At 71.7% G+C, this 114906-nt stretch carries 97 protein-coding genes, 2 tRNA genes, 1 pseudogene and 1 riboswitch (1 of these 101 only partly in view); of the genes and pseudogenes, 60 read left to right on the forward strand and 40 right to left on the reverse strand.

The genetic code is table 11. From position 1 onward, the window contains the following. Nucleotides 1–94 precede the first annotated feature (94 nt). Both AB0D46_RS03925 and AB0D46_RS03930 read right to left on the reverse strand, forming a co-directional pair. Nucleotides 95–742: a 1,4-alpha-glucan branching protein gene (locus AB0D46_RS03925; RefSeq protein WP_362875676.1), complete on the reverse strand. Its 648-nt coding sequence runs from the start codon at nucleotides 740–742 to the stop codon at nucleotides 95–97. A gap of 48 nt (nucleotides 743–790) precedes the next feature. Then, the gene (locus AB0D46_RS03930) at nucleotides 791–1519 is read right to left on the reverse strand and encodes a MerR family transcriptional regulator (RefSeq protein WP_362875677.1); all 729 of its coding nucleotides are present in this window, start codon (nucleotides 1517–1519) and stop codon (nucleotides 791–793) included. 85 nt (nucleotides 1520–1604) lie between these two features. Here AB0D46_RS03930 and AB0D46_RS03935 point away from each other — a divergent pair, with 85 nt between their 5' ends. The 5 genes from AB0D46_RS03935 (at nucleotide 1605) to AB0D46_RS03955 (ending at nucleotide 9349) form a co-directional block, all read left to right on the forward strand. Next, nucleotides 1605–3425 (forward strand): AMP-dependent synthetase/ligase, encoded by a 1821-nt coding sequence (locus tag AB0D46_RS03935; protein ID WP_362875678.1) that lies wholly within the window; start codon nucleotides 1605–1607, stop codon nucleotides 3423–3425. A gap of 113 nt (nucleotides 3426–3538) precedes the next feature. Then, entirely contained in the window at nucleotides 3539–5218 is a 1680-nt protein-coding gene (aspT, locus tag AB0D46_RS03940; RefSeq protein WP_362875679.1) for an aspartate-alanine antiporter, read from the forward strand. A 28-nt stretch (nucleotides 5219–5246) separates the two neighbouring features. After that, entirely contained in the window at nucleotides 5247–6950 is a 1704-nt protein-coding gene (gene aspT, locus AB0D46_RS03945) for an aspartate-alanine antiporter (protein ID WP_362875680.1), read from the forward strand. A 51-nt stretch (nucleotides 6951–7001) separates the two neighbouring features. Continuing rightward, nucleotides 7002–8657 carry a bifunctional aspartate transaminase/aspartate 4-decarboxylase gene (locus AB0D46_RS03950; RefSeq protein ID WP_362875681.1) on the forward strand — a complete coding sequence of 552 codons (1656 nt, stop codon included), beginning with the start codon at nucleotides 7002–7004 and terminating at the stop codon, nucleotides 8655–8657. A gap of 104 nt (nucleotides 8658–8761) precedes the next feature. Beyond that, nucleotides 8762–9349, forward strand: coding sequence for a pyridoxamine 5'-phosphate oxidase family protein (locus tag AB0D46_RS03955; RefSeq protein ID WP_362875682.1), 588 nt, complete (start codon nucleotides 8762–8764; stop codon nucleotides 9347–9349). A gap of 169 nt (nucleotides 9350–9518) precedes the next feature. Here AB0D46_RS03955 and sph read toward each other — a convergent pair whose 3' ends face one another. Continuing rightward, a complete protein-coding gene (gene sph, locus AB0D46_RS03960) occupies nucleotides 9519–10517 on the reverse strand; it encodes a sphingomyelin phosphodiesterase (RefSeq protein ID WP_362875683.1) in 999 nt (332 codons plus the stop codon). Between the two features lie 140 nt (nucleotides 10518–10657). Here sph and AB0D46_RS03965 point away from each other — a divergent pair, with 140 nt between their 5' ends. Beyond that, nucleotides 10658–11554 (forward strand): oxygenase MpaB family protein, encoded by an 897-nt coding sequence (locus AB0D46_RS03965; protein WP_362875684.1) that lies wholly within the window; start codon nucleotides 10658–10660, stop codon nucleotides 11552–11554. Between the two features lie 38 nt (nucleotides 11555–11592). Here AB0D46_RS03965 and AB0D46_RS03970 read toward each other — a convergent pair whose 3' ends face one another. After that, nucleotides 11593–13140 carry a M1 family metallopeptidase gene (locus AB0D46_RS03970; RefSeq protein WP_362875685.1) on the reverse strand — a complete coding sequence of 516 codons (1548 nt, stop codon included), beginning with the start codon at nucleotides 13138–13140 and terminating at the stop codon, nucleotides 11593–11595. Nucleotides 13141–13539: 399 nt separating this feature from the next. Here AB0D46_RS03970 and AB0D46_RS03975 point away from each other — a divergent pair, with 399 nt between their 5' ends. The 6 genes from AB0D46_RS03975 (at nucleotide 13540) to AB0D46_RS04000 (ending at nucleotide 20083) form a co-directional block, all read left to right on the forward strand. After that, a complete protein-coding gene (locus AB0D46_RS03975) occupies nucleotides 13540–14403 on the forward strand; it encodes a hypothetical protein (RefSeq protein WP_362875686.1) in 864 nt (287 codons plus the stop codon). Between the two features lie 78 nt (nucleotides 14404–14481). Then, a complete protein-coding gene (locus tag AB0D46_RS03980) occupies nucleotides 14482–17004 on the forward strand; it encodes a Tex family protein (RefSeq protein WP_362875687.1) in 2523 nt (840 codons plus the stop codon). Between the two features lie 296 nt (nucleotides 17005–17300). After that, entirely contained in the window at nucleotides 17301–17753 is a 453-nt protein-coding gene (locus AB0D46_RS03985; RefSeq protein ID WP_362875688.1) for a hypothetical protein, read from the forward strand. Further along, nucleotides 17743–18957: an MAB_1171c family putative transporter gene (locus AB0D46_RS03990; protein ID WP_362875689.1), complete on the forward strand. Its 1215-nt coding sequence runs from the start codon at nucleotides 17743–17745 to the stop codon at nucleotides 18955–18957. The genes AB0D46_RS03985 and AB0D46_RS03990 overlap by 11 nt, the downstream gene beginning before the upstream one ends. Nucleotides 18958–18971: 14 nt before the next feature. Further along, the gene (locus AB0D46_RS03995; RefSeq protein ID WP_362875690.1) at nucleotides 18972–19751 is read left to right on the forward strand and encodes an SDR family NAD(P)-dependent oxidoreductase; all 780 of its coding nucleotides are present in this window, start codon (nucleotides 18972–18974) and stop codon (nucleotides 19749–19751) included. Continuing rightward, entirely contained in the window at nucleotides 19748–20083 is a 336-nt protein-coding gene (locus AB0D46_RS04000; RefSeq protein ID WP_362875691.1) for a hypothetical protein, read from the forward strand. Before AB0D46_RS03995 ends, AB0D46_RS04000 begins: the two co-directional genes overlap by 4 nt. Here AB0D46_RS04000 and AB0D46_RS04005 read toward each other — a convergent pair. Together AB0D46_RS04005 and AB0D46_RS04010 are read right to left on the reverse strand one after the other, a co-directional pair. Next, nucleotides 20070–21707, reverse strand: a complete 1638-nt coding sequence (locus AB0D46_RS04005) for an ABC-F family ATP-binding cassette domain-containing protein (protein ID WP_362875692.1) — start codon at nucleotides 21705–21707, stop codon at nucleotides 20070–20072. The genes AB0D46_RS04000 and AB0D46_RS04005 overlap by 14 nt on opposite strands. Nucleotides 21708–21740: 33 nt before the next feature. Next, nucleotides 21741–23003: an SLC13 family permease gene (locus AB0D46_RS04010; protein ID WP_362875834.1), complete on the reverse strand. Its 1263-nt coding sequence runs from the start codon at nucleotides 23001–23003 to the stop codon at nucleotides 21741–21743. A 170-nt stretch (nucleotides 23004–23173) separates the two neighbouring features. Between AB0D46_RS04010 and AB0D46_RS04015 the strand changes: the two genes are divergently transcribed. Next, the gene (locus AB0D46_RS04015) at nucleotides 23174–23809 is read left to right on the forward strand and encodes a DJ-1/PfpI family protein (protein WP_362875693.1); all 636 of its coding nucleotides are present in this window, start codon (nucleotides 23174–23176) and stop codon (nucleotides 23807–23809) included. Here AB0D46_RS04015 and AB0D46_RS04020 read toward each other — a convergent pair. After that, a complete protein-coding gene (locus AB0D46_RS04020) occupies nucleotides 23787–24545 on the reverse strand; it encodes an enoyl-CoA hydratase/isomerase family protein (protein WP_362875694.1) in 759 nt (252 codons plus the stop codon). The genes AB0D46_RS04015 and AB0D46_RS04020 overlap by 23 nt on opposite strands. Nucleotides 24546–24635: 90 nt before the next feature. On the opposite strand from AB0D46_RS04020, the gene AB0D46_RS04025 reads away from it, so the two are divergent. Further along, nucleotides 24636–24776 carry a hypothetical protein gene (locus tag AB0D46_RS04025; protein ID WP_362875695.1) on the forward strand — a complete coding sequence of 47 codons (141 nt, stop codon included), beginning with the start codon at nucleotides 24636–24638 and terminating at the stop codon, nucleotides 24774–24776. A gap of 130 nt (nucleotides 24777–24906) precedes the next feature. Continuing rightward, complete coding sequence (locus tag AB0D46_RS04030) at nucleotides 24907–25404, forward strand: ATP-binding protein (protein WP_362875696.1); 498 nt, start codon at nucleotides 24907–24909, stop codon at nucleotides 25402–25404. Nucleotides 25405–25418: 14 nt separating this feature from the next. Here AB0D46_RS04030 and idi read toward each other — a convergent pair whose 3' ends face one another. Both idi and AB0D46_RS04040 read right to left on the reverse strand, forming a co-directional pair. Further along, nucleotides 25419–26018: an isopentenyl-diphosphate Delta-isomerase gene (gene idi, locus AB0D46_RS04035; protein WP_362875697.1), complete on the reverse strand. Its 600-nt coding sequence runs from the start codon at nucleotides 26016–26018 to the stop codon at nucleotides 25419–25421. 140 nt (nucleotides 26019–26158) lie between these two features. Next, entirely contained in the window at nucleotides 26159–27445 is a 1287-nt protein-coding gene (locus tag AB0D46_RS04040) for a bifunctional class I SAM-dependent methyltransferase/N-acetyltransferase (RefSeq protein WP_362875835.1), read from the reverse strand. Nucleotides 27446–27868: 423 nt separating this feature from the next. On the opposite strand from AB0D46_RS04040, the gene AB0D46_RS04045 reads away from it, so the two are divergent. The 15 genes from AB0D46_RS04045 to AB0D46_RS04115 all read left to right on the forward strand — a co-directional run bounded on the left by AB0D46_RS04045 (nucleotide 27869) and on the right by AB0D46_RS04115 (nucleotide 45189). Next, nucleotides 27869–29650 (forward strand): DUF5941 domain-containing protein, encoded by a 1782-nt coding sequence (locus AB0D46_RS04045; protein ID WP_362875836.1) that lies wholly within the window; start codon nucleotides 27869–27871, stop codon nucleotides 29648–29650. After that, nucleotides 29647–30399: a phosphocholine cytidylyltransferase family protein gene (locus AB0D46_RS04050; RefSeq protein WP_362875698.1), complete on the forward strand. Its 753-nt coding sequence runs from the start codon at nucleotides 29647–29649 to the stop codon at nucleotides 30397–30399. Before AB0D46_RS04045 ends, AB0D46_RS04050 begins: the two co-directional genes overlap by 4 nt. Further along, on the forward strand, nucleotides 30387–31448 hold the full coding sequence (locus AB0D46_RS04055) for an iron-containing alcohol dehydrogenase family protein (protein ID WP_362875699.1): 1062 nt from the start codon (nucleotides 30387–30389) through the stop codon (nucleotides 31446–31448). The genes AB0D46_RS04050 and AB0D46_RS04055 overlap by 13 nt, the downstream gene beginning before the upstream one ends. Next, nucleotides 31426–32205, forward strand: coding sequence for a CDP-alcohol phosphatidyltransferase family protein (locus AB0D46_RS04060; protein WP_362875700.1), 780 nt, complete (start codon nucleotides 31426–31428; stop codon nucleotides 32203–32205). The genes AB0D46_RS04055 and AB0D46_RS04060 overlap by 23 nt, the downstream gene beginning before the upstream one ends. Beyond that, entirely contained in the window at nucleotides 32202–33095 is an 894-nt protein-coding gene (locus AB0D46_RS04065) for a glycosyltransferase (RefSeq protein WP_362875701.1), read from the forward strand. Before AB0D46_RS04060 ends, AB0D46_RS04065 begins: the two co-directional genes overlap by 4 nt. Before the next feature lie 95 nt (nucleotides 33096–33190). Then, complete coding sequence (locus AB0D46_RS04070) at nucleotides 33191–34120, forward strand: ABC transporter permease (protein WP_362875702.1); 930 nt, start codon at nucleotides 33191–33193, stop codon at nucleotides 34118–34120. Further along, a complete protein-coding gene (locus AB0D46_RS04075; protein WP_362875703.1) occupies nucleotides 34113–34895 on the forward strand; it encodes an ABC transporter ATP-binding protein in 783 nt (260 codons plus the stop codon). The genes AB0D46_RS04070 and AB0D46_RS04075 overlap by 8 nt, the downstream gene beginning before the upstream one ends. Before the next feature lie 384 nt (nucleotides 34896–35279). Beyond that, nucleotides 35280–36212 carry a squalene synthase HpnC gene (gene hpnC, locus AB0D46_RS04080; RefSeq protein ID WP_362875837.1) on the forward strand — a complete coding sequence of 311 codons (933 nt, stop codon included), beginning with the start codon at nucleotides 35280–35282 and terminating at the stop codon, nucleotides 36210–36212. An 8-nt stretch (nucleotides 36213–36220) separates the two neighbouring features. Further along, complete coding sequence (gene hpnD, locus AB0D46_RS04085; RefSeq protein WP_362875704.1) at nucleotides 36221–37180, forward strand: presqualene diphosphate synthase HpnD; 960 nt, start codon at nucleotides 36221–36223, stop codon at nucleotides 37178–37180. A 139-nt stretch (nucleotides 37181–37319) separates the two neighbouring features. Further along, entirely contained in the window at nucleotides 37320–38729 is a 1410-nt protein-coding gene (hpnE, locus tag AB0D46_RS04090; protein ID WP_362875705.1) for a hydroxysqualene dehydroxylase HpnE, read from the forward strand. Further along, the gene (locus AB0D46_RS04095) at nucleotides 38726–39892 is read left to right on the forward strand and encodes a polyprenyl synthetase family protein (RefSeq protein ID WP_362875706.1); all 1167 of its coding nucleotides are present in this window, start codon (nucleotides 38726–38728) and stop codon (nucleotides 39890–39892) included. The genes hpnE and AB0D46_RS04095 overlap by 4 nt, the downstream gene beginning before the upstream one ends. A 122-nt stretch (nucleotides 39893–40014) precedes the next feature. Then, nucleotides 40015–42087, forward strand: a complete 2073-nt coding sequence (gene shc / locus AB0D46_RS04100; protein ID WP_362875707.1) for a squalene--hopene cyclase — start codon at nucleotides 40015–40017, stop codon at nucleotides 42085–42087. After that, a complete protein-coding gene (locus AB0D46_RS04105; protein ID WP_362875708.1) occupies nucleotides 42087–42752 on the forward strand; it encodes a 1-hydroxy-2-methyl-2-butenyl 4-diphosphate reductase in 666 nt (221 codons plus the stop codon). The genes shc and AB0D46_RS04105 overlap by 1 nt, the downstream gene beginning before the upstream one ends. A 5-nt stretch (nucleotides 42753–42757) precedes the next feature. Then, the gene (gene hpnH / locus AB0D46_RS04110; RefSeq protein ID WP_362875709.1) at nucleotides 42758–43789 is read left to right on the forward strand and encodes an adenosyl-hopene transferase HpnH; all 1032 of its coding nucleotides are present in this window, start codon (nucleotides 42758–42760) and stop codon (nucleotides 43787–43789) included. Further along, nucleotides 43786–45189, forward strand: coding sequence for an aspartate aminotransferase family protein (locus AB0D46_RS04115; protein WP_362875710.1), 1404 nt, complete (start codon nucleotides 43786–43788; stop codon nucleotides 45187–45189). The genes hpnH and AB0D46_RS04115 overlap by 4 nt, the downstream gene beginning before the upstream one ends. A gap of 29 nt (nucleotides 45190–45218) precedes the next feature. Here the strand turns inward: AB0D46_RS04115 and AB0D46_RS04120 are convergent, their stop codons facing one another. After that, nucleotides 45219–46040 (reverse strand): tyrosine-protein phosphatase, encoded by an 822-nt coding sequence (locus tag AB0D46_RS04120; RefSeq protein WP_362875711.1) that lies wholly within the window; start codon nucleotides 46038–46040, stop codon nucleotides 45219–45221. Nucleotides 46041–46358: 318 nt separating this feature from the next. Beyond that, nucleotides 46359–46525, forward strand: a riboswitch (cyclic di-AMP (ydaO/yuaA leader). Between the two features lie 4 nt (nucleotides 46526–46529). On the opposite strand from AB0D46_RS04120, the gene AB0D46_RS04125 reads away from it, so the two are divergent. The 10 genes from AB0D46_RS04125 (at nucleotide 46530) to AB0D46_RS04170 (ending at nucleotide 55308) form a co-directional block, all read left to right on the forward strand. Further along, nucleotides 46530–47573 (forward strand): LysM peptidoglycan-binding domain-containing M23 family metallopeptidase, encoded by a 1044-nt coding sequence (locus tag AB0D46_RS04125; protein WP_362875712.1) that lies wholly within the window; start codon nucleotides 46530–46532, stop codon nucleotides 47571–47573. 161 nt (nucleotides 47574–47734) lie between these two features. Beyond that, entirely contained in the window at nucleotides 47735–48520 is a 786-nt protein-coding gene (locus AB0D46_RS04130; RefSeq protein WP_362875713.1) for an SGNH/GDSL hydrolase family protein, read from the forward strand. A 139-nt stretch (nucleotides 48521–48659) separates the two neighbouring features. Continuing rightward, nucleotides 48660–49913: an MBL fold metallo-hydrolase gene (locus tag AB0D46_RS04135; RefSeq protein ID WP_362875714.1), complete on the forward strand. Its 1254-nt coding sequence runs from the start codon at nucleotides 48660–48662 to the stop codon at nucleotides 49911–49913. Between the two features lie 332 nt (nucleotides 49914–50245). Then, the gene (locus AB0D46_RS04140; protein WP_362875715.1) at nucleotides 50246–50911 is read left to right on the forward strand and encodes an HAD family hydrolase; all 666 of its coding nucleotides are present in this window, start codon (nucleotides 50246–50248) and stop codon (nucleotides 50909–50911) included. Nucleotides 50912–51129: 218 nt separating this feature from the next. After that, a complete protein-coding gene (locus tag AB0D46_RS04145; protein WP_362875716.1) occupies nucleotides 51130–52794 on the forward strand; it encodes an ATP-binding protein in 1665 nt (554 codons plus the stop codon). Between the two features lie 47 nt (nucleotides 52795–52841). After that, on the forward strand, nucleotides 52842–53276 hold the full coding sequence (locus tag AB0D46_RS04150) for a roadblock/LC7 domain-containing protein (RefSeq protein ID WP_362875838.1): 435 nt from the start codon (nucleotides 52842–52844) through the stop codon (nucleotides 53274–53276). Next, nucleotides 53273–53683 carry a DUF742 domain-containing protein gene (locus AB0D46_RS04155; protein ID WP_362875717.1) on the forward strand — a complete coding sequence of 137 codons (411 nt, stop codon included), beginning with the start codon at nucleotides 53273–53275 and terminating at the stop codon, nucleotides 53681–53683. The genes AB0D46_RS04150 and AB0D46_RS04155 overlap by 4 nt, the downstream gene beginning before the upstream one ends. After that, complete coding sequence (locus AB0D46_RS04160; RefSeq protein WP_362875718.1) at nucleotides 53661–54290, forward strand: ATP/GTP-binding protein; 630 nt, start codon at nucleotides 53661–53663, stop codon at nucleotides 54288–54290. The genes AB0D46_RS04155 and AB0D46_RS04160 overlap by 23 nt, the downstream gene beginning before the upstream one ends. Before the next feature lie 21 nt (nucleotides 54291–54311). Then, complete coding sequence (locus AB0D46_RS04165) at nucleotides 54312–54857, forward strand: GAF domain-containing protein (protein WP_362875719.1); 546 nt, start codon at nucleotides 54312–54314, stop codon at nucleotides 54855–54857. A gap of 94 nt (nucleotides 54858–54951) precedes the next feature. After that, nucleotides 54952–55308 (forward strand): MmcQ/YjbR family DNA-binding protein, encoded by a 357-nt coding sequence (locus AB0D46_RS04170; RefSeq protein ID WP_362875720.1) that lies wholly within the window; start codon nucleotides 54952–54954, stop codon nucleotides 55306–55308. Between the two features lie 34 nt (nucleotides 55309–55342). On the opposite strand, the gene AB0D46_RS04175 is transcribed toward AB0D46_RS04170, so the two are convergent. Continuing rightward, nucleotides 55343–56239 carry a transketolase gene (locus tag AB0D46_RS04175; RefSeq protein WP_362875721.1) on the reverse strand — a complete coding sequence of 299 codons (897 nt, stop codon included), beginning with the start codon at nucleotides 56237–56239 and terminating at the stop codon, nucleotides 55343–55345. 13 nt (nucleotides 56240–56252) lie between these two features. After that, on the reverse strand, nucleotides 56253–56954 hold the full coding sequence (locus tag AB0D46_RS04180) for a transketolase (protein WP_362875722.1): 702 nt from the start codon (nucleotides 56952–56954) through the stop codon (nucleotides 56253–56255). Between the two features lie 159 nt (nucleotides 56955–57113). On the opposite strand from AB0D46_RS04180, the gene AB0D46_RS04185 reads away from it, so the two are divergent. Both AB0D46_RS04185 and AB0D46_RS04190 read left to right on the forward strand, forming a co-directional pair. Then, a tRNA-Pro gene (locus AB0D46_RS04185) sits at nucleotides 57114–57187 on the forward strand. Between the two features lie 192 nt (nucleotides 57188–57379). Further along, a complete protein-coding gene (locus AB0D46_RS04190) occupies nucleotides 57380–58675 on the forward strand; it encodes a DNA cytosine methyltransferase (RefSeq protein WP_362875723.1) in 1296 nt (431 codons plus the stop codon). Between the two features lie 124 nt (nucleotides 58676–58799). Here AB0D46_RS04190 and AB0D46_RS04195 read toward each other — a convergent pair whose 3' ends face one another. The 4 genes from AB0D46_RS04195 to AB0D46_RS04210 form a co-directional block, all read right to left on the reverse strand. Continuing rightward, the gene (locus AB0D46_RS04195) at nucleotides 58800–59468 is read right to left on the reverse strand and encodes a DUF305 domain-containing protein (RefSeq protein ID WP_362875724.1); all 669 of its coding nucleotides are present in this window, start codon (nucleotides 59466–59468) and stop codon (nucleotides 58800–58802) included. Between the two features lie 147 nt (nucleotides 59469–59615). Continuing rightward, nucleotides 59616–60044, reverse strand: a complete 429-nt coding sequence (locus AB0D46_RS04200) for a DUF6153 family protein (RefSeq protein WP_362875725.1) — start codon at nucleotides 60042–60044, stop codon at nucleotides 59616–59618. Between the two features lie 61 nt (nucleotides 60045–60105). After that, nucleotides 60106–61188: an NUDIX hydrolase gene (locus AB0D46_RS04205; RefSeq protein ID WP_362875726.1), complete on the reverse strand. Its 1083-nt coding sequence runs from the start codon at nucleotides 61186–61188 to the stop codon at nucleotides 60106–60108. Nucleotides 61189–61348: 160 nt separating this feature from the next. Then, nucleotides 61349–61975 carry a LysE/ArgO family amino acid transporter gene (locus AB0D46_RS04210; RefSeq protein WP_362875727.1) on the reverse strand — a complete coding sequence of 209 codons (627 nt, stop codon included), beginning with the start codon at nucleotides 61973–61975 and terminating at the stop codon, nucleotides 61349–61351. Nucleotides 61976–62044: 69 nt separating this feature from the next. On the opposite strand from AB0D46_RS04210, the gene AB0D46_RS04215 reads away from it, so the two are divergent. The 3 genes from AB0D46_RS04215 (at nucleotide 62045) to corA (ending at nucleotide 64771) form a co-directional block, all read left to right on the forward strand. Beyond that, the gene (locus tag AB0D46_RS04215; RefSeq protein ID WP_362875839.1) at nucleotides 62045–63013 is read left to right on the forward strand and encodes a LysR family transcriptional regulator ArgP; all 969 of its coding nucleotides are present in this window, start codon (nucleotides 62045–62047) and stop codon (nucleotides 63011–63013) included. Nucleotides 63014–63116: 103 nt separating this feature from the next. Continuing rightward, on the forward strand, nucleotides 63117–63509 hold the full coding sequence (locus AB0D46_RS04220) for a TOBE domain-containing protein (protein ID WP_362875728.1): 393 nt from the start codon (nucleotides 63117–63119) through the stop codon (nucleotides 63507–63509). 179 nt (nucleotides 63510–63688) lie between these two features. Beyond that, the gene (corA, locus tag AB0D46_RS04225) at nucleotides 63689–64771 is read left to right on the forward strand and encodes a magnesium/cobalt transporter CorA (RefSeq protein ID WP_362875729.1); all 1083 of its coding nucleotides are present in this window, start codon (nucleotides 63689–63691) and stop codon (nucleotides 64769–64771) included. A gap of 84 nt (nucleotides 64772–64855) precedes the next feature. Here the strand turns inward: corA and AB0D46_RS04230 are convergent, their stop codons facing one another. Then, nucleotides 64856–65575 carry an anti-sigma factor gene (locus AB0D46_RS04230; RefSeq protein WP_362875730.1) on the reverse strand — a complete coding sequence of 240 codons (720 nt, stop codon included), beginning with the start codon at nucleotides 65573–65575 and terminating at the stop codon, nucleotides 64856–64858. After that, entirely contained in the window at nucleotides 65572–66096 is a 525-nt protein-coding gene (gene sigK / locus AB0D46_RS04235; protein ID WP_362875840.1) for an ECF RNA polymerase sigma factor SigK, read from the reverse strand. Before sigK ends, AB0D46_RS04230 begins: the two co-directional genes overlap by 4 nt. Nucleotides 66097–66405: 309 nt before the next feature. Between sigK and AB0D46_RS04240 the strand changes: the two genes are divergently transcribed. The 4 genes from AB0D46_RS04240 (at nucleotide 66406) to AB0D46_RS04255 (ending at nucleotide 70691) form a co-directional block, all read left to right on the forward strand. Next, on the forward strand, nucleotides 66406–67227 hold the full coding sequence (locus AB0D46_RS04240; RefSeq protein ID WP_362875841.1) for a chitosanase: 822 nt from the start codon (nucleotides 66406–66408) through the stop codon (nucleotides 67225–67227). Between the two features lie 189 nt (nucleotides 67228–67416). Continuing rightward, nucleotides 67417–67668 carry a DUF805 domain-containing protein gene (locus tag AB0D46_RS04245; protein ID WP_362875731.1) on the forward strand — a complete coding sequence of 84 codons (252 nt, stop codon included), beginning with the start codon at nucleotides 67417–67419 and terminating at the stop codon, nucleotides 67666–67668. 115 nt (nucleotides 67669–67783) lie between these two features. Then, nucleotides 67784–70003 (forward strand): NADP-dependent isocitrate dehydrogenase, encoded by a 2220-nt coding sequence (locus AB0D46_RS04250; protein ID WP_362875732.1) that lies wholly within the window; start codon nucleotides 67784–67786, stop codon nucleotides 70001–70003. Between the two features lie 142 nt (nucleotides 70004–70145). Beyond that, complete coding sequence (locus AB0D46_RS04255; RefSeq protein WP_362875733.1) at nucleotides 70146–70691, forward strand: GNAT family protein; 546 nt, start codon at nucleotides 70146–70148, stop codon at nucleotides 70689–70691. A gap of 154 nt (nucleotides 70692–70845) precedes the next feature. Here AB0D46_RS04255 and AB0D46_RS04260 read toward each other — a convergent pair whose 3' ends face one another. From AB0D46_RS04260 to AB0D46_RS04275, 4 genes are all read right to left on the reverse strand, one after another. Beyond that, nucleotides 70846–71502, reverse strand: a complete 657-nt coding sequence (locus tag AB0D46_RS04260) for a DUF4937 domain-containing protein (RefSeq protein ID WP_362875734.1) — start codon at nucleotides 71500–71502, stop codon at nucleotides 70846–70848. Between the two features lie 105 nt (nucleotides 71503–71607). Then, nucleotides 71608–72528: a formylglycine-generating enzyme family protein gene (locus tag AB0D46_RS04265; RefSeq protein WP_362875735.1), complete on the reverse strand. Its 921-nt coding sequence runs from the start codon at nucleotides 72526–72528 to the stop codon at nucleotides 71608–71610. 149 nt (nucleotides 72529–72677) lie between these two features. Continuing rightward, nucleotides 72678–74096, reverse strand: a complete 1419-nt coding sequence (locus AB0D46_RS04270) for a sulfatase (protein ID WP_362875736.1) — start codon at nucleotides 74094–74096, stop codon at nucleotides 72678–72680. Nucleotides 74097–74426: 330 nt separating this feature from the next. After that, nucleotides 74427–74960: a hypothetical protein gene (locus AB0D46_RS04275; RefSeq protein WP_362875737.1), complete on the reverse strand. Its 534-nt coding sequence runs from the start codon at nucleotides 74958–74960 to the stop codon at nucleotides 74427–74429. A gap of 617 nt (nucleotides 74961–75577) precedes the next feature. Between AB0D46_RS04275 and AB0D46_RS04280 the strand changes: the two genes are divergently transcribed. Both AB0D46_RS04280 and AB0D46_RS04285 read left to right on the forward strand, forming a co-directional pair. Then, the gene (locus AB0D46_RS04280) at nucleotides 75578–77266 is read left to right on the forward strand and encodes a glycoside hydrolase family 71 protein (RefSeq protein ID WP_362875738.1); all 1689 of its coding nucleotides are present in this window, start codon (nucleotides 75578–75580) and stop codon (nucleotides 77264–77266) included. Between the two features lie 187 nt (nucleotides 77267–77453). Continuing rightward, nucleotides 77454–78602 carry an aminotransferase class V-fold PLP-dependent enzyme gene (locus AB0D46_RS04285; protein WP_362875739.1) on the forward strand — a complete coding sequence of 383 codons (1149 nt, stop codon included), beginning with the start codon at nucleotides 77454–77456 and terminating at the stop codon, nucleotides 78600–78602. Here the strand turns inward: AB0D46_RS04285 and cobF are convergent. After that, nucleotides 78589–79341 carry a precorrin-6A synthase (deacetylating) gene (gene cobF / locus AB0D46_RS04290; protein WP_362875740.1) on the reverse strand — a complete coding sequence of 251 codons (753 nt, stop codon included), beginning with the start codon at nucleotides 79339–79341 and terminating at the stop codon, nucleotides 78589–78591. The genes AB0D46_RS04285 and cobF overlap by 14 nt on opposite strands. An 18-nt stretch (nucleotides 79342–79359) precedes the next feature. Between cobF and AB0D46_RS04295 the strand changes: the two genes are divergently transcribed. From AB0D46_RS04295 to AB0D46_RS04310, 4 genes are read left to right on the forward strand one after another with little or no spacing between them, the layout of a single operon-like run. Continuing rightward, complete coding sequence (locus AB0D46_RS04295; RefSeq protein WP_362875741.1) at nucleotides 79360–80115, forward strand: (Fe-S)-binding protein; 756 nt, start codon at nucleotides 79360–79362, stop codon at nucleotides 80113–80115. A 56-nt stretch (nucleotides 80116–80171) separates the two neighbouring features. Beyond that, complete coding sequence (locus AB0D46_RS04300) at nucleotides 80172–81671, forward strand: lactate utilization protein B (RefSeq protein ID WP_362875842.1); 1500 nt, start codon at nucleotides 80172–80174, stop codon at nucleotides 81669–81671. Next, nucleotides 81668–82285, forward strand: coding sequence for an LUD domain-containing protein (locus tag AB0D46_RS04305; RefSeq protein ID WP_362875742.1), 618 nt, complete (start codon nucleotides 81668–81670; stop codon nucleotides 82283–82285). The genes AB0D46_RS04300 and AB0D46_RS04305 overlap by 4 nt, the downstream gene beginning before the upstream one ends. Before the next feature lie 5 nt (nucleotides 82286–82290). Continuing rightward, the gene (locus AB0D46_RS04310) at nucleotides 82291–82686 is read left to right on the forward strand and encodes a VOC family protein (RefSeq protein WP_362875743.1); all 396 of its coding nucleotides are present in this window, start codon (nucleotides 82291–82293) and stop codon (nucleotides 82684–82686) included. Here the strand turns inward: AB0D46_RS04310 and AB0D46_RS04315 are convergent. Next, on the reverse strand, nucleotides 82663–83142 hold the full coding sequence (locus tag AB0D46_RS04315; protein WP_362875744.1) for a DUF309 domain-containing protein: 480 nt from the start codon (nucleotides 83140–83142) through the stop codon (nucleotides 82663–82665). The two genes, AB0D46_RS04310 and AB0D46_RS04315, sit on opposite strands and share 24 nt — an antisense overlap. A 137-nt stretch (nucleotides 83143–83279) precedes the next feature. Here AB0D46_RS04315 and AB0D46_RS04320 point away from each other — a divergent pair. Continuing rightward, nucleotides 83280–83353, forward strand: a tRNA-Pro gene (locus AB0D46_RS04320). A 99-nt stretch (nucleotides 83354–83452) separates the two neighbouring features. Here the strand turns inward: AB0D46_RS04320 and AB0D46_RS04325 are convergent. From AB0D46_RS04325 to AB0D46_RS04335, 3 genes are all read right to left on the reverse strand, one after another. Beyond that, nucleotides 83453–84688 carry a site-specific integrase gene (locus tag AB0D46_RS04325; RefSeq protein ID WP_362875745.1) on the reverse strand — a complete coding sequence of 412 codons (1236 nt, stop codon included), beginning with the start codon at nucleotides 84686–84688 and terminating at the stop codon, nucleotides 83453–83455. Nucleotide 84689: 1 nt separating this feature from the next. Further along, nucleotides 84690–85004 carry a helix-turn-helix domain-containing protein gene (locus AB0D46_RS04330; RefSeq protein WP_362875746.1) on the reverse strand — a complete coding sequence of 105 codons (315 nt, stop codon included), beginning with the start codon at nucleotides 85002–85004 and terminating at the stop codon, nucleotides 84690–84692. Nucleotides 85005–85894: 890 nt separating this feature from the next. Further along, complete coding sequence (locus AB0D46_RS04335; protein WP_362875747.1) at nucleotides 85895–89017, reverse strand: CHAT domain-containing protein; 3123 nt, start codon at nucleotides 89015–89017, stop codon at nucleotides 85895–85897. Nucleotides 89018–89104: 87 nt separating this feature from the next. Here AB0D46_RS04335 and AB0D46_RS04340 point away from each other — a divergent pair, with 87 nt between their 5' ends. Then, entirely contained in the window at nucleotides 89105–89665 is a 561-nt protein-coding gene (locus AB0D46_RS04340; RefSeq protein ID WP_362875748.1) for a hypothetical protein, read from the forward strand. Nucleotides 89666–89832: 167 nt separating this feature from the next. Here AB0D46_RS04340 and AB0D46_RS04345 read toward each other — a convergent pair whose 3' ends face one another. The 5 genes from AB0D46_RS04345 to AB0D46_RS04365 all read right to left on the reverse strand — a co-directional run bounded on the left by AB0D46_RS04345 (nucleotide 89833) and on the right by AB0D46_RS04365 (nucleotide 96439). Continuing rightward, entirely contained in the window at nucleotides 89833–90510 is a 678-nt protein-coding gene (locus AB0D46_RS04345; protein ID WP_362875749.1) for a DUF6338 family protein, read from the reverse strand. A gap of 265 nt (nucleotides 90511–90775) precedes the next feature. Further along, nucleotides 90776–91663 (reverse strand): hypothetical protein, encoded by an 888-nt coding sequence (locus AB0D46_RS04350; RefSeq protein WP_362875750.1) that lies wholly within the window; start codon nucleotides 91661–91663, stop codon nucleotides 90776–90778. Between the two features lie 8 nt (nucleotides 91664–91671). Continuing rightward, entirely contained in the window at nucleotides 91672–92151 is a 480-nt protein-coding gene (locus AB0D46_RS04355) for an AAA family ATPase (RefSeq protein WP_362875751.1), read from the reverse strand. Between the two features lie 86 nt (nucleotides 92152–92237). Then, the gene (locus AB0D46_RS04360) at nucleotides 92238–93104 is read right to left on the reverse strand and encodes a hypothetical protein (RefSeq protein ID WP_362875752.1); all 867 of its coding nucleotides are present in this window, start codon (nucleotides 93102–93104) and stop codon (nucleotides 92238–92240) included. A 293-nt stretch (nucleotides 93105–93397) separates the two neighbouring features. Then, complete coding sequence (locus tag AB0D46_RS04365) at nucleotides 93398–96439, reverse strand: hypothetical protein (protein WP_362875753.1); 3042 nt, start codon at nucleotides 96437–96439, stop codon at nucleotides 93398–93400. A gap of 303 nt (nucleotides 96440–96742) precedes the next feature. On the opposite strand from AB0D46_RS04365, the pseudogene AB0D46_RS04370 reads away from it, so the two are divergent. Then, a pseudogene (locus AB0D46_RS04370) lies at nucleotides 96743–97251 on the forward strand (transposase family protein). A gap of 131 nt (nucleotides 97252–97382) precedes the next feature. Here the strand turns inward: AB0D46_RS04370 and AB0D46_RS04375 are convergent. The 3 genes from AB0D46_RS04375 to brxD all read right to left on the reverse strand — a co-directional run bounded on the left by AB0D46_RS04375 (nucleotide 97383) and on the right by brxD (nucleotide 102117). Beyond that, nucleotides 97383–98360: a competence protein CoiA family protein gene (locus AB0D46_RS04375; RefSeq protein ID WP_362875754.1), complete on the reverse strand. Its 978-nt coding sequence runs from the start codon at nucleotides 98358–98360 to the stop codon at nucleotides 97383–97385. Between the two features lie 230 nt (nucleotides 98361–98590). After that, on the reverse strand, nucleotides 98591–100747 hold the full coding sequence (locus AB0D46_RS04380; protein WP_362875755.1) for a DEAD/DEAH box helicase: 2157 nt from the start codon (nucleotides 100745–100747) through the stop codon (nucleotides 98591–98593). Nucleotides 100748–100800: 53 nt separating this feature from the next. Next, nucleotides 100801–102117 (reverse strand): BREX system ATP-binding protein BrxD, encoded by a 1317-nt coding sequence (gene brxD, locus AB0D46_RS04385; protein ID WP_362875843.1) that lies wholly within the window; start codon nucleotides 102115–102117, stop codon nucleotides 100801–100803. Nucleotides 102118–102679: 562 nt separating this feature from the next. Here brxD and AB0D46_RS04390 point away from each other — a divergent pair. Next, a complete protein-coding gene (locus tag AB0D46_RS04390) occupies nucleotides 102680–103660 on the forward strand; it encodes a restriction endonuclease (RefSeq protein ID WP_362875756.1) in 981 nt (326 codons plus the stop codon). A gap of 72 nt (nucleotides 103661–103732) precedes the next feature. On the opposite strand, the gene AB0D46_RS04395 is transcribed toward AB0D46_RS04390, so the two are convergent. Next, nucleotides 103733–104515: an aminoglycoside phosphotransferase gene (locus AB0D46_RS04395; protein WP_362875757.1), complete on the reverse strand. Its 783-nt coding sequence runs from the start codon at nucleotides 104513–104515 to the stop codon at nucleotides 103733–103735. 3 nt (nucleotides 104516–104518) lie between these two features. Next, complete coding sequence (locus AB0D46_RS04400) at nucleotides 104519–104839, reverse strand: DUF6087 family protein (RefSeq protein WP_362875758.1); 321 nt, start codon at nucleotides 104837–104839, stop codon at nucleotides 104519–104521. 151 nt (nucleotides 104840–104990) lie between these two features. On the opposite strand from AB0D46_RS04400, the gene AB0D46_RS04405 reads away from it, so the two are divergent. Beyond that, nucleotides 104991–105845, forward strand: a complete 855-nt coding sequence (locus AB0D46_RS04405) for a phosphotransferase (RefSeq protein WP_362875759.1) — start codon at nucleotides 104991–104993, stop codon at nucleotides 105843–105845. A gap of 343 nt (nucleotides 105846–106188) precedes the next feature. Here AB0D46_RS04405 and pglZ read toward each other — a convergent pair whose 3' ends face one another. The 3 genes in view from pglZ to pglX are tightly spaced (at most 25 nt apart) and all read right to left on the reverse strand, a layout consistent with a single transcriptional unit that may run on beyond the window. Further along, entirely contained in the window at nucleotides 106189–109104 is a 2916-nt protein-coding gene (gene pglZ / locus AB0D46_RS04410; protein WP_362875760.1) for a BREX-2 system phosphatase PglZ, read from the reverse strand. Further along, nucleotides 109104–113003 carry a phage resistance protein gene (locus AB0D46_RS04415; protein WP_362875761.1) on the reverse strand — a complete coding sequence of 1300 codons (3900 nt, stop codon included), beginning with the start codon at nucleotides 113001–113003 and terminating at the stop codon, nucleotides 109104–109106. The genes pglZ and AB0D46_RS04415 overlap by 1 nt, the downstream gene beginning before the upstream one ends. A gap of 25 nt (nucleotides 113004–113028) precedes the next feature. Further along, a protein-coding gene (gene pglX, locus AB0D46_RS04420) for a BREX-2 system adenine-specific DNA-methyltransferase PglX (RefSeq protein ID WP_362875762.1) crosses the window boundary here: on the reverse strand, nucleotides 113029–114906 show its 3' portion. Its footprint extends 1866 nt past the window's final position; only the last 1878 of its 3744 coding nucleotides appear in the window; the start codon falls outside the window, past its right edge; the stop codon is at nucleotides 113029–113031.

The following is a 114906-nucleotide window of genomic DNA, read 5'->3' on the forward strand; positions in this document are numbered from 1 at the left end:
GTTCCTGTTTGTTCTCGACCGCGACCCGCGCCCCCCGGGCGGGGGCGCCCGGGCCCCGCCCCGGGGCCGGGGGCGCCCGCGCGTACGTACCGGCCTACCGGGCGGAGTCGCGCAGCACCGCGAAGGCGCCGCGCGGCGCGGCACCGTCCGGGGCGGACCAGGGGGCCAGCACCTGACCCCGTACGTCCCGTCCGGCGGCCGGCCCCGGGCGCAGGACCCGGGTCAGGCTCAGGGTCACCGGCGCCCCCGGGGCCGCGAGGACGGTGGCCCCGGTGGTCTCCGTCACCTCCGTCAGCCCGGCCGGGAGGTCGGCGTCGACGGTGCGCACCTCCACCGTCGGGTCGGGCGTGTCGCTTTCGCCCTGCGCCTGCGCCGCCACCCGGCCGGCCAGGAGCGCGAGCAACTGGCCGACCAGCACCGGGTCGTGGGCTCCGTCGTAGACCCAGCGCTTGCCGAGCACTCCGTGCTCCAGGGTGCCGATCAGGCCCGCCCGCCCGCCGTCGAGCGGGGTCGCGCGGTAGGTGAGGGGCGTCAGGTAGGCGGGCGCGGCGTCGCCGGGGCCGTCGATGACGACCAGGAACTCGATGCCCACCTCGCCCTCGGGGTCGTCGAGCCGGAACCCGCCCGCCCTGGCGAGCCGCGGGGCGGACCCGGTGCCCCCGTACCAGGGTCGCGACGGGAGCCAGGCGCCGAGGAGTTCGACCTTGGTCGGGGTCAGCGTGGTGTGGTGGATGACTGCCATGATCACGAAACTACTCGGGCCGGCGGGCCGCGCGCGAGGGCTTTGCCCTCAGTCGGACTCGGAGACGAACGCCGCGCGCAGTTCCTCCTTCAAGGACCTTTGGAAGGCCGTCACCAGTGCCTGCACCACCATCGGTTGCATGTGCGCGGACAGTGCCTTCATCGACTCCACCCGCTCCGGATCGCTCTCGCCCTCGGTGAACGGCCCCCACACCTCGTCGCGGAACAGGGCCGTCAGCTGGTGCGCCGCCGTCCGCGCGTGCTCCAGCAGCAACCGCCTGGCCACCAGGATCGTCTCGTGCGCGATCGGTACGTCGAGCAGCGCCACCCCCAGCCGCAACAGCCCCGGATCGACCCGGAACCCCTCGCCCGAGGCGGCCACCACGTTCATCGCGGCCAACCGGCGCAGGTCACCGTCCGTCAGGTCCCGTCCGGCCCGCCGCTCCAGTTCGGCCCGCGACACCTCCTCGGCCGCGTCCGGAGCCCAGGTGGCCACCAGCGCCCGGTGGATCGCCAGGTCGTGCGCGCTCAGGTCGTCGGGCAGCGCGTCCAGGTAGCGCTGGATCGCCGACAGGGTCATGCCCTGGTGCTGCAACTCCTCGATGAGCGCCAGTCGGGACAGGTGCTCGGGGCCGTAGTGCCCCACCCGACGGGGTCCGATCACGGGAGGGGGCAAAAGCCCGCGCGTGCTGTAGAACCGTACGGTGCGGACGGTGACGCCGGCTTTCGACGCCAGCTCGTCGACGGTGAGCATCGGCTCGGTTGCCCGGTCGGCCATCGTCTGCGCCTCGCTCTCTGCTCCACAGCTTGGGTTCAACAGTATTGCTGTCGCACCAACGATGTGAAACGGCCAGGAGCTGCCCATGACCACGAACCTGCGACTGCCCGGACGACCCGAAGAGATCACCCTGCCCGTCCTGCTCGCCCGCAACGCCGCCGAACACGGATCCCTCGCCGCGCTCTCCTGGCGCGAGGGGGCCGCGTGGCGGACCCTCACCTGGAGCGAGGTCCGTCGCGAGGTCGCCGTCCTCGCCTCCGGGTACGCCGCCCTCGGCGTCCAGCGCGGCGAACACGTGCTGCTGATGATGGGCAACCGGCCCGAGCACTGGCTCACCGACCTCGCCCTCGTCCACCTCGGCGCCGTCCCCGTCACCGTGTACGGAACTTCCGCGCCCGAACAGATAGCCCACATAGCCCGCCACAGCCGGGCCCGGCTGGCCGTCGTCGAGGGCGCTCGCGAACTCGCCTGGTGGGAACCACTGCTGGCCGACGACACCGTTCCCCTGGAGCGCCTCGTGGTCGCCGAGGCCGCCGAGGCGGGCCCGCACCGCACCTACGGATCGCTGTACGCGAGCGGCGCCCGGCCGCACGACGCCGACGCCTTCGAGAAGGCCTGGCAGGAGATCCGCCCCGAGGACCCGCTGACCGTCGTCTACACCTCCGGCACCACCGGGGACCCCAAGGGCGTCCGCCTGACCCACCGCAACATCATGCTCCAGGCCGTCCGCCTCGACCGGAACACGGACCTGCCGGAGCACGCCGAGCACATCTGCTACCTGCCCTTCGCCCACATCGCCGAGCGGATCCTCGGCATCTACCTGCCCCTGCTGCGCGCCGCCCACGTCCGCCTCGTCGGCGACCCCACCGCCGTGGCGGCGGCCGTCCGCGAACTGCGTCCCGTGCAGTTCTTCGGGGTGCCCCGGGTGTGGGAGAAGCTGGCCGCCGGCGTACGGGCCGTCCTCACCCAGCTGCCGCGGGAGCAGCAGCGGGCCATCGAGGAGGCGGGCGACCTGGCCCGGGCGCTCGCCGGCCACCGGGAACGCGGCGAGGAGGCGCCGGCCGCGCTCGCAGCCTCGTACGCCGAGGCGCGCGAGCGGGTCCTGGAGCCGCTGCTGCGCCTGGCCGGGCTGGACCGGCTGGTGTGGACGGCCAGCGCCACCGCGCCGATGCCGATCGACGTGGTGCGGTTCTGGGCGGGTTGGGGGATCACCATCATGGACGCGTGGGGGCTGACCGAGACCTCCGGCGTGTGCACCGTCAACAGCCCCGACGGGTTCCGGCTGGGCTCGGTGGGGCGGCCCATCGAGGGGCTGGAACTGCGCGTCGCCGAGGACGGCGAGATCCTCGCGCGCGGCGCGACCGTCTTCGCCGGCTACCTGAGGCCCGACGGCTCGCTGGAGACCGCCTCCGACGCCGACGGCTGGTTCCCGACCGGAGACGTCGGCCGGATCGACGACGACGGCTTCCTGTGGCTGACGGACCGCAAGAAGGAGCTGATCATCACCTCGAACGGGAAGAACGTCTCCCCGGCCCTGGTGGAGAACACCGTCAAGGAGCATCCGTTGATCGGCCAGGCCCTGGTCCACGGCGACGGCCGCTCCTACCTCGTCGCCCTGCTGGTCCTCGACCCCGAACTGGCGCCGGCCTGGGCCGCCGCCCACGGCATCGAGGCCGCCTCCCTCGACGCGCTCGCCGCGCACCCGGCCGTCCTGGACGAGGTCGCCCGCGCCGTCGAGGCCGCCAACGCCAGGCTCAACCGCACCGAGCAGATCAAGCGGTTCCGGCTGCTCGCCGCGGAGTGGGGGCCGGAGTCCGGCGAGCTCACGCCCTCGCTGAAACTGCGCCGCCGCGTGGTCCGGGACAAGTACGGCGACCTGATCGAAAGGCTGTACGAGGCCCCGTAACCCGGACGGCCCCACCCGGTGAGCGGGTCCCCGCCCACCGGGTGAGGGTGGGGAAATGTCGACACGTTCCCCCCGGGCCTCCGGGCCCTCCCGCCGGGGCGAGGTGACGACCCGTGGGAGTGCTGCGTGACCACCCCGAACTGGCCCTCTTCCTGTGCCTGGCCGCCGGCTACCTCCTCGGCAAGCTGCGGGTCGGTCCGATCACCCTCGGCGGCATCTGCGGCACGCTGATCGTCTCCCTGCTACTGGGCGCCTGGGCCCACATCGAAATCTCCGCCGACGTCAAGACGATCTTCTTCGCGCTGTTCATCTTCGCCCTCGGCTACCTGGCGGGCCCGCAGTTCTTCGCCAACCTCAACCGCAAGAGCATGCGCTTCTTCGCGCTCTGCCTCATCGAGCTGGTCAGCGTCCTGGGCCTCGCCTACCTGCTGGCGAAAACCTTCGACCTGGACGTCGGCACCGCCTCCGGCATCCTGGCCGGCGCCGCCACCGAATCGGCCGTCGTCGGCACCGCCACCGAGGCCATCGCCAAACTGCCCGACCTGACCGCCGAGCAGATCACCACCTACCAGGGCCACGTGGCCACCGCCTACACGGTCTGCTACCTGTTCGGCCTGATCACCATCGTCATCTACACCAGCCAGATCATGCCGATGCTGCTGCGCGTCAGCCTGCGCGACGCCTCCCGCGAGCTGTGGGAGCGGATGCGCGGGGGCGGCGCTTCCCTGGAGAGCGACGAACGCGAGGCCCTGCCGGGCCTGGTCGGCCGGACCTACCTGGTCACCACCGCCGACGGCCGTACGGTCGGCGACCTGGAGACCGGCTTCGGCGGACGGGTCACCGTCGAGGCCGTCAAACGCGGCTCCAGGACGCTGACGCCCGCACCCGACCTCGCGCTCACCCTCTCCGACCTGGTCCTGATCGTCGGCCGCCGCTCGAACACCATCGAGGCCGGCCGCGCCATCGGCCCGGAGACCCCCGGCATCCCGGGCGTGGACACCCCGCTCGTCACCAGCCAGATCGCGGTGACCGACCGCTCCGTCTCCGGCAAGACCATCGACCGGATCGTGCACGAGCACCCGGAGTTCGCCCGCAGCGGCGTGTACGTCACCGACGTGCTCAGGGGCGACCAGAACCTGCCGGCCACCCCCGAGACGGTGATCGAGCGCGGCGACGTCGTCACCCTGGTCGGCGCCCGCTCCGGGCTGAACCGGATCGTCGCGAAGATCGGCACGGTCGCGAAGAACGACTCCACCGACTTCGTCTATCTCGGCCTCGGCATCGCGGCCGGCTCCCTCCTCGGGCAGGTCGTCGTCCGCTTCGGCGGCGTCCCGCTCTCGCTGGGCACCGGTGGCGGCTGTCTGGTCTCCGGCCTGCTCTTCGGCTGGTTCCGCTCCCGCCGACAGACCTTCGGCGCCTTCCCTCCCCAGGCCGCGACCACGATCAAGGACATGGGCCTCGCGGTGTTCATCGCCTGCACCGGTCTCACCTCCGGCCCCCAGGCCTGGCCGCTGCTCAAGGAGTACGGGGCGCTGCTGCCCTTCGCCGGGATCGCCATGGTCCTCGTACCGGCCACGCTCTCGCTCGTCATCGGCCGCAAGCTCCTGAAGATCGAACCGCCGCTGCTGATCGGAGCGATCGCCGGCCAGCAGTGCTCCACGCCGGCCATCACCTCCGTCACGCAGGTCGCACAGAGCTCCGTACCGATGCTCGGCTACACGATCACCTACGCCCTCTCCAACTTCCTGTTGCCCCTGACCGGTCCGATCCTCGTCGGGATCCTCGGCGCCTGAGCCCCGTACACCACCGGATGGCACCCACATGATCGATTTCCTCAACCGGAACATCTTCCAACCCCACCCCGAGCTGCTCGTCTTCCTCACGGTGGCGGTCGGGTTCTTCGTCGGCAAGCTCCGCTACAAGGCGATCGCCCTCGGCGCCGTCACGGGCTGCCTGATCGTGGGGCTGGTCTTCGGAGCACAGTTCAAGGTCACGATCGACGGGACCGTGAAGAACCTCTTCTTCACGATGTTCCTCTTCGCCCTCGGCTACAAGGTCGGGCCCCAGTTCTTCCGGGGACTGAAGAAGGACGGCCTGCCGCAGGTCATCAACGCCGTCATCGTCTGCGTGACCGGGTTGCTGGTCTGCTGGGGCTTCGCCTCCTTCCTCGGTTACGGACCCGGCCTCAGCGCGGGGCTGCTGGGCGGGGCGCTGACCCAGTCCGCCGTCATCGGTGTCGCCCAGGACGCCATCGGCAACCTGCCGGGCCTGTCCGCCGACCAGATCAAGGAGCAGGAGAACCTGGTCGCCGTCGGGTACGCGGTCACCTACCCGCTCGGCACCATCCTCTGCGCGATCCTGCTGGCCTCGATCCTGCCCCGGATCTACCGCCGGGACCTGGCCGCCGAGAGCGCCCGGCTCGCCATCGAGATGGACGCGCCCGCCGACGACCCGGACCTGCACGAGGGGTACTACGAGGTCGTCCTGCGCGCGTACACCATCGTCCATCCGGACCTGGTGGGCCGCACCATCGAGGACTTCGAGCAGCAGCAGAAGGCGCTCGGCCGCCGCATCTACCTCACCCGGGTCCGCCGCGACGGCGCGATCGTCGACCACACCCAGCAGACCACCCTGCGCGAGGGCGACGTGGTGGCCGTGTCCGCCCTGCGCGACTCCCTGGTGGCGTTCGACGCCCGCACCCACATCGGCCCCGAGGCCGACGACGTCGAGCTGCTCGGGTACCAGACCGAAACCCTGCACGTGGTGGTCTCCGAGAAGGCCCAGTTGGGCAAGAGCATCGCGGAGCTGCGCGCCGAACCGTTCATGGTCGGTGTGTACATCGACAAGCTGTACCGGGCGGGCGCCGAGTTCCCCTACCGGCTCAGCACCCCCGTGGAGCGCGGCGACACGGTGATCCTGTCGGGGCCCAAGCGGCTCGTCGACCCGGCCGGCGCGGCCCTCGGCAAGCCGGTGCCGACGAGTTTCGCCACCGACATGATCTGGGTGGGCCTCGGCATCTTCCTCGGCGGCTGCCTGGGCATTCCCGCCCTGACCGCCGGCGGGGTGCCGATCTCGCTGTCCACCTCGGGCGGCGCGCTGATCATGGGTCTGGTGTTCGGTTGGATCCGGGGCAAGTACCCGACGTACGGAAACGTTCCGCCCGGCGCCCAGTGGTTCATGGACACCCTCGGGCTCTGCCTCTTCGTCGCGGTCGTCGGCATCAACGCCGGGCCGAGCTTCACCAGCGGGCTGGCCCTGGCCGGCTGGGGCCTGCTGGTCTTCGGAGCCGTCGCCACGCTGATCCCGTTGCTCGTGGGCTTCCTCGTCGGCCATCACGTCCAGAAGATCCGCTTTCCGATCCTGATGGGCGTCCTCGCCGGCGGCCAGACCACCACCGCCGCGATCGGCGCCGTGGTCGAACAGTCCAAGTCGCAGGTGCCGGTGCTCGGCTACACGATCCCGTACGCCATCAGCAACGTGCTGCTGACCATCTGGGGAGCCGTCATCGTCCTCCTCCACCACTGACGCGCCGCCCGTCGCGCCCCGTCCCCGCACCCGTCCACGTAAGGAAGCACCGTGCCCGAGACCAGCTTCAGCCGCGAAGAGGTCCAGTCCTTCGCCCAGCTCAGCCCCTTCGAGCTGAAGGACAAGTTCATCCAGCTCGCCACGGCGGCCCAGGAGGACAAGCCCGGTCAGAAGGAGACCACTGCCCGCGCCATGCTCAACGCGGGGCGCGGCAACCCCAACTGGATCGCCACCGGACCGCGCGAGGCGTTCTACGCCCTCGGTTACTTCGCCCTGGACGAGTCCCGGCGCGTGTGGACCGCCGACCACCTCGGCGGGATGCCGGAGAAGAAGGGCATCGGCGGCCGGTTCGAGTCCTGGGTGCGCCGCCACCCCGAGCTCCCGGGCGTCGAGATGCTCTCCGCCTGCGTCCAGTACGCCCTGAAGCGCTGGCCGTTCGACAAGGACGCCTTCATCCACGAGCTGACCGACGCGATCACGGGCGACAACTACCCCGTCCCGGACCGGATGCTGACCCACGCGGAACACATCGTGCGCGGCTACGTCCACGACGAGATGTTCGACGAGCGGCCGCCGCACGACACCCTCTCGCTCTTCGCGACCGAGGGCGGCACGGCCGCCATGTGCTACATCTTCGACTCGCTGATGAAGAACGGGGTCCTCCACAAGGGCGACAAGATCGCCCTGCTGACCCCGGTGTTCACCCCGTACATCGAGATCCCCGAACTCGACACCTTCGAGTTCGAGGTGGTCAACGTCTCCGCGAGCCTGTTCGCCGAAACAGGGGTGCGCCAGTGGCGGTACCCGGAGGAGGAGGTGGCCAAGCTCGCGGACCCGGCCGTCAAACTCGTCTGCCTGGTCAACCCCAGCAACCCGCCGTCGCTGGCGCTCAGCGACCGGGTCGCCGACCAGATCAAGGAGATCGTGGCGGGCCCCAACCCCAACCTGCTGATCGTCACCGACGACGTCTACGGCACCTTCGTCCCGGGCTTCCGCTCGCTCGCCGCCGAACTGCCGCGCAACACCCTGCTCGTGTACTCGTACTCCAAGCACTACGGCTGCACGGGCTGGCGCCTCGGTGTGATCGGACTGCACGACGACAACGTCATCGACGAGATGATCGCCGCGTTCCCCCAGGACCAGAAGGACCGCCTCGCCGAGCGGTACGGGACCCTGACCCTCGACCCGGGCTCCATCCGGTTCATCGACCGGTTGGTCGCCGACTCCCGCTCCGTCGCCCTCAACCACACCGCCGGCCTGTCGCTGCCGCAGCAGACGATGATGGTGCTCTTCTCCCTCTTCGACATGCTCGACGAGGGGCAGGCCTACAAGGCCCGCATCCGACAGATCGTCCACCGGCGCCTGGACCTCCTCCTGGAGGGCGCCCAGATGAAGATCAGTGAGGACGACAAGCGGGCCGGTTACTACATCGAACTGGACCTGCTCGCCGAGGCGGAGCGGGTCCACGGCAAGGACTTCGCCGACTTCCTGGAGAAGAACTACGAGCCCGTCGACCCCCTGTTCCGACTCGCCGAACAGACCTCCGTCGTCCTCCTCAACGGCGGCGGGTTCGACGGACCCGAATGGTCGGTCCGGGTCTCCCTGGCCAACCTCGACGACCTCGACTACCTGAAGATCGGCCACCACCTGCGGGCGATCTTCAACGACTACGCCGACGAATGGCAGCGCTCCAGGGCCGCCGGCTGACTCCCGCGGGTGCCCGCTCCCGGGCGGGCACCCGTACGGCGGAGGTGACGGACCGGGAGGAGTTCGTTAGACAGTCGAAGGTTTTCCTCGCATAATCCTTAGACATGGGAAAGACTTACGAACGCATCGACGGCAGGCTGCGCGCCTTCATCGAACAGCAGCCGATCTTCTTCACCGCGACCGCCCCGCTCGTCGGGGACGGCACGGTCAACCTCTCCCCGAAGGGCCTCAAGGGCTCCTTCGCGGTGCTCGACGAGCAGCGGATCGCCTACCTCGACTTCGCGGGCAGCACCGCCGAGACCATCGCGCACCTGCGGGAGAACGGTCGGATCACGGTGATGTGGTGCGCCTTCCAGGGGGCGCCCAACATCGTCCGGGTGCACGGCCGGGGCGAGCCCGTCTTCCGCGACGACCCGCGCTTCACGGAACTCCTCGCACACTTCCCGGACATCGACCCGACCCTGCACGGGCTGCGCGCGATCATCGTGGTGACGGCCGAACGCGTCCGCGACTCCTGCGGATACGGGGTGCCGTTCATGTCGTACGACGAGGAACGCGACCTGCACGGCCGACGCTTCTCCCGCGAGGACGACGCCTCGCTGAGCGCGTACTTCAGCAAGAAGGAACACATAGCGCAGAGCATCGACGGCCTGCCCGGACTCCCCCTCCCACTCCCGCCCGCCAACTTCTGAACACCGGCCCCTCCTCCCGACCCGGGGCCGGGAGGAGGCGTCACGTGGTCGTCGTGCCGATTCGGCCGGTACCGGAGGCGAACTGCTCGTGCGCGGCCGCCAGGGTCGCGTCCGCGGTGGTCGGGGATGCTTCTGGGCTGCCGGTCCGACGGAGTTCCGGCCCTGTCGACTACCGGGCGACGTACCCCACGACCGGGTAGTGGTCCGAAAGGTTGTCGTACGTGTAGGAGGTGCCCCAGCTGGAGACCGTCCACGGCGCCGACTGCTCCTTGACGACGTTGTTCTCCCAGCCCGCCGGGCGGGCGTTCCCCTTGCGGTACAGGACGTAGTCCAGGTCCTCGCGCGGGTCCGTCGGGTAGCGGTAGTTCGCGATCGAGTTGAGCGCGGTGTCGAAGGAGTACGTGTGCCCCGTGCGGGTGTCCGCGCCGGCCAGGTCGGCGTCGGCCAGCATGGAGGCGTACTCGGGGGTGCGCGAGTCGACGTTCATGTCGCCCGCGACGATGACCTGTTCGGTCGCCGGGATGTTCTTCGCGTCCAGGAAGGCGTCGATCGCCTTGAACTGCCGGCTGCGCATCTGCGCCGCCTCGCCCGCGCCGCAACCCGGGTCGGTGGACTGGGCGTGCGTGCCGACCACGTGCACCTTCGCGCCGTTCACGTTCAGCACGACGTAGGCGAAGCCCTTGTTGGACCACCAGTCGGCGCCGCAGGCGTCCTTGTAGACCACCTGCTCCTTGCGCAGGATCGGCCACTTGCTCAGGATCGTGACGCCGCCGTCCTCCGGCGTCGTCGCCGAGTACGCACCGCCCGTGGCGTCCCAGCCGCTCTTGCCGCGGCCCACCACCGGGGTCTGGTACGGGTACTTCGCCGCCGAGTTGGCCTTGAGCGCGTCCGACGCGGGGTTGTCGAAGGCCTCCTGGAGCACCACCACGTCGTGGCCCTGGTAGAAGGACGCCTTGGGGATCTCCGCGGCCCGGTGGTCCTGACCCCAGTTCGGGTACAGGTTCTTGCTCATCAGGAACACGTTGTACGACAGGACGCTGAGCCGCGGGGCCGCGGCGCCCTCCGCGGCCGTGGCGGCCGGCGCGGTGGTGACGGCCAGGGCGCCGGCGGCGACCGCCGCGACGGCCGTGGCGGCGGCGCGGCGCGAGCGGGGCGAGGTGTGCAGCATGAGGGTCTCCATCATTCCTGCGGGGGAAGTGCGGGGAAGATCGACGCCGTCATACAAGCAGCACCAGTTACCTCTGGGTAACACCCGTGCATCGACTTTCTGTCCGGAAGACGGCCGTCCGGGGCTCGCATACTTGTGTCATGGAGAAGCAGCACGACGCGCCCCCCGCCACACCACCGACCGGGCGCCGCCCCGACCCCGAGCCCCCCGCCCCCGGCGGGGTGCTGTGGACCATCGCCGGGGACGTCCGCGCCCTACTGATGCTGCCCGCCGCCTTCACCCTGCAGGTCGCCCACCCCGCCATCGGGGCCGGCGTCGACACCCACTCCGTCTTTCGCACCGACCCCTGGGGGCGCGGCGAACGCTCGCTGCGCTCGGTCCAGCTGTGGGTGTACGGGGGCGCCGACGCCGCCGAGGAGGGCCGCCGGGTACGCCGCCTGCACAAGGAGATCCAGGGCACCGACACCCGCGGCCGCCGCTACCACTCGCTCGACCCCGCCTGCTACTCCTGGGTCCACGCCACCGGCTTCCCCGTCTACCTCTACGCGGGGCGCTACCTGCTGCGGCCCTTCACCCCCGCCCAGGAGCGGCAGCTCTACCGGGAATGGCTCCAGGTCGGCCGGATCCTCGGCCTCCACGACCGGGACATGCCGCAGACCATCGAGGAGTACTGGGTCTACTACCGCCGGATGCTGGCGGAGGAGATCGAGCCGACCGCGGTGGCGCGGGAGCTGGTCGCCACCGATGTGGCCCTGCCCCGGCCCGAGGCGGGGTCCGCGCCGGTCCGGTTGCTGCTGCGACTGACCTGGCCGCTGCTGCGCACGGCGTTCCTGCGCCTGCGGGCCTTCGTCAGCGTCGGCTACATGCCGCCCGAGGCCCGGGAGGCCGTCGGGTTGGAGTGGAGCCCGGCCCAGGAGCGCAGGCTCCGGCGGTTCAGCTCCGCCGTGCGGATCCTCGTACCGCTGCTGCCGGAACGCCTGCGCTACCTGCCCATCGCCCGCGCCGCCCGGGCGCGGGCGCGCGCCGACGCCCGCTGAGGGACGCCGGCGCGCACCGGGGACGCGGCGGGGTGTGATCAGTGACCGTGCTTGCGGCCCTGCTCCTGGCCGTGGTCGTGGCCGTGGTCGTGGACCGTGTTCGTCGCGGCGATCTTCTTCCAGGACTTCGGCTCCGCGGCCGGCTTGGCCGGGGCCTGGAGGGCGCGGGCGCCGGCGTTCTTCGCGGCCGGCGGGGCGAAGGCCGGCTTGCCCGGGGTGTAGAGCCAGGTCTCGAACAGCTGCGCCAGCGGCTTGTTGGAGACCTTCTCCGCGTAGCGGACGAAGTCGCCGACCTTGGCGTTGCCGTGGGCCCGCTCGGTCGGCCAGCCCTTGAGGATCTGGAAGAACTTCTCGTCGCCGATCTCGTTCCGCAACGCCTGGAGCGCGATCGCGCCCCGGTCGTAGACCGCACCGTGGAACTGGTTCTCCGCACCCGGGTCACCGGGCTTGACCTGCCAGAACGGGTCCTCGGCGGGGCGGGAGGCGTACGTCCAGTCGGCGAGCTCCTGCGCGGTGCCCTCGCCCTCCTTCTCCGACCACAGCCACTGGCTGTAGCGGGCGAAGCCCTCGTTGACCCAGATGTCCTTCCAGTTGTCGACGGAGACGCTGTCGCCGTACCACTGGTGGGCGATCTCGTGGACGACCACCGAGACGTTCGCGCCGTTCTGGAACTGGCGCGGGCCGTAGAACGGCCGAGTCTGCGTCTCCAGCGCGTACCCCGCGTTCACGTTCGGGACGTAGCCGCCCAGCGCGTTGAACGGGTACGGGCCGAAGACGCCCTCCAGCCACTCGGCGACCTCGCCGGTCCGCTCCACGCTCGCGCGCGCCGCGCCGGCGTTGTCACCGAGGTCCTTGCTGTAGGCGTTCAGGATCGGCAGCCCGCTCGCCGTCTTGTCCGTCGTGATGTCGAACTTGCCGATGGCCAGGGTGGCCAGGTAGGTGGCCTGCGGCTTGTTGGAGCGCCAGTTGAAGCGGGTCCAGCCCAACTTCGAGCTCTGTGACTGGAGCACGCCGTTGCTGATGGCCTGGGTGCCGTCCGGGACGTTGACGGAGACGTCGAAGGTGGCCTTGTCCAGCGGGTGGTCGTTGCTCGGGAACCACCAGATCGCGGAGTCGGGCTCCTGCGCCGCCACGCCGCCGTCCGGGGTGCGCTGCCAGGCCGTCCAGCCGTCGACCTTGAACTCCGAGGGCTTGCCCGCGTACTTGACGACCACCGAGGACTGCTTGCCCTTCAGGAGCGGCTGGGCGGGGGTCACCTCCAGCTCCTGGGTGCCGGTCGCGGCGAACTTCGCCTTGACCCCGTTGACCCGGACCTCGCTCACCTTGAGTCCGAAGTCGAGGTTGAACCGGGACAGGTCCTGCTTGGCCGTGGTCAGCAGGGTGGCGGTGCCCTCCAGCAGGTCCGTCTTCGGCTGGTACTGCAGGCGCAGGTCGTAGTGGGAGACGTCGTAACCGCCGTTCCCGCTGGCCGGGTAGTAGGGATCGCCGATACCCGGTGCGCCCGGACCGGCACTGGCCGCCGACGCCGGGATCACCAGCAGGAGGGAGGCGGCCAGCACGCTCGGGGCGATGACTTTGCGGTGCACGAAGAGCTCCAAGTGGTAGGGGAGACAGATCGGTTCAAGGTCTCGTCCGTCGACCGTATTCACCCGTGCCGCGCCACGTCATGTCCATGGCCCCTGCTGTCACACGATCGCCATTCGGCCGTCACACCCCGCTGAGCGGACACGCCGGTCGGTGAGCGCGTCCGGTCGGCCGTCGCCACGGCCGCCGCCACGGGCCGGGCGGCGTACGGCGCACCCGGGGCGCGGCGCCGCCGTCGGCCGGCCGGCGCCCCCGCGCGCACCGGTCGCGCCCGCCCCCGCCGGCGCCACCAGAACGGCCGGAAAGGGTGGGCGCCGCACGGGCCCGGCGAGGTCGACCGGAGCGGGGACGTGGGCACCCCCGGCTACCCGACATACCGAGCAGTCGGTAACCTGCGGCGCATGACGCTTCCCCCGCACGCCGCCCGACGCTGCTGGCACACCGCCGTCAACCCGCTGCACTCCACGATCTACTTCTCGCCCGACCTCACCACCGAACTCGCGGCCCTCGGCGTCACCCACCGCGTCGCCGTCAACCTCGCGACCCGATCCGCCGCCATGGGCGCCGTCGGCCCCGGCGCGGTGACCGCCGCCTTCTACAACTACCGCCACGACCTGGTCGCCGCGCACCTCCCCGCCGTCTGGGACGTCGCCACGCCCGAGCAGGTCCTCGCCGCCCGACTGCGCGCAGCCGACACCACCCTGCGCCGCCTCCTGGGACCCGCCGTCATCGAGTCGGCCGACCTGTCCGAGGCCGCCGACCTGGCCCTGCGCGCCACCGAGGGCTGCACCCGGCACGCCCGCACCCTCTACGCCGCCCACGCCGACCTCCCCCTACCGCAGGAGCCGCACCTGCGCCTGTGGCACGCCACCACCCTGCTGCGCGAGCACCGCGGCGACGGCCACCTGGCGGCCCTCCTGCTCACCGGCCTCGACCCGGTGGAGGCCCTGGTCAGCCACACCGCCACCGGCCGCGGCATGACCCCGAAGTGGATCAGGAGCATCCGCGGCTGGCAGCAGGACGACCTCGACGCCGCCGCCGCCCGACTGCGCGCCCGGGGCATCCTGGAGCCCGACGGCGAACTCACCGACGAGGGCCGGGCCGTCCGCGAACGCCTGGAGACCGAGACCGACCGGCTCGACGCGGCCCCGTACGAACACCTCGGCGCGCGGGGCCTCGCCCGACTCGCCGAACTGGGCGGCGGATTCGTCCGGCGGGCCGTCGCGGCCGGGGCCTTCCCCCACGACCTCTTCGGCAAGGCCTGAGGGGTTCCCGCCGTCCGCCGCGGTCACCTGCCACAATTGGCAGCCTTCCACGCAAACGAAGGCAGGCGGGACCGCACAGTGACGATGTCCATCGAAGGCAGGATCGCCGAGGAGCTCGGCGTACGGGAACGGCAGGTCAAGTCCGCCGTCGAGCTGCTCGACGGCGGTTCCACCGTCCCGTTCATCGCGCGCTACCGCAAGGAAGCGACCGAGGAGCTCGACGACGCCCAGCTGCGCACCCTGGAGGAGCGGCTGCGGTACCTGCGCGAGCTGGAGGACCGGCGCGCGGCCATCCTCGAATCCGTACGGGAACAGGGCAAGCTCGATGACGCCCTGGAGGCCCGGATCAACGCGGCCGACACCAAGGCCCGACTGGAGGACATCTACCTCCCGTTCAAGCCCAAGCGCCGCACCAAGGCCCAGATCGCCCGCGAGGCCGGTCTGGAGCCCCTCGCCGAGGGCCTGCTGGCCGACCCCTCGGTCGAACCGGCCGTCGCCGCGGCCGCGTTCGTCGACGCGGACAAGGGCGTCGCCGATCCGGCCGCCGCGCTGGAGGGCGCCCGCGCCATCCTCACCGAGAAGTTCGCCGAGGACGCCGACCTGATCGGCGAACTGCGCGAGCGCATGTGGGGCCGCGGCCGGCTCGCCGCGAAGGTCCGTGAGGGCAAGGAGGAGGCCGGCGCCAAGTTCGCCGACTACTTCGACTTCGCCGAGCCGTTCACCGACCTCCCCTCGCACCGCGTGCTCGCCATGCTGCGCGGCGAGAAGGAGGACGTCCTGGCCCTGGACCTGGAGCCGGAGGAGCCGTCCGAGCTGCCCGGGCCGTCCACGTACGAGGCCATGATCGCCCGCCGCTTCGGCATCGCGGCCCCCTCGGACCACGCCCGCCCCGGTGACAAGTGGCTGACCGACACCGTCCGCTGGGCCTGGCGCACCAAGGTCCAGGTCCACCTCGGCATCGACCTGCGGTCCCGGCTGCGCGCCGCCGCCGAGGACGAGGCGGTACGCGTCTTCGCGGCGAACCTGCGCGACCTGTTGCTCGCCGCCCCCGCCGGCACCCGCTCCACGCTCGGCCTGGACCCGGGCTTCCGTACCGGCGTCAAGGTGGCCGTCGTGGACGCGACCGGCAAGGTCGTCGCCACGGACGTGATCCACCCGCACGTGCCCGCCAACCGGTGGGACGAGTCCCTGGCCAAGCTGGCCCGCCTCGCGAAGGAACACGCCGTCGAGCTCGTCGCCATCGGCAACGGCACGGCCTCCCGCGAGACCGACAAGCTCGCCGGGGACCTCATCACCCGCCACCCCGAACTGGGCCTGACCAAGGTGATGGTCTCGGAGGCGGGCGCCTCCGTGTACTCCGCCTCGGCCTTCGCCTCACAGGAACTCCCGGGCATGGACGTGTCGTTGCGCGGCGCCGTCTCCATCGCCCGCCGGCTCCAGGACCCGCTGGCCGAGCTCGTCAAGATCGACCCGAAGTCGATCGGCGTCGGCCAGTACCAGCACGACCTGTCCGAGACGAAGCTCTCCCGCTCCCTCGACGCGGTCGTCGAGGACTGCGTGAACGGCGTCGGCGTGGACGTCAACACCGCCTCCACGCCGCTGCTCTCGCGCGTGTCCGGCATCAGCGGCACCCTCGCCGAGAACATCGTCGCCCACCGCGACGCCAACGGCCCCTTCCGCAGCCGCAAGGGCCTCAAGGACGTGGCCCGGCTCGGCCCGAAGGCGTACGAGCAGTGCGCGGGCTTCCTGCGGATCCGCGACGGGGACGACCCGCTGGACGCCTCCGCCGTGCACCCCGAGACGTACCCGGTGGTCCGGGCGATGGGGAAGACCGCGGGCGGTGACGTCGCGGCGCTGATCGGCAACACGTCCGTCCTGCGCTCCCTGCGGCCGGAGGAGTTCGTCACCGAGGCCTTCGGCCTGCCGACGGTCGGCGACATCCTGCGCGAGCTGGAGAAGCCGGGCCGCGACCCGCGCCCCGCCTTCAAGACGGCCACCTTCAAGGAGGGCGTGGAGAAGATCGGCGACCTGGCCCCCGGGATGATCCTGGAGGGCGTCGTCACCAACGTGGCCGCCTTCGGCGCCTTCATCGACATCGGTGTCCACCAGGACGGCCTGGCGCACGTCTCGGCCCTCTCGAAGACCTTCGTCAAGGACCCGCGGGACGTCGTCAAGCCGGGCGACATCGTCCGCGTCAAGGTCATGGACGTGGACATCCCGCGCAAGCGGATCTCGCTGACCCTGCGGCTGGAGGACGAGGCCGGGGCCGAGCGCGGCGCCGGCGCCCCCCGGCAGCGCGAGGAGCGCCGGGGCGGCGGCCGACCCCCGCAGCAGCGCGGCGCGGCGAACCAGGGCGGCGGCCAGGGCGACGCCGCCCGACGCGCCGGCGTCCAGGGCGGCGCCGGGCAGGACCGCCGGGGCGGCCAGGGCGGCCAAGGCGGCCAAGGTCAGCGCAACGGGCCCGGTACGGGGCAGCGGCAGGGCGGAGGCTCCGACGCGGGCCGGCGGGGCGGCGCCCCGGCGCCCGCGAACAGCGCGATGGCCGACGCCCTGCGCAAGGCCGGTCTCACCGGTCCCGAGGAGCGCCGCAAGCGGAGCTGAGGCCGGTCCGCCCCGGCGGTCGGGAATGGCCGGATAGCCACCCCGACCCGGCGGCATGCCTTGCCAAGCCCCGCGCGCAATCGGTAGGCATGGCGGAACACCTGTTCGTCCCGTACGGACGGGTGTTCCGTCGCACCCCTCCGGGACCGCCTTCCCGAGGCCGCCTCAAGGCACAGGACCTTATGCCGATGCCCCCGCACGCCTACCGACGCTGCCCGAGAAAGGGTTCGAAGAGGGACCACATGCCCCATGGGGATCTCAGCCTCCGCAAACGGTGCGAGTTGATTCTCGGCCATATGGATCTGCCCCATCCGTTTTCCCTCGACGGACTGTGCGCGCGCGTCGCCGAACAGCGCGGCCGACCCATCCGGTTGCACCCCCTGCCCCCCGAGGCCGCCGAATCCGGGGTCTGCGGCCTGTGGGTGGGAACCGCGACCGTCGACCACGTCTTCTACGAAGCCCGCACCACCCCGCTGCACCGGGAGCACATCGTGCTCCACGAGCTCGGGCACATCCTCTTCGGCCACCACTCCCTCGACGCCGAGGAGAGCGCCGACCGCGCGCCGGTGGTCCTGGGCCGCACCAACTACACCAACCTCCAGGAACGCGAGGCGGAACTGCTCGCGAGCATGATCCGCACCCGCACCACCGGACCCCGCCGCCGGCGGCCGGCCCGCGCACCCCGGGGCGCCCTCGCCCGGCTGGAGTCCGCCATGGGCTACGAGCGGGGTCCGCGCGATGGCGACTGACCTCGCGGCCCTCGGGGACTGGCTCGCCGTACCGAGCGTGGTGTGCCTGTGGGTGGCCGTCCTGCTGCGCGCCCCCGGCGCCCTGCGCTCACCGCAGCAGCGCGGACTGTGGCTCGCCGTCGCCACCGCCGCCGCCGCGATGACCCTCAACCTGCCGGCGGTCGTCGCCCACGCCATGAGCCGCGACCCCGGCTACGCGCACACCGTCGGCCTCGTCCGCAACCTCATCGGCGTGCTGTCCGCCGGCGCCGTGCTCTACTTCGTCGCCGCCGCCACCGGCGGACGCGCCCTCCAACGCGCCGCCTGGATCGGCACGCTGCTGTGGTCGGCCGCCCTGCTCACCCTGGACGCCACCGCGCCCGACCACGGCGCCCACGGCATCCCGCCCACCGGAGACCCGGCGCCCTCCCTCGCCTACTGGCTCGTGCTGATCTCCGCCCACCTGATCGCCAACACCATCTGCGTCCGGGTCTGCCGACGCTACGCCCGCCGTACGCAGAGCCGCGCCCTGGCCGCCGGACTGCGCCTGTTCGGCCTCGGCACCGCGCTCGCCGGACTGTTCTGGTTCGCGTACCTCCTCAAGGCCCTGTTCGGCAGCACCTGGGCGATGCCCGCCCTGCCACTGCTGATGAACGCGCACGGCCTGCTGCGGGCCGTCGCGATCCTGGTGCCGACCCTGTTCGCGCTGCGCCGCACCACCGCCGACGTCACCACCGCCTGGCGGCTGTGGCCGCTGTGGCGGGACCTCGTCGAGGCGGTCCCGCACGTGGTGCTGACCCCGCCCCGGGCCGGCCGGGTGCTGGAGCTGCTGTGGCCGCCGCTGCCGCGCGGCCTGCTCGTCTACCGCAAGGTCATCGAGACCCGCGACGCGATCCTGGTGCTCGGCGAGTACGTGGACCCGGGCGTGCCCGAACTCGCCCGCGACCACGTCGCCGGGAGCGGGATCCCCGAGCGGCGGCGGACGGCCGCCGCGCTGGCCTGCGTACTGCACCAGGCCCGACGGGCCAAGCTGGCCGGGGAGCCCGGCCGGCCCGGCACCGGAGCGCTGGAACTGCCCGCCGAGATCCGCACGTCCGCCGAGGGCGGGGACCTGGAGGGCGAGGCCGGGTTCCTGGTCGACGTGGCCCACGCCTGGGCCGCGCCCGGCACCGCCGCCTTCACCGCGTCCCGGTCCGCCCGTTCGCCCGACTGCCCGCACCCGTAGGAAGTGGAACCGTCTTGACCACCGTTTTGATCACCGGGGCCGGCGCCGGACTCGGCGCGGCCTTCGCGCGCGGCTTCGCCGCCAAGGGCTGCGACCTGATCCTCGTCGCCCGCGACAAGGCCCGGCTGGAGTCCGTGGCCGCCGAACTCGGCGGCGCGTTCGGCGTCGACTGCGAGGTGCTGCCCGCCGACCTGCTGGACGCGCGGCAGTGCGCGGCCGTCGCCGACCGGCTCGCCGACCCCGACCGGCCCGTCGACGTCCTCGTCAACAACGCCGGCTTCGGACTCGCCGCGCCCTTCCCGTACAACCCGATCGAGGACGAGGAGCGGATGCTCGACCTCCTCGTGAAGGTCCCGCTGCGGCTCACGCACGCCCTGCTGCCCGGCCTGCGCGCCCGCCGCCGCGGCGCCGTGCTCAACGTGGCCTCGGTCGCCGGACTGCTGCCGACCGGGACGTACGGGGCCGCCAAGGCCTGGGTGACCGCCTTCAGCGAATCGCTGCGGGTGGACATGGAGCCGTACGGGGTCCGGGTGCTGGCGGTGGTGCCGGGCTTCACCCGCACCGAGTTCCAGGAACGGGCCGGCATGGACGTGAGCGCGCTGCGCGACGCGGTCTGGCTGGAGCCCGAGGCCGTGGTGGCCAAGGCCCTGCGCGACCTGGCCCGGCGCCGACCGGTCAGCATCACGGGCCGCCGCTACCAGGCGTACGCCCTCGCCGCCCGCCACCTGCCGCGCGACTTCGTCGCCCGCCGGATGGCCCGCACGCGCCGACCCCCGGCCGGATCCGAGACGTGAGCGGGCCCGTGGAGCGGGCCCGCGTGGCCCTGCGGTCGGGGGCGGGGCCCGTCGAGGTGTCCGCCGAACTCGCGGCCGAGACGCCCGACCCGCGGGGCGCGGCGCTCGCGGCGTGCGAGGCACTGTCCACCGGCCGGCTGCCCGACGCGTACGCCGCGCTCGTACGCCCACCGGTCCGCGAGCGCGGCGACCCGGTCCGGTACCGGGCGACGCCGGGCATGGCGGGCGAGCCGCTCGCCGCCCGGTTGCCGCCCGGCGACGAGGAGGCCGCCGGGCGGGTGCGTCAGGCGCGCGAACACCGCGCCCGCGAGGCCGCCGCTACAGCTCGGTGACCTTGCCGTCGACGACCTCCAGGCGACGGGTCACGTGGACGGCGTCCAGCATCCGGCGGTCGTGCGTCACCAGCAGCAGGGTGCCCTCGTAGGCGTCCAGGGCGGCCTCCAGCTGTTCGATCGCCGGCAGGTCGAGGTGGTTCGTCGGCTCGTCGAGGACCAGGAGGTTCACCCCGCGCCCCTGGAGCAGCGCCAGCGCCGCCCGGGTGCGTTCGCCGGGGGAGAGGGTCGCCGCGGTCCGCAGGACGTGCGCCGCTTTCAGCCCGAACTTCGCCAACAGGGTGCGCACCTCGGCCGGTTCGGTGTCCGGGACCGCCGCGCAGAACGCCTCCAGCAGCGGCTCGTCCCCCAGGAACAACCCGCGGGCCTGGTCCACCTCACCGACCAGGACACCGGAGCCGAGGGTCGCCCCGCCGGAGTCCGGCGCGAGCCGGCCGAGCAGCACCGCGAGCAGCGTGGACTTGCCGGCGCCGTTGGCCCCGGTGATCGCGACCCGGTCCGCCCAGTCGATCTGCAGGCTCGCCGGACCGAACGCGAAGTCCCCGCGCCGCACGGCCGCTTCGCGCAGGGTGGCCACGACCGAGCCGGAGCGCGGGGCCGCCGCGATCTCCATCCGCAGCTCCCACTCCTTGCGGGGCTCCTCGACGACGTCCAGCCGCTCGATCGCGCGCTGCGTCTGGCGGGCCTTCGCGGCCTGCTTCTCGCTGGACTCGCCGCGCAGGTTCTTGCCGATCTTGTCGTTGTCGGAGGACTTGCGGCGGGCGTTGCGCACGCCCTTGTCCATCCAGTTGCGCTGCATCTGGGCCCGGCCTTCGAGGGCGGCCTTCCTGCCCGCGTACTCGTCGAACTCCTCACGGGCGTGGCCCCGGGCCCGCTCGCGCTCCTCCAGGTAGGAGTCGTAGCCGCCGCCGTAGAGGTTGATCTGCTGCTGCGCCAGGTCGAGTTCGAGGACCTTGGTGACGGTCCGGGTCAGGAACTCGCGGTCGTGGCTGATCACCACGGTGCCCGCGCGCAGCCCCGTGACGAACTGCTCCAGCCGCTCCAGGCCGGCCAGATCCAGGTCGTTGGTCGGCTCGTCCAGCAGGAACACGTCGTACCGGGACAGCAGCAGCGAGGCCAGACCGGCGCGGGCGGCCTGGCCGCCGGACAGCGCGGTCATCGGCAGGTCCAGGCCGACGCCGAGACCGAGCTCCCCGGCGACCTCCTCGGCCCGCTCGTCGAGGTCGGCGCCGCCGAGGTTCAGCCAGCGGTCGAGGGCGTCCGCGTACGCGTCGTCCGCGCCCGCGGTGCCGTCCACGAGCCCCTGGGTGGCCGTGTCCAGGGCGGCCTGCGCGGCGGCGACACCGGTACGACGGGCGAGGAAGTCCCGGACCGACTCGCCGGGGCGCCGATCGGGCTCCTGCGGCAGGTGACCGACGGCCGCGCCGGGCGGGGAGAGCCGCAGCTCACCGGTCTCCGGGGCGTCCAGCCCGGCGAGGAGCCGCAGCAGGGTCGACTTCCCGGCGCCGTTGACGCCGACGAGTCCGATGACGTCGCCGGGCGCGACGACGAGGTCGAGATCGGCGAAGAGCGTGCGCTCACCGTGCGCGGCGGTGAGGTTCTTGGCGACGAGGGTTGCAGTCATGATGCCCCGATCCTATCCGCGCCCGCGGGGGCCTCAGGTGCCGATCAGCCGCAGCCCCGCCCACAGGGCCGCCACCGCCGCCACCAGGCCCGCCGGTGTGGTGAGCAGCCCCAGCCGGGTGAACTCCCCGAGCTCGACGCGTTCGCCGTGGCCGTGCAGGATCCGCCGCCACAGCAGCGTGGCCAGCGACCCCGCGTACGTGAGGTTCGGGCCGATGTTCACCCCGATCAGCACGGCCAGCACCGGTCCGGCCCCGCCCGGCGCGGCCAACGGCAGCAGCGCGAGCACGGCGGGCAGGTTGTTGATCAGGTTGGCGAGGAGGGCGGCCACGCCGGCCACGGCGAGCAGCGCGGGCAGCGAGTCCCCGGCGGGCAGCACCCGTGCGAGCCCGTCGCCGAGGCCGTGGTCCACCACGGCCCGTACGACGACGCCCAGCGCGAGCACGAACAGGCAGAAGGCGGGCGCGGCCGACGCCACCAACCTGACCGGCGTGGTCTCGCGGCGCCGCAGGGCCCGTACGGCCAGGACCACCGCCCCGGCCAGCGCCGCCCAGACGGGACTCGCCCCCGCGAAGGAGGTCACGGCGAAGCCGGCCAGCGTCAGGACCAGCACCGCGAGCGCGAAGCGCGGCATCGCGATCCGCTCCACGACGTCCGGGGCGTGCGCGGGCGGGGCCGACAGGTCGGCGCGGAAGAAGCGCCGGAACACCACGTACTCCACGCCGATCGCCACCGCCCAGGGCAGCGCCATCAGCGAGGCGAACCGGGTGAAGGAGAGTCCGCTCGCGGCGAAGGCGAGCAGGTTGGTCAGGTTCGACACGGGCAGCAGCAGCGAGGCCGAGTTCGCCAGGTGCGCGGTGGCGAAGACGTACGGTCGCGGCCGCGCCCCGAGGTGGGCGGCCGTCGCCAGCACCACCGGGGTCAGCAGCACCACGGTGGCGTCCAGACTCAGCGCGGCGGTGACCAGTGAGGCCACCACGAACACCGGGCCCAGCAGCGTCCCCGGCTCCCGCCCCGCCGACCGCCGGGCCACGGCCGCGCCGACCGCGCGGAACAACCCCTCGTCGGCGCACAGCCGTGCGAGGACCAGGATCACGGCCAGGAACCCGACCACGGGCAGCAACTCCCGCAGTTGCCCCCAGGCATCGGCTGGGGAGACCACACCGAGGGCGACGAGCAGCGCGGCAGCCGGCACCGCGGCCGCCGCCTCCGGCAGCCCGCGCGGGCGCAGCACGGCGAAGGCCAGCACCCCGAGGAGGGCGGCGACCGACAGGGACTCGGCGAGGACGGTGTTCAGGACGGTACTCCGGGACGGGCACGGCCGGGCCCCCCAAGGGACCCGCGGCGGAACATCCCGGAAGGATCGCACGGCCGGCGGCATGGCCGGATGGGTGGGATACCCGTCATTGCGGCCACCCGCCCGAGGTCACACCATGGAGGCACCACACCGTGAAACGCGGAGGAGCCATGCAGATCGCCGTACTGCTCTACGACCGGTTCACCGCCCTCGACGCCATCGGACCCTTCGAGACCCTGGGCCGGCTCGACGGCGCGGAGACCGTCTTCGTATCGGAGCGGCCCGGGCCGGTGCGGACGGACAACGGTTCGCTCGCCCTCGTCGCCGACCGGGCGCTGGGCGAGGTGACCCGGCCCGACATCGTCGTCGTGCCCGGCGGCCCGCATCCCGAGGTGGAGATGGAGAACCCCGCGGTCCTCGACTGGCTGCGCGCGGTCGACGCCGGCACGACCTGGACCACCTCGGTCTGCACCGGCTCCCTGCTGCTGGCCGCCGCCGGGCTGCTCGACGGCCGCCGGGCCGCGAGCCACTGGCTCTACCTGGAGCAGCTGGTCCCCTTCGGCGCCGAGCCCACCGGGGAGCGGGTGGTGTACGACGGCAAGTACGTCACCGCCGCCGGGGTGTCGTCCGGCATCGACATGGGCCTCGGCCTGCTGGGCCGGATCGCCGGGGACACGTACGCGCAGACCGTCCAGCTGATGTGCGAGTACGACCCCCAGCCGCCGTACGACGCCGGTTCCCCGGACAAGGCCCCGGCCGAGATCGTCGCCCGGTTGCGCGCCTCTATTCCGCCGGCGGCGGGCTGAAGACCGGCGCGCGGCGTTCCAGGAACGCGGCGACGCCCTCCGCGGCGTCGCCGCTCGCCGCGGCCCGCTCGGCCCAGTGGGCGTCCCGGTCGGTGCGGCCGTCCACGAACTCCTTGGCCGCCGCCTGGGTCAACCAGGAACGGGTGGTCAGGATCCGGGTGAACTCGGCCACCCGCTCGTCGAGTTCACCGGCGGGCAGCAGCTCGGTCAGGAACCCGGCCCGCAAGGCCTGCTCGGCGTCGATCAACTCGGCGGAGAACAGCAGGTACTTGGCCCAGGCCGGTCCGACGACCGAGGCCAGTCGCCGGGTGGAGGAAGCCGGGTAGACGATGCCGAGCCGCGCCGGGGTCACCCCGAAGGAGGCCCCCCGCTCGGCGAAGCGCAAGTCGCAGGCGGCCGCGAGTTGGCTGCCGCCGCCGACGCAGTGCCCGCGGATCGCGGCGAGGGTGGGCTTGGGGAACGCCGCGAGGGCCTCCTCCGCCGCCACGGACAGCGCCTGGGGGTCGTCGTCCCCGGTGAGCGAGGAGATGTCGGCGCCCGCGCAGAAGGTGCCCCCGGCCCCGGTCAGCACCAGTACCCGTACGGCGGGATCGGCCGCGAGCCCCGGCAGCAGCGCGGGCAGCGCACGCCACATCGCGGCGGTCATGGCGCCCCGCTTGGCGGGGTGCGAGATGACGACGGTGGCCACTCCGTCGGTGACGGTGTGGGTCAGGGTTGCGTCCCGGGCTGCGTCCATGCGCCGGATGCTATCCGGGGCCCGCCGCTCCTGTGATCAAGGGGGACTCCGACCCCGGAGCTCGTCGGCCTGTCCGACGGGCTGAGCCCGGTGGCCCTGGGTTACGGTGCCCGGCGCATCCTCGGCCCGGTCCGGGAGGACGAGGTGGCGGGCGGGTCGGACGCGACGGACGGGACGGAGGAGACCGTCCGCGAAGCGCCCGGACCGGATCAGGAACGGTCCAACAACTGACTCCGTCATACGCCAGTGGTCAGAAAGTGTCCGATTGACGCTGACTTCTGGTCAGAGGTCCGGTCCGGACCTGGCTGTTCCCCACTCTTGACGCGTGGAGACGATCGAGCGCGAAGACGGGGGCCGGAAAATGACAGACAGCGGGAACGTCCCGCCAGCCGGGGGAGGTGAGGCGCCCGCTCCGGCGGACCCCCTCGCGTACGAAGGAGTGTGGCGCTTCACCGCGCCGGCGGTAGAAGAATCCGTTCCGCAGGCCCGCCGGGCGGTCCGAGACCTGCTTGGCCGGCAGGGGGTGCCGGCCCATCAGGACCTGGTGTACTCCCTGTTGCTGATCGTCTCCGAGCTGGTGACGAACTCCGTGCGGCACGCGGCCCTGCTCTCCCCGGAGGTGGCCGTCGAGGTCGCGGTGGGTCGCGAATGGGTACGGGTGGCCGTCGAGGACAACCACCCGTACCGGCCCAAGGCGCTGGAGGCCGACTTCGGCCAGACCGGCGGCCGGGGCCTGCTCCTCGTGCGCGAGGTGACGCTGGAGGCCGGTGGGGTCTGCGACGTCGAGCACACCTCGACGGGCGGCAAGGTGATCTGGGCGGCCCTGCCCCTGACCACCCCGCGCGACCCGGCGTCCTGAGGGGCCCGCGGTTCCTACCAGCCCGCGACGTCGCCGGTCAGCTCGCGGATCGCGGGCCTCGCCGCGTCCAGCACGGTCATGAACCAGGCCGAGAACGGCACCTCGGCGTGCTGCTTGGCCAGTTCCCCGGCGGTGACGAACGCGGTGTCGCCGACCTCCTCCGGATCCGGCTTCGGCGCCGCCTGCGCGAGTCCCACGAACAGGTGGTTGTACTCCTGCTCGACCAACCCGGACGCGGGGTCCGGATGGTTGTACCGCACGGTCCCGGCCTCCGCGAGCAGCGACGGGGACAGCCCCAGCTCCTCATGGGTGCGCCGGGCCGCCGCCGCGAACGGGGACTCGCCGGGGTAGGGGTGACCGCAACACGTGTTCGACCAGACGCCGGGGGAGTGGTACTTCCCGAGGGCGCGCCGCTGGAGCAGCAGTCGGCCCTGCTCGTCGAAGAGGAACACGGAGAACGCCCGGTGCAGCAGACCGGGGGCCTGGTGGGCGGACAGCTTCTCCGCCGTGCCGATGGTGTTGCCGGCTTCGTCGACCAGTTCGAGCATGATCGCTTCCGGAGTGCCGGCGCCGGGGAACCCGCTCTGCGCGGCGGTGGCTGGTGTGGTCGGCATACCCATCCTTCGCTTCGGACTTCGGCCTTCAGTCTGCCGTACAAAAGGGGCTCATCCCCACTTCGCGGGATCCACGCATGTCCGCCCCCCATCGCGTGATAGGCGACGGGGGGCGGAGCGTCAGCGCGTCGGGCGCGGCGTCAGACGCCGAACGGCGCCGGGTAGCGGATGGTGCCCGCCGGAACCGGGACCCGGTCGTCCAGGACGAGCGCCATCATGGCCTCGTCCGGTACCTCGAAGGGCGCCCGGATGCCGAACCGCGACGCCGGCGCGAAGCCGAAGCGCGCGTAGTACTCGGGGTGTCCGAGCACCAGGACCAGCGCCTCACCCCGCTCCCGGGCCGCCGCGAGCAGGGCCCGTACGACGCTGCTCCCGGCCCCGGCGCGCTGGTGCGCCGGGGCGGTGGCGACCGGGGCGAGCGCGAGCGCCGGCGCGGCGTCGACCGTGCAGCGGGTCAGCAGGGCGTGCGCCGCCACCGACCCGTCGGGCGCCTCGGCGACGTACGAGAGCCCCGGCAGCCAGGACGCGTCGGCGCGCAGCGCGTCCACGAGGTCCGCCTCCGACGGGGTGTCGAAGGCCGCCAGGTTGACGGCGCGCACCCCGGTCGCGTCGGCCGGGGTCTCCGGCCGGGCCGGCCACCGCCCGTCGCCGCCGGCGGTCACCGGGCCCAGGACGTAGCCGGTGTACCCGTACTCGTGCCCGTGCCGCACCCGTACGTCCAGTTCCTCGCGCACGGCGGCGAGCGCGACGCCCGCCGCGGCGGTCGTGGCGTCGGGCCCGGCGTCGGGCCCGGCGGCGGGCTCCGTGTCGGGCCCCGTGTCGGCGTCCCGGACGCGTTCGCCGAGCGGGGCGTAGTACTCGGCCCAGTCGGAGTCGGGCTGCGGGTGGACGCCCAGCACCCGGTACCCGGCCGCCCGGGCGGCGGCGAGGTTGCGGGCGGGTTGGCGCAGCGGGTACCGCGGGTCCCAGAAGGCCCGCGCCCCGCCGGAGGGTTGCGCCGCGGTCCACTCGCACTCGCTCAACACGAGCGTGCCGCCGGGCGCGAGCAGTCGCTTCCACCGTGCGAGCGCCCGGTCGAAGCCGATGACGTAGGCGGAACCCTCCGCCCACACGAGGTCGAAGGAGCCGTCCTCGAAGGGGAGCGCGTCCATGTCCGCCCTGACGGCCCGTACCCGGTCGGTGAGTCCGCGGGCCGCGGCGGCGGCGCGGAGCTCGTCGAGGAACGGTTCGTGCAGGTCGACTGCGGTCACTTCGGCCAAGCCCGCGCCGCCCGCCTCGGCGGCGAGCAGCAGGGCGCTGCGGCCGGGGCCGCAGCCGATGTCGAGGACCCGCGGCCGCTCGGGCAGCGGTCCGCACAGGGAGAGCATCCGGCGCGTGGACGCGTCGGAGCCGGGGGACTGCCGGGGCAGGCCCCGGTGCAACTCCATGAAGGCCGCGAAGACGGCCTCGTCGGAGGCGTCGGGGGCGCCGGACGAAGAACTGTCGGAGGAGGAACCGGTGGTGCCGGTGGTGTCGGTCAACGTGAACCCTTGGAAAGGGGGCTCCGGCCGACGGGGTCGATCGGTGCGATCAGACCCGGCCGGACGCCCGGAAGGAGGTGGTGAGGTCCCGGAGTTCGCCGCGCAAAGCCGCGACCACTACGACGGTCATCAACCCCACCTCTTCCCGCTCGTGTGCCGACCCGATGTTCTGAAGACGTGCTTACACAAGTCGAACACGTCTTCGTCCACCGTAACATCCGGTCGAAAACAGCGGATGAATGCCGGCTTCCATTCATCCGATAGCCTCTGCCGACGTGCCGCCACCCCTCGTGGCGGCCGTCCCGTACGCGCTGCAAGGAGTGAGTTCGTCTGCCGACCGTCATCCTCACCGGCCCGCCGGTACCCGGATCGCCGCTTGCGGACGAGCTGGTGTCGCTCGGCTTCGACGTCCGCCCGGTCACCGGTCCCGAAGACGCCGCCGCGGCCCTGGCCGACGTACCGGCCGACCAGCGCGTGGCTCTCGTCGACAGCGCCTTCGTCGGGCACGTCCACGCCCTGCGCCTCGCGCTGACCGACCCCCGCTTCGACGCCTGCGCCGTCACCGGCGCGCTCGCCGTACGGGGAGCCGCCCGCGCCGCCCTGGACGAGGCCGCCGCCCTCGCGCCCGAGGCGCTCGGCGCCGGGCCCTACCCCGACCGGCTCGCGGCCGCCGTCGAAGGCTCCGGCACGACGGTCCAGCGACCCGAACTCGGCACCCTCGTCGCCGCCGTGCCCGCCGCGGGGGCGGAACGCGAGAGCGCCGTCGCCGCCGTCGCCGCCGTGGACGACGAGGCCGTCCGGCTGCGGACCGCGGTCAAGTCCCGCGACGGGTTCTTCACCACCTTCTTCATCAGCCCCTACTCGCGCTACATCGCCCGCTGGTGCGCGCGCCGCGGCCTCACCCCGAACCAGGTCACCACGGCCTCGCTGATCACCGCGCTGATCGCGGCGGGCTGCGCCGCCACCGGTGACCGCTGGGGTTACGTCGCGGCCGGTGTGCTGCTGCTGGTCTCCTTCGTCCTGGACTGCACCGACGGGCAGCTCGCCCGCTACTCGCTCCAGTACTCGACGATGGGCGCCTGGCTCGACGCGACCTTCGACCGCGCCAAGGAGTACTCCTTCTACGCGGGCCTCGCGCTCGGCGCGGCCCGCGACGGCGACGACGTCTGGGGCCTGGCCCTCGGCGCGATGATCCTCATGACCTGCCGGCACGTCGTCGACTTCTCCTTCAACGAGGCGAACCACGACGCGACCGCCAACACGAGTCCGACGGCGGCGCTGTCCGGCCGGCTCGACAGCGTGGGCTGGACGGTCTGGGCCCGCCGCATGATCATCCTGCCGATCGGCGAGCGCTGGGCCATGATCGCGGTCCTGACCGCCGTCACCACGCCCCGGATCGTCTTCTACGCCCTGCTCATCGGCTGCGCCTTCGGCGCCCTCTACACCACCGCCGGCCGGGTCCTGCGCTCCCTGACCCGCAAGGCGCGGCGCACCGACCGCGCCGCCCAGGCGCTGCGCGACCTCACCGACACCGGCCCGCTCGCCGAACTCGTCGCCAGGATCGTCTCCCACCCGGGGCGCACCCTGAGCCTGCCCTTCGCGGTGCTCGGGGCGGCGCTGGTGATCGGCGCCGTCTGCTGGGCCCCCTTCGGCGCCATGACGGTCGTCTACGCCGCCCTGATGTACGCGGTGCTCAGCGGCGGGGCCGTCGCCCGGCCGCTCAAGGGCGCGCTGGACTGGCTGTTGCCGCCGCTCTTCCGGGCCGCCGAATACACCACGGTCCTCGTCCTCGCCTGGAAGGCGGACGTGCCGGGAGCCCTTCCCGCCGCATTCGGACTGGTCGCGGCGGTCGCCTACCATCACTACGACACGGTCTACCGCATCCGTGGTGGCTCGGGCGCGCCCCCGCACTGGCTGGTGCGGGTGACCGGCGGCCACGAGGGCCGGGTCCTGCTGACCGCGGTCCTGGCCGCCGTCCTCGCCCGTGACGCGTTCCCCGTCGCGCTCACGGCCCTGGCCGTGTTCGTGGCACTGGTGGTGCTCGTGGAGAGCATCCGCTTCTGGGTCTCCTCCGGAGCACCCGCCGTACATGACGAAGGAGAACCAGCATGATCGGCCTTGTACTCGCTGCCGGTGCCGGACGCCGCCTGCGTCCCTACACCGACACCCTGCCCAAGGCCCTCGTGCCCGTCGGCCCCGAGGGCCAGGAGGAGAGCCTCACGGTCCTCGACCTGACCCTGGGCAACTTCGCGGAGGTCGGCCTCACCGAGGTCGCGATCGTCGTCGGCTACCGCAAGGAGGCCGTGTACGAGCGCCGCGAGGCCCTGGAGGCCAAGTACGGCGTCAAGATCACGCTGATCGACAACGACAAGGCCGAGGAGTGGAACAACGCCTACTCCCTGTGGTGCGCGCGTGACGTCATCAAGCAGGGCGTGATCCTCGCCAACGGCGACACCGTCCACCCCGTGTCCGTCGAGAAGACCCTGCTCGCCGCCCGCGGCGAGGGCCGGAAGATCATCCTCGCGCTGGACACGGTCAAGAGCCTGGCCGACGAGGAGATGAAGGTCGTCACGGCCGAGGGCCAGGGCGTGCGGAAGATCACGAAGCTGATGGACCCGGCCGAAGCGACGGGCGAGTACATCGGTGTCACCCTCATCGAGCCCGAGGCCGCCGAGCAGCTCGCCGAGGCCCTCAAGACCACCTTCGAGCGCGACCCCGACCTCTACTACGAGGACGGCTACCAGCAGCTCGTGAACGACGGCTTCACCATCGACGTCGCTCCCATCGGCGACGTCAAGTGGGTCGAGATCGACAACCACGACGACCTCGCCAAGGGCCGGACGATCGCATGCCAGTACTGACGCGGCTGATCCCCTCGCCCGTTGTCGTCGACATCAGCCGAGGGGCGATGGACGACCTGGCCGGCCTGCTCGCCGACCAGCGCATCTCCGCGTCCGGCAAGCTCGCCATCGCGATCAGCGGGGGCTCGGGTCAGGCGCTGCGCGCCAAGCTGGAGCCCGTCCTGCCGCACGCCGACTGGTACCCGGTCGTCGACGGCACCATCGACTCCGCTGTCAAACTGGCCGACGACATAAAGGGTCGCCGCTACGACGCCGTCGTGGGCCTGGGCGGCGGCAAGATCATCGACGTGGCGAAGTACGCCGCGGCGCGGGTCGGCCTGCCCATGGTGGCCGTCGCCACCAACCTGTCGCACGACGGGATCTGCTCCCCGGTGTCCATCCTGGACAACGACAACGGGCGCGGCTCCTACGGGGTGCCCACCCCGATCGCGATGGTCATCGACCTCGACGTGATCAAGGACGCCCCGGTGCGGTTCATCCGCGCGGGCATCGGCGACGCGATCTCCAACATCTCGGCCATCGCCGACTGGGAACTCTCGCACGCGATCACCGGCGAGGCCGTCGACGGCCTCGCCGCCGCCATGGCCCGCACCGCAGGCGAGTCCGTGCTCCGCCATCCCGGCGGCTGCGGGGACGACGAGTTCCTCACCGTGCTCTCCGAGGCCCTCGTGCTGTCCGGCATCGCCATGTCGATCAGCGGTGACAGCAGGCCCTCGTCCGGCGCCTGCCACGAGATCAGCCACGCCTTCGACCTGCTCTACCCGGGCCGCTCCGCGCTGCACGGCGAGCAGGTCGGCATCGGCGCCGCCTTCGCCATGCACCTGCGGGGGGCCGCCGAGAAGGCCGGACTCTTCGTCGAGGTGCTGCGCGGTCACGGACTGCCCGTGCTGCCCGAGGAGATCGGGTTCAGCGTCGAGGAGTTCGTCGCGGCCGTCGAGTACGCCCCCCAGACCCGTCCGGGGCGCTTCACCATCCTGGAACACCTCAACCTGTCCGCCGCCGAGATCAGGGACGCTTACGCCGACTATGCCAAGACCATCCGTAGCTGAACTCCGGCCCGTCGTTCACCCGGCGGGCGTGAAGGACCGGCGCAGCGGGGAGCACTGGGGCGGCCGCCTGTACATGCGCGAGATCTCCCTGCGCATCACCCGCCTGCTGGTCACCACCAAGGTCACGCCCAACCAACTGACCTACGTGATGACCCTGGCCGGCGTGCTCGCCGCCCCGGCCCTGCTGGTGCCGGGCGGGTGGGGCGCCGTCCTCGGCGTGGTCATGGTCCAGCTGTACCTGCTGCTCGACTGCGTCGACGGCGAGGTCGCCCGCTGGAAGAAGCAGTTCTCGCTGTCCGGGGTCTACCTCGACCGCGTCGGCGCCTACCTGTGCGACGCGGCGGTCCTGGTCGGCTTCGGCCTGCGCGCCTCCGACCTGTGGGGAACCGGCCGCATCGACTGGCTGTGGGCCTTCCTGGGCACCCTCGCGGCGCTCGGCGCGATCCTGATCAAGGCCGAGACCGACCTGGTCGGCGTCGCCCGCCACCAGGTGGGCAAGCCGCCCGTGCAGGAGGCCGCCTCCGAGCCGCGCTCCTCCGGGATGGCCCTGGCCCGCCGGGCCGCGGCCGCGTTGAAGTTCCACCGCCTCGTCCTGGGCATCGAGGCCTCGCTGCTCATCCTGCTGCTGGCCGTGGCCGACCAGGTCCGTGGCGACCTGTTCTTCTCCCGGCTGGGCGTCGCCGTCCTCGCCGGCATCGCCCTGCTGCAGACCGTGCTGCACCTGGTCTCCGTCCTCGCGTCGAGCAGGCTCCGGTGAGCGCCCCGCCGCGCGTCGGCGCGGTCGTCATCACCATGGGCAACCGCCCCGACGACCTCAAGGCCCTGATCGACTCGGTCGCCCGGCAGGACGGGGACCCGGTCGAGGTCGTCGTCGTCGGCCAGGGCGTGCCGCTGACCCCGGAGACGGGCGTCCCCGAGGGCGTGCGCACCGTGGAACTGCCCGAGAACCTGGGCATCCCCGGTGGCCGCAACGCGGGCATCGAGGCCTTCGGCCCCGGCGGCCGCGACGTGGACGTCCTGCTCTTCCTGGACGACGACGGCCTGCTGGAGCGCACCGACACCGCCGAGCTGTGCCGGCAGGCCTTCACCGAGGACCCGGCGCTCGGCATCGTCAGCTTCCGCATCGCCGACCCCGACACCGGCGCCACCCAGCGCCGGCACGTGCCCCGGCTGCGCGCCTCGGACCCGATGCGCTCCTCCCGCGTGACCACCTTCCTGGGCGGCGCGAACGCCGTCCGCACGAAGGTGTTCGAGCAGGTCGGGACGTTGCCGGGCGAGTTCTTCTACGCCCACGAGGAAACCGACCTGGCCTGGCGCGCCCTCGACGCCGGGTGGTCGATCGACTACCGGGCGGACATGGTGCTGCTGCACCCGACCACCGCCCCCTCCCGGCACGCGGTCTACCACCGTATGGTGGCCCGTAACCGGGTGTGGCTCGCCCGTCGGAACCTGCCCGCTCCGCTGGTGCCGCTCTACCTGGGCGTCTGGCTCGCGCTGACCCTCGTGCGCAAGCCGTCGGGGCCGGCCCTCAAGGCCTGGTTCGGCGGCTTCAAGGAGGGCTGGACCACCCCGTGCGGTCCCAGACGTCCGATGAGGTGGCGTACCGTGTGGCGGCTGACCCGGCTCGGCCGGCCTCCTGTCATCTGACAAGCCCGTGTCTGCGACGATGGCCCCGGTCACGGGTCCGGCGTTGCGGCCCGATGCCCCTTCTGCCGCATCTTGAAGACGGAAAGTTTCGACTTGTGAGTGACACAACCCACGACGGCGCCATCGCCACGAGCAGGCCGGTGTCCGAAGACGCGGGACTGAGCCCCGAGGAGCTCGCCAGGAAGTACGGCCTGTCCGTGAGCGGGGCCCGCCCCGCTCTGGGCCCGTACGTCCGCCAGCTCTGGGGGCGGCGCCACTTCATCCTGGCGTTCTCCCGGGCCAGGCTGGTCGCCCAGTACAGCCAGGCGAAGCTCGGCCAGGTCTGGCAGGTGGCGACCCCCCTGCTGAACGCGGCCGTCTACTGGCTGATCTTCGGCCTGATCCTCGGCGCGGGCAAGGAGATGCCCGACGGCGTCTACGTCCCGTTCCTGATGATGGGCATCTTCGTCTTCACCTTCACGCAGAGCTCGGTGATGGCGGGCGTGCGGGCGATCTCCGGCAACCTCGGCCTGGTGCGCGCGCTGCACTTCCCGCGCGCCGCCCTGCCGGTGTCCTTCTCGTTGCAGCAGCTCCAGCAGTTGCTGTACTCGATGGTGGTCGTCTTCGTGATCGCCGTGAGCTTCGGCAACTACCCGCGGCTGTCCTGGCTGCTGGTGGTCCCGACGCTGGCGCTGCAGTTCGTCTTCAACACCGGCCTCGCCATGATCTTCGCGCGGATGGGTTCCAAGACCCCCGACCTCGCGCAGCTGATGCCGTTCGTGATGCGTACCTGGATGTACGCCTCCGGCGTGATGTTCCCGATCGGCATCTACCTCAAGGACCAGCCGCAGTGGATCAGCGACGTGCTGCTGTGGAACCCGGTGGCGATCTACATGGACCTCATCCGGTTCGCGCTGATCGACGACTACGGCGCGAGCAACCTGCCCCCGCACGTATGGCTCTTCGCCGTGGGCTGGGCCGTGGTGATCGGCCTCGGCGGCTTCGTGTACTTCTGGAAGGCTGAGGAGCGTTACGGCCGTGGCTGACAAGACCGACGGACACGTCCCCACCGTGATCGCGAACGACGTCCACATCGTCTACCGCGTCAACACCGGCGGCGCCGGCAAGGGTGCGGCCACCGCCGCGCTCAGCAAGATCATGCGACGCTCCAAGGGCGACGCGCCCGGCGTGCGCCGGGTGCACGCGGTGCGCGGCGTCTCCTTCACCGCCTACCGGGGCGAGGCCATCGGCCTGATCGGCTCGAACGGCTCCGGCAAGTCCACCCTGCTGCGCGCCATCGCCGGCCTCCTGCCGTGCGAGTCCGGCAAGGTGTACACCGACGGCCAGCCGTCCCTGCTCGGCGTCAACGCCGCCCTGATGAACGACCTGACGGGCGAGCGCAACGTCGTCCTCGGCGGACTCGCGATGGGCATGACCCGTGAGCAGATCAGGGAGCGCTACGAGGACATCGTCGACTTCTCGGGGATCAACGAGAAGGGGGACTTCATCTCCCTTCCGATGCGCACCTACTCCTCGGGAATGGCGGCGCGCCTGCGCTTCTCGATCGCGGCCGCCAAGGACCACGACGTCCTGATGATCGACGAGGCGCTCGCCACCGGTGACCGCAAGTTCCAGGTCCGTTCCGAGGCGCGCATCCGCGAACTGCGGGAGAAGGCCGGCACGGTCTTCCTCGTGAGCCACAACAACAAGTCCATCCGCGACACCTGCAGCCGGGTGCTGTGGTTGGAGAAGGGCGAACTCCTGATGGACGGGCCCACCGAGGAAGTCGTCTCGGCGTACGAAAAGGCATCCGGCCACTGACCTACGGGATCCTCGCGAGTACTGGCCCCTGCCGCGTCCGCGGCGGGGGCCTCGCCGTGCCGCGGCGGACGAGCGGGACGGTCGGGCGCGACGCAATTCGCGGCGGGGCGACATTCCGTGCTCCGGTGAATACCCGATAGGCCCCCGCGGCGTTGTACAGCGTAAGCTGGACCAGTTCTCCATCGCGCCAAGAGGGGACGATTCCCCGCAGCCGAAACTCCTCGGGTACCCCGGGTAAACTCCGGCGGCGTGTCCGAAATAGGATGGCTTGGTTCGGCAGTGTAGAACGGGAGATGTGACGGCAATGGCTACGGGAATTCTCCGGCCCCCAGGCACAGTGGCCGTCCCCGCCCCGGGCGGCGGGCGGTGACCCCCGGGCACGGCATCCGGCCCGGCGGCCCCGGAGCCCCCGACGGGACCCTCGACCCCCACGCCCGCGCCACCCTCGACAAGGCCGCGGCCGAAAACTTCCCCGTAGCCCCCGCGTTCCTTCCCCGCGCCTGGCGCGCGGGCCTGATGGCGGTGTACGGGTACGCCCGCCTCGTCGACGACATCGGCGACGGCGACCTCGCCCCCGGCGGCCGCGACGCGGTGCTCCTGGGCCTCGACCCCGCCGCCTCGGACGACCGCACCGCCATGCTCGACGCCCTCGAAGCCGACCTCATGCGGGTCTTCGGCGGTACGGACGGCCCCCCGCGCCACCCCCTGCTGCTGGCCCTCCCGCCCGTCGTCCGCGCCCACGGCCTGACGCCCGAACCCTTCCTCGGGCTCATCGAGGCCAACCGCCAGGACCAGCGGGTCACGCGCTACGAGACGTACGCGGACCTGCTGGCCTACTGCGAACTCTCCGCGAACCCCGTGGGGCGCCTCGTGCTCTCCCTCACCGGAACGAGCACCCCCGAGCGCGTCCGACTCTCCGACGCCGTCTGCACGGGCCTACAGATCGCGGAGCACCTCCAGGACGTCGCCGAGGACCTCGGCCGCGACCGCGTGTACCTCCCCGCCGAGGACATGCGCCGCTTCCACGTCACCGGGACCGACCTCAAGGCGCCGTCCGCCGGCGCGTCCGTCCGCGCCCTGGTCGCCTTCGAGGCCGAACGCGCGCGCCTGCTCCTGGACGAGGGCCTCCCGCTCGTCGGCAGCGTCCACGGCAGGCTCCGGCTGTTGCTCGCGGGCTTCGTGGGAGGGGGGCGCGCCGCCCTCAGGGCGGTCTCGGACGCCGGGTTCGACCCGCTTCCCGGACCGCCCAAGCCCACCCGGAGCGGCCTGCTCCGCGAGGTGGCCGCCGTCCTGCGCACAGCGCCGAGAAAGGGGTGAGCCCGAACGTGGAGGGCCCCACACACGCGTCCGTACCGTCCGTACCGTCCGCACCCGTCATCGCGGCCTACGGCTACTGCGAGGCCGTGACCGGAACGCAGGCACGCAACTTCGCCTACGGCATCAGGCTGCTGCCCACCGACAAGCGGCAGGCGATGTCCGCGCTGTACGCCTTCTCCCGGCGCGTCGACGACATCGGCGACGGCACGCTCCCGCCCGAGGCGAAGCTGACCCGCCTGGAGGAGACCCGCGCGCTCCTCGACCGCATCCGCGCCGAGGAGATCGACGAGGACGACACCGACCCGGTCGCCGTCGCCCTCGCGCACGCCGCACGCCGCTTCCCGATCCCGCTCGGCGGACTCGACGAACTCATCGACGGGGTCCTGATGGACGTCCGCGGCCAGGAGTACGAGACCTGGGACGACCTGAAGGTCTACTGCCGCTGCGTCGCCGGCGCCATCGGCCGGCTCTCCCTCGGCGTGTTCGGCACCGTGCGCGGCACCGGACCCGAGGCGGCCCGGGCCGACGAGTACGCCGACGTCCTCGGCCTCGCCCTGCAACTCACCAACATCCTGCGGGACATCCGCGAGGACGCCGCCAACGGACGCACCTACCTGCCCGCCGAGGACCTCGCCAAGTTCGGCTGCTCCGAAGGCTTCGGCAGTGACCGGGCCCCCGCCGGCTCCGACTTCGCCGGCCTCGTCCACCACGAAGTCCGGCGCGCCCGCGCCCTGTTCGTCGAGGGTTACCGGCTGCTGCCCCTGCTCGACCGGCGCAGTGGCGCCTGCGTGGCCGCCATGGCCGGGATCTACCGCCGTCTGCTCGACCGCATCGAGCGCGAGCCCGAGGCCGTCCTGCGCGGCCGCGTCTCGCTGCCGCCGCACGAGAAGGCGTACGTCGCCGTACGCGGCCTGTCGGGCCTCGACGCGCGCACCATCGCGCGCCAGAGCACGCGGAGGCGGATCTGATGGACCGCACCACGGACCCCGGCGCCGCCGGCGGCCGGGCAACCACCCGGGCCGCCGTCGCGTCTAACCCGTCGGGCTCCGCCGGACCGGACCCCGCGCCGGTGCGCCCGGCAGGGCACTGCGGCGTGGGGGAGGGTTCATGAGCGGCACCGACCGGGGCGACCACGACGACCGCGCCGTCGACGACCGTGCCGTCGTCGTGGGCGGCGGGCTCGCCGGAGTCACCGCCGCACTCCAACTCGCCGACGCCGGACTACGGGTCACCCTGCTCGAAGGGCGTCCGCGCCTCGGCGGCCTCGCCTTCTCCTTCAAGCGCGGGGACCTGACCGTCGACAACGGCCAGCACGTCTACCTGCGTTGCTGCACCGCCTACCGGTGGTTCCTCGATCGCGTCGACGGCGCCGACCTCGCCCCGCTCCAGGACCGGCTCGACGTCCCCGTCCTCGACGTCGCCCACCCGCGCGGCCCCCGTCTCGGCCGACTGCGCCGCAGCGCCCTGCCCGTCCCCCTGCACCTGGCCGGAGCCCTGGCCCGCTACCCGCACCTCTCCCTCGCCGAACGGGCCTCCGTCGGGCGCGCCGCCCTCGCGCTGCGGCGCCTCGACCCCACCGACCCGGCCCTCGACGGGCTCGACTTCGCCACCTGGCTGCGCCGCTACGGCCAGTCCCCGCGCACCATCGAGGCGCTGTGGGACCTCGTCGGCGTCGCCACGCTCAACGCCACCGCCGAACAGTCCTCGCTGGGCCTGGCCGCCATGGTCTTCAAGACCGGCCTGCTCTCCGAGAACGGGGCGGCCGACATCGGCTGGGCCAAGGTTCCGCTCGGCGACCTCCACGACACCCTCGCCCGCAAGGCGCTCGATGGGGCCGGTGTGACGACCGCCCTGCGCACCCGCGTCACGGCCCTCTCCCGCACCGGGGAAGGCGCCTGGCGGGTCGACACCGAGGACGGGGCCCTCGACGCGGGCACCGTCGTCCTCGCCGTCCCCCAGCGCGAGGCGCACGCCCTGCTGCCCGCCGGGGCGCTGCCCGACCCGGACAAGCTCCTGGACATCGGCACCGCGCCCATCCTCAACGTCCACGTCGTCTACGACCGCAAGGTGCTCAAGCGGCCCTTCTTCGCGGCTCTGGGCTCGCCCGTCCAGTGGGTCTTCGACCGCACGGAAGCCTCCGGCATGAGCGACGGCGGCCAGTACCTGGCCCTGTCCCAGTCGGTCGCCCAGGACGACATCGAGGAACCCGTCGCGGTCCTGCGCGCCAAGTACCTGCCCGAGCTGGAACGGTTGCTGCCCGCCGCGCGCGGAGCGAAGGTACGGGACTTCTTCGTCACCCGGGAACGGACCGCGACCTTCGCCCCCACGCCCGGAGTCGGCCGGCTGCGCCCCGGCCCGCGGACCGACACGCCGGGGCTCCACCTCGCCGGAGCGTGGACCGCGACCGGTTGGCCCGCGACCATGGAGGGGGCCGTGCGCAGCGGCCTCGCCGCGGCGCACACCGCACTCGAAGCGCTCGGGCGCCACGGCGAACACCCGCTGCGGGAGGCGGTATGACGACCGGCGCCAGCACCACAGGCACAGCACGAACAGCACGTACAGGAACCAGAGGAGAGCCAGTGAACCCGGGGAACCCGGCTGTCGAGAACACGGCTGCCAGTGTGGGCACGGCCGGAGGGGGCCTGGAGAAGGCGGACACGCTCGCGCTCCTGGAACGCGGCCGCACCCTGTCGACGCCCGTGCTCCGCGCCGCAGTGGACCGGCTCGCGGCGCCCATGGACACCGTCGCCGCCTACCACTTCGGCTGGATCGACGCCGACGGCAACGAGGCGGACGGCGACGGCGGCAAGGCCGTCCGTCCCGCCCTCGCCCTGCTCTCCGCCGAGGCCGCGGGCGCCGCGGCCGAGGTCGGGATCCCGGGCGCCGTCGCCGTCGAACTCGTCCACAACTTCTCGCTGCTGCACGACGACCTCATGGACGGCGACGAGCAGCGACGTCACCGCGACACGGTGTGGAAGGTCCACGGCCCGGCCCTGGCCATCCTCGTCGGCGACGCCCTGTTCGCCCTCGCCAACGAGGTCCTGTTGGAACTGGGCACCGTCGAGGCGGGCCGCGCGGCCCGCCGCCTGACCACCGCCAGCCGCAAGCTGATCGACGGGCAGGCGCAGGACATCTCCTACGAGCACCGCGAGCGCGTCAGCGTCGAGGAGTGCCTGGAGATGGAGGGCAACAAGACCGGCGCCCTCCTCGCCTGCGCGGTCTCCATCGGCGCCGTCCTCGGCGGCGCCGACGACCGCACCGCCGACAAGCTGGAGGAGTACGGCTACCACCTCGGCCTCGCCTTCCAGGCCGTCGACGACCTCCTCGGCATCTGGGGCGACCCGGAGGCGACCGGCAAGCAGACCTGGAGCGACCTGCGCCAGCGCAAGAAGTCCCTGCCCGTCGTCGCCGCCCTCGCGGCCGGCGGACCCGCCTGCGAGGAACTCGGCCGGCTGCTCACCGCCGACGCCAAGAGCAACGACTTCGAGAACTTCTCCGAGGAGGAGTTCGCGGCCCGCGCCGCCCTCATCGAAGCCGCCGGTGGCCGCCAGTGGACCGCCGACGAGGCACGCCGCCAGCACGCGATCGCGATCCGCGCCCTGGACGACGTCGACATGCCGCAGCGGGTGCGCGACCAGCTCGTCGCCCTCGCCGACTTCGTCGTCGTACGCAAGAGGTGATCGCCACCCGACAGCGGATATCGCGCTAGTCGCCGGCCGGCGCCGCACCTGCTGCGCGCACATCGGTCGACGGCAAACCCCAGCACAGCAGAGGACACTGCAGACTGCACGGAGGGGAAGCCATGACAGCGACGACCGACGGCGGCGGCGCGATGGCCGGCGGCGCTGATCCGCGAAACGACGGAGCCGGGGCCCCGGCCGACCCCGCGCGGAGCGCGGCCGGGCCGGCCGGGCCCGGCGCACCGCCGGACCACCGCACTCCCGAACTCCTGCGCGGGGTCCGGGACGCCACCGACCGGGCCACCCGCAACCTGCTGGAACGTCAGGACCCGGCGGGCTGGTGGAAGGGCGACCTGGAGACCAACGTCACCATGGACGCCGAGGACCTGCTGCTGCGGCAGTTCCTCGGCATCCGGGACGAGGCCACCACCCGGGCGGCGGCCCTCTTCATCCGCGGCGAGCAGCGGGACGACGGCACCTGGGCCACGTTCCACGGCGGCCCCCCCGAACTCTCCGCCACCATCGAGGCGTACGTCGCCCTGCGCCTCGCCGGGGACGCGCCCGACGCCCCCCACATGTCGCGCGCCTCGGCCTGGATCCGCGCCCACGGCGGGATCGCCGCCGCCCGGGTCTTCACCCGGATCTGGCTGGCGCTCTTCGGCTGGTGGCAATGGGAGAACCTGCCCGAACTCCCGCCCGAACTGCTGTTCCTGCCCTCCTGGGTGCCGCTCAACATCTACGACTTCGGCTGCTGGGCCCGCCAGACCATCGTCCCGCTCACCGTGGTCTCGGCGCTGCGTCCCGTCCGCCCGGCCCCCTTCGTCCTGGACGAACTCCACGCCGACGCCCGCAACCCCTGCCCCACCGCCCCCACGGCCCCGCTGACCAGCTGGGACGGGATCTTCCAGCGGATGGACAAGGCCCTCCACGTCTACCGCCGGTTCGCCCCGAGGGCCGTGCGCGGGGCCGCGATGGCCAGCGCCGGCCGGTGGATCGTCGAACGGCAGGAGAACGACGGCTGCTGGGGCGGGATCCAACCGCCCGCCGTGTACTCCGTCATCGCCCTGCACCTGCTCGGCTACGACCTCGGCCACCCGGTGATGCGGGCCGGCCTGGAGTCGCTCGACCGGTTCGCCGTATGGCGCGAGGACGGCGCCCGCATGATCGAGGCCTGCCAGTCCCCGGTCTGGGACACCTGCCTGGCCGCCATCGCCCTCGCCGACGCGGGCGTCCCCCCGGACCACCCGGCGCTCGTCAAGGCCGCGGACTGGATGGTCGGCGAGGAGATCCGGCGCCCCGGCGACTGGGCCGTCCGCAGGCCCGGACTGGCCCCCGGCGGTTGGGCGTTCGAGTTCCACAACGACAACTACCCCGACATCGACGACACCGCCGAGGTGGTCCTCGCGCTGCGCCGGATCGACCACCCCAACCCGATGAAGGTCGAGGCCGCCATCGCCCGCGGGGTGTCCTGGAACCTCGGCATGCAGTCGAGGAACGGGGCCTGGGGCGCCTTCGACGCCGACAACACCCGCACCCTCCCCAACCGGCTGCCGTTCTGCGACTTCGGCGAGGTCATCGACCCGCCGTCCGCCGACGTCACCGCCCACGTGGTGGAGATGCTGGCCGTCGAGGGCCGGGCCGGCGACCCCCGCACCCGGCGCGGCATCGCCTGGCTGCTCGCCGAACAGGAGCCGGACGGCGGCTGGTTCGGCCGCTGGGGCACCAACTACGTCTACGGCACCGGCTCGGTCCTGCCCGCCCTCACCGCCGCCGGCATCGCCCCCTCCCACCCCGCCGTCCGACGGGCCGTGCGCTGGCTGGAGTCCGTACAGAACGAGGACGGCGGCTGGGGCGAGGACCAGCGTTCCTACCAGGACCGCTCCTGGGCGGGGAAGGGGGCGTCCACCCCCTCGCAGACCGCCTGGGCGCTGATGGCCCTGCTGTCGGCGGGGGAACGCGACGGCAAGGCCGTCGAACGCGGCCTCGCCCACCTCGTCGACACCCAGCGCCCCGACGGCACCTGGGACGAGCCGTACTTCACGGGCACCGGCTTCCCCTGGGACTTCTCCATCAACTACCACCTGTACCGACAGGTGTTCCCCCTGACCGCCCTCGGCCGCTACCTCCACGGGGAACCCTTCGGGCCCGACGGACGCCGACCCACCGCCGCCCCGGCCCTCGCCGAGGACTCCTGATGACCGGCCCCCGGGCGCAGCCCCCGCCCCCGCCGCTGCTGATCGCCTGCGCGCTGCGCATCGAGCGGATGGCGCTGCGCAGCGCCGGCCGGCCGGCCGGCGGGCCGAGCACGGTGCTGCGTACGGGCATGGGGCCGCGCGCCGCCGAACGGGCCCTCGCCCGTGCGCTGGAGCGGCCGGGGATGGCGGGGGCCGCCGTACTGGCCACCGGGTTCTGCGCCGGGCTGGTTCCCGGCATGCACCCCGGCGACCTGGTCGTCGCCGACGAGACCCGGGACCCGCGCGGGACCGTCCCGTGCACCGGCACCCGACTGCTCGTCGAGGCCCTGGCCCGGGCCCTCCCGGACCGGACCGTGCACACCGGCGCGCTGACCGGGTCCGACCACGTCGTACGCGGCCAGGAGCGGGCCCGGCTGCGCGCCGGCGGCGCCGTGGCGGTCGACATGGAGTCGGCGGCCACCCTGTGGACCGCCACCCGGGGCGCCCCCGACCGGTCGGAGGGGGAACGTCCCGTTGCGGCCGTCCGGGTGATCGTGGACGCTCCTGAGCACGAGCTCGTCCGCATCGGCACCGTCCGCGGTGGAATATCGGCGTTCCGTGTACTGCGTGCCCTACTGCCCGCGTTCCATGAATGGCACCGTTCTTCGCTGCTCCCCAGGAGGTGAGCCAGATGGCCATGCCACTGCGCCAGTCCATCAGGGTCGGGACCTATCTTCTCGAACAGAAGCTCCGCAAGCGGGAGAAGTTCCCGCTGATCGTGGAACTGGAACCGCTCTACGCCTGCAACCTGGCCTGCGAGGGATGCGGAAAGATCCAGCACCCGGCCGGGGTCCTCAAGCAGCGCATGCCGGTGGCCCAGGCCGTCGGCGCCGTGCTGGAGTCCGGTGCGCCGATGGTGTCCATCGCGGGCGGTGAGCCCCTGATGCACCCGCAGATCGACGAGATCGTCCGGCAGCTGGTGGCGAAGCGGAAGTACGTCTTCCTCTGCACCAACGCGATGCTGCTCCGCAAGAAGATCGAAAAATTCACCCCGTCCCCCTATTTCGCCTTCGCCGTCCACATCGACGGGTTGCGCGAACGCCACGACGAATCGGTGGCCAAGGAGGGCGTCTTCGACGAGGCCGTCGCGGCCATCAAGGAGGCGAAGCGGCGCGGTTTCCGGGTGACGACGAACTCCACCTTCTTCAACACCGACACCCCGCAGACCATCATCGAGGTGCTCAACTACCTCAATGACGACCTCCGCGTCGACGAAATGATGATCTCGCCCGCCTACGCCTACGAAAAGGCCCCCGACCAGGAACACTTCCTGGGCGTCGAACAGACCCGCGAACTCTTCAAGAAGGCCTTCGCGGGCGGGAACCGGCGGCGCTGGCGGCTCAACCACTCCCCGCTCTTCCTCGACTTCCTGGAAGGCAAGGCGGATTTCCCCTGCACCGCCTGGGCCATTCCCAATTACTCCCTCTTCGGCTGGCAGCGCCCCTGCTACCTGATGAGCGACGGCTACGTACCCACGTACCGCGAACTCATCGAGGACACCGACTGGAACAAGTACGGCCGCGGCAAGGACCCGCGCTGCGCCAACTGCATGGCGCACTGCGGATACGAACCCACCGCCGTCCTCGCCACCATGGGCTCCCTCAAGGAATCCCTGCGAGCGGCCCGGGAGACCATCGGCAGCAACCGGGCCGGCTCGGCATGACCGCCGGCCAGGAGGGCGGCAAAGGCTTCGACCTCGCCGCCCTGCTCGCCGAGCGCGGGGACGAGCGCTACGAGCTCCACTCCCGCCACCTCAACCACCAGCTGCCCCGCATGCTCCACACCATCGGCTTCGACAAGGTCTACGTACGCGCCGAGGGCGCCCACTTCTGGGACGCCGAGGGCAACGACCACCTCGACATGCTCGCCGGCTTCGGGGTGATGGCCCTGGGCCGACACCACCCCGTCGTCCGCAAGGCGCTGCACGACGTCCTGGACGCCCAGCTCGCCGACCTGACCCGCTTCGACTGCCAGCCGCTGCCGGGACTGCTCGCCGAGAAGCTGCTCTCGTACAGCCCCCACCTGGACCGGGTCTTCTTCGGCAACAGCGGCACCGAGGCGGTCGAGACGGCCCTGAAGTTCGCCCGCTACGCCACCGGCCGGCCCAGGATCCTCTACTGCGACCACGCCTTTCACGGACTCACCACCGGCTCGCTGTCGGTCAACGGTGAAGCCGGCTTCCGGGACGGCTTCGCGCCGCTGCTCCCCGACACCCGGATCGCCCTCGGTGACCTGGACGCCCTGGAACGCGAACTGCGCCGGGGCGACGTCGCCGCCCTGATCGTGGAGCCGATCCAGGGCAAGGGGGTGCTCGCCGCGCCCCCCGGATTCCTGCGCGCGGCCCAGGAGCTCCTGCACCGGCACAAGGCCCTGCTGATCGCCGACGAGGTGCAGACCGGCCTCGGACGCACCGGCGATTTCTACGCGTACCAGCACGAACCCGGCGTCGAGCCGGACCTGGTGTGCGTGGCCAAGGCCCTGTCGGGCGGCTACGTGCCGGTCGGCGCGACCCTGGGCAAGGACTGGATCTTCCAGCGCGTGTACTCGTCCATGGACCGGGTGCTGGTCCACTCGGCGAGCTTCGGCTCCAACGCGCAGGCGATGGCCGCCGGCCTGGCGGTGCTGAGCGTCATGGAGGACGAGGAGGTCACGGCCAACGCCCGCGCCGTGGGCGACCTGCTGCGCGGCCGACTCGCCGCGCTCGTGGACGAGTACGAGCTGCTGCACGAGGTGCGGGGGCGCGGGCTGATGATCGGCATCGAGTTCGGCCGGCCGTCCTCGCTGGGCCTGCGCAGCCGCTGGGCGATGCTCCAGGCCGCCCGCAAGGGGCTGTTCGCCCAGATGGTCGTGGTGCCGCTGCTGCGCAAGCACCGGATCCTCACCCAGGTGTCCGGGGACCACCTGGAGGTCATCAAGCTGATCCCGCCGCTGATCGTGGACGAACACGACGTGGACCGGTTCGTCGGCGCCTTCCGGGAGGTCATGGACGAAGCGCACGGCGGTGGCTCGTTGATGTGGGACTTCGGCCGGACGCTGGTGAAGCAGGCCGTCGGCAACCGCTGACGGCCTGCCGGCCGGGGGAGGCCCGGCTCCTACGGTTCCAGCAGTCTCTCCCGTAGCCGGACCAGGGTCTCGGGCGCGAGCCCGAGGCCTTCGGCGAGGTAGCGGTCCACCCCGCCCCACTCCTCGTCGATCGTCTCGTACGCCGCCCGCAGGTACTCGGCGCGCGCGTCGAAGAGCGGGGCCAGCAGCTCCGCCACCTCGGCCGGGCGGGACTCGACCGCGTCCGCGCCGCGCCGCATCCGGTAGCGGCGGTGCGGGGCGTTCGACTCCAGGTAGTCCGCCGCGATCACGTCCCGTTCGACGCCGAGCGCGAGCAGCGTGACGGCGATCGACAGACCGGCCCGGTCCTTGCCCGCCGCGCAGTGCATCAGCGCCGGCACGCTGTCCTCGGCCAGCGCGTGCACGACCCGGCTGTGTTCGGCGGTCCGGGTGCGGATCATCGTGCGGTACGAGGTGGTCATGCGCTCGGCCGCCCGGCCCTCCCCGAGGAGGGTGCGCAGCTGGGCCAGGTCGCCCTCGCGGACCATCGTCCAGAACTCCTTCCCGGCGGCCGGGTCGGACAGCGGGATGTTCACGTAGCGCACGCCCGGCAGTTCCACGTCCGGCCCTTCCACGGCGTGGTCGGCGCGGTTGCGGAAGTCGAACACCGTGTGCAGACCGAGCGAGGTGAGGAACTGTGTTCCTGTTTCGGTGGCATGCGCCAGATGTCCGCTTCGGAAGAGTCGTCCCGACCTGACCCGTCGTCCGTCGGCGGTCGGCAGACCGCCCACGTCACGGAAATTGCGCACTCCCGTCAGCTCCGGTTCGGGTTCGGGGATCGCCGGAAGGGGTGGCGGTATCTGCTGGGTCACGAGTGGTCCTCCGCATCGTCCTGAGGTGTCCGAATTACGCCGGTTGGGAGCAACTTGCCATGGGGAGAGGCGAGATCGCGCCAGGCTCCGTGAGCCAGATCATACGGTGACCGTGTGTGCCCGATCGCGAAATCCGAATTCCCACGCCAGGGCGGTTGTTGATGGTGCGGAATGGACACAGGGTGACCGGAATTCCCTCACACCCTCATACCTGTGATTGCGTCAGGGAATGTGCGGCTTGTTGCCCGTGGACCCGCTCGATTACCTTCACGACCGATCCGGGTGGACAGCCTAATCCTGCCGCCGCCCGGGAACCGCACCCGACTATCGACGCGCGCGGCAGGAGCGGGGGAACCAGGTAGGCCGCCGGACCGGAACGTTCTCCGGGCCGGCTCGGGGTGAAGCCGTACGCGTCCTCGACGTGCGCGGCCGGACATCTCCAGTCCGAACCCGACAGCTCACCTCGCAGGCGACGGAGAGGAATTCGCCATGCCCGGTAAGGGTAAGCACCGCCGCCCGAAGTCCCGTTCCATATCCCGCGGTCTCACCGCGGCCGGCACCGGCGGCGCCGCGCTCGCGCTGCCGCTGATCGGTGCCACCGGCGCCCACGCAGCCCCCGCGGCCGCCCCGGCCACCGCACCCGCGCAGGCCCGGCAGGCCCCGGCGGCCCCCCAGGCGGCCGCCACGGTGACGCCCACCGCGACGCCGACCGCCGCTGCCGCCGCGGTCTACACCGTCGTCGCCGGCGACCACCTCTCGAAGATCGCCGCCGAGCGCCGGCTCACCGGCGGCTGGGAGCAGCTCTACGCCGACAACCGCGACGCCGTCGGCAGCGACCCCTCGCTGATCCACCCGGGCCTCAAGCTCACCCTCGGCGCTCCGGGTTCGGCCGGGGCCGCCCCCGCACCCGCCGCTCCGGCCCCGGCCAAGAAGCAGTCGGCGCCCTCCGCCTCGACCCCGGACTCCGCCTCCGAGTCGGGCTCCGGCAACCGCTCCGAGCGCTCCTCCAGCCGCCCTGAGGCGTCCGGTGAGCGCTCCTCCGCCCCGAAGGCGGCGCCCAAGAAGGCCGCGCCCGCGCAGAAGCCCGCCGGGTCGGGTCAGGCGGCGCCCTCCACCCCGTCGGCCTCCGGCGGATTCGTGGCCCCGGTCGCGGGCGGCGTCTCCACCGCGTACCGCATGGGCGGCAGCATGTGGTCCTCCGGTTACCACACCGGCGTGGACTTCATGGCCGGCACCGGCACCACCGTCAAGGCCGTCGGCGCGGGCACCGTCGTCTCCGCCGGCTGGGGCGGCTCGTACGGCAACGAGGTCGTCATCAAGCACGCGGACGGCAAGTACTCCCAGTACGCGCACCTCTCCTCGCTGTCCGTCTCGGCCGGCCAGAGCGTCACCGGCGGCCAGCGCGTCGGCCTGTCCGGCGCCACCGGCAACGTGACCGGTCCGCACCTCCACTTCGAGATCCGCACGGGCCCGTCCTACGGCTCGGACATCGACCCGCTGGGCTACCTCCGCTCCAAGGGCGTCAGCCTCTGACGGCACCGTCCGTCGGACACACGCGCGCGTGAGGCCGGGACCCGAGGGGGTCCCGGCCCCACGCGTACTTATTCCTTATCCCCCGCGTGGTACAGATCACGGTCCGTCAACCCCTCATTACGTTGGCGTAGGTTGGTTGCGACGGTGAAGGATGTCGTTTCGTGGCAGCGACGACGACGACACTCAAGACCATCGGCTCGTACGCGGCGATCGGGGACAGCTTCACCGAAGGCGTGGGAGACCCGGGACCCGGGGGTTCCCATCTCGGCTGGGCGGACCGCCTCGCCGTGCTCCTCGCCGATCAGCGCGAAGAACACGACTTCCGGTACGCGAACCTGGCCGTGCGGGGGAAGCTCCTCGACCAGATCGTGGCCGACCAGGTCCCGAGGGCCCGCGCCCTCGCACCGGACCTGGTGACCTTTTGCGCGGGCGGGAACGACATCATCCGTCCCGGCAGCGACCCGGACGACGTGGCGGAGCGGTTCGAGGCGGCCGTCGCCGACCTCACCGAAGCCGTCGGCCTCGTCATGATCACCACCGGCTTCGACACGCGGGGCGTGCCGGTCCTGAGGCACCTGAGGGGCAAGGTCGCCACGTACAGCGCGCACGTCCGCTCCATCGCCGACCGCTACGACTGCCCGGTGCTCGACCTGTGGTCGCTGCGCTCGGTGCAGGACCGGCGGGCCTGGGACGGAGACCGACTGCACCTCTCGCCCGAGGGCCACACCCGCGTCGCGTTGCGCGCCGCACAGGTGCTGGGCTACGGGATCCCGACCGACCCCGACCAGCCGTGGCCGCCGACGCCGCCGCGCGGCTCGGTGGACGTGACCCGCGACAACATCCAGTGGGCGCGCGAACACCTCGTGCCGTGGATCGGGCGCCGGCTGCGGGGCGAGTCCTCCGGCGACCACGTCGCGGCGAAGCGCCCCGACCTGCTGCCCCTGTAGGACGCGCGGGGAACCGGACGCGCCTCGATTCCGTCCGGCGGGTTCCCGCCGGGCGGAATCCTCACGGGCCGGTACGCGTTGGGACGGTCGTGCATGTACTACCGTGCCACCTCGAACCGCACCCTCTTGAGGAGGCGCCTTGACCGGCTCCCTTCCCCTGCGTCCCAGGCTGCGCGCCCTGCGCGCCGAAGCCTTCGGGGCGGACGCCTCCGGCGCCCGGCTGGAGCGGATCCGACGCTCGCCGAACTTCGCCGACGGCGCCTTCCAGAACCCGGTGAAGGGCAGGACCAGGCCCTCCGGGTCGATGGCCGAGTTCGCCCGGGTCTACTTCCACAAGGAACAACGGATCCGGCGCAGCCCCGCCGCGCCGATCCCGGTCTACCCGACCACCCTGGCCGAACTGGCGAAAGCCCCGGTCAGCGGCCTGCGGGTGACCTGGATGGGCCATTCCAGCGTGCTCGTGGAGATCGACGGCCGCCGAGTCCTCTTCGACCCCGTGTGGGGACAGCGCTGCTCTCCCTACTCCTTCGCCGGGCCCAAGCGCCTGCACCCGGTCCCGGTGCCGCTGGCCTCCCTGGGCGAGGTCGACGTCGTGGTGATCTCCCACGACCACTACGACCACCTCGACCTGCCCACGATCAAGGCGCTGGCCGGCACGAACACCGTCTTCGCCGTCCCGCTGGGCGTCGGCGCGCACCTGGAACGCTGGGGCGTACCGGCCGGCCGGCTGCGGGAGCTCGACTGGAACGAGGCCACCGAGGTCGCGGGGCTGACCCTCACCGCCACCCCGGCACAGCACTTCTGCGGGCGCGGCCTGCGCAACCAGCAGACCACCCTGTGGGCCTCCTGGGTCGTCGCCGGCGAGGAGCACCGGGTGTTTCACAGCGGTGATACGGGATATTTCCCGGGCTTCAAGGACATCGGCGCCGCGCACGGACCCTTCGACGCCACGATGATCCAGATCGGCGCCTACTCGGAGTACTGGCCGAAGGACCACGAGGACCGCACCCCGGACCCCGGCCCGTGGCCCGACATCCACATGACCCCGGACGAGGGCATCCGAGCCCAGCTCGACCTCCAGGGCGGCGCCGCGCACGGTGTGCTCCTGCCCATCCACTGGGGCACGTTCAACCTCGCCCCGCACCCGTGGTCCGACCCGGCCGAGCGCACCATGATCGCCGCCCGCAACGTGGGGCAGGCCGTGGCCGTGCCCAAGCCGGGCGAGCCCTTCGAGCCCGCCGGCAAGGTCCCCGTCGACCCGTGGTGGCGGCCCATCGCGGCCCCCGGATTCGCGTGGGAGCGCTGGGTGAACTACCGCGAAGAGCCGGTCGGGCCCGGCGAGCGCGGGACGGTCGAACCCGACGCGGGGCTCGACCTGGTCGGGGAGGCCTGACCGGGCTGCTCGGGCTGCTCGGGCAGCCGGCGGTCCCGGGGCTCGGCTACGTGCGGGGGTTCGGGACGGCGTGCCGGTCCCCCCGCGGCCGGCGCGTCCCTGGTGAACACCTGCTCGGCGCGCCAGTCGCGTCAGGTCGCCAGGATCCGGCTCTGCCGTCCGGCGCGCGACAGCACTTTCACCACGTCCGCCGCGTCGATCCGGGAATCACCGAGGACTGCGGCGGGAGTGCGGAGGGGGACGGTGGGTAGGCGCCCCACGGGCGGCCCCGACGGGCGCGCCCCGCATCCGTCCCCGACGGGCGCCCCCGCGTCCGTCCTCAGGAGGTGGGCATGAACCGGGCTGCCCTGTTCGATGTCGACGGAACCCTCGTCGACACCAATCACCTGCACGTCGTCTGCTGGTGGGAGGCCCTGCGGCAGGCGGGCCACGATGTGCCGACGCACGCCATCCACCGGGCCGTCGGGCTGCCGGGTGAGGACCTGCTCGCCCGCCTGCTGGGCGAGGGACGCGACCCGTCGCGGGACGAAGCGCTCAGCGCCGCTCACGCCACCCTGTACGCCACGTACTTCGACCGGCTGCCCGCCTTCGACTCGGCCGCGGAACTGCTGCGCGAACTGGACCGGCGGGGCCGCCGGGTCGTGCTCGTCACCTCCGCGAAGGACAACGAACTGGACGCGCTCCGGCGGGCGCTGGCCGCCGACGACGCCATCTCCGCGACCGCGAGCTCCGACGACGTGAGCGAGGGCAAACCCGCACCCGAACCGGTCCGACACGCCCTCTCCCTCGTCGGGGCGCCCGCCCAGGGCTCCGTGTTCGTCGGGGACACCGTCTGGGACATGAAGGCCGGTACGCGGGCCGGCGTCACCTGCGTGGGCCTGCTGTGCGGCGGCATCCCGCGCGCCGACCTGGAGGATGCGGGCGCCCACGCCGTCTACCGCGACCCCGCCGACCTGCTGGCCCACCTCGACACCAGCCCGTTCGCCGACACGGCCTGACGCCGACGGCCCGCGCACGCCCCTCGGGTGCACCCGAGTACGCGCCACCGCGCATTCGGGCTGTCGTGCGAGCGCTCCACCGGAAGCGGGAAGCACCCCGGTGAAGTTGCCCAACTCGGCGTCCCGGGTGGGAGCGTGCGGTCTAGCGTGGGTATCCGGTGATCAACACCGGCCCCGGGAACCGACTGGGGGCCGGGCCCCACGTACCGAGGACGCCGATGTCCGGACTCCGCGCCGCCCGCCACTCCCCGTCGAGACACGCCGCCACCGGTCCCCGCCGGCAGACCCGCCCCCAGCTGATCCGCGCCGCCGTGCTGCCCACCCTCGCCGCCGCGCTCAGCGGCGCCGCGGCCGTGCTGTTCACCCTCCAGCTCGGTGGTGGCGCCGGCGAACGGGACCCCCGGCTGTGGCCGGTGCTGGCGGGCTGCGCCCTGCTCGCCGTCGGGGCCCTGGCCGCCGCCCTGCTCGGGGCCCAGCGCGCCGCGAAGGCCGTACGGGACCGCTGCGAGGCACTGCGGCGCTCCAGCGTGCGCGGCCGCCAGGAACTGCGGGCGGACGCCGAGCGCCTGGAACGGGGGGAGACCCCGCCCCGCCCCGTGCGCGGCGGCCCGAGCGGACCGCCCGCGGCCCCCGATCCCGCCGGCGTCGACGAGTTCTGGCTCCTCGCCCAGGAGCTGCGCGGCGCCCGGGAGCAGGCCCGCACCACCCTCGTACGGCTCGCCACCCCGCCCGCACCGACCGACAGCGACCGCAAGGTCGAGGTCTTCGTCAACCTCGCGCGACGGCTCCAGTCGCTGGTGCACCGCGAGATCTCCCTGCTCGACGGCCTGGAGGACACCGTCGAGGACCCGGACCTGCTGCGGGAGCTCTTCCACGTCGACCACCTCGCCACCCGGATCCGCCGGCACGCCGAAAACCTCGCCGTACTCGGCGGGGCCGCCTCCCGGCGCCAATGGACCCGGCCGATCGACCTGAGCGAGGTGCTGCGCTCCTCCGTCGCGGAGGTCGAGCAGTACACCCGGGTCAAGGTGGTGCCCCCGGCGGGCGGCACCGTGCGCGGCCACGCCGTCGCCGACGTGGTCCACCTGCTGGCCGAACTCGTCGAGAACGCCACGGTGTTCTCCCCGCCCGACACCGACGTGGTCGTCCGGGCCGAGCGGGTCACCTCCGGGATCGCGGTCGAGGTCGAGGACCGCGGACTGGGCATGCCCCCCGAGGAACAGCACCGGATGAACGCCCTGCTGGGCGACCCCGATCAGATCAGCGTCCAACACCTGCTGGCCGACGGACGGATCGGCCTGTTCGTGGTCTCGGCGCTGGCCCGGCGGCACGGGATCGCCGTGGAGCTCAAGTCCAACATCTACGGCGGCGTGCTCGCCGTGCTCGTCCTGCCCCAGGGCCTGCTGGGCGCGCAGGCGCCGAGCGCCGCCGACCTCGGGGCCGGCTCGCGGGCCGGCTCGTGGGGCACCGGTGCGAGCGGCGTCCCGCCCCTGGAACCCGTACGGGTCACCGTGCCCGACCCCTGGCAGCCGGAGCGCGCACCGGACGAAGCCGAGCGGACCCGGACCCGGACGCCCCCGCGACGGGTGCCGGCGGAGGGGCCGGGCCACGTACCGGATCCCCGGTACCGCGCCGATCGCGGCGCGGCCCCCGAGTTCGCGGAGCCCGTGGCCGAGCCCCTCGTGCCCGCCGCCCGCGCGGGGACGGACCGGCCGTCCCTGCCCCGGCGCCGCGCCCAGCAGCACCTGGTACCCGAGCTGCGCGAAGCCCCTGCCCCCCGGCCGGCGCCGACGGAGCAGCCCCTGCACGATCCGGGCCTGATGGCCGCCTTCCAACGGGGCTTCGGCCTCGCCCAGTCGGAGCCGGCGGAGCGGCAGGCATGAGCCCCGCCCCGTCCCGGACCCCCCACCACAGCGAGGAGCGCACCCCCATGGGCGGCGAACCGGCGATGAAGACCAGCAGCAGCCTCTCGGACCTCGACTGGTTGCTCGGCGGCCTCGTGCAACGGGTCCCGTACACCCGCAGCGCGGTCCTGCTCACCGCGGACGGGCTCGCCACCTGCGCGCACGGCTTCGACGCCGACAGCGCCGATCAGATGGCCGCGCTGGCCTCCGGCCTGTACTCGCTGGGCCGCAGCGCCGGATCCCGCTTCGCGGAGGGGGCGGAGGTCCGTCAGGTGGTGGTCGAACTCGACTCCGCCCTGCTCTTCGTCTCGGCGGCCGGATCCGGCACCTGCCTGGCCGTCCTCGCGGACCGCGAGGCCGACGCGGGCGTCCTCGGCTACGAGATGGCGATGCTGGTCAAGAGCGTACGACCGTACCTGGACGCCCCGCCGCGCCGGCCCGTCGCCGAGCCGGAGCGATGAGGGCCGCGTACGCGGGGGGAACACCCCGGGACACCCCCTGGCTGGACGATTCCGCGGGCCGGGTGACGCGCCCGTACACGGCGAGCGGGGGCCGCACCCGGCCCGCCGTGCCGCTCGACCTGCTGTCGCTGGTCACCGCGACCGGGGTACGGCCGAGGGCGCCGCTGGGTCCCGAGCACGCCCTCGCCCTGCGGATCTGCGCGGGCGCGGCGGCGGTGACGGTCGCCGAGGTGGCGGGGCAACTGCGGCTGCCGGCCGTGGTGGTGAAGGTGCTGCTGGCCGACCTGGTGGAACAGGGGGCCGTGAGCACGCGGGCGCCGCGCTTCCCGGGCGCGGATCCCGTGTGGGCGGCCGACGACCGGACCCTGCTGAGGGCGGTGCTCGATGGCCTGCGCCGACGCCTCTGACCACCGGGACGGAGCCCGACCGGCGACCCTGAAGATCCTGGTCGCCGGCGGGTTCGGCGCGGGCAAGACCACCTTCGTGGGCGCGGTCAGCGAGATCGAACCGCTGCGTACGGAGGAACTGCTGAGCGGGCTCGACGAGGCGGCCGACCCGGCCGCGACGGCGGCGGGAACCGCGACGAAGGAGTCGACGACGGTCGCCCTCGACTTCGGACGGATCACCCTGGACGACGGCCCCGTCCTCTACCTCTTCGGCACGCCCGGCCAGCAACGGTTCTGGTTCCTCTGGGAGGAGTTGTGCGCGGGAGCCCTGGGGGCGGTGGTGATCGCCGACACCCGCCGGCTCGCGGACTGCTTCCCCGCCGTGGACTTCTTCGAGAAGCGCGGCATCCGCTTCGTCGTCGCCGTCAACGAGTTCGACGGGACCCGTCCCTACCCGGTGGCGGAGGTCCGCGACGCGCTGGGGCTCGCGCCGGAGGTGCCGGTCGTCCGGTGCGACGCACGACTGACCGGCTCGGCGACCGCGGTACTGGCCGGGCTCGTCCACCACCTGCTGACCACGGCGAGGACGGTCGGCCGGGAACCCGCGCCGGCCCCGCCGGCCACGTGACCGCACTCGGGGGGAACCGCCATGACGTACCACGAATCGACCGGCCACCTGCTGCTCACCCCGGTGGACCGGGAGGCACCCGCGCGCGCCGTCCGGCTGCGGGAGATGGGTTGGGGGGAGCGGGCCGACCCGGAGCTCGACGCCTTCGCCCGACACGTCGCGCAGACCCTGGAGACCCCGCACGCCGGGGTCAACTTCGTAGGAGAGGAACGACAGTTCTTCGCCGGACTCCACCACGACCCGGACGCCGCCGGTGACGGCTACCCGGCGCGGGTGCTCGCCCGGGACCACGGCTACTGCCCGCACGTGGTGGTGCGGCGCAGGGCGCTGGTCCTGGAGGACGTACGGGACTTCGCCCGCTTCGCGGGCAACGCCGTGGTGGACGGGAGCGGGGTGCGGTCCTACGTCGGCGCGCCCCTCACGGACCGGCAGGGCATCGTGCTGGGAACGGTCTGCGCGGTGGACCGGGTGCCGCGCCGGTGGGGCACCCAGGGCCTGGCCACGGTGAAGGCCCTGGCCGCGGAACTGCTGGACGTGCTGCACGCCCGGGAGGACCGTCGGGCGTGACGCGCGCCGACGCGGATGGTGGGGAACGAGGACCGTCACCGGCCCCTTGGCACGGGGAGCGAACCCGGTACACCCGAAGGAAAGGGGCGCCGTCATGGCCACGACCGCGCAGGACGTCAGGACGATCGCGCTGTCGCTGCCCGACAGCAGCGAGAAGCTCGCCTGGGGCATGCCGACCTTCCGGGTGGGCGGGAAGATCTTCGTCTCCCTCGCGGACGACGACACCTCGATCGGGGTGAAGTGCCCCCAGCAGGACCGGGCCGAGCTCATCGCCGCCGAGCCGGAGAAGTTCTTCCTGCGCGAGGGCCACGACGACCACTACGCCTGGCTGCGGGTCCGGCTCGCCGCCGTGGCGGACGCCGGGGAGCTGCGCCGGATCCTGGTCGACTCCTGGCGGCAGGCGGCCCCGAAGGGACTCGCCGCCGCCCACCCCGAACTGGGCGGCGGCTGACCGGACGCCCATCCCGGGCGCCCACTCCCGGCGCTCAGCGGAGGAAGCCGGTGATCCGCTGCCGCAGCGAGCCGGCGTCGAGTCCGTGCGCGGCGACGTGCTCGTCCATCGTCCCGTACCGACGGAGCTCGGCGCGCCCGACCCCGAGGGGCAGGACGCGGTGCGGGACGTCGATGAGGGCGGCCCCGGCCGCCGTCGCCGAGGTGCCCGCCAAGTACGGCTCGACGAGGACCACGTCCGACCCGGCACGCCCGACGGCGGCGCGCAGGGCCGCGTCGTCGAACGGCCGGACCGTGGCGGCGTACAGCACGGTGACGTCGAGCCCCTCGGTCGCGGCGAGGACGTTGTCCAGGAGCGGCCCGACTGCGACGACGACCCCGGACCGCCCCTCGCGCACGGTCGCGAAGCGCAGGCCGGCCGGCCTGCGCGGGACCTTGTTCGACTGCTGGGACAGCCGGACGTACACCTTGTCGTCCCCGGCGGCGCTCGCGTGCCGCAGCAACGCCTCGGCCTCGTCCGGATGACCGGGCACGTGCACGGTCCAGCCGTCGAGGGTGTCCAACAGGGCCACGTCCCCCGGCGCCATGTGGGTGAACCCGCCGGCCGGCCAGTCGTAGCTGCCGGAGGAGCTGACGAGGACGCCGCCCGTGCCCTGGTGCCCGAAGTCCAGCTTGACCTGCTCGAAGGGCCGCTCCACGAGGAAACTGGCGAAGGTGTGCACGACCGGCCGCAGCCCCGTCAGGGCCAGCCCGCCGCCCACCCCGATCAACAACTGCTCCCGGATCCCGACGTTGATCACCCGGTCGGGGTGGCGCCGCTGCGCCGGCCGGAACCCGTCCATGGTGATCTCGGCGAGCACGAGCGCGAGCCGGGGGTCCTCCTCCAGCAGCTTCGACGTGACCGAGATGAACCGTTCCCGCATGGTGTCCATGACGTCCCCTCCCTCAGAACTTCTTCTCGACGCGGGCGACGACCGCGTGCGGCCGGCCCGGGTGCGGTGCGGTGAAGGCGGCGTGCAGCGCCGCGTGGTCGCGTCCGTCGACGGTCACCGCGGACCAGCCCGCCGCCTCGAAGCGGGAGGCGATCCCGCCGCGCCAGCCGTGGGTCGCCGAGTCGTTGTCGATCACCACCGTGTGCAGCCGCTCCAGCCCGGCCGAGCCGGCGTACGCGAGGGCCTCGTGATTGCTGCCCTCGTCGAGCTCGGCGTCCCCGATCAACACCCACACCGCCGGGTCGTCCAGCCCCTGCGCCCGCAGGCCGAGCGCGCTGCCCACGGCCAGCGGCAGCCCGTGCCCCAGTGAGCCGCTGCCGATCTCCACACCGGGTACCAGGGTGCGGTCCGGGTGGTGTCCCAGCGGCGAGTCGTACGACCCGAAGCCGCTCAGCCACTCGACGGGGAAGAACCCCTTGGCGGCGAGCACGGCGTAGTAGGCCATCGGTCCGTGCCCCTTGGAGAGCAGGAACCGGTCCCGCCCCGGCTCCTCGGCCCGGTCGGGTCGGACGCGCAGCACCCGGTCGTAGAGCACCCACAACACGTCGAGCGTGGAGGTGGCGGCGGGGCCGTGCTTCTCGGCCCCCGTCATGAGGGCGATGAGCGCGCCCAGGTCTTCGTGGCGGAACCCCGTGTCCGCGGTTGCCCGTGTCATGCAGGAAACCTCTTACCTCAACTATGGTTGAGGTCAAACCCGCCCGGTTCGATCCGTCGGATCCGGCGCCGTCGGACAAGGTGCGCGCGAGCACCCCGAGAAGTGCGGTATTGTTCTCCTGCCAGTTCAACCCGGGGAAACCCCCAGGTCAACGGGCATCGGGACGTGGCGCAGCTTGGTAGCGCACTTGACTGGGGGTCAAGGGGTCGCAGGTTCAAATCCTGTCGTCCCGACAGTGATGTCGGACATGTTGAAGCTCAGGGCCATCTCGCGATGGTCCTGACGCATTTCCGGGACCGGCGGGTCGACCGGTGTGCGCGGGGGAGCGATCCGCTCCCAAGTCGCCGTCGTGGGTGGTTCGGTGCTCCGGTGGTCCGGCGGATCACGTCGGTCGCACGGGTGGCCGCAGGCTAAGCTTTCGCCACATGACCAGCACGGACGCAGTCACCGGATTCCTTGAGAATCCGTACATTTTGGACCTTTTCGCCGGTCCGGGTGGCCTCGACGTGGCCGCGCACCTGCTGGACGTGCCCTCGCTCGGGATCGAGTGGGACAAGGACGCCTGCGAGACGCGGTACCGCGCCGGGCTCCGGACCTGGCACGCGGACGTCGGCGCGGTGCGTCGGGAGCGGTTCGAGGACCTCCCCGCAGGGCTGAACGTGCTGGCCGGCGGGCCGCCGTGCCAGACCTACTCGGTGGCCGGCAGCGGCGCGGGTCGCAAGGCGCTGGACGAGGTCAAGCAGGTCATTCACGCGCTGGTGCGGGGCGTTCCCGAGGAGGAGATCGACGGCCGGCTGACGGAGCTGGGCGACGACCCGAGGACCGCGCTGGTCCTGGAGCCCCTCCGGTACGCGATCGCTGCCCTCGGTTCCCCGAACCGGGCGGGGCGACCGTTCGACGTGATCGTCCTGGAGCAGGTCCCGGCGGTCGAAGCCCTGTGGCAGGTCTACCGGGAAGCCCTGGAAACGGGCCTGCCCCACCCGGACGGGACGAAGGTCCTCTACGAGGTCGCCGAGGTCGAGACCCTGCGCACCGAGGCGTACGGCGTTCCGCAGACCCGCCGCCGCACCATTCTGATCGCCCGGCTCGGACGGCACGGGACCCCTCCGCTGCCCGGGGCCACCCACCACACCTACAACCCGCAGAAGCCGCAGCGCGGTGGCCCCGACGACGTGACGACTGCGGGCCCCCTCCCGGGCGAACCGTCGGCGGCGGCGATCGCGGGAGCCGGGAACCCGCTGCGCCCCTGGGTGCCGATGGGGGAGGTCCTGGGGCCGGGCAAGGGGAGCGCCGCGGGCCGCAGGCCGCCCTTCGAGGTCGTGTCCAACTACGGCAGCGGCGGAGACCCGAAGAAGCGCGGCATCCGCACCGACCGGCAGCCCTCGTTCACCGTGACGGGGAAGGTCTCCCGCAACGCCGTGCGCCACCCGGACGGCACCCCGCACGCGCCGGACCGGCTGCGCATCGCCGAGGCCGGCATCCTTCAGACCTTCCCGCCGAACTACCCCTGGTCGGGCGGCGACAAGTCGCAGCAGGTCGGCAACGCCGTGCCGCCGCTCTTCGGCATGCACGTGCTCGCCGCCGCCCTGGCGCTGCCGCTCCCGCCGGAGGAGAAGCTGCGGGAGGACTGGCCGGAGGCGGCCGACGAGGACCGGGCGACCCTCCGCAAGGAGGGCTGCGGAGCTCCGGACGGCTGCGGTCCCACCTGCCCGAACCCGTAGGCCGTCCTCCCGCGCGACGACCTCGGGCGCTCCGGTTGATCGTCCGGGGGCTACGGCGACGGCCGTGGGAACGGGGGGCGCGGCCGGCCCGTGGACCGGCCGCGCCCGCCGTCGCCCGAGCCGGTCAGCCGGTGCCGAGGAGCGCCTTCATCCGGGCGATCTCGGCGCTCTGGGAGGCGACGATGGCCCCGGCCATCTCCTTGGCCGGTCCGTACGCGCCGCCGGCCTGTTCCGTCCGGGCCATGGCCACGGCGCCCTCGTGGTGCTTGACCATCAGCTCCAGGAACGCCTTGTCGAAGGCGGCTCCGGAACTCTTCGTCAGGCCGGCCATCTCCTCGGCCGTCATCATCCCGGCCATGTCGTGACCGCCGTGCCCGGCGTCCTCGGCGGGCACGGGCTCGCCCCAGGCGACGAGCCACCCCGACAGGGTCGCGATCTCGGGGTCCTGGGCCTTCTCGATCTCTTCGGCGAGCTTCTTCACCTCGGCCGAACCGGCGCGGGTCGGAGCGAGGCGGGCCATCTCCAGGGCCTGCCGGTGGTGGGGGATCATCCCGAGGGCGAAGGCCGTATCGGCGGCGTTGTTCCCGCCCTTGCGGGTGGCGGAGCCGGCGTCGGCGGAGGGCTTCGCGGACGCGGAAGGCTTCGCGGACGCGGAGGCGGTGGGGGTGGAGTCGTGGCCGCCGTGGGCCGCGCCGCCGTCCTCGCCACTGCCGCAGGCGGTGAGGACGAGGGCCGCGGCCGAGGCCGCGACGACGGTGGAGGTACGGCGGACCAAGGAACGCTGAACGGTCATGGTGGTGCTGCTCCTGTGCTGCGGCACGCGCGAGGGCGTGCGGGGGATGGGGGCTCGCGGGCGGCGGCGCCGGCCACCGGGCGTCGTCATGGGCGACGGGGTCGTCGCGGGACGACACGGCCCGGGGCCGGGCATGCCGGAGCAGCCCTATACGCGCAGGAGTTGGAGTTCGCTCAGTGAGGGAGGCGCCCGCCCGCAGGCCGTCGCGCCCGTGAGGACGCCGTACGGGCCCGCCGGGGCCGGGGTGACCGTGCCCGGCGCCCTCGCGGGCTCGGACAGGACCGGCGGCCCGCTGGTGCCGGGGGCGGCGCAGGTGGCGTCCGCGTGCTCGGTGTGACCGCCGGAGCCGCCCTGCGGATCGGCGTGGACGCAGGCGCACGGGTCCGCCGCCGGGGTGTCGTGCCCGGCAGCCCCCAGGGCTCCGTGGGCTCCGTGGGCCGGGGCGTGGGCGGCCGGCGCGAGCGGGGCCGGCCCGAGGCCGTGCATGGCGACGAGGCCGGTCAGCACCGCGAGGACGAGCAGCAGGCGGGCGCGCGGGCCGAAGGCCCTTGCCGCTCGCCCCGCCCACGTACGCATGTCGGCATCGTAAGCGCCGGCCCGGGGCGGAGCGACCCCGGGGCGGGGCGCCGACCGCCCGTCAGCGCGGGTGCACGCACCGGCCGTCGTGGAGTTCCAGCGGCCCGGCGTCCTCCGCGAGGGCGTCGAGGCAGGCCTTGATCTGGCGGCGCAGGGAGCCCTTGACCAGGCCGCGCAGCTCCTTGCGCCGTGCGGTCCGCCACCTGACGAGCTCGTCCGGCGGCAGCCGGATCGCGGCCAGTTCGGCGGGGCCGAGGACGCCGCCGTCGTAGAGGAACCGGATCCGGGCGGGGTAGCCGGGGCGGTGGGACCAGTTGACGCCGAGGAGCCGGCCGGGGGCGCGGTCCAGGCCGATCTCCTCGCGGACCTCCCGCGCGGCGGCCTCTCTCGGGGTTTCGCCGAGGTCGCTGTCGACGCCGCCGCCGGGCAGCAGCCAGCGACCGGGGGCCCCGTAGCCGGGCTGGACGAGGACGATGCCGCCCCGGCCGTCGGTGAACAGGACGTTCGCCGCGGTGAGGGCCTTGGGGCGGGACGCGCGGTGCCCGGCCGCGTCGAAGCGGCCCGCGTGCTCCAGGGCGGCGCGGTCGGCCGGGTCGAGTCCGGCGGGGGAGCCCGGTTGGGGAACGCCGTCGGCGAGGTGCGCGAAGGAACCGGAGTACAGGGCGGCCAGCGCGGCGCGCAGCCGGGGCGCGGTCCGGGCGGGGAGCCGGGCGGCTGCCTCCTCGGGGGTGAGCCAGTCGGCCCCGGTGACCTCGCCGTCCGGGAGGGCGAGGCCGTCGGCCTCGGAATCGGTGAGGGGGCCGACGAGGTGCACGTGCGCCACGAGGGAGCGGCCCAGCGCGCCCGGCGGACAGGAATCGACGGCCAGCAGCCGCCCGACCGGGGCCGTCAGCCCCAGTTCCTCCTCCAGTGCCCGCGCCAGCCCCTGCTCCGGGGTCTCGGTGTCCGCGACGGCGCCGCCCGGCAGTTCCGGGTCGTCCCGGTGGGAGGTGGTCAGGACGAGGACCCTCCCGAGGCCGTCCAGCACGATGCCGGTGGCGGCCAGCAGGGGGGAGGGGAAGGTCGAGAAGGAGGCTCGGACGGACACGGGTGAGCGCCGGGGCGCCGGGGAGGGGACCGGGGTCTCGGGTGGACGCTCGGGCACGGCGGTTGCTCCTGGGTCGCTTGGGGCGCGGCGGGTCCGCGCACCGGTACGGCACCAGACCTACCGCATCCGTGGCGTGCGACCGCCCGCGGCATGCCACGATCCGCGCATCGACCCGCGCCGACTCGGCCCGCGCCCACCGCGGGGACGATGGTCCTGGTCAGGCCCGGACGAGCAGCATCCCGCCCATCGTGACCATCGTCGCGGCGACCAGTCCGTCCAGCACCCGCCAGGCCTTGGGCCGCGAGAGCGTACGGCTGAGCAGGCGCGCGCCGTAGCCGAGCGCCCCGAACCAGGTCAGGCTGGCCAGCACGGCGCCCGTGCCGAAGGCCCAGCGCAGGTCGCCGCGTTCGGCGGCCAGGGAGCCGACCAGCAGGACGGTGTCCAGGTAGACGTGCGGGTTGAGCCAGGTCATGGCCAGGCAGGTCAGCACGGCCGCGCGGACCGACCCGGTGGTGGCGCCGCCGGCCGTGCCCAGGGCCGCTTCCGGGTCCGGGCGCAGCACCCGGCGCGCGGCGAGCAGTCCGTAGCAGATCAGGAAGGCACCGCCGGCGATGCCGACGGCCGTCAGGGCGGCCGGCCACGCGGTGACGAACGCCCCGACCCCGGCCACGCCCAGGGTGATCAGGAGGGCGTCGGACACGGCGCAGATGGCGACGACGGGGAACACGGCCTGTCGGCGCGCGCCTTGGCGCAGGACGAAGGCGTTCTGCGCGCCGATGGCGACGATGAGGGAGAGGCCGGTGCCGAAGCCGGCCAGAGCTGCTGTGGTGATGCCGTGGTTCATGTGATCGACGGTAGGCAGCGGCGTGGCGCCAGTACAGCTAAAGATTTTTACGTACCCTTAGCGTTCGTGATGGACGAACTTCCCCTCGAACAGGTACGGACGCTCCTCGCGGTGGTCGACGAGGGCACTTTCGACGCGGCGGCCACGGCCCTGCACGTCACGCCGTCCGCCGTCAGCCAGCGCGTGAAGGCCCTGGAACAGCGCACCGGCCGGGTCCTGCTCATGCGGACGAAGCCCGTGCGACCCACCGAGTCCGGGGAGGTGGTCATCCGTTTCGCCCGGCAGCTGGCTCGGCTGGAACGGGACGCCCGCGTCGAGCTGGGGATGGGGATGGTCGACGGGCTGGGGCCGGTCCGGCTGCCGATCGCCGTCAACGCGGACTCGCTGGCGACCTGGTTCCTGCCGGCGCTGACCCGGGTGCCGCAGGATCCGCCGGTCTGCTTCGAGCTCTACCGGGAGGACGAGGGGCACACGACGGCGCTGCTGCGGGAGGGGCAGGTGATGGCCGCCGTCACCTCCTCGCCCGACCCGGTCGCGGGCTGCACCGTGCGGGCACTGGGCCTGGCCCGCTACCTGCCCGTGGCGAGCCCCGACTTCGTCGCCCGCCACCTGACGGGACCCCGGGCGCGGGACCTGAGGGAGGCGCCGGTGATCGTCTTCGACCGGCGCGACGAGCTCCAGGACGGCTACGTGCGCGCCCTGACCGGAGGCGTCGCCGGAGCGGCGGTCGCCCGGCACCAGGTCCCGACCTCGGAGGGGTTCCGCGACGCGGTCGCCGCCGGCCTCGGCTGGGGCCTGGTCCCCGAACCGCAGGCCCTGCCGCTGCTGGAGACGGGCGCGCTGGTGCCGCTGGAGCCCGCGCCGCCCCTGGACGTCCCGCTGTACTGGCAGCAGTGGAAGCTGGACTCCCCGGCGCTGGCCACGGTCGCGGGGGTCGTCGCCCAGGCCGCCATGGAAGCCCTGCTGCCGCCGGACGTCCTCCCGGGCCGCCGGACGGTCGCCATCGGCCGCTCCCGGCTCGGGCCCGGGCCCGCCTGAGCGCCCGCGCCTCGGGCCGGTCCGCCGCAGCACCGGGGCCGGTCAGGACCCTGAACGACCGGCTCGCCGCAGCCGTTCCGGCGACACCGCCTACGCTTCCGGCATGGAGTCCTACACGATCGGCCAGGCAGCCCGGCTGCTGGGCGTCAGCGTCGACACCGCGCGACGGTGGGCCGACGCCGACCGCTTCCCCACCCGCCGTGAGGGAACCCGGCGCATGGTGGACGGGCCGGACCTGGCCGCGTTCTGCGTGGAAGCCGCGCAGGACGGCACGGACGCGGAGGAGGCGGCCTCCACCTCGGTGCGCAATTCCTTCCCCGGCATCGTCACCGGTGTCCTGCTCGGTACCGTCGACGCCCAGGTCGAGATCCAGGCCGGCCCGCACCGGATCGTGTCCCTCCTCACCCGCGAGGCGGTTGAGGAACTGGGCCTGGAGGTGGGCGCGCGGGCCACCGCGCGGGTGAAGTCCACCAGCGTCTTCGTGGACCGCGGCTGACGGCCGGGCCCACGGGTCGGTGGGACGCACCGGAAGCCGGTTCCGAAGCGGGGCGTCCGGAGCGGGGCGTCCGAAGTCGGGCGTCCGGAGCCGGGCGCCGGACGCGGGGCGGCGGTGCGGCCGGCCGTGACGGTGGCAGACTGGCCGCTGATCCGCCGAAGGGGAGTACGCCGTTGTCCATGTTCAGCAGCCTGCGCCGGGCCGTGCGCCGCGGCTACCGGCGGGCCGTCGACCTCAGTCACCCCGCCCGCTCCCCGCTCGGCAGCGCCGTCGTCAACTGCGTGGTCTACCTCGACGGCATCCGTCAGGACGGCTGCGGGGAGGCGGAGGAAGCCCTGCGGCGGGTCCGCAAGGCCGGCGACGGCTTCGTGTGGATCGGCCTGCACGAGCCCTCGCAGGAGGAGCTCGCCGGGCTGGCCTCCCTCTTCGGCCTGCACCCGCTCGCCGTCGAGGACGCCGTCAACGCACACCAGCGGCCCAAGGTGGAGCGCTACGACGACACCCTCTTCGCCGTCTTCAAGACGGTCCGCTACGTCGAGCACGAGGAGCTGACCGCGACCAGTGAGGTCGTCGAGACCGGCGAGATGATGGCCTTCGTCGGAGCGGACTTCGTCATCACCATCCGGCACGGCGGCCGCGGCACCCTCGGCCCCGTCCGCGAGGCGCTCGAAGCCGAGCCCGTTCAATTGGCGAAGGGGCCGGCGGCGGTCCTGCACGCCATGGCGGACCACGTCGTCGACGACTACGTGGCCGTGACGGACGCCGTGCAGAGCGACATGGACGCCGTGGAGACGGCCGTGTTCAGCGAGCACGGCGGCCGGGGCGACGCGGGCCGGATCTACCAGCTCAAGCGCGAACTCCTCGAACTGCGCCGCGCGGTGGCCCCGTTGGGCCGGCCACTCGAACAGCTGGCCACGCAGCCGATACCGGTCATCCCGCCGGATATCCGCGCGTACTTCCGCGACGTGGCCGACCACCTGACGCGCGCCACCGAACAGATCGGCGCCTACGACGGCCTCCTGGACTCCATCCTGCAGGCACACCTCGCCCAGGTGACGGTCGCCCAGAACGAGGACATGCGCAAGATCACCGCGTGGGCGGCGATCGTCGCCGTCCCCACCATGGTCTGCGGGGTCTACGGCATGAACTTCGACCACATGCCCGAGCTGCGCTGGACCTACGGCTACCCGCTCGTCCTCGGCGTCATGGCGGTCGCCTGCTTCGTCATCCACCGCGGTTTCCGGCGCAACGGCTGGCTCTGACGGACCCCGCCCGACCCGGAGCCGCCCGACCCGGGGGCCGGCCACGGGTCGCTGTCCCGGGCCGGCCCCCCGGCCTCGTACGGTTCAGCCACCCAGGGCCAGCAGCATCAGCGGCTCGCCGGTCGGCTGCCGCGAGCCGCCCGACGGCTCCAGGGTCAGACCGACCGCCGTCGCCTGCCCCACGGAGCCCGTCAGTACGGTCGCGCCGTCGGCGCGGACCAGCCCGGCCGGCCGCATCGCCGACCCGTCGGCGAACCACAGCTGGTACGTCCGACCCGCCGGAGCGGCGGGCAGCCCGGAACTGACGAAGGCCGCCCGGTCGCGCGACGCGGACACCACCACCTTGCCCGTCGCGCCGGAGCCCGGCCGGGTGGTGACCGTACGGGCGTCCGGGGCGGAGAGCACCGCCGTCAGGTCCTGGAGGGCGATCGCCGTCCGCTGCGCCTGTTCGTGTTCGCGCAGCGCCGCCCCACCGAGGGCCAGCGCCCCCGCCAGGCAGGCCGCGAGGGCCAGCGGCAGGGCCCGGCGCCGCAGCGCCACGATGCCCCGTCGCGCCGGGGGTTGCTGGCGCACCCCGTCGATCCGGGCGAGGACCGTGCGCCGCATCCCGGGCGGGGCGGGCAGGGCGACGGCGGAACCAAGCCGGGCCGCCGTCGCGGAGAACTCCCGTACGTCCTGGGTGCACAGGGCGCAGCGCTCCAAGTGCCGTTCGAAGGCGTCCCGTTCGCCGGGGTCGAGCGCGTTCAGGGCGTAGGCCCCGGAGAGCGCGTGGAGTTGGTCGGTGTCGGTGCCGGCGCGGCTCATGCCGTGACCCCCATGCAGTCGCGCAGCCGGATCAGTCCGTCGCGCAGCCGCGTCTTGACCGTGGGCAGCGGGGTGTTCAGCGTTTCGGCGACCTCGCGGTAGGTCAGGCCGCCGTAGTAGGCGAGGTTGACGGCCTGGCGCTGGAGGTCGGTCAGCCCGCGCACGCAGCGACGTACCTGCTCGCTCTCGAGGCGGGTCTCCACCTGCTCGCTCACCTCGTCGTACGGGCGGGCGTGCTCGCGCGAGGCGGTGTCCTGTTCGCGGGCGGTCGCGGCCTGCGCGGAACGCACCCGGTCCACGGCGCGGCGGTGCGCGATGGTCAGCACCCAGGTCATGACGCCGCCCTTGTCCGGCCGGTAGCGCGGGGCCTGCCGCCAGACCTCGATCAACACCTCCTGGGCGACCTCCTCGGACTGCGCCCGATCCCGCAGCACCTTGACGACGATGCCGTGCACCGGGCCCGCGATCACGTCGTACAGCGAGGCGAAGGCGTCCTGGTCACCGCGCGCGACGAGCTCCATCAGGGCCGGGAGCTCGGGGGCGGACCGTTCCTGCGGGGCGCCGAAGGGGATCGACTGCCTCACGCGCGTCGCCTCCGCCCGTGCCGTGCGGGGCGCGGTCGCGTACGGGTCATGGCGGGTCCTCCGGGTGGGTGACGGCGGCGGTCATGGAGGACTTCGGAGCCGGGGCGCGTGCGGATTGGTTTCTTCCGCGGATGCCTCGCGAGGGGTGTTCCCGCCCCGCGATGTCTGGTAGGAAAGTTTCCTAACGGAATCGGGAAGCCTCAACCACCTTACGGAGGCCTTGTGTTCACCCCTCACCGCAAGACGATGACGATCGGCGCCCTGCTCGGCGCGGCCCTGCTCGCCGCCCCGCTCGCGGCGCACGCCACGGCGGCCCCGGCCCCGGCGCCCGCTCCCGCGGCGACCGTCGCGGCCGCCCCCACGGGGCTGGACGACCCGGCGAAGAAGGACATCGCCATGCGGATCGTCTCCAGCGCGGAGAACTCCTCGCTGGACTGGAAGGCGCAGTACAAGTACATCGAGGACATAGGCGACGGCCGCGGCTACACCGCCGGGATCATCGGCTTCTGTTCCGGCACCGGCGACATGCTCGACCTCGTCGAGTACTACACGCAGGTCAAGCCGGGCAATGTGCTCGCCAGGTACCTGCCGGCCCTGCGCGCCGTCGACGGCAGCGACTCGCACGCGGGCCTCGACCCGAACTTCACCGGGGACTGGGCCAAGGCGGCCCAGGACGCCGAGTTCAAGAAGGCCCAGGACCACGAGCGGGACCGGGTCTACTTCAACCCGTCCGTCAAACAAGGCAAGACGGACGGTGTGGGCACCCTCGGCCAGTTCATCTACTACGACGCCATCGTCATGCACGGCGACGGGACCGACTCCACCAGCTTCCGCAACATCCGCAAGCGCGCCCTGACCAAGGCCAAGCCCCCGGCCCAGGGCGGCAACGAGACGACCTGGCTCAACGCCTTCCTCGACGCCCGCGTCTGGGCCATGAAGCAGGAGGAGGCGCACAGCGACACCAGCCGCGTCGACACCGCCCAGCGGGTCTTCCTGAAGAAGGGCAACCTGAACCTCAACACCCCGCTCGACTGGAAGGTTTACGGGGACCCCTTCCACATCGGCTGACCGGCACCGCGGTCACCCCCGCATCAACGGCCCCGGCCGTCGGCCGACGTCCCAACTCCCCTCAGGATTCGGGGTGGTGGCCCGTTCTTGGCCCCCGAAAATGGCTTGGGCGCGGCGGGTCGAAGGCGTGAATCCGGCCCGACCCCTTCCGGTGGGCCGGGCCGTCGATGCCGTCCTTAGGGGGGACTCGTGAACTACTACGTCGACGTCATCAAGCGCTACGCGGACTTCAACGGCCGATCGCGCCGCCAGGAATACTGGATGTTCGTCCTGTGCACCATCCCCGTCGTGATCGTCCTGACGGTCATCGACTTCGCGCTGGGGAGCTACCCGGTCATCACCTGGATCTACACCCTGGCCGTATTCCCTTCCGACCCTCCCGGCGCCGCCGCCGACCGGACACGGTCGACGGCGGCGCCTTCGTCGTTCGTCCGAAGGTGACACGCGTCTCGTCCGACTTGGGGCAGGGGGCTGTCCAGGTCGACCCGATCACGAGATATCTTGATGTCGAGCAATGTTGCAGACGAGAGACGCAGACTGTGGAGCGGAGCATCCGGTGACTGACTCGACCATCATCTACACGCACACTGACGAGGCCCCGGCCCTCGCGACGTATTCGTTCCTGCCTGTGATCCAGGCGTACGCGTCGACGGCCGGTGTGAATGTCGAGACCCGTGACATCTCCCTGGCCGGTCGGATCATCGCCAGCTTCCCCGAGTACCTCGAGGAGAGCCAGCGGATCGCCGACGCCCTCGCCGAGCTCGGCGAACTGGCGAAGACCCCCGAAGCCAACATCATCAAGCTTCCCAACATCTCGGCCTCGATCCCGCAGCTGAAGGCCGCGGTCGCCGAGCTCCAGGCCCAGGGCTACGCCCTCCCGGCCTACCCGGACGACCCGAAGACCGACGAGGAGCGCGAGATCCGCGCCCGCTACGACAAGGTCAAGGGCAGCGCCGTCAACCCGGTCCTGCGCGAGGGCAACTCCGACCGCCGCGCCCCCGCCTCCGTGAAGAACTACGCCAAGGCGCACCCGCACCGCATGGGCGCCTGGACCTCCGAGTCGAAGACGAACGTCGCCACGATGGGCGAGAACGACTTCCGCTCCACCGAGAAGTCCACCGTGATCGCCGAGAACGGCACCCTGCGCATCGAGCACGTCGCCGCCGACGGCACCACCACCGTGCTGCGCGAGTCCGTACCGGTCCTCGCCGGTGAGGTCGTGGACGCCTCCGTCCTGCACGTCGACGCCCTGCGCACCTTCCTCAACGACCAGATCGAGCGGGCCAAGGCCGAGGACGTCCTGTTCTCCGTGCACCTCAAGGCCACGATGATGAAGGTCTCCGACCCGATCATCTTCGGTCACGTGGTCCGCGCCTTCCTCCCGAAGACCTTCGCGCGCTACGGCGAGACCCTCGCCGCCGCCGGCCTCTCCCCGAACGACGGCCTCGGCGCCGTCCTCAACGGCCTGGCGGCGCTGCCCGACGGTGACGCGATCAAGGCCTCGATCGACGCCGAGATCGCCGAGGGCCCGGCCCTCGCCATGGTCGACTCCGACAAGGGCATCACCAACCTGCACGTCCCGTCCGACGTCATCGTCGACGCCTCGATGCCGGCGATGATCCGCACCTCCGGCCACATGTGGGGCCCCGACGGTGCCGAGGCCGACACCCTCGCGGTCCTCCCGGACAGCAGCTACGCCGGTGTCTACCAGGCCGTCGTCGACGACTGCCGCGCCCACGGCGCCTACGACCCGTCCACGATGGGTTCGGTGCCGAACGTCGGCCTCATGGCCCAGAAGGCCGAGGAGTACGGCAGCCACGACAAGACCTTCGAGCTCGCCGCCGCGGGCACCGTCCGTCTCGTCGACGCCGCCGGCAACACGGTCCTGGAGCAGGAGGTCGCCAAGGGCGACATCTTCCGCGCCTGCCAGACCAAGGACGCGCCGATCCAGGACTGGGTCAAGCTCGCCGTCACCCGCGCCCGCGCCACCGGCGTCCCGGCCGTGTTCTGGCTGGACGAGGGCCGCGCGCACGACGCGCAGCTGATCACCAAGGTCAAGACGTACCTCGCCGACCACGACACCGACGGTCTCACCATCGAGATCCTCTCCCCGGTCGAGGCCACCGCGTACTCCCTGGAGCGCATCCGCCGCGGCGAGGACACCATCTCCGTCACCGGCAACGTGCTGCGCGACTACCTGACCGACCTCTTCCCGATCCTGGAGCTGGGCACCAGCGCCAAGATGCTGTCGGTCGTCCCGCTGATGAACGGCGGCGGCCTCTTCGAGACCGGCGCCGGCGGCTCCGCGCCGAAGCACGTCCAGCAGCTCGTCAAGGAGAACTACCTGCGCTGGGACTCCCTGGGTGAGTTCCTCGCGCTGGCCGTCTCCTTCGAGCACCTCGCGACCACCACCGGCAACGCCCGCGCCCAGGTGCTGGCCGACACCCTGGACCGCGCCACCGGCACGTTCCTCAACGAGGACAAGTCGCCGAGCCGCAAGCTGGGCGGCATCGACAACCGCGGCAGCCACTTCTACCTCGCCCTGTACTGGGCGCAGGAGCTGGCCAAGCAGACCGACGACGCCGAGCTGGCCGCCGCGTTCGGCGCCCTCGCCAAGACGCTGGCCGAGCAGGAGCAGACCATCGTCGACGAGCTCATCGCCGTCCAGGGCTCCCCGGCCGACATCGGCGGGTACTTCCAGCCCGACGCGGCCAAGGCCGCCGCGATCATGCGGCCGTCCGAGACCCTGAAGCAGGCGCTCGCGATCCTGGGCTGAGCCAGGACCCCGGCTCACCCCGGGACCACCGCAGACGGGTCCGCCCCGGCCGGCAGCACGCCCGGCCGGGGCGGGCCCGTACCCGCGTACCTCCGCGGAAACCCGGTTGTGGGCGGGCGGGCGCTACGGCTAGGAAGGCCGGGTGATCCGAGGAAAGCTGACCGGGCTGCGCGCCCGGCTCCCCGAAGACGTACCCGTGCTCCACTCCGAGCTCTACGAGGACGTCGCCACCCGCTCGCGCGCCGACTCCCGACCCTGGCGTCCACTGAGCGCCGGCGGCGGCCACTCCCCGTACGAACCGGCCGCGCCCGCCGACGACGCGGTGGTGTTCTCCGCAGTCGACCTGGCCTCCGGGGAACTGGCGGGCGAGGCCCTCCTGTGGGGCATCGACACCCACAACCGCGGCGCCCACCTCGGCATCTCGCTGCGCCCGGGCAGCCGCGGCCGGGGCTTCGGCGCAGAGGTCGTGCAGTTGCTCTGCCAGTACGGGTTCACCGTGCGCGGTCTGCACCGGCTCCAGGTGGACACCCTCGCCGACAACGCGGCGATGATCGGCGCCGCCCGACGGGCCGGTTTCGCCCTGGAGGGGACGCTACGCCGCTCCGCCTGGGTGAGCGGTGCCTTCGTCGACGAGGTGATCCTCGGACTGCCCGCTGAGGAATGGCAGCCCGCACCCTGGCAACGCTGACCCCGCACCCCGCACCCCGCACCCCGCACCCTGGCAACGCGGCCTCCGGGCGAGCGCGTCGGTGCGCCCGCGCCCCGGGCCGGGCGCCCGCCCCACCTGCCGGGGCCCCCGGCACAGGCCGGGCGCCCGCCCCACCTGCCGGGCCCCCGGCACATCAGCCCGTGCCCGCGCCGGCTGACACGTCGGCCACGACGGACCAGTCCCGCTCCAGGGGTATGAGGTGACCGGTCGTCGAGCGAAGGTCCTCCGGGAGCCCGGCACGGGCGTGGAGGGCCGGGAAGTGCTCCGTGCGGTACCGGTCGTGAGCGGCACGGCTCGACCAGAGGGTGGTGACCAGGTAGCGGTCCGGGGCGAGCCGGATGACCACCCCCGCCCGCATGCCGCCCGCCGCCGCCATACCGGGCCCCCACACGCGGCGTTGTACGGCGAGGAAGTGCTCCGCGCGACCCGGCAGCACTCGGCAATCCGCGACCCGCAGCAGCTCCGCGCCCGCCAAGGCCCCGGGCAGGTCCGCCGTCTCGCCGGCCAGGTCGAGGACGTTCTCACCAGCGGCGGTTTCCACCGCGGTGAAGGAGCCCTCCTGGCCGGTCAGGGCGAACACCTCGTCGTGCCGCTCACGCATGAAGCGGCCGTAGGACTCGGATCCGCTCCACAGTCCCATGATCCTGGCGTGCCCTCTCTCCCCGTCCCAGCCGCCCACCTGCCCCACCAGGCCCTCGGCGTCACCGATCGCCGCCCAGGCACGCTGACCGGACCCGAACCGCTCCCGCGACGCCACCGGCACCCTGCAACCGATCCATTTCCCCCACATGCGCAACCGCCCCCGTCCATGGTCGAGCCGACCCCACGATCATGGCGTTCGACCCCTGGTAGGCGTCAATCGGTCCGAGGTATCAAGGCACCCCCTACCTGCGGCTTAGGCCGTCGGGGCGGCCGCCACCCGGAAGCCGATGTTGCCCGAGGAACTGTCGGGGGTGTTGCGGGTGCGGGCCGCGACGCGGTAGCGGTTGCAGTACGAGTCGTGGCACATGTGGGAACCGCCGCGCATCGACCGCTCGGGGCCGGCCGGGGCGAACCGGTCGGCGCACCACTCCCACACGTTGCCGACCGTGTTGTAGAGCCCGTAGCCGTTGGGCCGGAAGGACTTGGCCGGCGCGGTGCCCGCCCAGCCGTCCGCCCGGGTGTTGTGTCGGGGGAAGTCGCCGTTCCAGATGTTGCACATGTACCGGCCGTCCGGGCGGAGTTCGTCGCCCCACGGATAGCGCCGCCGCTCCAGACCGCCGCGTGCCGCGTACTCCCACTCGGTCTCGGTGGGCAGCCGGGTACCGGACCAGGCGCAGTACGCCTGCGCGTCGTTCCAGGACACGTGGGTCACGGGGTGGTCCTGCCGCGCGGCGAACGACGTGCCGGGCCCTTCCGGGCGGCGCCAGTCGGCCCCGGCCACCGCTCGCCACCAGGGGGTTCCCGCCACCGCCGGGGACGCCGAGGCGAGTTCGGCGGCGAGGAAGCCCGCGAAGACGAAGCTGAAGCCGAACGACTCGGCCTCGGTGACGTGCCCGGTGGCCTGCACGAACGCGGCGAACTGCGCGTTGGTGACGGTGGTCGGGGCGATGCGGAACGCCCCGACCACCGCCTCCCGGACGGGCCCCTCGCCGTCCGCCGGGAACCCGTCCGGGTCCTCGGTCCCCATCAGGAAGCGGCCGCCCCGGAGGTCGAGGAGACCGCGCGCGGCCCGTCCGGCCACCGGATCCGCGCGCGGCCGGGGCGGGGGCGGTACCGGCGCCGGGACGGTGACGGCGGCTTCCCGGGCGGGGGTGCAGCAGGGCTTCGGCGGCATGGGTCCGGTCTCTCCTGGGTGGGGCGTACGGGAATCAGCGGGGGCCGGGCGGCGCTCGCACCGGCGTCACCGGCGTCACCGGCGTCACCGGCGTCACCGGCGTCACCGGCGTCACCGGCGTCCGGACACCGGTGACGCCCGGCCCGCCCTCAGCTCGCGCGGTCGGCGGCCAGCCGGGCCGCCAACGCTGGTATCCCGAGGGCCTGTTCCTGCTGCGGGGTGGCCTGGTGGAGCAGGTTCCGCAGCTGGTGGGGGTCGGCGGCCAGGTCGTAGTACTCGCGGAAGGTGACCTGGCCGGTGCCGGACACCGCGCCGGTGGAGTCGGTGTGCAGGTCGTAGTACTCGGTGTACTGCTTGTCCTTCGCCACGTACGACGCCCAGGTCTTGGGCCCGGTCCCGCCAGCGCCCTGCTTCCACCACTGGACCAGCAGGTGGTCGCGGGAGGCGGTACCGAGCAGGGACTGGCCGTCCTGGTCGGCCGGCCGCGCGATCCCCGCGGCGTCCAGGATCGTCGGCGCGATGTCGATGTTGGCGACGATCCGGCCGTCGGTGGTCCCGGAGTCCAGGCCCCCGGCCGGCCACGACAGGTAGAACGGCACCTCGTGGGCGGGGGAGTAGGGCACGGACTTCTTCAGCCAGCCGTGATCGGCCCAGGTGTAGCCGTTGTCCCCGGTGAAGATGACGAGCGTGTTCGCCAACTGCCCGGTCGCCGCCAGCCGGTCACGGATCGCCCGCACGGCGTCGTCCACGGACAGCAGGCTGCGCAGCTGGCGCGTGCGCAGCTCCCTCGCGTCGTCGAGGGTGCCGGTGGCGTCGCGGATGTACGGCGGTTTGTCGGAGCGGTCCGCCTCCGGGACGGAGGGGCGACCGTTCCACGTGGGTACCGGCGTCTGCGCGTACTTGGGCGCCGGGACGTTCGGCGCGTGGGAGGCGTAGGGGGTCACGTACGCGAACCACGGGCGGTTGTCGGTGGCGGCCTTGTCGATGAAGTCGAGGGTCTTGTCGCGGACGATGTTGGTGGTGTAGCCGTCGATCTGTCGCACGGCGCCGTCGACGTTCCAGCGCGCGTCGTTGTAGCCGGGCTGCAGCAGGGCCCACTCCTCGAAGTGCGGCGGGTTGTCCGCCAGCGCCCAGGAGTTGAGGTATTTGCCGAACAATCCCGTGCGGTATCCCGCCTGTTTCAGGTGGCGCTGCACGGTGGTGGACTGGTCCAGACCGTGCGAGGCCGCGTTGTTGCGGACGCCGTGGTGGTGGGCGTGCTTGCCGGAGAACACGGACGAGCGCGACGGCGCGCACAGCGGGGTCGCCGAGTGGCCGTGGGTGAAGGTGACGCCCTGCCCGCCGAGCCAGGCGATGGTGTTCGGGAGCGCCCACTCGGTGTGCTTGGGATGGTCGTCGGTGACGATCAGCAGGATGTTCGGCCGGGCGGCGGACGTCCCGGAAGCGACCGGGGCGGCCTGCGCGAGGCCGATCGGGGCCGCTGCCGAGGCGGCGACGGCAGCCGCGCCGGCGATGAAGCCGCGCCGTGCGACCGCGCCGGCGCGGGGCGTGCTGGGGTGCTCGCTCACGAGGGTCTCCTGTACGTGCGGGGCAGGGTGACGTACGTACCGGGCTCGGGGCAGGCCGCAGCCGCCCCCGAAACCCGCAGGTCAGACCCTAGGAGCCGAAGTCGCCGCACTCAATGGACCCGGCATGTCAGTGCCGTGGCAGTGCTGTGGCGGCCGCGTGGCACGGGTGTACCGCTCGTGTGACACGGGTGTACCGCGCGTGTGACACGGGTGTACCGCGCGTGTGGCGCGGACGCGCCGAGGGTCGGCCGGGCGCCGGATACGACGCCTCCACCGCACGCCCCCGACACAGCCGGCGGGCAGGCCGCCCGGCTGAACGTGGCCGGCCCGTCAGAGCCGGTGCACCCGGCCCTGGCCGACGGCGAGCGGGCTGCGTCCGGCGGCCAGTACGCGCAGCCCGGGCGCGACGATGAGGAGGGCCCGCAGCCACTCCAGCGTCCGCGGGGCCAGTCGGTCGCAGTCGTCCAGGACGAGGAGCATGTCGCGCTCCGCGAGCCACGAGGCGGCGTTCGCCGTGCCGCAGGGGAGGAAGGGCATGCCGGGCAGGCAGCCCAGGGCGTCCACCAGTTCGCGGACGCTCCCGTCGCGGCGGACGGCGATGACGGCGGATCCGTCACAGAAGTTCGAGGCGAGCCTGCGGGCGATGTCCCGGACCAGCAGGCTCCGCGGTTCGCGGAACCGGCCAGTGACGGTGAGGACCCGGCCCCGTCGCACGGCGGTGAGCAGGACGGACAGCTCGGCGGACGTGGTCAGCAGTGTTCCGGCTGGTCCGGCCGCGCCGGACGCCCTGGATTCCCCCATCGGCACGATGCCCCCCATTGCATGCGTGACCAGGCGCGGCAACAGGGATGCTTCGAGCCGCATGTCGACGATTATGCGCCAATTCCCTTGCATCACCAGGGGAATTGCGCATTCCGTCGAAGGTGTGTGCGGGCGTGCCGAGGTCTGCGGGGGCCGTGCGGACGACTCCCCCCCGAGGTGGGGGTCGGGGCCCCGCCCTCCGGCCCCGGCCACCCCGATCGCCGCGCCGCCCTCCGTCCCGCCGTACGTGCCGCCGGTCGGCCGGATGGTGGAGGGTCCGTAGACGCGCGCCGGCGGCCCTACCGACGCCGTGCGGACAGTGCGTCCGGAAGGTCCGGACCACCCGGCCGACCACGCGCGGGACCGCCGCCCGGTCGGCCGGGCGACCGGGCTGCAAAGCGTTGCGGATGCGTGCGCGTGCCCCCGCGCACACGCCACCGCTCCGGCGCGCCAAGGCCACCCTGGCCGGGCGGGCATGAGCCACGGCAAAGCGGTCGGCGTAGTTCCTGTGGTCCCGGTGACGTACGTACCGGGCCCGGGCTCGTGGGGAACGGTTGTCCGGACGACGGGAATCGGCTCTACTGCTGTGCAGCCCCCTCGGCGGGGCATATTCCAGGGAGGGGCCCACCATGAGAGCGGACCGGCGAGCGGACCGGCGCACGGACGGGCGGGCGAGACCCTTGGGACACCGACGGCGCCACGGTCGGCGGGGCCTCAAGGCCCTGCTGGCCCTCCTGCTGTCCGCCTTCTTCCTGGTCGGTGTCTGCGCCGCCACCGGCATCGCCTGGGACCCCTTCGCGGCGGGCGCCACCGAGCGCAATGCGGCGCCCGACATCAACGTGCCCCGGTCCACCGGCCCCGGCGGCCCGGCCGCCCCCGGGACCTCCGCCGCGCCCGAGCCCGAACCGAGCGCGCCCCTGGACGACGGCGCCGGCGGCGACGGCAGCGCCGGGGCGAGCACACCGCCCGGCAGCGCCGCGGGACAGGCCGGCGCCGGAGCGGCGCGCCCCCCCGGCGCCCTCCCCTTCGACCTGCCGCAGCCCGCCGCCCTGCGCACCGGAGCCGCCGGCCGCAAGCTGGTGTTCGCCCACTACTTCACCCCGTACCCGCTCTCCCTGGACAACGCGAGCGCCGACGTCGACTACTACACCCGCAACTACCTGAACCCGGACGGCGAGAGCGGCAAGCACGAGCGCTACGGCGGCCTGTTGCGCGACCGCCCGCTCCCCGTCCAACCCAAGGACGGCAACTGGGAGCTGGTGAACCTCCGGCAGGAGGTGCGCACCGCCCGGGACGCCGGCATCGACGGGTTCACCCTCGACATGCTCTCCCTCAGCGGAAAGAACTGGGAGCGGTCCAACCTCCTGATGGAGGCAGCCCGTTCGGTGGACCCCGCCTTCAAGATCATGCTGATGCCGGACATGACCTCGCTGAAGACCGACGACCCCGCTGTGCTCGCCGACGCCGTCGCCGCCCTCGGCAAATCCCCCGCCGCGCACCGCCTCGGCGACGGCCGGCTCGTCGTCTCCCCGTTCAAGGCGGAGGCCAAGGACGTGGGTTGGTGGACCCGGGTCATCGACACCCTCCGCACCAAGCACGGCATCCGGACCGCCTTCGTCCCGCTCTTCCTCGACTTCGGCGCGCACAACGGCGAGTTCGCCCCGATCAGCTACGGCTTCTCCGAGTGGGGCAGTCGCTCGTACGTCGGCCAGGAGAGCTCCACCCGGGACGTCGACCGGGCCCACGGCTTGGGCAAGATCTGGATGCAGCCCGTGTCGGTGCAGGACGCCCGCCCCAACCAGGGCATCTACGACGAGGCCGGCAACACGGCGACCCTGCGCTCCACCTGGACCCGCGCCATCGACGACGGCGCCGACTGGGTGCAGCTCACCACCTGGAACGACTACTCCGAGGGCAGCCAGTTCGCCCCGTCCCTGCACAACGGCCACACCTACCTGGACCTGACCTCCTACTACCTGACCCGGTTCAAGACGGGCAGTTGGCCCCACGTGGTCCGCGACACCCTGTACATGACCTCCCGCATCCAGTTCGCCTCCGCCGACCCGACCGGTGACCAGTCCCTCGTGATGAACCTGCGCAAGGGCAGCGCCACCCCCCGGGACACGGTGGAGGTGCTCAGCTTCCTCAAGGAGCCGGCGACGGTCCGCACCAGCGTCGGCTCCGTCCGCGACGAGCACCAGGCCCCGGCCGGCGTCCACGCGGAGCTGCTGCCGCTGAAGCCGGGCATCAGCTCGGCGGAGGTCACCCGCGGCGGCCGGGCCGTGACGGAGGTCGATCTGCCCTACCCGGTCGAGCACAAGGTGGACGTCCAGGACCTCCAGTACTACGCGGCGACCAGCGGCCGGTGACGTAGCCGGGGAGTGCGGCCGGGCGGCCCGCCCCCCGCCCACACCCCCACCCCGCCCGGGACAACCACCCCCGGCCGGGGGCGGCGCAGGCCACCTTGCCGGTATTGGCCTTTCGCCGGCGGGCGGATGCCCTGCATGATCCGGATGCCGCGCACGCCTCGCGCGCCGCACCCGACCGGAGGTAACCGTGACCGAGCCGTCCGCCCCGCCCGCCTTCCCCGACGGTCCGGCCCTCTTCCGGCTGGACCCCGCCGTCGCCCACCTCAACCACGGCTCGTACGGCGCGGTCCCGATCCCCGTCCTGGACGCCCAGCAGGCCCTGCGCGCCGAGGCGCACGCCGACCCCGACGCGTTCTTCGCCTCCGTCCCCGACCGGCTGGACGCGGCCCGGGCCCGGATCGCCGTGCACCTGGGGGCGGACCCGGCCGGCATCGCCTTCATCTCCAACGCCACCGAGGGCGCCAACCTCGCCCTCGACGCGATCCCGCTCGCCGACGGCGACGAGATCCTGGTCACCGACCACGGCTACGGCACCGTCGTCGCGGCCGCCGCCCGCCGGGCCCCCGTCACCACCGTGACCCTGGACCCGTTCCTGCCCGACGAGGACGCCGTCCGCGAGACCGTACTGGCCGCCCTGACGCCCCGTACGAAGGTCGCCCTGCTCGACCACGTCAGCTCGCCCACCGCCCGCCTGATCGCCGGCCCCCGGCTGCTCGCCGACCTCGCCGCCCGCGGCGTCACCACCGTCGTCGACGGCGCACACACCCCGGGCATGCTGGCCCGGCCGATCGCCGCCGGCGCCGACTTCTGGTTCGGGAACCTGCACAAGTGGGGGTACGCGCCCTCGGGCAGCGCGATTCTCGCCGTCGCCCCGGCCCACCGGGCCCGGGTACGCTCCCTCACCCCGTCATGGGAGGACCACCGGGGCTTCCCGCTGTCCGTCGAGTACCGGGCCACCGCCGACTACACCGGCTGGCTCGCCGCCCCCGAGGGCCTCGACCTGCTGGAACGCCTCGGCGCGGCCCGCGTCCGGGCCCACAACCACGCCCTGGCCGGCTACGGGGCCGCGCTCCTCGCCGAGGTCCCCGGGCTCACCCCGCTCCCGTGGACCGAGGGCCTGCCGCTGCGCTCGCTGCTGCTGCCCCCCGGCACCGCCGAGACCCAGGACGACGCCCGGGCGATGCGCGAGGAACTCGCCGCGAAGCTCCGTACGCGGGTCCTGGTCTGGCCCCGCCCGGGCGGCGGGGGGCTGCGCGTCTGCGGCCAGATCTACAACCGCGCCGAGGAGTACGAGCGCCTCGCCCGGGCCCTGCCCGGCTACCTCAGGGGCGCCTGAGCAGGTAGGTGTCCATGATCCAGCCCTTGCGGGCACGGGCCTCGGTCCGCAGCTCCTCGATCCGCCCGGCCACGTCGGCCAGCTTCCCCGAGACCAGGATCTCGTCCGGGGTGCCCACGTAGGCACCCCAGTAGATGAACAGGTCCTGGTCGAGGTGGGCGGTGAACGCGTGCCGGGCGTCCAGCATCACCACCACGTCGTCCACGTCCTGCGGCCAGCCCTCCGCGAGCCGCCGGCCCGTGGTGATCTGCACCGGGCGCCCGACCCGGTTCAGGTTCGTCCGGTGCCGGGCCAGCAGCGCCGACACGCTGCTGATGCCGGGCACCACCTCGTGCTCGAACGCCACCCGGCCGTGCTCCAGCACCTCGTCGAGGATCGCGAGGGTGGAGTCGTAGAGCGAGGGGTCGCCCCACACGAGGAAGGCCCCCGTCTCGCCCTCCGCCAGATCCTCGGCGATGAACCGCTCGAAGATCGCGGCCCGCGCGCTGCGCCAGCCGTCCACGGTCGGGGTGTAGTCGGAGGGGGTCCGGTCGCGGTCCGGGTCGCGACCCTCGACGAGCCGGTGCCCCGGACGGGCGTGCGCGTCGAGCATCGCGCGCCGCAGCCCCGTCAGGTCCGACTTCTCCTCCCCCTTCTCCAGGATGAGGAACGCGTCCGCCGCGCCGATCGCCCGGACCGCCTGGAGGGTCAGGTGGTCCGGGTCGCCCGCGCCGATGCCGATCACTGAGAACTTCTTCACCGGGCTATTCTGCCCGTCATGCGTGCCGCTCTGTTCGTCACCTGCGTCAACGACGCCCTGTACCCCCGGACCGGCATCGCCGTCGTCCGTCTCCTGGAGCGTCTCGGCGTCGAGGTGGACTTCCCCGCGGCCCAGAGCTGCTGCGGGCAACCGCAGTACAACACCGGCTACCGGCGGGAGAGCGAACCGCTCCTGCGCCGCACCGCCGAGGCCTTCGCAGGCTACGAGTACGTGGTCACCCCCTCCGGTTCCTGCGCCGCGATGATCCGCGAGCACTACCCGCGCATCGGCCGCAAAGCGGCCCAGGAGGGCCGGGGGAGCGCGTTGGCCGAACTCGCCGCCGGCCTCGTACCGCACGTGTACGAACTCACCGAGTTCCTGGTGGACGTCCTCGGCGTCATCGACGTCGGCGCCCACTTCCCGCACAAGGTCACCTATCACCCCTCCTGTCACGGGCTGCGGACCCTCGGCCTGGGCGAGCGCCCCCGCCGGCTGCTGGCCGCCGTCAAGGGCCTGCAACTCGTCGAACTGCCCGGAGCCGAGGAATGCTGCGGCTTCGGCGGCACCTTCGCCGTCAAGAACGCGGACGTCTCCGCCGCCATGGGCGCCGACAAGATCCGCAACGCCCGCGCCACCGGGGCCGAGGTGCTGTGCGGCGCCGACAACTCCTGCCTCGCCCACCTCGACGGCACCCTGCGCCGCGCCGGAGCCCCGCTGCGCGCCCTGCACCTGGCTGAGATCCTGGCCTCGACCGAGGAGGAACCGCCGCGATGACCCGCCCCGCCGCCACCGGCCCCGCCACCTCCCGCCCCCCGGTCACCCACCTCGGCATGCCCGCCTTCCCAGCCCCCGCCCCCGCCCCCTTCCCCGCCTTCCCCACGGCCGCCCGCGAGGCCGTACGGGACGAGGTGCTGCGCGGCAACCTCCGGCACGCCACCCACACCATCCGCGACAAACGCGCCCGCGCCGTCGCCGAACTGCCCGATTGGGACCGGCTGCGCGCCGCCGGGAAGGCCGTCAAGGACCACACCCTGCGCCGGCTCGACCAGTACCTGCTGCAACTGGAGGCCGCCGTCACCGCCGCCGGCGGCACCGTCCACTGGGCGGTCGACGCCGACGAGGCGAACCGGATCGTGACCGACCTCGTCCTCGCCACCGGCGAACGCGAGGTCGTCAAGGTCAAGTCGATGGCCACCCAGGAGATCGGCCTCAACGAAGCGCTGGAAGCCGCCGGGATCGCCGCCTACGAGACGGACCTCGCCGAACTCATCGTCCAGCTCGGCCACGACCGGCCCTCCCACATCCTGGTCCCCGCCATCCACCGCAACCGGGGCGAGATCCGCGACATCTTCCGCACCGAGATGGGCCGTTGGGGACGCCCGGCACCGCAGGACCTCGGCGACGACCCGCGCGAACTCGCCGAAGCCGCCCGCCTGCACCTGCGCGAGAAGTTCCTGCGCGCCAAGGTGGCGGTCTCCGGGGCCAACTTCATGGTCGCCGAGACCGGGACGATGGTCGTCCTCGAATCGGAGGGCAACGGCCGCATGTGCCTCACCCTCCCCGACACCCTCATCTCGGTCGTCGGCATCGAGAAGGTCGTCCCCACCTTCCGTGACCTGGAGATCTTCCTCCAGACCCTGCCGCGTTCCTCCACCGCCGAACGCATGAACCCGTACACCACCATGTGGACCGGCACGGGGCCCTCGAAAGGAGCCGACGGCGACGGCCCCTCCACCTTCCACCTCGTCCTCCTCGACAACGGCCGCACCGACACCCTCGCCGACGAAACCGGCCGCCAGGCCCTGCGCTGCATCCGCTGCTCCGCCTGCCTCAACGTCTGCCCGGTCTACGAACGCGCCGGCGGCCACGCCTACGGCTCCGTATACCCCGGCCCGATCGGCGCCATCCTCAGCCCCCAACTGCGGGGCACCGGCAGCGACATCGACGCCAGCCTGCCGTACGCCTCCACCCTGTGCGGTGCCTGCTACGAGGTCTGCCCCGTCGCCATCGACATCCCCGAGGTCCTCCTCCACCTCCGCGAACGCGTCGTCCAGGGCGGCCCCGTCACCCGGGACGGCGTGCGGGTACGCATCCGCCCCGTCCGCGGCCACACCACCGAACGGGCCGCGATGCGCGCCGCCCGCCTCCTCCTCGACCGGCCCGGCGCCCTGCGCGCGGGGGAGCGGCTGCTGTCCCGGGCCCGCCGGCTGCGCCCGCGCCGGCTCCCCGGACCCGGCCGCGCCTGGACCGACACCCGCGAACTGCCCGACGTCCCCGCGGAGTCCTTCCGCGACTGGTGGACCCGCGAACGGGAGGCCCCGAAGCCATGAGCAGCAAGGACCGCATCCTCGCCCGCATCCGCCGGGCCGCCTCCGGCCCCGACCCCACCGTCCCCCGGGACTACCTGCGTACCCACGGGATCCGCACTCCCGCCGAATCCGCCGACCTGCTCGCCGCGAACCTCACCGAGTACCGGGCGACGGTCCACCGCGCCGACGCGGCCGGCCTGCCGCCGCTGCTGACCCGGCTCCTCGCCGGAGCCCGTACGGTCCTCGTACCACCGGCCCTGCCCCCGCACTGGCTCCCCGTCGGGCCGGAGCCGATCGCCGACCGCGCCGGGTCCACGCCCCGGGAACTGGACCGCGTCGACGCCGTCGTCACCGGCTGCGCCCTGGCCATCGCCGAGACCGGCACGATCGTCCTCGACGGCGGCCCCGACCAGGGCCGGCGCCGCATCAGCCTGATCCCCGACCACCACGTCTGCGTGGTCCGCGTCCCCGACCAGGTCGTGGACTCCGTCCCCCGAGCCCTCGAACTCCTCGACCCCACCCGACCGCTGACCTGGATCTCCGGCCCCTCCGCCACCAGCGACATCGAACTCGATCGGGTGGAGGGCGTGCACGGCCCCCGCACCCTGGACGTCGTCCTCCTCGGCGCACAATAGGGCCCATGCCCTCGCACATCGCCCTCACCGCCCTCGTGGTCCACGACTACGACGAGGCCATCGACTTCTACACCCGAGCCCTCGGCTTCGACCTGGTCGAGGACACGGCGCGCCCCGACGGCTCCCGCTGGGTCGTCGTCCGTCCGCCGGGCGCCGAGGAGAGCGCGCTCCTGCTGGCCCGCGCCAAGGACGACGCGCAGCGTTCCCGCGTCGGGGACCAGACCGGCGGCCGTGTCGGCTTCTTCCTGTACACCGACGACTTCGCGCGCGACCACGTCCGGATGACCGCGGAGGGCGTCCACTTCCTGGAGGAGCCGCGGCACGAGGCGTACGGCTCCGTCGCGGTCTTCGAGGACCTCTACGGCAACCGCTGGGACCTACTCCAGCCCGCCGCCGCGTAGCCGCGGCGCCTCCCGCGCCGCGTCCACGACGGCCCCGCCGTCCACCCGGTGGGCCAGCTCCCCGGCCCACCGGACCAGCCCCGGCAGGTCCAACCCGTACTCCTGCGTCACCCCGTCGAGGGACGCCGCTCCCCGCCGCAGCAACCTGGCCCCGCCGAGCGCGTTGCCCCGGGCCGCGTGCGTCAGTCCCACCGCCAACTGCGCCATCGCCCGCCACAACGGGGCCGCGTCGGCGGGACCCGACTTCCAGGCGTCCTCGAACACCTCGTGCGCGTGGAACGGCATTCCGGCGTCCAACAGCCGCTGCGCCTCGGCCACCGTCGCCGCGGGGGAGCGCACCACCCCCTCCGGTTGCCGCTCCACCCCGGCCGCTCCGTAGGGCAGCGGCCGCCCCAGCCCGTCCCTCGGCCGCGCACTGCGCGCGCGCCCCTCGCCATCCCGGTCCCTTGCGTTCACCCGGCCATCCTCTCCCTCGCCGATTACCCGTGCGCGCACACCCCTCAGCGTGGGGTAATGTTCTGCATGTGCCCGCCGCACAGGGGAAAACCCCAGGTGGAAGGCACAGTGGAAACTGGAAGTCGCAGTGGAAACAACGGGACGTGGCGCAGCTTGGTAGCGCACTTGACTGGGGGTCAAGGGGTCGCAGGTTCAAATCCTGTCGTCCCGACTCGAAAGAGTCGCAGGTCAGGGGCCGTTTTGGAGCAATCCAAAACGGCCCCTTGATCGTTTTTGGGGACCAGTTGGGGACCAGGGCGGTCAGTGCGGGTCAGATTGCGGTGACGGCCGTGACTGGCAGCGAACGAGGTGCACGGAGCACCATGAGGTGCGCAGACAGCGCGGCACCAGCTGCGGTGATCTGGCCGGCGTCGGGGTGCAGGTACCGCTGAGTGGTGGTCAGCGAGCCGTGTCCGGCGATCTTGCGGAGGACATGCAGGGGGACGCCTGCGTCGGCAAACCAGGTCAATCCGGTGTGGCGCAGGTCGTGCCGTCGTAGGTGTTCGAAGCCGAGTTCCGTGACGACGTCGTCCCAGTGAGTGGCGTCACGCAGGACCGCGGTGGAGATGCGACCGCCACGCGGTCCGAAGAAGATCCGGGCATCGGGGTCATTGCCGACGACCAGCAGTCGCTGGGCAACCATCGGCCGTACTTCCTCGATTAGGGGTACCTTGCGGGCGCGCTTTCCCTTGGTGGCCTTGTCGACGAGCCCGCCTTGGGCGGGGGTGGTCTGCCGTCGTACGGTCCAGATCCAGTTGTCGGTGTCAATGTCCTTGACGCGGACTCCGGAGACCTCGCCGATGCGGGCTGCTGTGGATGCGGCGAAGGTGACGACGTCGCCCCAGCCCTGGTATTGGCCGTATGAGCGAGCGACCAGGGCTTTGGCGAGGGCCTGGAGGGTCTCCCAGTCGGGCAGAGCGAGCGCACGTGGGTCGTTCAGCTCGTCCTCGACCTGCTGGTACTGGCGCTGCCAGCCGCTGACCCGGGCAGGGTTGACCTTGATGAGCCCATCGCGAACGGCCTGTTCCATGACACGCACGAGGACGGCGATGGTGTTCTTCACGGTGGAGCGGCTGAGCTCGTCTGCGATCCACCGGTAGACGGTGCGGTCCACGGCACCGTTGGTGATCATCCGAACCGGCAGGTGCCCGAGGGAGGGCACTACGCGCAGGCGCCAACCGGCCATATAGGGATCGAGCGTCTTGAGTTCCAGCCCTCGAAGCGCGAGGTCCATGTTCGCGGTGCCGTAGTCGGCCAGCGGCATGGTGGCAAGCGATGGGTTGATGCCGGCCTGGGCGGCCTCGACCAGGGCAGAGATCCACTCCTGGGCTTCATCCTCGGTGTCCTTGGCCTCAGAGATGGACTTGCGAGACTTGGTCTCGGGGTCCCACCAGCGCACGCGTGCTCGGTAGGGCGAAGGGCGATTGGGCCGGTACTCAACATCAGCGGTGAGACGGACCCCGATCGGAACGGCTTCGACAGCGGCGGTGGGTGTCGCTATCACCATGTCAGGCCGCCTGTTCAGGGTCGACGCGGCGACTGCGCAGCCAGTGCTCGACGTCAATCGCGCTGTAGAGGGTGACGCGATCGGACACAGGGACGAACGGCGGCCCTTGTAGGGGTCGGGACGTGCGCCAGCGACGGAGCGTGGAGGGATCGACGTTCAAGATGCGCGCGAGCTCATCGGTCGTGAGCCATTGGCCGGTGACCAGAGCGGGGGAAACGTTTCGTCCGCTCTTCGCGGATTCCTGGGGTGACATGAGGTCCTTGCTATGGCGCAGAGCGCCGATCGGGCGAGTCGGTGCAAGAAGCAGGTCGGTCACGCTCCCCTGGGCGGAGGAATGGTGGGACGACGACCATAGGGGGAACGGTTGAAAAGTCCAGCGAAAAGCCACCGGATTCGCGCACGGAGAACAACTCCTCCGGCGGTGCGGTCGGCTAGGGCCCATCCGAGGCGTCGGTTGCTCTCGAGGCTCCGCGCCTCACTGAGTGGTCACTGCGCCTAACCGGGACGAGTGGGAGGCGCGTCGCACCCCTTTGGGCTGTGGCGCGGTGGTTGGCTTGCTCAAAAGAGTCTTGGGTGCTGCGGCGCTCCCGTAACAGGGCGGCGCTAGGGATTTCGAGATCGAAGCTGTGCCATCGGACGACAGGTACCTTTCGAGTAGGGGCAGGGAAAGCAGCGGTGGAGTTTCGATCATCTACGCGATCCCCGGTTTCGGAAACCGGGGATCTCCAGCTATATTCCGCCGTGCATCGGCCGCACAGGCGGGTAAATTAACCAACCGTCAGTCTTGGCGTTGGCCGCAGGCTCCTGGTGCTGACGGTGAGGGGACCTCAGGTTCCGCTTCGGGAGCCGGCGCAGGAACAGACCATCTCGAGACGGGGGAGGCGCGCACCGAGGCGGGCATGTCTCCCCAGCCGGGGGGCGCAGGTTGGGGCCGATCTGGCTGGTCGGCTTGGACCAGTTGCGGTCCGATTCCAACCAGCGCTCAAGCGGGCGCGATTGCGGTACCTATCGTGTCCCCGGAGGCATTCTGTACCGGCGGGACGATGACGGGAGACGGCGAGGGCAACGGCGCGGCGCTGGACGGCTCGGCGGCCGTGGGTCCCTGGAAGTGCGAGGGAAGCCCTGGCCGAGAATGAGACGGGGACTGTGCTTGTCTGGACCGGTTTGACCCGTAGCAGGTGCGCGCGGCCGGAGCGGCCGGCCGGGTCAAGCGCCCATGTGGATGTGGGCTGACCAGAGGGTGGGGAAGCGGGGAAAGCGGTCGCGGAAGGCGCGGGTCGTTCGGTGGAGCTGGAGCGCCGTGCGGTCGGCATCGAAGGCGGCCCCGGGGAACTGCCCGTAGAAATGGATGGCGATCTCGGCGGCGACGGTGTCGTCGACCTGCCACAGGGTGCCCACGACATGGGGGAAGCCGGCGAGCTGGAAGGCCGAGACCACGTGTATGGCCTCGTCTGCCAGTTCGGGGGTGGTCACGGCGGTGTTACAGGCCGACAGATAGGCGAATTCCGATTTCTCCAGGCGCAGGCGCGAGATTTCCAGCACCGTGAGGGGCTTGGACAGATGGTCGTGGACCAGTAACCGGCTGCGGGACGGGTCCTCGGAGTCGGTGTCGGCATGGCATGCGAAGTGCGCCCATGGGGTCGCGGCGAGGGCCGCAAGGACAGAGTCCCGGGTGGCCTGCGGGCCGACCAAGGGGTGTGCCGAGGGAAACAGGGTGCTCAGGTAGCGGTTCTCGGCCAGAGCCGCCGGCAGTTCCGTCTCCCCGGGCGTTTGGGGCATCGCAATGGCGAGCAGGTGCGGCGGCTCGCCGCGGCGGGCCGGGAGCCTGCGGGACCGGTCCTGCCGGGCGCGCTGCGTGCGGGCATGTGCCAGCGCGCGCACGGTGGGGGTGTACGAGGACACCACCCGGTCGAGCACCGTACGCCTCGGCCCCCGCGTGGGGTCGTCATGGTGGTGGCCTGCCGCATGCAGGGGAAAGAAGGCCAGCGGACCGCAGGGGATCCACCACAGCCGCGCAGGCTCCCGGTCGTGGACCGGACCGGTGAGGCCGAGACGGTCGAGGACCGGTCCGGCCAGCTGGTCCCAGAGCCAGGGCAGGATCTCCCCGGCCACGGCCCGCTCCACGGCGAGGCGCGCGTAGCCCGACGAGGAGAGGGAGCCCAGGTGTTCGTGCAGGGCGGCCAGCCGGGTGTGGAGTTCCTCATACGAGACGCCGGGCAGCTCGCAGACCTGGACACCGGCGCCGGTCAGCAGCAGTGCGTCGCTCCGGTAGCGGCTGACGTTGACCATCACGATCGGTCCGTCGTGCGCCTCGGCGACCAGCTCGTCGGCCCGGGCCGGCCGCAGGAAGTTGTCCAGGCCGGGCAGGTCCCGGATCCTCCGCAGGACGGTCTCCAGCTCGTGGGCCAGCCGGCGGCGCAGGTCTGGGGCGTCCTCGTGCGCGTCCATCTCGTCCTCGGGGCCGGGTTCGGGGTCGCCGTCCAGCCGGGCGCACAGCAGTTCGAAGCGGTCGGCGAGGTCGGGGTCGCGCTCGTGCAGCAGGGTGAGGTCGCTGCGGGACTCCAATGCCTGGGCGGCGAGCACGCCACGGCCTGTCTCGAGCAGTTCGGCGGCGGTGGAGGAGGGGCGCCCTGCGATCAGGGCGCAGGCGGCCGCGTCCGCCGTGAGACGGGCGTATGCGACGAGTTGGCCCGCCGCGTCCCGGCGGCCCAGGCCCCGGGCGGCGAGGCGGGGCAACAGGGCGACGCCGAGGGCGAAGATCCGGGCGGCCCGGACCGGCAGGCCCGCGGTCATGGCGAGCTCCCCGCCCTGCCGGGCCATCTCCACCCGGTCAGGGGTGGGAGCGGTCTCCCTGGCCACAGCGGTCTCCAACAGCCCGAGTGCCTCTGCCACGGCCTCCCGGTCGCCGGTGCCCAATCCGTGGGCGGAGAGTGCGGAAGCCAGGTTCGCCTCGATACGTGAGCGGCTTCCGTCGTCCTGCCTGATCTCGGCGACGGCCCTGCGGCCCACGCGTATCGCCTCGGCGAGCGGCGCCGGGTCACCGGTGCGGTCGTACAGGGCGCCCAGAGAGCTCGTCAGGTTCGCCAGCAGTCCGGCCCGAATGGAGGACGACACGGGGCCAGCGAGGGATGCGGCGACGGCCTGGCGTTGGAGGTCGACGGCCTCGCGCAGGAGGTCGAGGTCAGGGGCACGGCCGGGGTCCGCCTCGGCGGTGCGTTTGAGGGACACGGCGAGGTTCGTCAGGTGTGCCCACCGTGTGGGTGCCCCGGAGGGGAGCAAGGCAAGGCCGACTCGACCCGCGGTGACGGCCTCGTCGAGCAGGGCCGGGTCCGCGGTGCGCTCGTAGCGGTCGTTGAGCAGCGAGACGAGCGTGGCGTAGTGCTCGGCGGCTTCCGGATCGTCGTCGGGTGTCTCGCGGACGAGGGCCGCCATGGTGTCCGAGGCTTCGTCGAGGGCCCTGGGGTCGCCGGTGTGGCGCGCGGTCTCCTGGAGCAGGATGGCGAGGTGGTGTCGGCAGAGCCGGTGGCGCTGCGTACCGGGCCAGGAGGCGCCGAGCGCCCGGCGCAGGGCGGCGATCCCGAAGTGGGCGGCCCGGGCATCGCCGGTTTGCGCGTACTGCCGGCGCAGCATGGTGGCGGCGCGTTCGAGTTGATCGGTCGATGCCTCGCGGGGGTTCGCCATGACGCGCACGACGAGGCCGGCGACACCGAGGGCCTCGGACAGCAGGAGCGGATCGTCGATGTCGGCGGAGAGCGCTTCGTGCAGGTCCTCCGGGACGGTGAGGGTGCCGCGGTGTCCGAGTGCCAGGGCCTCCTCGCGTGCGGCCGGGTCACCCGTGTGTTCGGACAGGATGTACAGGGCCGTGGCGAGGATGCCGCGGCGGTGCTCCAGCATGTCGGGACGGGAAGCGGTGGCCGTCGCGTTGCGTGCGGCGCTGATCGTGAGCCGGGCGGTATGCGCATCGCAGCCGTTGGCGAGCCGGGTGCCCAGTGCCGCCAGCAGGTCGTCCCAGGAGGCGCTGCTGGGCGGCCCGTCCAGCGGTTGCCGCTCACCGAGCCGTTCGAGCAGCGCCTGCGGGACTGGCAGTGCGGCGCCGGAGTTACGTACGAGTTGGAGGAGTACGCCCGCCGTCCGTAGATCGCCAACGGTGCGCTCGTCGGCGGCGGCCATGGCACGGTGCCAGAGCGCGAGCCCGACGAGGTGGCTGGTCTCCACGATGTCCTGGGCCTCAGTCGTCTCGGTGAACAGGGCGACCGTCTCGGTCAGGACCTCCTCACCGAGGAATCCGTACGGGCCGCCGTCGGCGAGCCGCGAGCGCAGAGCCGTCACCCGTCGATCCCTCACGTGTCCCCGCCCCCTGTGGTCCCGATGTCCCCGTGAATGTCAACGTGTGGTGGCGCACGCTAGATTGACGATATGTCAGAGTATTCCGAAGTCGTTCGATCCACGATCCTCGACGCTGCCGAGCAAACGCTTCGCCGGACGAGCTTCTATATCAAGCCCCAGGTCTGGATGCTGTGCGAGGACATGGAGCAGCCGGTGGCCGGCTATCTGACCTGCCGGGACTTCCGGCGTGGAGCGGACGCGGCGAAGGCGATCGGGGATCTCGGGCTCTTCCCCTCGCAACTCGCGGCGACACGCCTCATCGTCGCCTGGGAGGACGCCGATCTGCGCACCGCGCTCGAACTGCCCGGCGAGCCGTACGCTCACGCCTACGTAACGCTGGAGGCGAGCTTCACCGACCATGTCCTGCACTGGCACCCCTTCGAGCAGGAGGAGACGGACATACCGAACGAGTTCCGGTTCCCCACCGTCATACCGCACTGGGGCACACCCGCTCGCTACGAGAACGTGCCGCTCCTTCCGCCGGTTCAGCACCTGCTCGACGTGTGGCGTGAGCTCCGGGGCGGAGACATGTGGGAGACGGCCCGGGCGCAGGAAGGATCCGGATACCGGCTCGTCATGTTCGAGCGGTAGCCGGTGGAGAGCCGTCCGCCGCCGGGGGTGCGACGGGTTTCGAGGCACCCGCGGGGCCGGGCGGCGGGGGCGGGGGCTCCTCCGGGTCGTCCGACGACCCGAGCGGCTGATGGCCGCGAGGAGTGCTGCCCCGCTCCATGAACTCTCGCTCCGCGTCCGTCAGTCCGTCATCCACCGTCGACATCCGCGCCCCTTTCCGGAGACTTGACCATTTCCAGAATGTCAACGTCCGACAGCCGCAGATAGATCCCGTCCGTCCCCTCAACCCGGGCACCGAACGAGCCGTCCTGAGCCATCTGGTACGACCACTGCAGGTAGAGGTCCGGATCGCGCGGATAGCCCGACGCGTACGACCGCGAACCGAACCAGCCCCCGACCCACGTGCCGTCCTTCAGTCGGGCCCGGACGAAGCATGGCCCGGCGTCCCGCGCCCCGAGCGCGTAGTCCCAGGCCGTCGGCACGGGCCGGTACGCCGTACGGGCCTTGCGCCGCTCGGCGTGGGAGACGGCTGCGGCGGCCGCGGCCGGGACACCGAGGAACAGCACTAGCGCCCACATCCCGGCCGCACGCGGATGTGTGGCGACCAGCTGGGTCAGCGCCGATACTCCGGACTTTCCGGGTCCCTTCGCCTGCCGCCAGGCCGCCACCAGGGCGGGCCCGGCGGCAATTGCGTAGAGCCCGTTCAGGGCCACACTCGCGGTGACCGCGCGGAGCATCCGCTCACCGAGCTGGGCCTCCGAGGGCACCGGCCCGCGCCATCGCTCCCGCAAGAACTGGTAGGTGAGCCCTGGCAGGAGCAGCAGCACCAGGGCCGCCAATTGGGCAACTGTGGACGGTGGTTGCATAAGTCTTCTCCCCCGGGGTCAGCGGCCCTCATGGTAGTGGCGCCGCGGGTGGACGGAGTCCTCCACGGCGTGGCCAGCACCCTGTGCCATCCCAGGAGTCGCGTCGTCGCATCGGCGCTGCGCGAGGAACTGGCAACCTCCGCGACGGCGCCAATCTGTGCTGGGACACGGTCTACGACGATGCCGAAGGTAGGGCTGGGCAGCCGGGGAGTGGGCGGTGAGCGCCCTGGTCCACGCCTGGGAATTATCCGATCGTTCATGGGGCCTAGCGCCATGGTTTCTCGTAGCCGCCTTGGGTGTACCAGTCATTACTCGCCAGGGCGGTGTACAGGGCGGTCTGCCAGGAGTTGGGGTTTTCGGCTGCCGCGTCCTCGGCGAGTTCGAGTAGATGCTGGGGCACCTGTGAGGAGGGGAGCTTCCACCGGCGCAAGTTCAGGCTCAGGGTGCGTACGGCAGGTCCCGCCTGGGGGTTGTAGAGGCGGGCGATCTTGAGCGTGGTGAAGTGGAGGCGTACCCGGGCGGCGAGGGTGGGCGGCATGTCGGGTGGTGGTTCGACGTGGAAGGTGATTGAGGGCTTGGGGGGTTCGATGATGCGGGCGACGAGCCACGTGTAGTCGTGCACATTGTGGTCGTAGTAGGGATGGAGGGTCTGGTCCTCGGCGGCGCCCGGGGCCTGATCGCCCTTGTGGAAGTTGCAGTCGCGGCACGCCGGGACGAGGTTGACGGGGACAACGGCCAGCAGGGGGTAGACGGCCTTGGGTAGCTGGTGGTCCAGGGTGTCCGCCACGCCCTGGCTGCACAGGGGACAGCGGCCGTCGGGAGCTTCCTCCATGAGCTGTTTGTAGAAGCCGTGGCCGGGGCTTTTCTCGGGAACCAGCCGGTTGGTGTAGGCGGCCTCCAGGTGCGTGTTGAGTCCGCCAGCCTTGGGCTTGGGCTTCTTGATGCCGGGCTGTTTGTCCGGCTTGCCGTCGGGCTGGTGCTGGAGGTCGCCGAGGGTGTGCAGGCCTTCACCGGCGGCGGCCGTGTCGTAGCGGGCGACGGCGTCGTTGAGATCCGCGGTCAGTTGCTGCAGGTGGGGGCGGACAGATTTGGGGCGCGCGGTGGCGGTGCAAGTGGTGTAGACGGTCTCGGCGTCGAGAGCGGGTTTGCGCATGGGCAGCATCACTGCACGCCCCCGTCGAATTCGCCGAGGTCACGGGCGGCGACCAGGGACCGGGCGATGATGCGGCCCTCGCCGCCGAGCTGCCGGCCGAGGGCGTTGAGGATGTCCTGGTATGACATGCCCTCAGCGACCATGGTGGCGAGATACCGGTGATACCCAGTGTCGGTGACTTCGAGCCCGAACACCTCATGGGTGAGGACCCCTACGTTCTCCCCGAAGGTCTCGATCGTGGGCCGGGACGCCTTCATTCCGTCGCCGTACCGGCGCAGCTTGTACACGCAGCCGGCGGGGACTTCCTGGAGGACGACTGGGGAGTGGGTCGCAATGATCGCCAGGCCGTTGCGGTCGGTGAGGAGGTCGGACAGGACGCGAACGAACGCGGCCAGCAGCGGGGGGTGGAGGTGGGTCTCGGGCTCGTCGATGATCACTAGGGTGCGTTCGCCGACATACTCGACCAGCCGGGTCGCAGTCAGGAGCACTGCCTTGTGGCCGGCGCTGAGAGAGGCGAACAGCCTGCGCGCCTCACGGCGGCGCCGTCGGGTGCTCTCGATGGTGCTGAAGTCCTCTATCCAGTTGTCCTCCAGCAGGTCCGCTGCCTGAGTACGACAGGGTGAGCACCGCGTCGATCCAACGCTCGCGTTGGCGGCCCGTCAGGCAGGCTTCGATGCTGTCGGCGAAGTCCTTCTTCACGGGGCAGGTCGTCGAACGCGCTGAAGGAGATGCTCACGAGGTTGGCGAACGAGCGGCGGCCACCGCGGCCAGCCTCGATGATCCGCCCGACCTGTGCTGGGTCCGCGTCCGGGTCGGCGACCGCCTGCGCGAGCCGGTTGACGAGTACGGACTTGCCGACCCCGTTGCGGCCCGTCAATACGTGGATGTTGTGGGACGGCATCCTGTGTGGCCGAATGCTGAACGACAGCTTCACGCCCTTTCCGCCCGCACCATTCGGCGGTGCCTGGTAGACGACGTCGTACGAGTCCACCCTCGCGCCGCCGCGGGCGATGCGCCGGTACTGTTCCTCCACCGCGGCCGGCCTGATGAACCGCAACAAGGATTCTCGGGTGACTTCTTCGTCCTGGGCGAGGGCGTAGACATGCTCGGAATAGGCCATGTCCAGCAGGCCTTCGAGCACGGCCACCCGGGTCCGGTCGCCCAGGAGGCTCAGCCGCTCGTAGTAGGTGTCGTCCTGCCCGAGCGAGAAGTACTCCCCGGGGATGGTGGTGAATTCCTCAGGCGGCTGCACGACTGTCTCGGCACGTCGGCTCATGCCGAGCGCGCCGATCTTCACCTCGCCGATCTCGTGCTGCCCGTCCTCATCCACGACCGTCAGCACGAACATGGTTCGCCAGCCGAAGTCATCCCACCCGTCGCGCTCCAGGACCGCGACAGGCAGAGGTCCCTCGGGTACTCCGGCGAACCGGTCGATCACCACAAACCGCAATGTACGATTCCCACCCTTGTTTTCATCCCCGCCCGCGGCGTGTGGGCAGCAAATCCGATCCTATGGTGACGGAATCGCTAGCCTCTGCCCCCCTGCTGTGGCTGGCCGCACGCAGTGCACCGTGCGCGGAGCGGGCCTCTGCCCTCCAGGCAGGGCCGGGAGCGCTCCCCTGGCAGCCTCTCCGCGGGTGATCTTGGCCGAGAACCCGTCTGCCAGGAGCTTCGTCGCTCCGTACAGCCCACACCCGCCAGCACCCCAACACCGCCGTCAGGTTGGAAAAGGAATCAGTGTTTCGTGTCAGGGTTAAGGCCCCGTTCCTCTGATGACGGCGTGCCATCCGGGTCTAGACCGTACGGCCACATCGCGCGGAGGAGGTGTCTGGGTCCGGCGTGCACAACCACGGAAAACGCCCCCCAGGAGGAGCGGAGGCCGACGTTGGCAGCTTGTTGAGCCAGGTTCTCGGCACTGGCGCGGTCCCCAGCCTTCAGCCGCAGCTCGGCCAGGCGTCGAAGTACGAAGGCATCTCCGCTGTTGGCTGCTCGGTGGGCGAGTCTTTCGGCGCCTGCCCGGTCTCCGGCTTGTTCCCGCATCTGCGCTAGTTCACGGAGGGCACGAGTGCTTCCGAACTCGACTGCTTGGCAGGCGAGTTTCTGAGCGCTGGCATGGTCGTCTGCCTCCACCCGCATCAGGCTCAGTGCCAGGAGAACCTCGGGCTTCCCGCTGTTGGCTGCTCGGTAGGCGAGTCTTTCGGCGCCTGCCCGGTCACCGGCTTGTTCCCGCATCTGCACCAATTTATGGGCGGCACGAGCATTTGTGCTGTCGACTGCTTGGCAGGCGACTTCCTCTGTAAGGGATTGGTCTCCAGCTCGCACCCACATCATAACCAGGTCCCCTAGCGCTTCAGCGTCTCCGGCATCGGCGGCCTGTTTGTAGAGACGTTCGGCCCCCGCATAGTCTCTGTCCCTTTCGTGATTCTTGGCCAGGCCCTTGAAGGCGTGAGTATTCCCTTGGCTAGCTGCTTGGAGGGCGATTTCTTCAGCCCCCGCTTGGTCTCCTGTCTCCTGCAGCATCCAGGCCAAATTACGCAGGGCGAGAGGGTCTCCTGCATCGGCCGCCTGGCGGTGCAGTTTCTCGGCGTCCGATTGATCTCCTGCTTTCTGCCGCATCCAGGCCAGTCTCACCAGGGCTTCAGCGTCTCCGGTATCGGCAGCCCGCTGGTAATTACGTTCGGCCCCCGCACGGTCTCCATCTCTTTCGCGCTTCTGGCCCAGCTCGATGAGGGTGCGCGTGTATCCCTGGTTCGCTGCTTGGAGGGCGATGGCCTCGGCCTCCGCATAGTCTCCAGCTTGCAACCGTCTACGGGCCAGCTCCTCGAGTGCGAAAAGGCTTCCTATAGCGGCTGCTTGACGGATGAGTTCTTCAGCGCCTGCGGAATCGTCGGCCTTATCCCGCAGCAGAGCCAGCTCCAGGATGGCGGTGGCGCTGCCAGAGGCGGCCGCGCGGTGGCGGAGGCGGTGAGCCCACTGGAGGCGAAAGCGGACCTCGGCCTCCTGAGAAAGCGCGCTGAGGTCGTCGGGGAGGGTAAGGCAGGTGCAGGCAGCGTGCCAGAAGGAGGCGGGCGGGCACAGGCGTCGGCGGGTAGCACGACCGTGTTGTTCTAGATAATCGGCGAGCCGGTACACAGGAACCGCCGGACCGGTGTACTGCACCCCTGCTTTCGGCGGGTGGCGCGGAGGACGGTTCAGTACACGGCGCAGGGCTGCCTGTTTCCCATGCACAGGGCGGGCGAGTTCGGCAAAGGCGGCTTCCGCCCAGTCGTCTCCGAGACTATGGAGGTCACTGTCATCGAGGTAGTCGAGGGCCGCTTCGGCAAGGAAGGTGATGGGCAGGTGGAGGCCGACGCCGAGGCGGCGGGCGTCCATCGCGGCTTCAAGCAAGGCCCGGGCGGCTGGGCTGCCGTGCTCGTAGGCGCGCAGGAGTTCGGGGGCGCCGGCGAGGTCCTGTGTGACCCGTCCGCTGTCGGCGGCCCGGGTGAGGGCCTCGGCCAGCAGTTGGTCGCCGTTCATCGCGAGTTGAGCGGCGGCCGTCAGCGCTGGGGCGTTGAAGATCTCGGGCATGGTCAGTGTGCGTCCGGCCAGCAGTTCCCGCACGCGGCTGTGCGGATCTGCGTTGCCGGGTGTCGGAAGGGCGCTGTATTGCCGTGCGTATTCGGGCCAGAGCGTGCCGAGCACAAGGACGGGACGTCGCCCGGAATCGGTAAGTAGGGCGTGGACCGCGGCGGCGATCTGCTCGCCCGCTCTCGCGTCTCCAAGGTAGTGCTGGGCCTCGTTCAGCCACACCACCGTCCGGGGCCGCACCTGTTGAAGGTCTGCGAGCGCGGCGTCGGCGCGAGTGGGATCGAAGGGGTGCCACAACCGCCACCCCGCTTTCGCAAGGGGCTGGATAGCCTCCCAGCACGCTCTCGTCTTGCCCGTCGATGATGAACCGACTAGCACCACCATCCGGCTCTGCCCCTCAAGGGCCGCGTCGACCGCTTCCGCGATGGTCTGATCGTGCTCCCGCCGGACGTAGCCGGGCAGCATCCATCGCTGCGGACCGGACCGGGCACTTGACGTGGTGGGGCCAGCGGGATGGACTTCCAAGTCGTACGGCGTCCACTGGCCGATCAGTGTTCCCGGACCCGACTGGTTCTCGGCTGCCGCCGGGGCAGCGTGAGGGCCCATGACCTTCCGCTGCAGTCCCGGCAATTCTTCCTCCGACAGACCTGATGATGCCGGGGGGAGAAGTGTCACGGTCCTACCGATCGGCACGGGGCCGCCCTGCCGGAACGCCTCCGACACGTTGGTAGATGCGGCAGGTGCTGTGAAGGGTTCGTAGTAGGCACGACGTACCTGGTCGCCTTCGGGGCTCTGCAGCTTTTTCACAAGCTTGGTCTCGTCCCAAAGCTCGATGATGATGTTGTGAGCCTTTTCCTGCCGCTTCTTCCAGCCGTCCCACCAGTGGGCTGCTGGCCCGTCCATGCTGGAGGGGATGCACAGGATCCATAGCTCGATGGTGTGACCATTGGCAGCCGCGGCCTTCAGCCCGTTGGCGAGTGACTCGCGGATCTGCTGCGATTGGTTGGTCGTGGTGATCGGCATGAAGTACTTGGACTGCCACACGGTGATGGCGCCTGCGAGGTCACCGGCGAAAGCGTCGATGCCCCAGTCACCCGGATTGGCGGCGATCATCCGGACGTTTGGATTGGTCGCACTGGCGAGCTGCGCAAGCATCTTCTCGAAGTCGGCTCGCGCGCCGTCCGCGCTGCCGGTCCGGATTTCGTGCACTCCAAAATGGATGGGCGGAACACCAGCCGCCACCGTAATGGAGCTATCCAACCTGACCACCCCCGCATCCCCTAGGCAGCCCGAACCATCCGCATTTAGCAGGCTGTTCCACCTGCGCCACACATAGTGAGGGTCGTCAGCATACTTGTCACGGAATCCATCGATCAAGGAGCCCTTTCCAATCTGACGGTGGCACCGTCGAGGTGGGCTGCTGTACAACGCGAAGAAGCTCCTGGTAGACGGGTTCGCGACCAAGATCATCCGTGTCCACCAGGAGCATCGCGTGCTTGTCTACCGTCGTCGATCGCTCAGTCCAGCCGCACCCTGCGCTATCTGGTAGAACACCTCCGCGCTTGGCAGCGCGAGAGCGGAACGCGGTGGCGAAGGTTACCGGTGGGCCGACAGGCATTGCTCGCCGTGGCCCACCTGCGATGCGGTGACACCCACGCGCAGCTCGCGGCCGGGTTCCGCATCGGTGTCGCCACGGCCTACCGCTACATACGCGAAGCCGTCGACGTCCTGACCGCCGCACACACTCACGGAATCATCCAGGCCTTCGCCGACGCGGACGTGAAGTGTTGGGCAGGCAAGGCATACCAAGGCGCCGGCCGCCCGGTCCGAGCCCCCCTTCTGCGCCGAGGCTCAAGCGATGGAAGCAACGGCACAACACACGGGTCAAGATCCGCTGCCTCGGCGAGCAAGCCACGGCCGCCCTGAAGAGCTTGCGCCTGCTGCCCAAACTCCGCTGCAGCGCCAACTGGATCACCCATATCGTGAAGGTCATCGTCGCCCTTCATCACGCCTCAACCTAGGTTGAAAGGCTCCGCGACTTCGTAGGTCATGCGAGTGCCGGCCGACAGGGGAGATTTCTTCCGCCCCTGCTCCGTGTTTTCTCTGCAATGACACGCTGCCGGGGGAGTGACCGGCGAGCAGGAATGGCTGGTCAGCACGGGAGATGGCGCCCGGCCGCTGCCAGTTCCGGAGCCAAGGCTCGCTTGCACACCGTGCATCGCAGGGCGCCCGGCGGCAGGCGAGGTGCTGGAAGTGGCTTCGGGTGCCGGTCGGCCTTCTCGCGCCGCTGCTGTGCCTCGCGCAGCTGGCGGGCGTACCGCACCGCGCTCTCCCGCCGTTCCGCAGCCTCTTCGCGGGCTTCCCGCTGGGAGTCGCTCAGCTTCTGTTGCAGGCTCGGAGGCAGCACGGCGCCACGCTGGTCCAGGTTCAGCTCGCCGAGGGGTAGAGCCTGCCGTTCCAGGTCGTCGAGCGGGCACGGCGGATGGTGCAGACCGAACACGGCCGGGTCCTTCACCTCCCACCATCGGTGCACCTTCTGGTGCGCTCGGCCGAAGGCCGTCCACGCCGTGCCCTTCGACGGGACGTAGAACCACACCGGCAGACCCTCGGAGAGGACGACGTGCGGGAAGTGGACACGGGGTCGCCAGAACCAGACGTCGACGATGCCCTGCCGTTGATAGTCACGGTGTCTGGCGCGCCACGCGTCATCGGTCATAAGCATCCGCTGCGCCTCCAGCGCGAGGCGTGTGCCGTCCCCCAGCCGCACGGCAACGTCTGCGCGGCGGTCCTGGTCCGGGGTCCACTGCTCCAGTCGTACCGCGGTGACGCCTGGGCGGCTGCGCGCCCACCGGGCCAGTGTGTGCTTGGTAGTGATGTGCCAGACCGTCTCTGGATGGTGACCGCCCTCCGGAGCTTGTCCGGAGGGATGCGCGAAGTGCGTACGCACTTTTCCGCCCAGGCGCCCGCGGGTCAGCAACGGCACGTACGTACCTACGGGTGCCTCGAACCCGTGAAGGCAGTAGAAGCACACCAGTTGTCGTGTGCCGCCATAACCGCGCTGCCTCCAGTACTCCGGAGGTTGCTCGGCCACGTGTACTTCGCGCTCTGTTTCCAGGTCGAAGCCGACCACCAGTAAGTCGTCCTGCACGCTCCACCCCTCCCGTATCGCGGCCAGGATCCAACTCCCGGGCGCCTATGACCAGGGGGCATCAGAACGGAAAGGCGGAAGGGTTGGACTCGGGAACGGGCTCGAGGCCGAAGGCGGAGAAGCGCGACGTCGGAGAGGCGGCCGGCGGTGGGCTCTTGCGGGGGTGGGGCTGCGGTTGTCGCTGAGGGCTGGCGGGCCGCGTGCTTGGTTGGTCAGGCGCCCCATTCCACCCGTACGGGCTCGCGGGCCGCGGCGAGGGCGCCGTCGAAGTCGGCTAGACGTTCGGCGAGGGTGGTGGTGGCGATGCGGGGAGGGAGAGCCGCCGAGAACTTCAGGCCCCGGACGGCGCGCGGGTCAACGGACGGGAGGGTGAGGGAGTCCGGGAGTTCGACACGAGCGGCTTTCCAGTCGGCGGGGGAGAGGTCCTGGCGGAGCCGGATATGGGCGTCGGTTGGGCGCTGTACGGGGTCGGCGAGGTTGCCGAGGGAGGCTGCGAGGGTGGCGTTGGCTCGGTAACCGGCCCAGGTCCACCAGCGGGCAGCGTCGGCATCGCGGACCAGCAGGGTGCCGGCCGGGTGTACTTCGTGCGGTGCGCGGTCCATGCGGAGTTCGGCGAGAGCTGTGGTGGCCCGGCGGGTGAGACGGACGTCGGGGTCGGTGCCGAGGAGGACGTCGCGCATGGCGCGGGTCAGCGCGTACGACAGACCACGGGCTTCGCTGCCCTGCCATTTGGCGATGCCGCCGTTCTCGACGGGTTCGACGAAGGCGCGGCGTCGTGCCCAGTCGATGAAGGTGACCTGCCAGCTGCGGCCTGCCAGGAGCAGGCGGCGCGGGCCCTGGCGTTCCTCGGTGAGGACAGTGGGGTCGGTGGTGCCGATCTCGGTGCGTCCGGCGAGCACAGTGAACTCGGGGGGCGCGGTGAAGGAGGCAGTCAACTCCATGAAGTGCCGGCGGCCGAAGTGCTTCTCGGCCTCGGGGCCGATGAACAGCATGCCGCCGTCGCTGTCGAGGAAGCCGCCTTCGACCAAGTGGGACAGGAGGGGAGTCGCGGAGCGGTCGAAAGGGGCGAGGCCGTTCCACTGCTCGGGCCACAGGCGGTCGCCGATGCGGTGTTCCTGCAGGGTGACGGCGAGGAGTTGCTGTGCAACGAGGTGGCGGGGCGAGGGCGGCGGAGTGACGGGTTCCACCCACCCGCGGGCCCACAGGGTGAGCAGGCCCGCGGCTTGGAGCAGGGTGTCGGGCCGGGTGGTGAGGAACAGGCAGTTGCGGGACGTTCCGGTGCGGCGTCCGGTGCGGCCGATCCGCTGCAGGAAGGAGGCCACGCTGCTGGGCGAGTCGATCTGGATGACGCGGTCGAGGTCGCCGACGTCGATGCCGAGTTCCAGGGTGGAGGTGGAGACGATGACGCAGTCGCGGGCTTCTGCGAACGCCTGCTCGGAGCGTGCGCGTTCGGCGGTGGCGAGGGAGGCGTGCGAGAGGAACACGGTGACGTCGCGGGCTCGCAGTGCCGCACCGAGCTCTTCCACCTGTTTGCGGGAGTCGCAGAAGACGAGCCGCTTCTCGCCTCGGTGCAGGGTGGAGATCACCTTGGCGGCGTTGGCGAGCGATGCAACATAGTCGAGCTCCACCTCTCCTGCGGGGCGTGGCAGTTCGGTGGTGCTGGTGGTGCCGGTAGTGGCGGGCAGCGTGACGCCGGGGGCGACGACCCGGCCGGGCCGGTCGGCGGGGCGTGCGCCTTGGAGCCAGGTGAGCAGGGTGTCGGGGTTGCCGACGGTGGCGGAGAGGCCGATCCGCTGGATGCGATGGCCGGCCAGTCGCTCCAGGCGCTCGAGTACGGCGAGCAGGTGCCAGCCGCGGTCGTCCCCGGCGAAGGCGTGCACCTCGTCGACGACGACGGCACGCACCTGGCCCAGCATGTGCGCGTGGTCGGTTTTGACGCTGATGAGCATCGCTTCGAGAGACTCGGGCGTGGTGAGCAGGAAGTCGGGGGACTCGGTGCGGATGCGGCGGCGTACGGACTCGGGGGTGTCCCCGTGCCAGAGGACAGCGCGGCGTCCCAGCCATTGGGCGTAGCTGTCGACGCGGTAAACCAGGTTGTTCAGGAGCGCCTTGAGCGGGGCCAGGTAGAGGACGGAGGTGCCGGTCCAGCGCTTCTCGCGCATTGCGGACAACAGCGGGAAGGTGGCGGCCTCCGTTTTTCCACCTGCCGTCGGTGCGAGAAGGATCGCGTCCTCGCCGTCCATCAGCGGATGCACGGCGTCCTTCTGCAGGGGACGCAGATCGGGCCACCCGAGCGTGTTGACGATGTGGTGCAGGACCACCGGGTCGAGGCGGTCCACCGGGTCGCTGCCGCGGGGCTGCTCCTGCACGTCTGTGACTCCTGCGCTAATCGTCAGAGTTCGGGACTTCGGAGAACGGGTCTTCAGACGTCGAGGTCTAGGTCGTCCGCCGAGGTGGCCAGCGCGGGCGCGGCGAAGTTCCGTTCGGTGGCGGTGAGGTCACCGCTGCCCACCGTCAGCTTGTAGTGCGTGCGCGGGTCGAAGTCGGGGAACTGGTCGATCCGGTCAAGTACGTCTCCGACCAGCTTCTTCAGGTACAGCCGAGGTGCTACTCCGACCTTTCCGCCGAGAGCCCCACCCACGGCCCGTGCCAGGTCAGTGAGGTATGCGTCGTCTGCGAGCTGCTTGATCCGGTCGGGGGACTTGGAGCCTTCGGCGTACAGGTCACGGATGGTGGCGCCCAGGCCAGTCAGTGATTCCTCGGTGAATCCGGGCAATCTGATCTGGACAGCCCGGGGGTTGTCGAAGCGAGGATCCGTGGTGAAGTCGGTGGCCAGGCGCTGGGCGAGCGGTGCGAGTCGCTGGACGCCCTGCTGTCCGTCGTAGAAGGCGGGCGTGCCGGTGATCACGAGGTACAGGCCCGGGAAGCGGCCGGAGTGGACCTCGTCGATGAGCTGCCGCAGTGCATTGAGTGCCTTGTCGCGGGCGTCGGAGCGGACCCGTTGCAGGGTCTCCACCTCGTCCAACACGAGGACGAGTCCGGCGTGCCCGGCGTCCCGGAGCACGGTGAGCAGGCCCTGCAGAAAGCCGAAGGCGCCGAAGTGGTCGAGGTCACCGCGGACGCCCGCGCTGCGCCGGGCAGCTGCGGCGACGTGCGGCTGGCCGCCGAGCCAGGCCATGACCGCAGCGGCGGTGGCCTCGTCGCCGGCGTCCAGGGACTGCTTGTATCCGCGCAGGGCAGCGGCGAACGCGGGGGCGTGGCGGGATACCTCGGCCAGGCGGGCGGTGAGCAGCCGTTCCACGGCCTGCGGCAGTTCGCTCTCGCGGGCGCCGTCGGCGAGTGCGTCCTCCTCCAGTGCGTAGAACCAGGCGTCGGCGACCGGCCGCAGGGCGCTGGGCGGGAAGCTAGGGGTGGTCAGGCGTTCGGTGAGTCGCCGGTAGACGGTTTCCAGCTTGTGCAGAGGGGTCTCGGTCTCCGACACCTGTACTTCAGCTACGGCGAAGGTGCGTCGTTTGGCGCGTTCGCCGAGCCAGCGGGTGAAGAAGGTCTTGCCGGAGCCGTACTCGCCGCGCACGGCCTTGAACACCGAGCCGCCGGCGGCGACGGTGTCCAGCTCCTCGTCGACTGCTTGCTCGAAGCGGCCGAGTCCGGTGGCGAGCAGGTCGAGGCCGCTCTCGGGGACGGCGCCACGCCGCAGTGCGTCCATCACTGAGCGCCGTCGCACGGCACCGACCGGGATGACGACCCCAGATGCTGAAGATCCAAACGCGTTCACCCGAACAGTCTCCCATCCGGCCGCGCATACGAGTTGCAGTGCGAGGACGAACGGGACCGGCTGCGGCACGTGAGCGCGAGCCGTTGTGGACCGGCTGCGAGCCGTACGACCCAGTTGTCAAGAGGAACGCGGCGACCAACCACGTTCGAAACAGGCTGATGCTCCAGCGTGAAGAGCGTGGTTTCGTCCTGTCTTGGATCGCACCGCCTTGATGAAGCGGGCGGACGACCTGCCCGACGCCGAGACGAGCTGGACCCGGCCGGGTGGTGGGAATAGCCGGCCAGCCCAACCCATGCGTCTATTTACCTACTACCTACAGAAATGCGATTCACAATATCCCGATGCTCCTTCGGTGATCGCGTCCTCGGTGACCTCTAGGAACGGGGCCCAGGCGGGCCTGACGTGGCATCACCTAGGCTTTCCCTCGGCGTGAAACATCCGAGGGGGGACCTTGAGTATCGATTCGAGCACGGCGCGGCCGACCACTCGGCGACCGGCGTCACCGGCGCCGGATTTCGGGCAGGCCTTGCTGCCTGGCACCGAGACCGGTACCGAGGGCATGCGTCAGCGGCTGATGATCCTGCAAGGCAGGCTGGAGCGCTGTGCCACGGTGTTGCGGGCTCACCAGGAGACCGTCACCCGCGCCCCCCGGACCGATGCCCTCGCTCTCGGCCTGGTTCAGGCTGATCACCGCCTCCTGCGTGACGTGCAGCAGTGTGACGACGAAGCTGGGGAAGTCGATGACGCGCTCATCGAATTCTTCCAGGAGCTCATGGCGGCCGACCTGAAGTCGGTTCGGCGCAGGCAGGAAGCCGAGCGTCTTTCCGGTCGGATCGGGGTCTCACCCCCGTACTCCCCCGTTTGGAACTCGGCGGACGAGATCTCGGAGACCTTCGCTCACGCCTCGTCGCCGCTGCTGAGGGTGGAGGGCGGGAGCCTCTTCGGGCCGACCGCCCTGTTCGTCAAGCGCTACACGGAGCACGCAACGTTTACCCGCACCATGCACAAGGACGTCACCTCGTGGTTGGCGGCGCTCCGGCGGGTGACCATGGAGGCCCTCGACGGCCCCCTTCTCCAGGAGCCCACGTTGATGGCCTTGGAGGAGATCGATGAGCTGCACCACAGCCAGTTCGAGCAGCTGATCGCCGAACTCCTCGACCGCGACGGATACCGGATCATCCGCTCCGGCGGCGGTGCTGGCGACATGGGCGCCGATGTCCTTGGGGCCGACCCCCTCGGGCGGTTCGTGATGGTGCAGGCGAAACACTTCACCCGCGGCAGTGGCTCGGTGGGCCAGCCCGTCGTGCAGCACCTGTACGGCGGGGCCATGGCCACGCACCCCTCGACGCTGCCCGTCGTCGTGACCAATGGAAGGCTCACCGGCGGGGCGAAGGGGTGGGCGGCGGAACACTTCAGGGCGCGGCTGATCGGCCGCGAGGAGTTGCGGCGGTGGGCGGAGAACGGGGAAAGCCTGGAGTCGGTCCTCAAGGGCACGGGGCCCGCATAGTGATTCCGCCCCCGCTTCAACATGCGGGTGCCCCGCCCCCGATGTTGCTGGGGCGGGGGACGGGGGTGCAGATCAGCGAGCGTTGTACCAGGTCCTGGCGGCCTGGAGCATCTCCAGCACCCATTGCTCCGGCTCGCCCTCGGCGATCTCCTCCCACACGCCGACGGTGGCCTTGGCGAAGGCGGTGACGGCGGCGGGCGGGGCGGTGTTCCAGGCGGGGACCCGGGCGGCCCACCGCGCGGCCTCCTCCGGCGTGTGGCCGCTCTTGATGAGCCAGACCACCCACAGCGCCGGGTCGATCCACGCAGCCCCTCGCGAGGCCCAAGCCCAGTCCACCAGGACGGCGCGCTCCCCGGCGACGAGGACGTTGGTCGGGAACCAGTCGGTGTGAAGCAGTGCCGCGCCGGCGAACAGCTCCGGAGTTTTACTTCGCGCCTTCATCCTGTCCGCCATCGACCGCATCACGATGTCCGGCGCGGTGATGGAGGAGAGCCGGGTCATGGCGTCGGCGACGAGGGAGAGATCGGGCGAGCCCGGGGCGTAGTCGGCGTGGCGGCCGTGTATGTCCTGGAACCCCAACAGGTCCCAGCCGGACGCCTGGATGTGCCACAGGACGGCGGGGGCGAGGTGCTTGATGCTGGGGTTGATGTCGGCCTCGCGCTGCTGCGTCCGAACGCGTCGGTGGTCGCTGCGCAGGCCCTTCACGAACACTGTGGTGTCGGCGGAGCGGATGCGGACGGCGATCTCGCTGTTCAGTCCGCCGCCGACGGTTTCGTACGCGAGGACGGCCCCAGTGCGGGCTTCGACCAGGGCCAGGACGTCGGCGGGGACCTCAGCGAGGCGGGCGATCGGCATGGTTCAGGCTCGAGGCTTTCGGTGACGTCCGGTTCCGGGGGCCATGGGGCTACGTCTGGTGACGGGGCCGGTCCTATCGGCCTGGTCGGCTGCCGCGGCTTCGGGCGCCGGGCTGAGGGCGCGGCAGGCCGCGGCGTAGTCCTCGACCGTCATCAACGGCTGCCAGGCGAAGCCGTCCCACTCCAAGATCATGCGTGGCGCACCAGGATCCAGGTGGGCGGCGCGCTGCAGGCCGGCGCCGAGGGTGATGGCTTTCATGTCGCCTGGCTTGCGCAGGCGGCCTTGTCGGCGTGCGGCCCAGCGATCGAGGGGTTCGTCTTCCATGGTCGTACCTCCCTGGAGCAGGGCAGCACCCTACTGCTGACGGTGACCAGTGCACCTCCATTCCGCATGCTGGAGAGTGGGTGCTGTGTTGACGGTGGGGCCGTGGACGAGAGCTCTTCTTGCTACCGTCGTTCGTCCCCGAGGAGGTCTCATGGCAATGTCCGCCGCTGTCCACGTGGATCTACGACGCATGCCGATCGACGACGTCCTGGACCGCGTAGACCAGTGTCTTCAGCTGCGATTGGACCGGGACACCGTAGTGCGCAAGCGGCGGTCCCTCGGAGCACCTACGGACCGGGGTACGTGGGTCCGGATCGAGCGGCGACGGTTCGAGCCGATCGGCGAACAGGGGTGGAACGGCACCGAGGCTGCCGCGGTGCTGCGGGACGTTGTGATGCCGGAGTGGTACCAGGGACTGGCTTGGCGGGCGCCGGGCGAGCCAGTGATGTGGCGGGCGGACGAGCTGGAGCTGATCACCGCCGCGCCAGTCGGGAAGGGTGCCCTGATGCTCGAAGCCCCGGGCCTCCCAGGAGCCTGGTGGGCGGCGTTGAACACGTCCCTCGATGCCCTCGCAGCCCAGCAGACGCCCCGGGTTGCGACCCCGGACACCGAGCTGATCAACCAGGAGCTGGTCACCGCGAAGCTGGGCGCCGTCTTTCCGGAGCTCATCGACACCACCGTCGAGCGCTGGGTGCCTGCACATGCGGATCTGACGTGGGCAAACGTGATGGGCGCGGAGTTCTGCATCATCGACTGGGAGGACTGGGGCATGGCGCCCCGGGGGCTGGACGCGGCGACCCTGTGGGGCAACGCCCTTGTCGTCCCGGAGCTCGCGGACCGTGTATACCGCGAGCGGCGCGTGGACCTTGAGAGCCGGGACGGCAAGCTGATGGCGCTGTTCTTCCTGTCGAAGATCATCGGCCCCCACGCGTACGAGGAGGATCCGCTGCTGGTGCCGGCGGCGCGGAAGGAAGCGGCCCGGCTGGTGGCCGAGCTCCAGCCCTGACGCTGTTCCCGTCAGAAGCCGGAAGTACCTGCCGGTGACCTCGTCGTCCACTCGGAGTGCAGCGACTCGGGCAGTTCCCGGAGATGATCGGGATTGTTCGTGCCGACGGCCACGGCGTTTACGGCGGGGAGGTGGCAGGCGGCCCGGAACGCCGCCTGCATCCTCATGTTTTCCCGTCGAGGCCGCGCAGGGAACGGGCGCGCGGGTCGAACCTTTCCCAGGCCGGCACTGGTGGTGGCGACCGATGTGATGCCCAGGGCCGGACACCCATGTTGAGACCGGGCGGCCGGCGTGGGCCGGGCGGGGTGGTGCCCCCCGCCCGTTGCAGCCGCAGAGCTCCGGTTCACAGCCCGAACTGCTCGATCAACTGAGCTCGATGCAGGCGAAGGGTGCGGTTGTCGGGGAGGATCTCCAGGATCTGGGCGCCGTCGTAGTTGAGGAGTTGGGCCAGGGTCGCGGCAAAGCCGGGAGCGCGGGTGGCGGGCTGGTCCGCTCGTTCGGCCAGAGCGGTCATCGGCAGGGTGCCGGCCTTGACGAGCGCCACCAGCGCCTTCGGGAGGACGGTCTTGTCACGTGGCTTACGGGCGAGCAGCTCCAGCTGTGCCAGGTACAGCTCGGTGGCCATGAGGCGCTCGACCAGGGCGACAGCAGGGTCTTCAGGCTGGTTGGAGGAGGGGGCGGTCTCAGGCTCGGCCGCAGAGTCGGCGGGTTCCTGCGGTGCGGGGGGCACCACCTCGTCCTCGCCGAACAAGCTGATGGCGCCCTCGGGCGCGGGCGGGGCTGCCTTCCTGGTCTGTTTGCGGCGCGGGCTCGTCACGGAGGCGTCCGGCACGGCACCAGCGTCAGCTTCGGTCTTGGCGCTGGCCTCGACTGAGGCTCCGCTCTCGGCGTCCTCCGTCCACCAGGAGGGTGTCGGGTCGCCCAGCTCCCGCCATCCGGTGGGCGGCTGGGCGCCGAAGGGCAGTAGGGCGAGCAGCGGGATGGTGAACTCGGCGAGGGTCGCCCCGCCGTGGTAGCCCGCCTTGAGCGCGGTGTACCGGGTGTCGTGGTCGCGCAGCGCGACGATCCGCGATCCGGGCTCCGGCCAGACCACCCGTGGTCCGGACAGCTCGATCTCAGCCGGTGCGACGGGTCCGCCGGGGGTCCGGTGGCGGGCCGAGTCGATGGTGCCACCGGCTGCGTCGAGCTTGCTGCCGCGCCGCTCGACCACGTGGCCGTGGTCGGAGGTGAGGAGCACGGTCATGCCGTACGCGCGGGCTGCCCGCAGCAGCGGTTCCAGACCGCCGATCTCCTTGGTCTGCCACGCGCCGTCGCCGAGTTTCTGCTCCTTGCCGAGGCGATCGTCAACGGTGTTGAGAACGACCGCGACATGGGTGTGCTCGTCGGCGAGGGCTTCGGTAAGGGCGGTGGAGAAAGGCGATCCGGTGTCGGGGCCGCGCAGGTCATCCTTGTGGAAAACAGCCGCCGGGGCGCCGTTCCAGCAGGGGTGCTGGGGGAAGAGCCGCTTCTCGTCGCTCTGGTCGCCCTTCATTAGGACGCCCGCGAACAACGAGGTACGGGAGACGGCCGTGAGAGTGGGCAGGGCGGCAGCCACGGCGCGCCGGACGGGCGCTCCGGTCGCGTCGGGCAGTGGGTCGAACTCGGCCCACTGTCCGCGCAGTTCTTCGCCAAGCTCGGCTGCTATCGCCGCGCTCATCCCGTCGACGAGGAGGAGCAGGACCCGTCGGCCGGGGCAGGCCACGACGGGTGTGACGACGCGGTTCAGGAAGCTCTCCACGGTCAACATGGCGCCCGGTGAAGTGCCGTCCGCGGTCCACACCGCGAGCCGCTCGGAGAACGCCCTGTCCAGTTCGCGGCGCTTGTCCCGCGCCTGTGCGCCGATTCGGCTGTACGCGTCGGCGAGTACGTCGTCCGTGTCGCCGCCCGCTTCCAGGTGCTCCAAGGCCCGGTCCACCCAGCCGAGTTCCCGGATCTGGCGGGCGGTGCCGCTGTCCACAGAGGCGATATCGGCCTCAGGCTGGCCGGCGAGCCACTGCCGCAGCCGTGCCGCCATCCTCACACGCTCGATACGGGCCCGGGTGGCGCCGTCGGCAGCCAGGGCGTGCTCAGCCAGCGCGATCAGCGCGGCCGTGACCATCTCGGTGTTGCCGTCGGCGAGGGCCCGGCCCACGGCGGTGAAGCGGGCGTCGAGTCCGGCCGAGAGTAGCGGGCTGGCAGCGGCGGCGGACTGTGCCCCGAACTGGGAGACGAGCTGTGCGGCTCGGGCCAGGACCGGGTCGGCGAGCCGGTGTTCGCCTCGGTCGACGAGGCCGCGGACGTACGCCTCGCCGCTGTGTCCGAAGGAGGCCAGGAGTCTGTCGAGGTCGTCGCCGTGGGCGGGCGGTTGGTCGCCGAGCCACCGCTCGGCGCGCCCGCGTGACCGGTACAGGTCGTGGTCGGCCTCGGCGTGCCCCCACAGGGCGGCGCAGACGACCGCGTACGCGGCTGCGTCGGCCCCATGCTCGGCGTCCACCAGAGCGGTGATGATCTTGCCGGTGGAGCCGCCTTGCTCAGGTTCGGCGAGGAAGCGGGCCACGCCGGCCTGCTCGGGTCCGCGCAGGTCGCGCAGGAGGTCGGGGCCGCCGGGGGTGAGGGCCCACCGGAACAGTGCGACGGGGTCGATACGGTCTCCGTCGTCATGTGCGGCCGGCCCGCCCAGCGCGTCCATGTCGTGACGGCCGAGCCTGAGCCGGCGCCTGGCCAGCCGGGTGAGGGCCTCGTCTCGGGAGAGCAGTCCCTTGCCGAGCGAGGGCCAACCGCGGGTGGCCGCCGCGTCCAGGAGTGCTTCGGCCGCCCAGGCCTCGCCGCGCAGCCGCCCGTCGAGGCCTCGCGCGTCGAAAGCCTCCTGCACAACCTCCCAGTTGTCGACGGACCGGATCCTCCCGCCGTATACGCGGGCGAGCAGCCCGGGGTCGAGGTCGGTGTCCTCGCGATCGGTGAGGACGACCAGGACCCTGGGGTCGGGGGGAGTCGCCGTGTCTAGGTGGCCCAGGATCTGCTCGTGCACGGCGAGCACCGAGGGCGCGACGGCCACCCGCGCCCGCAGCCCGCCCGCTGTCTGCTGCACAGCGGGCCCGTCCCAGGTGGGAGCGGCCCGCAGGAGCAGTACGCGAGCCGTGCCGTCGCCGAGCCGGCTGCGGGCGGCGAGGTACTGGCGGACGGTTCCCGCTGGCAGCCGGGCGGGGCCAGCCGCGGGGGCTGTGGTGACCGTGTCGGACATCAGTCGACGACCTTCCAGACGACCTCGACAGTGGCGTTGGGGTGCTCGGCCGCGAGCGCCGAGATCTCCGCCTGAAGTTCGGCGGCGGCCCGTGCGGCCGTGGTCCGCCCCCCGCCGGAGCGGGCCACGGACCGCGACGGTGTGCGAGGCCCCGGCTGCTCCACCGGCTCCGGCAGCACCTGGGGGTGGGCGGAGCCGCCGTTCAGGTCTACGTCGTCGGAGCTCGGCATCGGGGTGGTGGGCGGTTGGGGCCGCTCGGCCGGGGTCTGCCGGGACCGCAGCAGGGACAGCACCTCCCGGCCGCCGGCGTTCAGCACTCCAGGCAGGTCGGGGTAGTCACCCGGGTCGCCGGCGGCGGCATCACGCACCCGCTCCAGGACGGCCGCGCCGTCCACACCGAGGGTGTCGGCCAAGCCCAGCTGGTCCCAGCTGGTGTTCTGGAGTGCGGTGGCGACCTTCCCGGCGCTCTTCAGGGACATCCCGTACCGGTGTGCGGTGAAGTCGCCGAGGTCGAAGCGGGCGAGCCGGTCCACGACGGTCTTGGCCTCGATGCCGGCTTCCGTCACCTCCTTGACCAGCTCCTGCGCCCGCCTGGCGAGGACGAGCCGGGGCGAGTCGTCGTCGAGGTGAAGGAAGTCGCGGTGCTTCTCCAGCTCCCCGACGAGCCGTCCGGCGTCCTGAGCGAGAGCGACGGCGGCCTGCTTAATCTGTCCGGCGAACTGGTTGACGATCCGCCCGCGTCGCAGTTGCGGCGCCCGGTCTCCGAGCACGGTCTCGAACCGTTTGCGCGCCTCCGCCCAGTCACTCTCGCCGGGGAGCTGCTGCTCGCGCAGGGCGTAGTCCCGCTTCAGCTCGTGCGGTGCGGGCGCGGGTTCGACGGGGACACCGCCGCGCACCCACACTCGGTCGGTCGTCTCCGCGTAGGCGGCGGCGATCAGCCGACGCAGCGGCTCGGGCAGTCCGCGCGGTTCGGGAAGGTCGCTCCAGTCGGAGAGCTTGACCAGGGTCGGTTCGGCAGTCCCGTCCCGGCGGGCCTGGTTGTTGAAGTGGTCGGGCCAAGCGGTGGACTGCCGGTAGTACGCCTCCCGCATCGCGCCGAGGCCGAGGCCGCCTGCGATCCGCGCCATGGTCTTGCGGTCCTTGGAATCGACCTCGACCTGCCCGTCGCGATCCTCGGCGGCCTTGCGCACGTACTCGAAGACAGTCCTGATCTCGGCAGGCCTTACGGGTTTGCCGGTTCCATCGGAGTCCAGGTCGGGGTGGGCGGGGTACTGGTGGGCGAACAGCTTGCCGGCCAGCTCACGGGCTGCGGCATCCAACTGCGCACCTAGCGGAAGCCGCAGCTCGGGCACGTCCTGCTGCGCAACCAGGTGGGTGTCGAAGCTGAGGTCGACGACCCCTTCCTGCTTCTGCGCGAGCCCGTACGCCTGGCGCAGCGCCTGGATGACGCGCTCGGTGAGGATGGAGAGCTGCGACTGGAGCATGCCCTTGGCGCGCGCCTTGTCGTCGGCGTTCAGGCTGCGCGCGAAGTCGGAGTCGAAGCGGGCCTCGTCGGCGAGGGCCTTGTCGATGACGACGAGACGCTCGAAGTCGCCGCGGGAGGCGTCGGTCAGGTGGGTGGGCAGCCAGGCCAGGGTGCGCGAGTCGCCGCCCGGCTTCTCCCGCAGGGCGCGCAGCCGCTGCAGGTCGTCCATCGGGCCGAACTCGCCCTCGTCGTAAGGGAAGTCGACGACGAGCCGCCAGGCGTCGTTCTGGCTGGGCCGCAAGGTCGCCTCGGGAAGCGAGTCGACCTCGGCGACGTTACCGAAGACCACCTCGACCTGCCGCTCAGTGCCCTTCCATACCAGGTCGAGCACGTCGTGGGCATCGAAGCCGCCGGGCCCGTCACTGACGCCGAGCGCGTCCTTGAGCAGGCCGCGCATCTTGGCACGTCGGTTGCCCTGGTTGTTGTGCACCTGAGCGTTGGCGAGGACGGCGTCCAGGTCGACGCCGGTGAGCTCCAGGCTCACCACCGCGCCCGGCCCGGTGCCGGTGACCTTGATCTCGGGGAAGGTCGCAGCCCACTCCTTCGCCTTCTGCTCGAGTCTGCCGACCTCGGTGCCCACGATGCGGGTGGTGATGGAACCGTGGTTGAGGGCGTGCAGCCGCGCCAGGGTGAGGTCGGCGAGCGCAGGCACGCTCGGCGCGAGTGCGCAGAGCAACAGGGTCTGCAGGAGTCGGCTGTCGCCGGTGAAGTCGCGGCAGCGGGCAGCGAGCTGCGGATCGCCGAGGGTCTCGGGACGGCGCCGGTACGCCTCGACCTGGTCCTCGGTTACCTGGTTGGTCTTCAGCAGGTACGGGCGGAGCTTATCCCGGTACAGCTTGTCCGCGGCCTCGAAGTGGACATTGGTCTCCCCGCTGAACGCCTTGTCGCCGCCGCCCGCGATCGCCGGGTACAGATCGCCGAGCGGCACGAGCTGCCCGAGCCGCCAGTCGTCGCGGTGATCGACGAGCAGCTGACTCATCAGCTTCAGGCCGGTGCGCGAGCGCTGCAGTGCGGCAGAGATGTGCACCAGGGTGTCCATGAACGCCGGCGGGAAGGGGTACGTCCGCCTAAAAGCGTCCTCGTCCGCCCCGGTGGTGGACTTGTCGTGGCCAAGCAGGGTGTCCCACACATCCGGGCCGAGCTTCTTGGCCTCGGCGAACGCCGCGTCCACCTTCGACTCAGCCTCGGGGGTGGCGGGCTTGAGCAGGCGAGCCTGCGCGATCTGCGGCAGGTTACGGTCCTCTAGAACGACCTTATCGAATCGCCCGCCGCTGAGCTTCAGACTGTCCTGCACGGCTGCCTCGGCGGCCCCCGACATCTCCTCGCCGACCAGCTCACGCAGGTCGCGCTGACGGGCGATGAACGACACCACCGGGATGGCTCGCCGCTCGTCGCCGCCCTCCACGAAGTTCGTGATCTTGTCGGATTCGCGTGAGACGAACCTCTGGTCGTGGATGCGGGAGGCCAGCCACAGGATCAGCTCGTCCATGAAGAGGACGAGCCCGTCGTAGCCGAGGGACTTTGCGTGCGCGGCGATGATGCCAAGCCCCTTGTCCAGGGAGACGAACCCATCGGCATCCTCGGAGGCGTTGCGCGAGAACGACGGGAAAAGGGTCTGGGTGAGGTCCTGCACGAGACGGGCCCGCAGTTCCCGCGGCGTGGAGGGGTTCTCCAGGTCGAGGTCCTTGGTGTTCTCGTGCTCCTCCGGCGCATTCACCGCCTGGTCCAGTAGCTCGGTGGTCCAGGCGAAGGAGTCGCCCCACTCGTCCATCTGGCCGTCGCCGGCGTCAGCGAGCTGCTCGATCACCCGGTCGTCACCGTTGCGGCGGCGCTGCTCGGCGAAGTCCTCGAAGAGCCCGTCGGTCCGGTAGACCTGCGGCAGCGGGCAGCCCGGGTGCAGTTTCCGCACGTGTTCCACGTACTTGCCGAGCACGCGCTGCTCCAGGGACTTGGAACCCAGCATGTGGTACGGCACCAACAGGAACTTGCGGTCGTCCGCGTCCAGCCAGGAGTGCCTGGCTCGCACCGGGTCGAGGTCGCCGCGCGTCAGGGCAGCCTGGTTCCCCGACAGCAGCGCGTAGAGCACCGCCATGAAGTGCGACTTACCGGAACCGAACGAGCCATGCAGATAGGCCGCCTTCGACGAGCGGCTATCGAGCGCCGACTTGATCAGGTCAAGTGCCTCGTCGAAGTTGCTCAGCAACCGGTCGGTGACGACGTAGTCCCTCAGCGCCGCCTCGGCCCCCTCAGGGGTGACCGCCTCGTTCAGCTTCAGTACGAAGTCGGAGGTGGAGACCGACTCCGGGATGTTGATCAACTCCCGCAGGAGCGGCCGGTCCTCAGGACGAGGGTTGTTCCTGCTCATAAATGCCATGGTGTCTTTACGCTCCTCGCCCTGCTCAGTCGGACTCTGCGCCGGTGGCTGCATCGGTGACGTTGTCCGTGACGGACATCTGGACGGCGGCCTTCGCGCCCGTTCGCTTCTTCGGCGCGGCTGCCTTCTTCGTGCCCCCGCGGGTGGCGGCGGCTGGGCGCCAGGCGCGCAGCGCATCGTCAGTCAAACCGAGCACGCCCTGCTTCTGTTGCCGAAATGCCAGGATCTCGGCGGCCGGCGACGCCCCGAACTCCGGGTCATATTCGCCGTACCACTGCTGTAGCCACGGCTGCAGCTCAAGCAGCCCCGCCAGGTATGGCACGAGGTCGTCGTCACCGAGCCCGGCTTGCTGGATATACGAGGCGAGCGCGAGGGCCTGCTCCAAGTGGTCCCAGCCGGCCCACCCGTACAGCTCCGGCGACAGCGCGTTGGTCGTGCCGTACGACACGAACCGCTCCTTGGGCACGTCGAGCTTGCCGCGCGCACGCCAGTAGCTCGGCTTCAGGAAGTCCGCCGAGGTGTACTTTGGCGGCACGGGGGTCCGCTCACGGACCTTCCGCTTGGCGGGTTCGTCGGGCGCAGCGTCCTCCTCCCGCTGCAACTCCCATACTTGCTCCCAGTCGGCGCGCTTCTTCAGTCCGGCCGGCTTGTACCGCAGCGCGGACACGAACGGCACGTGCTCTTCGGACAGCAGTTCCCGTACAGTCTTCGCGAGGTCCTGCCGGGGCGCATACAGCTCGGCGACAGACGTGAAGTCCTCATCCGCGGACAGGTTTTCGGACAGGCGGGCGAGGGTGGTGACGTTGGGGTTACCGCTGGCGTCGAACCAATACAAGCGGTCCTCGACCTGGTTGAGCAGCCAGGACTTCAGCGCCTTCTGGCGCATCGCGTCCCAGCCGTCGGTGGCCCAGCGCCGCTTGTACTCCGGGCGCTCCACCATGCCGATGGCACGGTTCGACTCGATGACCTCGATCCGCCTCTGCACGAGCGCCTGGTAGTCGGCGGGCCAGTGCGCGGGGATCTCCGTGATCGGCGTGGACCCGTGCCGCGTGAACCACTCGCCACTGGCCTCGCCGGCTGCGACCCTCCGCGCGAGCACGATCTCGAAGGCACGCTCGCCAAGGGCGAGTTCGGGCACGGCAGAGACGTCAGGCAGGCGTAGGTCCTCGGCGTGCAGGTCGTAGAGGGGGTACACCTGCCAGTCCAGCTCCTCCTGTAGAGCGATCATGCGGGCGCGGGTGGAGTTGTAGCTGGCTTGGGCTTCTCGGAGGGCGGGAGCGGTGGGGACGGCCTCGGCGGCGAGGGCGGCGGGGGTCGTCGCGGAGAGGTGCTGGGCAAGAGCGTCGAGCTCGGTGGCGAGGGCGGTGGGGAAGACGGAGGGAAGCGGGAATTCTTGAAGCTTGGTACCCGTGAACTCGTAGAAACGTTCCCATACCTGCGACTTGTAGCCTTCATTTACACCCTGGCTGCCCTTGTCGTGGCTCACCATCTTGAGCCAGAACCCAGCCGTGGAGCTATTGAGTAGCCCCAGCAGCCGCACATGCTCCTCTTCCGTCGCGCCCTCTGGGAGCACCAACACCGGCGCAGTACGAATGAATACGCGTGACAGTCGATTCAGGGAGAAGTGGTTGTGAGTAGAAACGAAGAGGAATGCAATAGTCGCATCTGGGGAGTACCGGCGGCGAAAGAACATCGAGTACTCGAACCAGCGAAGGCCCCGATCAAGTTGAGACTTACCAAAGGCGACGCGATCGATGAGGTACCTGCGCATTGGCCAGAGGAAGCGACTGACCTCCTCTGGGGCATCGGGCTCCAGGGTCTCTTCTCCGTACGGCCACAAGGAGGGTTCAGCCCCATCAATGAGGTAGTCGCGAACAGCTCCGCCTTCGACCAGCTCACGTTC

The organism is Streptomyces sp. NPDC048383 (assembly GCF_040651775.1).
Taxonomy (GTDB): Bacteria; Actinomycetota; Actinomycetes; order Streptomycetales; family Streptomycetaceae; genus Streptomyces.

Bases quoted from the DNA above. Each gene is read 5' to 3' on its own strand.
- AB0D46_RS04345 (WP_362875749.1), bottom strand. From the start codon at position 90,510: ATGCAACCACCGTCCACAGTTGCCCAATTGGCGGCCCTGGTGCTGCTG.
- AB0D46_RS04050 (WP_362875698.1), top strand. From the start codon at position 29,647: ATGATCGGCCTTGTACTCGCTGCCGGTGCCGGACGCCGCCTGCGTCCC.
- hpnH (WP_362875709.1), top strand. From the start codon at position 42,758: ATGGCCATGCCACTGCGCCAGTCCATCAGGGTCGGGACCTATCTTCTC.
- AB0D46_RS04305 (WP_362875742.1), top strand. From the start codon at position 81,668: ATGAGCAGCAAGGACCGCATCCTCGCCCGCATCCGCCGGGCCGCCTCC.
- AB0D46_RS04400 (WP_362875758.1), bottom strand. From the start codon at position 104,839: ATGGAAGACGAACCCCTCGATCGCTGGGCCGCACGCCGACAAGGCCGC.
- AB0D46_RS04005 (WP_362875692.1), bottom strand. From the start codon at position 21,707: ATGACTGCAACCCTCGTCGCCAAGAACCTCACCGCCGCGCACGGTGAG.
- AB0D46_RS04180 (WP_362875722.1), bottom strand. From the start codon at position 56,954: ATGACACGGGCAACCGCGGACACGGGGTTCCGCCACGAAGACCTGGGC.
- pglZ (WP_362875760.1), bottom strand. From the start codon at position 109,104: ATGTCCGACACGGTCACCACAGCCCCCGCGGCTGGCCCCGCCCGGCTG.
- AB0D46_RS03965 (WP_362875684.1), top strand. From the start codon at position 10,658: ATGGAGAAGCAGCACGACGCGCCCCCCGCCACACCACCGACCGGGCGC.
- hpnE (WP_362875705.1), top strand. From the start codon at position 37,320: ATGAGCGGCACCGACCGGGGCGACCACGACGACCGCGCCGTCGACGAC.
- AB0D46_RS03990 (WP_362875689.1), top strand. From the start codon at position 17,743: ATGGCGACTGACCTCGCGGCCCTCGGGGACTGGCTCGCCGTACCGAGC.
- AB0D46_RS04350 (WP_362875750.1), bottom strand. From the start codon at position 91,663: ATGCGCAAACCCGCTCTCGACGCCGAGACCGTCTACACCACTTGCACC.
- AB0D46_RS03930 (WP_362875677.1), bottom strand. From the start codon at position 1,519: ATGGCCGACCGGGCAACCGAGCCGATGCTCACCGTCGACGAGCTGGCG.
- AB0D46_RS04105 (WP_362875708.1), top strand. From the start codon at position 42,087: ATGACCGGCCCCCGGGCGCAGCCCCCGCCCCCGCCGCTGCTGATCGCC.
- AB0D46_RS04115 (WP_362875710.1), top strand. From the start codon at position 43,786: ATGACCGCCGGCCAGGAGGGCGGCAAAGGCTTCGACCTCGCCGCCCTG.
- AB0D46_RS04220 (WP_362875728.1), top strand. From the start codon at position 63,117: ATGGAGTCCTACACGATCGGCCAGGCAGCCCGGCTGCTGGGCGTCAGC.
- AB0D46_RS03925 (WP_362875676.1), bottom strand. From the start codon at position 742: ATGGCAGTCATCCACCACACCACGCTGACCCCGACCAAGGTCGAACTC.
- AB0D46_RS04230 (WP_362875730.1), bottom strand. From the start codon at position 65,575: ATGAGCCGCGCCGGCACCGACACCGACCAACTCCACGCGCTCTCCGGG.
- AB0D46_RS04155 (WP_362875717.1), top strand. From the start codon at position 53,273: ATGAGGGCCGCGTACGCGGGGGGAACACCCCGGGACACCCCCTGGCTG.
- AB0D46_RS04125 (WP_362875712.1), top strand. From the start codon at position 46,530: ATGCCCGGTAAGGGTAAGCACCGCCGCCCGAAGTCCCGTTCCATATCC.
- AB0D46_RS03935 (WP_362875678.1), top strand. From the start codon at position 1,605: ATGACCACGAACCTGCGACTGCCCGGACGACCCGAAGAGATCACCCTG.
- AB0D46_RS04395 (WP_362875757.1), bottom strand. From the start codon at position 104,515: ATGCCGATCGCCCGCCTCGCTGAGGTCCCCGCCGACGTCCTGGCCCTG.
- AB0D46_RS04310 (WP_362875743.1), top strand. From the start codon at position 82,291: ATGCCCTCGCACATCGCCCTCACCGCCCTCGTGGTCCACGACTACGAC.
- AB0D46_RS04300 (WP_362875842.1), top strand. From the start codon at position 80,172: ATGCCCGCCTTCCCAGCCCCCGCCCCCGCCCCCTTCCCCGCCTTCCCC.
- AB0D46_RS04210 (WP_362875727.1), bottom strand. From the start codon at position 61,975: ATGAACCACGGCATCACCACAGCAGCTCTGGCCGGCTTCGGCACCGGC.
- idi (WP_362875697.1), bottom strand. From the start codon at position 26,018: ATGCCGACCACACCAGCCACCGCCGCGCAGAGCGGGTTCCCCGGCGCC.
- AB0D46_RS04095 (WP_362875706.1), top strand. From the start codon at position 38,726: ATGACGACCGGCGCCAGCACCACAGGCACAGCACGAACAGCACGTACA.
- AB0D46_RS04020 (WP_362875694.1), bottom strand. From the start codon at position 24,545: ATGGACGCAGCCCGGGACGCAACCCTGACCCACACCGTCACCGACGGA.
- AB0D46_RS03985 (WP_362875688.1), top strand. From the start codon at position 17,301: ATGGATCTGCCCCATCCGTTTTCCCTCGACGGACTGTGCGCGCGCGTC.
- AB0D46_RS04060 (WP_362875700.1), top strand. From the start codon at position 31,426: ATGCCAAGACCATCCGTAGCTGAACTCCGGCCCGTCGTTCACCCGGCG.
- sph (WP_362875683.1), bottom strand. From the start codon at position 10,517: ATGCTGCACACCTCGCCCCGCTCGCGCCGCGCCGCCGCCACGGCCGTC.
- AB0D46_RS04260 (WP_362875734.1), bottom strand. From the start codon at position 71,502: ATGTGGGGGAAATGGATCGGTTGCAGGGTGCCGGTGGCGTCGCGGGAG.
- AB0D46_RS04405 (WP_362875759.1), top strand. From the start codon at position 104,991: ATGGCAATGTCCGCCGCTGTCCACGTGGATCTACGACGCATGCCGATC.
- AB0D46_RS04295 (WP_362875741.1), top strand. From the start codon at position 79,360: ATGCGTGCCGCTCTGTTCGTCACCTGCGTCAACGACGCCCTGTACCCC.
- AB0D46_RS04145 (WP_362875716.1), top strand. From the start codon at position 51,130: ATGTCCGGACTCCGCGCCGCCCGCCACTCCCCGTCGAGACACGCCGCC.
- AB0D46_RS04170 (WP_362875720.1), top strand. From the start codon at position 54,952: ATGGCCACGACCGCGCAGGACGTCAGGACGATCGCGCTGTCGCTGCCC.
- AB0D46_RS03975 (WP_362875686.1), top strand. From the start codon at position 13,540: ATGACGCTTCCCCCGCACGCCGCCCGACGCTGCTGGCACACCGCCGTC.
- AB0D46_RS04140 (WP_362875715.1), top strand. From the start codon at position 50,246: ATGAACCGGGCTGCCCTGTTCGATGTCGACGGAACCCTCGTCGACACC.
- AB0D46_RS04240 (WP_362875841.1), top strand. From the start codon at position 66,406: ATGACGATCGGCGCCCTGCTCGGCGCGGCCCTGCTCGCCGCCCCGCTC.
- AB0D46_RS04190 (WP_362875723.1), top strand. From the start codon at position 57,380: ATGACCAGCACGGACGCAGTCACCGGATTCCTTGAGAATCCGTACATT.
- AB0D46_RS04030 (WP_362875696.1), top strand. From the start codon at position 24,907: ATGACAGACAGCGGGAACGTCCCGCCAGCCGGGGGAGGTGAGGCGCCC.
- AB0D46_RS04015 (WP_362875693.1), top strand. From the start codon at position 23,174: ATGCAGATCGCCGTACTGCTCTACGACCGGTTCACCGCCCTCGACGCC.
- AB0D46_RS04325 (WP_362875745.1), bottom strand. From the start codon at position 84,688: ATGGTGATAGCGACACCCACCGCCGCTGTCGAAGCCGTTCCGATCGGG.
- AB0D46_RS04055 (WP_362875699.1), top strand. From the start codon at position 30,387: ATGCCAGTACTGACGCGGCTGATCCCCTCGCCCGTTGTCGTCGACATC.
- AB0D46_RS04160 (WP_362875718.1), top strand. From the start codon at position 53,661: ATGGCCTGCGCCGACGCCTCTGACCACCGGGACGGAGCCCGACCGGCG.
- AB0D46_RS03955 (WP_362875682.1), top strand. From the start codon at position 8,762: ATGGGAAAGACTTACGAACGCATCGACGGCAGGCTGCGCGCCTTCATC.
- AB0D46_RS04265 (WP_362875735.1), bottom strand. From the start codon at position 72,528: ATGCCGCCGAAGCCCTGCTGCACCCCCGCCCGGGAAGCCGCCGTCACC.
- AB0D46_RS04165 (WP_362875719.1), top strand. From the start codon at position 54,312: ATGACGTACCACGAATCGACCGGCCACCTGCTGCTCACCCCGGTGGAC.
- AB0D46_RS04215 (WP_362875839.1), top strand. From the start codon at position 62,045: ATGGACGAACTTCCCCTCGAACAGGTACGGACGCTCCTCGCGGTGGTC.
- AB0D46_RS04415 (WP_362875761.1), bottom strand. From the start codon at position 113,003: ATGGCATTTATGAGCAGGAACAACCCTCGTCCTGAGGACCGGCCGCTC.
- AB0D46_RS04200 (WP_362875725.1), bottom strand. From the start codon at position 60,044: ATGCGTACGTGGGCGGGGCGAGCGGCAAGGGCCTTCGGCCCGCGCGCC.
- AB0D46_RS04275 (WP_362875737.1), bottom strand. From the start codon at position 74,960: ATGCGGCTCGAAGCATCCCTGTTGCCGCGCCTGGTCACGCATGCAATG.
- shc (WP_362875707.1), top strand. From the start codon at position 40,015: ATGACAGCGACGACCGACGGCGGCGGCGCGATGGCCGGCGGCGCTGAT.
- AB0D46_RS04195 (WP_362875724.1), bottom strand. From the start codon at position 59,468: ATGACCGTTCAGCGTTCCTTGGTCCGCCGTACCTCCACCGTCGTCGCG.
- AB0D46_RS04150 (WP_362875838.1), top strand. From the start codon at position 52,842: ATGGGCGGCGAACCGGCGATGAAGACCAGCAGCAGCCTCTCGGACCTC.
- corA (WP_362875729.1), top strand. From the start codon at position 63,689: ATGTTCAGCAGCCTGCGCCGGGCCGTGCGCCGCGGCTACCGGCGGGCC.
- aspT (WP_362875680.1), top strand. From the start codon at position 5,247: ATGATCGATTTCCTCAACCGGAACATCTTCCAACCCCACCCCGAGCTG.
- AB0D46_RS04175 (WP_362875721.1), bottom strand. From the start codon at position 56,239: ATGGACACCATGCGGGAACGGTTCATCTCGGTCACGTCGAAGCTGCTG.
- AB0D46_RS04340 (WP_362875748.1), top strand. From the start codon at position 89,105: ATGTCAGAGTATTCCGAAGTCGTTCGATCCACGATCCTCGACGCTGCC.
- sigK (WP_362875840.1), bottom strand. From the start codon at position 66,096: ATGGAGCTCGTCGCGCGCGGTGACCAGGACGCCTTCGCCTCGCTGTAC.
- AB0D46_RS04040 (WP_362875835.1), bottom strand. From the start codon at position 27,445: ATGGAGTTGCACCGGGGCCTGCCCCGGCAGTCCCCCGGCTCCGACGCG.